At 49.2% G+C, this 113,128-nt stretch carries 57 protein-coding genes (1 of these 57 running past the window's edge); 17 read left to right on the plus strand and 40 right to left on the minus strand.

Features of this window, described 5'->3' with window-relative positions; genetic code table 11:
• Positions 1–262: the beginning of a carbohydrate kinase family protein gene (locus BAZ21_RS13795; RefSeq protein ID WP_068501491.1), read on the minus strand. The gene continues 782 nt to the left of window position 1, outside the view; 262 of the gene's 1,044 nt are visible here — the first part of the coding sequence; the start codon lies at positions 260–262; its stop codon lies beyond the left edge, outside the window.
• A 259-nt stretch (positions 263–521) separates the two neighbouring features.
• Complete coding sequence (locus BAZ21_RS13800) at positions 522–1,811, minus strand: glycoside hydrolase family 27 protein (protein WP_068501494.1); 1,290 nt, start codon at positions 1,809–1,811, stop codon at positions 522–524.
• A 210-nt stretch (positions 1,812–2,021) separates the two neighbouring features.
• On the opposite strand from BAZ21_RS13800, the gene trhO reads away from it, so the two are divergent.
• Complete coding sequence (gene trhO, locus BAZ21_RS13805; RefSeq protein ID WP_068501498.1) at positions 2,022–2,930, plus strand: oxygen-dependent tRNA uridine(34) hydroxylase TrhO; 909 nt, start codon at positions 2,022–2,024, stop codon at positions 2,928–2,930.
• A 127-nt stretch (positions 2,931–3,057) separates the two neighbouring features.
• Here trhO and BAZ21_RS13810 read toward each other — a convergent pair whose 3' ends face one another.
• The 3 genes from BAZ21_RS13810 to BAZ21_RS13820 are packed head-to-tail and all read right to left on the minus strand — an operon-like array spanning position 3,058 to position 5,962.
• Entirely contained in the window at positions 3,058–3,642 is a 585-nt protein-coding gene (locus BAZ21_RS13810; RefSeq protein WP_068501501.1) for a sugar O-acetyltransferase, read from the minus strand.
• Positions 3,643–3,673: 31 nt separating this feature from the next.
• Positions 3,674–4,873, minus strand: coding sequence for an MFS transporter (locus BAZ21_RS13815; protein ID WP_068501678.1), 1,200 nt, complete (start codon positions 4,871–4,873; stop codon positions 3,674–3,676).
• A gap of 60 nt (positions 4,874–4,933) precedes the next feature.
• Positions 4,934–5,962: an ROK family protein gene (locus tag BAZ21_RS13820; RefSeq protein WP_084011639.1), complete on the minus strand. Its 1,029-nt coding sequence runs from the start codon at positions 5,960–5,962 to the stop codon at positions 4,934–4,936.
• 221 nt (positions 5,963–6,183) lie between these two features.
• Between BAZ21_RS13820 and BAZ21_RS13825 the strand changes: the two genes are divergently transcribed.
• A complete protein-coding gene (locus tag BAZ21_RS13825) occupies positions 6,184–7,110 on the plus strand; it encodes an AEC family transporter (RefSeq protein ID WP_068501504.1) in 927 nt (308 codons plus the stop codon).
• 77 nt (positions 7,111–7,187) lie between these two features.
• On the opposite strand, the gene BAZ21_RS13830 is transcribed toward BAZ21_RS13825, so the two are convergent.
• The 3 genes from BAZ21_RS13830 to BAZ21_RS13840 are packed head-to-tail and all read right to left on the minus strand — an operon-like array spanning position 7,188 to position 12,403.
• Complete coding sequence (locus tag BAZ21_RS13830) at positions 7,188–7,412, minus strand: hypothetical protein (protein WP_043890994.1); 225 nt, start codon at positions 7,410–7,412, stop codon at positions 7,188–7,190.
• Between the two features lie 13 nt (positions 7,413–7,425).
• A complete protein-coding gene (locus BAZ21_RS13835; protein ID WP_068501507.1) occupies positions 7,426–7,689 on the minus strand; it encodes a DUF5132 domain-containing protein in 264 nt (87 codons plus the stop codon).
• Between the two features lie 37 nt (positions 7,690–7,726).
• Positions 7,727–12,403: a cation-translocating P-type ATPase gene (locus BAZ21_RS13840; RefSeq protein WP_068501510.1), complete on the minus strand. Its 4,677-nt coding sequence runs from the start codon at positions 12,401–12,403 to the stop codon at positions 7,727–7,729.
• A 154-nt stretch (positions 12,404–12,557) separates the two neighbouring features.
• Here BAZ21_RS13840 and BAZ21_RS13845 point away from each other — a divergent pair, with 154 nt between their 5' ends.
• From BAZ21_RS13845 to ppk1, 3 genes are all read left to right on the plus strand, one after another.
• Positions 12,558–12,773, plus strand: coding sequence for a hypothetical protein (locus BAZ21_RS13845; RefSeq protein ID WP_068501513.1), 216 nt, complete (start codon positions 12,558–12,560; stop codon positions 12,771–12,773).
• An 87-nt stretch (positions 12,774–12,860) separates the two neighbouring features.
• Positions 12,861–13,253 (plus strand): hypothetical protein, encoded by a 393-nt coding sequence (locus BAZ21_RS13850; protein ID WP_068501516.1) that lies wholly within the window; start codon positions 12,861–12,863, stop codon positions 13,251–13,253.
• Positions 13,254–13,440: 187 nt separating this feature from the next.
• Positions 13,441–15,579: a polyphosphate kinase 1 gene (ppk1, locus tag BAZ21_RS13855; protein WP_084011641.1), complete on the plus strand. Its 2,139-nt coding sequence runs from the start codon at positions 13,441–13,443 to the stop codon at positions 15,577–15,579.
• On the opposite strand, the gene ytfJ is transcribed toward ppk1, so the two are convergent.
• From ytfJ to BAZ21_RS13875, 4 genes are all read right to left on the minus strand, one after another.
• Positions 15,573–15,977 (minus strand): GerW family sporulation protein, encoded by a 405-nt coding sequence (gene ytfJ, locus BAZ21_RS13860; RefSeq protein ID WP_068501522.1) that lies wholly within the window; start codon positions 15,975–15,977, stop codon positions 15,573–15,575. The genes ppk1 and ytfJ overlap by 7 nt on opposite strands.
• A 75-nt stretch (positions 15,978–16,052) precedes the next feature.
• Complete coding sequence (locus tag BAZ21_RS13865; protein WP_068501525.1) at positions 16,053–16,832, minus strand: ABC transporter ATP-binding protein; 780 nt, start codon at positions 16,830–16,832, stop codon at positions 16,053–16,055.
• Between the two features lie 233 nt (positions 16,833–17,065).
• Positions 17,066–17,773 (minus strand): DUF421 domain-containing protein, encoded by a 708-nt coding sequence (locus BAZ21_RS13870; RefSeq protein ID WP_068501527.1) that lies wholly within the window; start codon positions 17,771–17,773, stop codon positions 17,066–17,068.
• Between the two features lie 188 nt (positions 17,774–17,961).
• Positions 17,962–18,795 (minus strand): YheC/YheD family protein, encoded by an 834-nt coding sequence (locus BAZ21_RS13875; protein WP_068501530.1) that lies wholly within the window; start codon positions 18,793–18,795, stop codon positions 17,962–17,964.
• Between the two features lie 208 nt (positions 18,796–19,003).
• Here BAZ21_RS13875 and BAZ21_RS13880 point away from each other — a divergent pair, with 208 nt between their 5' ends.
• Both BAZ21_RS13880 and BAZ21_RS13885 read left to right on the plus strand, forming a co-directional pair.
• Complete coding sequence (locus BAZ21_RS13880) at positions 19,004–19,864, plus strand: DUF6492 family protein (RefSeq protein WP_068501533.1); 861 nt, start codon at positions 19,004–19,006, stop codon at positions 19,862–19,864.
• 45 nt (positions 19,865–19,909) lie between these two features.
• The gene (locus BAZ21_RS13885; RefSeq protein WP_068501536.1) at positions 19,910–21,253 is read left to right on the plus strand and encodes a sugar phosphate nucleotidyltransferase; all 1,344 of its coding nucleotides are present in this window, start codon (positions 19,910–19,912) and stop codon (positions 21,251–21,253) included.
• Between the two features lie 123 nt (positions 21,254–21,376).
• On the opposite strand, the gene BAZ21_RS13890 is transcribed toward BAZ21_RS13885, so the two are convergent.
• Together BAZ21_RS13890 and BAZ21_RS13895 are read right to left on the minus strand one after the other, a co-directional pair.
• Positions 21,377–22,117 (minus strand): succinylglutamate desuccinylase/aspartoacylase family protein, encoded by a 741-nt coding sequence (locus tag BAZ21_RS13890; RefSeq protein ID WP_068501539.1) that lies wholly within the window; start codon positions 22,115–22,117, stop codon positions 21,377–21,379.
• A gap of 21 nt (positions 22,118–22,138) precedes the next feature.
• Positions 22,139–23,164, minus strand: coding sequence for a glycosyltransferase (locus BAZ21_RS13895; RefSeq protein ID WP_068501542.1), 1,026 nt, complete (start codon positions 23,162–23,164; stop codon positions 22,139–22,141).
• Positions 23,165–23,526: 362 nt separating this feature from the next.
• Between BAZ21_RS13895 and BAZ21_RS13900 the strand changes: the two genes are divergently transcribed.
• The gene (locus BAZ21_RS13900; protein WP_068501545.1) at positions 23,527–24,000 is read left to right on the plus strand and encodes a C40 family peptidase; all 474 of its coding nucleotides are present in this window, start codon (positions 23,527–23,529) and stop codon (positions 23,998–24,000) included.
• Positions 24,001–24,080: 80 nt separating this feature from the next.
• On the opposite strand, the gene BAZ21_RS13905 is transcribed toward BAZ21_RS13900, so the two are convergent.
• Together BAZ21_RS13905 and BAZ21_RS13910 are read right to left on the minus strand one after the other, a co-directional pair.
• Positions 24,081–25,457, minus strand: coding sequence for a sensor histidine kinase (locus BAZ21_RS13905; RefSeq protein WP_068501548.1), 1,377 nt, complete (start codon positions 25,455–25,457; stop codon positions 24,081–24,083).
• Entirely contained in the window at positions 25,454–26,164 is a 711-nt protein-coding gene (locus BAZ21_RS13910; RefSeq protein WP_084011643.1) for a response regulator transcription factor, read from the minus strand. Before BAZ21_RS13910 ends, BAZ21_RS13905 begins: the two co-directional genes overlap by 4 nt.
• Before the next feature lie 144 nt (positions 26,165–26,308).
• Between BAZ21_RS13910 and BAZ21_RS13915 the strand changes: the two genes are divergently transcribed.
• Positions 26,309–26,959: an undecaprenyl-diphosphatase gene (locus BAZ21_RS13915; RefSeq protein ID WP_068501553.1), complete on the plus strand. Its 651-nt coding sequence runs from the start codon at positions 26,309–26,311 to the stop codon at positions 26,957–26,959.
• Positions 26,960–26,969: 10 nt separating this feature from the next.
• Here the strand turns inward: BAZ21_RS13915 and BAZ21_RS13920 are convergent, their stop codons facing one another.
• The 4 genes from BAZ21_RS13920 to BAZ21_RS13935 form a co-directional block, all read right to left on the minus strand.
• Positions 26,970–27,641 carry a phosphatase PAP2 family protein gene (locus BAZ21_RS13920; protein WP_068501556.1) on the minus strand — a complete coding sequence of 224 codons (672 nt, stop codon included), beginning with the start codon at positions 27,639–27,641 and terminating at the stop codon, positions 26,970–26,972.
• A 77-nt stretch (positions 27,642–27,718) separates the two neighbouring features.
• On the minus strand, positions 27,719–28,495 hold the full coding sequence (locus tag BAZ21_RS13925) for a GNAT family N-acetyltransferase (protein ID WP_068501559.1): 777 nt from the start codon (positions 28,493–28,495) through the stop codon (positions 27,719–27,721).
• A 191-nt stretch (positions 28,496–28,686) separates the two neighbouring features.
• Positions 28,687–29,514 carry a membrane protein insertase YidC gene (gene yidC, locus BAZ21_RS13930; protein ID WP_068501562.1) on the minus strand — a complete coding sequence of 276 codons (828 nt, stop codon included), beginning with the start codon at positions 29,512–29,514 and terminating at the stop codon, positions 28,687–28,689.
• Positions 29,480–29,800, minus strand: coding sequence for a hypothetical protein (locus tag BAZ21_RS13935; RefSeq protein ID WP_068501565.1), 321 nt, complete (start codon positions 29,798–29,800; stop codon positions 29,480–29,482). Before BAZ21_RS13935 ends, yidC begins: the two co-directional genes overlap by 35 nt.
• A 144-nt stretch (positions 29,801–29,944) precedes the next feature.
• On the opposite strand from BAZ21_RS13935, the gene BAZ21_RS29655 reads away from it, so the two are divergent.
• On the plus strand, positions 29,945–30,136 hold the full coding sequence (locus tag BAZ21_RS29655) for a hypothetical protein (protein WP_068501567.1): 192 nt from the start codon (positions 29,945–29,947) through the stop codon (positions 30,134–30,136).
• Complete coding sequence (locus BAZ21_RS29660; RefSeq protein WP_068501570.1) at positions 30,133–30,390, plus strand: hypothetical protein; 258 nt, start codon at positions 30,133–30,135, stop codon at positions 30,388–30,390. The genes BAZ21_RS29655 and BAZ21_RS29660 overlap by 4 nt, the downstream gene beginning before the upstream one ends.
• A gap of 43 nt (positions 30,391–30,433) precedes the next feature.
• Here BAZ21_RS29660 and nadA read toward each other — a convergent pair whose 3' ends face one another.
• Positions 30,434–31,540, minus strand: coding sequence for a quinolinate synthase NadA (gene nadA, locus BAZ21_RS13950; protein WP_068501572.1), 1,107 nt, complete (start codon positions 31,538–31,540; stop codon positions 30,434–30,436).
• A 168-nt stretch (positions 31,541–31,708) separates the two neighbouring features.
• Between nadA and BAZ21_RS13955 the strand changes: the two genes are divergently transcribed.
• Together BAZ21_RS13955 and BAZ21_RS13960 are read left to right on the plus strand one after the other, a co-directional pair.
• Positions 31,709–32,863: an IscS subfamily cysteine desulfurase gene (locus BAZ21_RS13955; RefSeq protein ID WP_068501573.1), complete on the plus strand. Its 1,155-nt coding sequence runs from the start codon at positions 31,709–31,711 to the stop codon at positions 32,861–32,863.
• Positions 32,860–33,399 (plus strand): transcription repressor NadR, encoded by a 540-nt coding sequence (locus tag BAZ21_RS13960; RefSeq protein WP_068501574.1) that lies wholly within the window; start codon positions 32,860–32,862, stop codon positions 33,397–33,399. Before BAZ21_RS13955 ends, BAZ21_RS13960 begins: the two co-directional genes overlap by 4 nt.
• Positions 33,400–33,530: 131 nt before the next feature.
• On the opposite strand, the gene greA is transcribed toward BAZ21_RS13960, so the two are convergent.
• Complete coding sequence (gene greA, locus BAZ21_RS13965) at positions 33,531–34,010, minus strand: transcription elongation factor GreA (RefSeq protein WP_068501575.1); 480 nt, start codon at positions 34,008–34,010, stop codon at positions 33,531–33,533.
• Positions 34,011–34,260: 250 nt separating this feature from the next.
• Here greA and BAZ21_RS13970 point away from each other — a divergent pair, with 250 nt between their 5' ends.
• Both BAZ21_RS13970 and BAZ21_RS29400 read left to right on the plus strand, forming a co-directional pair.
• Entirely contained in the window at positions 34,261–34,611 is a 351-nt protein-coding gene (locus BAZ21_RS13970) for a hypothetical protein (protein WP_068501577.1), read from the plus strand.
• 7 nt (positions 34,612–34,618) lie between these two features.
• Positions 34,619–34,774: a hypothetical protein gene (locus BAZ21_RS29400; protein WP_218061428.1), complete on the plus strand. Its 156-nt coding sequence runs from the start codon at positions 34,619–34,621 to the stop codon at positions 34,772–34,774.
• Positions 34,775–34,883: 109 nt separating this feature from the next.
• On the opposite strand, the gene BAZ21_RS13975 is transcribed toward BAZ21_RS29400, so the two are convergent.
• The 14 genes from BAZ21_RS13975 to BAZ21_RS14040 form a co-directional block, all read right to left on the minus strand.
• A complete protein-coding gene (locus BAZ21_RS13975) occupies positions 34,884–37,913 on the minus strand; it encodes an endonuclease (protein WP_068501579.1) in 3,030 nt (1,009 codons plus the stop codon).
• Positions 37,914–38,013: 100 nt separating this feature from the next.
• Positions 38,014–39,915: a serine hydrolase domain-containing protein gene (locus tag BAZ21_RS13980; RefSeq protein WP_068501581.1), complete on the minus strand. Its 1,902-nt coding sequence runs from the start codon at positions 39,913–39,915 to the stop codon at positions 38,014–38,016.
• A 265-nt stretch (positions 39,916–40,180) separates the two neighbouring features.
• Positions 40,181–51,418, minus strand: a complete 11,238-nt coding sequence (locus BAZ21_RS13985) for a non-ribosomal peptide synthetase (RefSeq protein ID WP_068501585.1) — start codon at positions 51,416–51,418, stop codon at positions 40,181–40,183.
• A gap of 182 nt (positions 51,419–51,600) precedes the next feature.
• The gene (locus BAZ21_RS13990) at positions 51,601–93,705 is read right to left on the minus strand and encodes a non-ribosomal peptide synthetase (protein WP_068501588.1); all 42,105 of its coding nucleotides are present in this window, start codon (positions 93,703–93,705) and stop codon (positions 51,601–51,603) included.
• A 50-nt stretch (positions 93,706–93,755) separates the two neighbouring features.
• Positions 93,756–95,621 (minus strand): ABC transporter ATP-binding protein, encoded by a 1,866-nt coding sequence (locus tag BAZ21_RS13995; RefSeq protein WP_068501591.1) that lies wholly within the window; start codon positions 95,619–95,621, stop codon positions 93,756–93,758.
• Positions 95,596–97,506 (minus strand): ABC transporter ATP-binding protein, encoded by a 1,911-nt coding sequence (locus BAZ21_RS14000; RefSeq protein ID WP_068501594.1) that lies wholly within the window; start codon positions 97,504–97,506, stop codon positions 95,596–95,598. The genes BAZ21_RS13995 and BAZ21_RS14000 overlap by 26 nt, the downstream gene beginning before the upstream one ends.
• Before the next feature lie 343 nt (positions 97,507–97,849).
• Complete coding sequence (locus BAZ21_RS14005; protein WP_068501597.1) at positions 97,850–98,674, minus strand: thioesterase II family protein; 825 nt, start codon at positions 98,672–98,674, stop codon at positions 97,850–97,852.
• An 811-nt stretch (positions 98,675–99,485) separates the two neighbouring features.
• A complete protein-coding gene (gene glpX, locus BAZ21_RS14010; protein WP_068501600.1) occupies positions 99,486–100,463 on the minus strand; it encodes a class II fructose-bisphosphatase in 978 nt (325 codons plus the stop codon).
• A gap of 220 nt (positions 100,464–100,683) precedes the next feature.
• Positions 100,684–101,487: a pyruvate, water dikinase regulatory protein gene (locus tag BAZ21_RS14015; protein ID WP_068501603.1), complete on the minus strand. Its 804-nt coding sequence runs from the start codon at positions 101,485–101,487 to the stop codon at positions 100,684–100,686.
• A gap of 13 nt (positions 101,488–101,500) precedes the next feature.
• Positions 101,501–102,121, minus strand: a complete 621-nt coding sequence (locus BAZ21_RS14020) for a helix-turn-helix transcriptional regulator (RefSeq protein ID WP_068501606.1) — start codon at positions 102,119–102,121, stop codon at positions 101,501–101,503.
• A 234-nt stretch (positions 102,122–102,355) separates the two neighbouring features.
• The gene (locus BAZ21_RS14025) at positions 102,356–103,567 is read right to left on the minus strand and encodes an ABC transporter permease (protein WP_068501610.1); all 1,212 of its coding nucleotides are present in this window, start codon (positions 103,565–103,567) and stop codon (positions 102,356–102,358) included.
• Positions 103,564–104,283, minus strand: coding sequence for an ABC transporter ATP-binding protein (locus BAZ21_RS14030; RefSeq protein WP_068501613.1), 720 nt, complete (start codon positions 104,281–104,283; stop codon positions 103,564–103,566). The genes BAZ21_RS14025 and BAZ21_RS14030 overlap by 4 nt, the downstream gene beginning before the upstream one ends.
• 6 nt (positions 104,284–104,289) lie before the next feature.
• The gene (locus BAZ21_RS14035) at positions 104,290–105,741 is read right to left on the minus strand and encodes an efflux RND transporter periplasmic adaptor subunit (RefSeq protein WP_068501615.1); all 1,452 of its coding nucleotides are present in this window, start codon (positions 105,739–105,741) and stop codon (positions 104,290–104,292) included.
• A 13-nt stretch (positions 105,742–105,754) separates the two neighbouring features.
• Positions 105,755–106,930: a TolC family protein gene (locus tag BAZ21_RS14040; RefSeq protein ID WP_068501618.1), complete on the minus strand. Its 1,176-nt coding sequence runs from the start codon at positions 106,928–106,930 to the stop codon at positions 105,755–105,757.
• 320 nt (positions 106,931–107,250) lie between these two features.
• On the opposite strand from BAZ21_RS14040, the gene BAZ21_RS14045 reads away from it, so the two are divergent.
• A complete protein-coding gene (locus BAZ21_RS14045; protein WP_010346071.1) occupies positions 107,251–107,439 on the plus strand; it encodes a hypothetical protein in 189 nt (62 codons plus the stop codon).
• Positions 107,440–107,584: 145 nt separating this feature from the next.
• On the opposite strand, the gene BAZ21_RS14050 is transcribed toward BAZ21_RS14045, so the two are convergent.
• Together BAZ21_RS14050 and BAZ21_RS14055 are read right to left on the minus strand one after the other, a co-directional pair.
• Positions 107,585–107,908 (minus strand): MGMT family protein, encoded by a 324-nt coding sequence (locus BAZ21_RS14050; protein ID WP_068501623.1) that lies wholly within the window; start codon positions 107,906–107,908, stop codon positions 107,585–107,587.
• A 71-nt stretch (positions 107,909–107,979) separates the two neighbouring features.
• Positions 107,980–109,140: a rhamnogalacturonan acetylesterase gene (locus BAZ21_RS14055; RefSeq protein ID WP_068501627.1), complete on the minus strand. Its 1,161-nt coding sequence runs from the start codon at positions 109,138–109,140 to the stop codon at positions 107,980–107,982.
• Between the two features lie 445 nt (positions 109,141–109,585).
• Between BAZ21_RS14055 and BAZ21_RS14060 the strand changes: the two genes are divergently transcribed.
• The gene (locus tag BAZ21_RS14060) at positions 109,586–110,776 is read left to right on the plus strand and encodes an acyltransferase (protein ID WP_068501631.1); all 1,191 of its coding nucleotides are present in this window, start codon (positions 109,586–109,588) and stop codon (positions 110,774–110,776) included.
• Positions 110,777–110,904: 128 nt separating this feature from the next.
• On the opposite strand, the gene BAZ21_RS14065 is transcribed toward BAZ21_RS14060, so the two are convergent.
• Positions 110,905–111,189: a contact-dependent growth inhibition system immunity protein gene (locus BAZ21_RS14065; protein ID WP_068501634.1), complete on the minus strand. Its 285-nt coding sequence runs from the start codon at positions 111,187–111,189 to the stop codon at positions 110,905–110,907.
• A gap of 16 nt (positions 111,190–111,205) precedes the next feature.
• Positions 111,206–112,429: a WXG100 family type VII secretion target gene (locus tag BAZ21_RS14070; protein ID WP_068501637.1), complete on the minus strand. Its 1,224-nt coding sequence runs from the start codon at positions 112,427–112,429 to the stop codon at positions 111,206–111,208.
• Positions 112,430–113,128 lie beyond the last annotated feature (699 nt).

The raw sequence follows: 113,128 nt of genomic DNA on the forward strand, positions 1-113,128 counted from the left end.
CTATAAATTCACCTTCCGCATCATCGCCAACTGCGGTTAACAGGCTGACCTGCTGGCTGAGCCTCCCCAAATTTTCGGCTACATTGCGAGCCACTCCACCACAGGATTGCCGCCTGGCATTGCTCGGATTGGAGGTGTGAAGCTGAAATGCACCTTTAACCTTAATTTTGCGGTCTAAATTGGCTCCCCCGATGCATAGTATTTGTTGTTTAGTGGGCCAAGGCTCGTCCAGTTCATTTTTGCGGCTTAGTTTTAATTTCATCATTTGACCCCTTTCGCGAGTCTGCTCGCGCTGGTTGTTTTTAATTTGTAAAGCAATGAATTAGATTTTATAGAAAATAGGTACTTACTAAAATTAACACGTTCCAAATGTCGAATTCCCAAGAACCATGTCGAATACCTTAAAATAAACTGAAAATGCATCTACTCTCTACAACAAAAAAATCACTCTATCGTAAAAGCCATCCATTACGATAGGGTGATTTAATTAAAATACTGATTATATCCTTCGTTACAGCATACTATTTTAAAATAAACAGTGCGGCTCCATGAGGTGGTAAATCTGTGGACAATTCTTGATCCAACGCGCCTAAATCCACATGATTCCATAAATCTCTGGCACTTGCCTGCCCTTTAATACCAAGGTCTTTTAACGATAAACGGACCTTCGAAGCTTCATCTCCAGCATTAAATAAAGCCGCATATACATGACCTTCCTCGTTATGCGAAGTCCAAACGATATGATCTTCCTTTCTGTAAACCTGCCGCGCACCCATACCGTTGCGATGAGCCTCCAGTACTTCTTCATTAGTCAACAGCGAAAGTGTCCATGCATCATTATCCCGCAGTTCTCCTCCGAACATCAGCGGGGACCGGAAAATGCTCCACAAGGTCATCATGGTCAGCTGCTCATCTTTGGTAAAGCGTGTCCAGCGGTCATGGCTGCCGGACTCTACCGAATCTACCGAACGAATACCCAGATGACCCAGCGGCAGCATGTCGCAATCCGGCCAGTGACCCGAACCCACATGTTCTGCCCACTTCTCACAGCGCTCAAACATACCATATAATAAAGGCCACACATCCCAGAAATCGTCAGTCATACGCCACATATTAGCGTTTGCAATAAGCTCTGATGCATGCTCCAGCGGTGCAGGACCAGGAGACAGACTCAATACCATCGGACGTCCGCACCCAGCAATAGCCCGCCTGATCAATTCAATCTCTGCCAAATGAATACCGTAGAGACGGGACGCAGCAATGTCATCGACTTTGACAAAATCAACTCCCCATTCCGCATACAGGTCAAACAACGAGTTATAGTACTCCTGCGCGCCTTCCTTGGATGCATCCACCCCATACATATCTGTATTCCAAGGACAAATAGAGTTGGTATGCGCAATTTGTCTGGCCGTTGCCGTAGTTCCCAGGATCGGTGTATCCTGATGCACCGCTTGTCGGGGAATCCCTCGCATGATATGTATGCCAAATTTCAAGCCAAGACTGTGTACATATTCCGCCAGAGCCTGGAAGCCGCGTCCATCTGCTGCCGATGGAAAACGATTGACCGCAGGAATCAAACGTGAATATGAGTCCATTTCCAAAGGCACAAACGGACGATACTGTGAAGATACAGCTCCTGACTCATACCACTGGATATCCACCACAACATATTCCCAACCATATTTTTTCAAATGCTCCGCCATATATTGAGCGTTCCCTCGTACTTCCTCTTCCCGTACCGCCGCACCATAACAATCCCAGCTATTCCACCCCATAGGCGGTGTATGCGCTACCAAATGATGTTGCATTCCCATTCATCCTTTCATCTCATTGAACTCATTCAGCTACCGAAATTCACCTATCACTATGACTCTATTATAATGTAACCCCTTACTTTTGTCGCTTGTCATCTTTTACATTTCCACTTTTTATACATTTATGTTGACTAAGTTAAAGAATGTGATACATTTAAAATTGGTTGTTAAAAAACTTTGACTTGAATCAGAGGGTGATTTTACATGTGTGAACATGCTTATCGAATTTTGTTGTTTTATAAATATGTAAGTATTGAAGATCCTGCTGCCTTTACGGCAGAGCATCTGGCTTACTGCAAGGAACTGGGCGTCAAGGGAAGAATCTTGATTGCCGGGGAAGGTATGAACGGAACATTGTCTGGTACGGTAGAGCAAACGGAGCAGTATATTCGTGATTTGCGCGCCAATCCGAAATTCCACGATATCGTTTTTAAAATAGATGAATCTGACGGTCATGCGTTCAAGAAAATATTTGTGCGTCATCGTCAGGAGCTTGTTACGCTGCGTCATGAGGATGAGCTCGATCCTAATGAAATTAGTGGCAAGCGTTTGTCACCAAAGGAGTTTTATGAGCAGCTTCAAGATGAGGATGTAGTTGTACTGGACGGTCGTAACGACTATGAATATGATATCGGTCATTTCCGCGGAGCTATTCGCCCGGAAGTTGAGTCGTTCCGTGAATTTCCGCAGTGGATTCGTGATCATATGAGTCAGTTTAAAGACAAGAAAATCCTGACGTATTGCACCGGAGGTATTCGTTGCGAAAAGCTGTCCGGTCTTCTGATCAAAGAAGGCTTTAACGATGTAGCCCAGCTGGATGGCGGCATTGTGACTTACAGCAAGGACCCGGAAGTACAAGGACGTTTGTTTGATGGCAAATGCTATGTGTTTGACGAACGGATTTCGATTCCGATCAACCATACTGATGAAGACGTTATTGTCGGCAAGTGCTTCCATTGCGAAACACCAAACGATCATTATATCAACTGTCCAGTGTGCAATCTCCAGCATATCGTATGTCCTGACTGCGAAGAGCAGCATCAGCACTATTGCTCTGACGAGTGCCGGACCAAAGCCTCCTCGGAAAATAAAGTATTAGGTTCAACTGCCTGATATTCAGGGCTTTAAGGAAAGAAATATCCTCAGCCTTTGTAATTATATATTAGAATGGCTCTAAAAATGAAACAGCGGCGTACCAGGACTTGAAAAATAAAGCCTTGGTACGCCGCTGTTTTTATGCTCATCTCTCTGTTAACGAGCCATTGTCAATTTGCTTGATAACCCTAGCAGGGTTACCACCTACAACCACATTATCAGGAACATCCTTTGTAACCACTGATCCAGAAGCAACAACCACATTATTGCCTATTTTTACACCGGGGTTGATAACTGATCGCCCACCGATCCATACGTTATGACCGATCGTAACCGGCTTGCCAAATTCCGCTCCGGTATTTCTTTCCTGAGCCTCCAAGGGGTGAGCCGCGGTATAGATATGTACGCCTGGAGCCAGAAAGCAGTTGTCGCCTATACGAATTTCACACACGTCAAGAAACACACAATCAAAATTCGCATAGAAGTTCTCACCGATATGAATATTATAGCCATAATCACAGTGGAACGATGGTTCTATATAAAAATTCTTGCCCGTTGATCCGAGCAGCTCCGTTAGAAGCTCTATTCTTTGCTCATCATCTGTTTCAAGTGACTGATTGAACAATCGTGTCAATCTCCGAGCGTTCAAGCGTTCCTTCACCAGCTCTGGATCAGACCCATAATAAAGTTCACCACTTAGCATCTTTTCTTTTTCGGTTTTTGTTTGCATAATAATGTTCCTTTCGTAAAAAAATGCTTGCCTAAATGATTTCTTTTCGCTTGAACAAATAAATATATAAAATAATACCGGTAACCGCGCATAACGCTGCACATAAACCTATAACTCCATATCCAGCCTGAAGTCCGCGAAGCAGTCCTACTTGTGAATTTTCGCCGAAATGCCTCTTAACGATTTCGATTACTCCCCCAATTAGATAATTACCGATAACACTGCCTAATCCCATAAGTGTAACCGTAATTGTAATGGCTGCATCGCTTCCGTTCGGGTATCTTCTGGCTATAAAAGCCATAACTGTCGGATAGATCATTGCAATACCTACACCAGCGGCAGCAAATAGGAAGGCTAAGCGTTCTCCGCCCACAATTGCGGCAAACGTGCATACGGCTGAAAATCCCGAAAATATAATCAGTGATAATGTAAACCCGATTTTATCGGTGAACGAGCCTAGCAAAAGTCGTGCAAGCGCAAAGCATAAGAAAAAGGCAGACAGCATTCCTGAAGCCGTAACCGTGTCCCAGTTGTAAGCCTTTTCTAGAAAGTTAACAAGCCATCCACCGACCGCCAGTTCTGATACGACACCAAAAGAAAGAATGAGAACCATAAACCATAAAACAGGGTCCATCAGCAAAACTTTTAAAGGAACACGTTCCTCATGCTGAATATCATCTCCCGGAAAAGTGCTGAACAACGCAAAAATGATCGGCAATATCGACAATAACAGCATAACGAGATACATTCCGCGCCAGTCCAGCGTATAACCATTGACCGTAACTTCCATCAGACCTGTCGCGATCAGCGGAGCGACTGTCGAGCTAAGACCGTAAAAACCATGGCTCAAATTCATCATCGTTCCCGTGTTTTTCACAAAGATACGCGCACCAAGAATGGCTAATCCAATCTCCAGCATTCCATTTCCGATGTACATCAGGAAGTAAGAGGCTGAAAACATGGAATAGTGATGCGAGAAAAAAATGAGTATACCTGAGACAGCCATTACCGCAAAAGCCGTGACCGTTACCACCCTAATTCCCCATAGCCTGGTTAAATATGCCGTAAAGGAGCAAGCGATCAAATAGCCAAGGGCATTCAGGGATAATAAGGTGCCAAGCTGCGATTCATTCAGCATAAAGTCAAATTGTATGCGCGGAATAGCCGGTCCTTTAATATTTTCCGAAAACCCGAAAATGACGAAGCCTAAAAATATTGTAGCCAATTGCATGGCATATATCTTGTTGAATGTGCCTGTACGCTTCTGCACTCTTTGCCTTCTCCTTATTCGTTATCTTTTTTCAATGACTTGCAGTCGGTAGGTTAAGCTTTCCAAGGTTGCTGTCACCATGCCTTTCATGTATTCCCGGTACGTATCGTTTTGAATGAAAAGCTGAGGCATATGCTCTTGCGGAATATCCTTTATACAGCCCATATAAAGCTCGTCTAGCTGAGTCTCACGGGGAAGCTCACCTGTAATCGCAATAGTTACCGGGTTAATAATGGCAATGATCGAGGTTAGTGTATTTACAGCCAATCGTACAAAGCCCTCATCGGTATGCAATTGCCGCAGCTGCTCCTCGCGTGTCATTCCAAAAGGTAAAAAAGAAACTTCGCCGCCGAATTTCGTGTTACCGGATAATATGTGCCCGTCAACGATAAAACCGGCACCGGGAAAATGGTTTTTGGGAAACGTAACGACGGCAAACGTCTTTTCTTCTTCGAAATTTTGTAAATGATAAAAACCGTAAACCGTCATATTCATGTCGTTTTCAATGGTGACTGACACTTCATATTTTTCTTCAAAATAGGGCCCTAACGGTTTGCCTGCAAGGTCTGGAACATCGCAAACGCCGATTACTCCGCGATGGACGACGCCGGGTATTCCAATGCCGATTGCCTGTACATTACCGTTTTCGCCTACAAGTTTTTCGATCAGCCCATCAATCACTTCGACGTCGATATGTTGAAGTTCCAGAGTTGTCTCTTTGACGGTCTCGCCGACCAGATTCACGATACTGTAACTGATGGAGTGAATGCCTCCTTCCGTCTTGACAAGCAAACAAACGACGCAGCCAAAGTCGGCGTTATACTTATATTGTTTGGCAGGTCTGCCGCCACTTGCTCCATCTGACTCCATCTCAATAACTTCGCCAACAGCGACAAGTTCGTTTAATATGGTACCGCATGTGGCTACACTTAGCTTGGTCAGGCTTGCAATCGACGCTTTCGTTCCAATTTCCTGCGCTTTTAACGCATTTTTCACTAGTTCTACGTTCATTTTTTTGAGTTGAATCGTATTGTGTGTAACAGGCTGCACGTTCTCATCCCTTTAATTAATACTTTTTATAACTCATTTAATAAATGGAGTATAACGTTCCTTGTTCGTGAAGTCAATATTCTACTCGGTGCATGCTTAGAATAACTGCCAAAAGCTTCATAGTATGTACCTATAAGCTTGATCGGATTTACATCATGGACGAGCTCGAAAGCTGCATCTTATAATGATAAATGTTCATACAGAAAGGATGAGTGGATTTTATGATTCAAATTGTACTCTCAACACTTTTATCCGTTATCGTTCCGCTGTCCATACCGGTGATTTCCGGGTTTTTGCTCGGCAAATTCATGAAGCTGGAAACCAAACCGCTGTCGACGTTATACTTATACTTTTTAAGTCCTGCGATGATTCTGGACACGCTGCTCAAGGCACAGCTTTCCCTGCATGATGTGGCGCAGACTGCCGCCTTTTCGATATTGAATCTGCTGCTGTTATGGGGAATTGCTCAATTGGCAGGAAAAATCTTCAAGCTAAGCACCCCGGAAACGGCCGGACTTACCCTAATCTCCACGCTGACCAATAGTGCGAATTATGGGCTGCCGCTCATTTTACTTGCCTTTGGGCAGCTTGGATTGGATAAAGCCTCTGTGTATGTGGTCATACAGATGATTCTGGTCAATACTCTTGGAGTTTATTTTGCAGCCCGCTCTGAATTTTCCATTCAAAGTGCCGTTAAGTCGGTATTCTCACTGCCTGCGATCTATGCAGCTATACTTGCCCTGGGGCTTCGTCTGCTGGATTGGCATTTGCCCTCCGGCATTCAATCAGGCGTCTCTATGATTGCTGCGGCCTATTCTCCGGTCGTGCTGGCGATCCTTGGCACCCAGATGGCTTATGTGAAAATATTCAAGCTGGAGCCGTCCATTAAAAAAGCCAGCTACGCAGGACTCATCATCCGGCTTCTGCTCTCTCCGCTTTCGGCCTATCTTGCCATGCTGATACTGGGGATATCAGACCTTTTGTTCTCCGTGCTCTTTATTCTGGCCTCCATGCCGGTTGCCGTGAATGCGGTCATCTTAGCAGAAAAATTTAATGCATCGCCCAAACTGGTATCCACCTGCATCCTGTGGAGCACGATCGCCTCATTCCTGATTTTGCCTATTCTCATTATGATCGTAGCAGGATAGCTAGAAAAAAAAGACGCTTTATCGTGTAGATAATCCAGTATGCAGCCTGTTGTCGACTCCAGGCTGCATACAATCCATTAGCGTATTCGTGGAAAACTGATCCAGCCCAGCAGATTTAATCTTGATTTTTTTCCCTTTTCCCGGATTTGTCCCATAAATTCCCCGAGAAATTGTTCCCACTTTAAACCTATTTCTTTTTTCGTGCTATCGTTTTCAAGCACGCATCTTACGCTTTGGTTTAAGGCCGATTCCAGGTGCGTTAAGGCTTCGCGTAAATGATTATCTATATTTTGTTCGTTCATCTATCCGTTCTCCTCACTTTTGGGTATCGTCAAGCAATGAGATTTCTTGGTCGAGCTGTTTTTTCATTCTTTCAAATTGGGCTTCGGCAATGATATCTTCTACTTCCTCCCGTGCTAATTGAATGTAAGATTTGCCCCGGTTGATCAAGTCGGCTCCGCCTTGCATGCCAGCTTCGGCAAGAGGACGGAAAGTAGTTTTAGCAATGGGAAGCAAAGCGGAAGCGGCAAAGGCGAGCGCAGTGCCGATAACCATTTTTTTAAAGCTATTTTGCAGCATCGTGATCCTCCTTGTAATTAAGTATTACTGCGGCTGATTAAGCCGCAGCGTAGGTGTTGTTTGCAGAGTCATCCTCACTTGTCTGATTTTTTGAAATCAAAGCCAAAATCGGTTTGGACAAAAGAGATACCGATCCGGCTACGCCAAGGATAGGAATCCAATATTTCAGCGGCAGACGGGCGGTGTGGAAAAACCCGGCCAATGGCGGGATATACAAGGCTCCTAGTAGAGCCAGCCAGGAAATGCAGAGAGCCCCGATCAGAAAGCGATCTTTTGTCCAATCGCGCACTGTTTCTTCAGAGCCTTCCTGTCGCCACGAAAAGGTTTGTATCAATTGCCCTGCGACCAATGTTGCAAAAGCAACGCTTTGAGCCACAGGCATTGGAGCACCAACTGCAAGGCTTGCGGCAAATAGGCCGAGCGATCCCAATCCCAGCAGAACCCCTCTTGTAATCACTTTCCGGTACAGGTCTTTATCGATGAAATCCGTTCGTTTCTGCTGCTTTGTTTTCTGGCCTGGATTTACAGCAAGAACCATTGCCGGTAAAGCATCAGTCAACAAATTCATCAGCAGAATTTGAATAGGAACCAAAGGAATCGGCAATCCGACCATCACGGCGACGCTGGTGACGATGATCTCTGCCAGATTTCCGGTTAATAAACAGCCGAGTGCCTTACGAATATTTCCAATAATTGTTCGGCCTTCTTTAACCCCCTCCAGAATCGTGCCGAAATGATCTTCCGTTAGCACCATATCCGCAGTTTCCTTCGTTACTTCCGTTCCTGTTCTTCCCATTGCGATACCAACGTTGGCTTGTTTGATAGCAGGCGTATCGTTGACGCCATCGCCAGTCATGGCAACGATTTGCCCTCGTTTTTGCAGCGCTGTTACAATGCGAAGCTTGTGCTCAGGCGTGACCCGGGCAAAAATGGATACTTGCTCCACAATTTCGCTCAACTCTTCGTCTGATAAACGGTCAAGCTCATGCCCGGTTACCACACTCTGCGCATCACTGTTAATTCCGAGTTGCTTCGCGATGGCAATGGCGGTAATCGGGTGGTCGCCTGTGATCATCACAGGTTTTAGCCCGAGTGCAAAAGCCTCCTGAATATTTTGTTCTACTTCAGGCTTGGGTGGGTCCATCATGCCAGCCATACCGACATAAATTAATTCATGTTCGTCATCAATGGACTCGTTGTCGATGCTCTCATCGAGAGGTCGATACGCGAAAGCAAGCACACGAAGTGCTGCGGCTGAAAAATTTTCATTTTGCTGTACAATGTGCTGCTTCTGTTCTTCGGATAGAGGCAATATCTCCCCGTTTTTTTGATATCGATTGCAATGGCGGAGAATCGTCTCAACGGCTCCTTTGGAAAAGAGATAGCATTCCTGCTCCGCCTGAACATCCTTGCAAACCACGCTCATTTTCGCGGTTTTAGAATCAAATGGAATTTCATGCCCACGATGCCAGTGGGTCATATCGTCAAGCCACAGTCCGTTTTTGGCGGCAAGCGTCAAAAGCGCGCCCTCAGTCGGGTCCCCTTTGGTCAGCCACTGTCCTTCCTGCTGCTCAAGCTTGCTGTTATTGCATAGCAAGCAGATTTGCAGCAAGCGAGTCAAATCAGGATGGGTTGAGGGGTCTTCACAACTTTCTACATTATTGAGCTCTGCAGCTGCAGCGGCAGCCTCGGAAGCTAGCTCCTCCAATGCTCCCGTCGGTTCGTAGCCATCGCCTGTTACAGTCCACGCGTGATCCGCGGTAGAGAGCGCTTTTACTGTCATTTCATTTTTGGTTAATGTACCAGTCTTGTCTGTGCAAATAACCGTAGTCCTTCCTAATGTTTCCAATGAGGAAAGTTTTCGGATCAGCGCGTTTTTCTTCGCCATACGGAATATGCCTGCGCTGAGAGCAATGGTGATGGTAACCGGAAGCCCTTCAGGGATGGCAGAAGCCGCCAGCGTGATCGAAGTCGAAATGATTTGTGGAAAAGGGATGCCACGGAGCATACCAATTGCAAATACGATTCCTCCCACGATGAGAGCGCCTTTCACAAATTTTTTGCTAATTGACGTTACTTTTTCCTGTAAAGGGGTTACTTCTTTTTCATCCTGCTTTAAAAGCGACATTAAATGCCCCATCTCAGTATTCATTCCGGTTTGTACAACAATACCTATTCCCTTGCCTCCGCACACGTCGGTTCCCATGAAGAGCATGTTGGTTCGCTCAGATAAAGCACAATCCTCTGAGAGAGATGACTCATTCTTTTCGACGGGAAGAGATTCCCCAGTCAGGGCCGACTCGTTGACGCTCATGTTCCATGAGTTGATCAACCGAATATCGGCTGGAACGCGATCCCCTGCTTCCAGGGTAACGATATCGCCAGGCACCAATTCCACAGCGTTTAGCTCTACGTGCTGGCCTTGTCTGATGACTTTACATACCGGGGATTGAAATTGATTCAGCTTGTCCACAACTTTTTCCGCTTTGCGTTCCTGAATCGTACCAATTGCGGCATTCGCGAGCAGGATTGCCCCCATTGCAAGTCCATCAAATAATCCCCCCGTAAGAAAGGCGAGTGCACTTGTGCCAAGGAGGATCAGAGTTGTGAATTCCTTGAATTGACCCAAATATGCAATGAGCCAAGGAGTAGGTTTTTTACTTTCAAGCTGATTTGAGCCATATTGGGTTCTCATAGAAAGAACCTGATCAGACGTCAACCCGTTTTGCAGGTTTGTTTGAAACTTCGTGAAAATCTGTTCGTTAGGCAGTTGATGCCAGGCAAAAGCTTCGGAAGCGACCGCAGCCTCGTCCTTATACGCCATTTCCGGTGAAGCTGCCAAGGCTTCACTCCTGCTTTTCGTTCTGGACATAAACACAAGCGATAAAGCATCACCGATCAAATTGACCGCTGGGGCACTAATCATGCCTAATGTAGCAACAGCAGACCCGAAAATGTTCCATTTTTTAGCGATTAAAGCATGCTCGTTTACGATTTGCTCTGTTTTCTCGGCGTACAGAGCACTTTCCAGAATAGGTTGCAGCTCATGAATGGAAATCGTCTGGATTCCAGCTTCTTTATAAAACTCATTGAGCGGATTTTGCTCCAGACCGGTGACAAATAAAACCTCTTCGCCTTGCTGCTTGAGCACTGCGATCCGTTCAATCACTTCGCCTTGTTCAAAAGATGACCAGCTTGTATCTACGCCGTATTGCGAAAGCTCGTCAGCACTGATATGTAGGCTGTTATGCAACACTCCAAGCCTCCAGCCTTTTTCTCTGAATGAAAAGGCGGCAGAGCTGTATTCGTTGAATGTTGATTGCCGATGTCTGGCAATTAACCCAAGACATTCGCCTTTGACATTTCCCTGACTTCCGACCAAAAGAACATCGTATTCTTTTCTTTCAAGCCTCTTTGATTTAAGCTCATAGGTACTGCAATCAATACCGTGCTCCTCCATATATTTGTAGCTGCCAATGATAATCTGTCTATCATTGACTTTTCCTTTTATCCCCTGCGACTCTTCTTCCACATGAAAAGCAGTGCGGATCGTCCGGCAAGTTCGTTTCGCCTTGCTGAACACCTCTTCTTTCCATGGATGTTCTGTTTTCTCCATTAATGAAGCCGCCAAACATATCACTTTATCCGCATCTTGCTCCTTCTCCGCCATGCATTGAATTTCCTCAATCTCTGAACGGTTAAACAGAAGTGACGAATCTTCGAATAAAATCGTTTTCGTTCGAGCGAGTTGAGATAATGATCCTTTTTCCGGAACTACGTATTTTCTTTCTTCTGAAACGAGCTCAGCCTGTTTCCAGGCATATTGGGCAGGTACAGTAATTACCCGTGGATTTGCTGCCAGAAGCACGGCGATTGCACGAAACGGATTCCGGGTAACGGCCCAGGTCATTCCGGCTGCAATTAAACCCAGTCTACCTGCTTTATCGCTATATGCTTGAATTTCCGGTGACAAGGAAGCCTCTTGCTGGCCATTTAATTCAGAACGACTTCGCTTCCAGTTCACATATTGCAAAATACTGATTCCGGCAAGCACTACAAGATTTTCGCGCATAAGCGCAAGAGCGAGAGCGCTTGTACCTAAAATGAGATCCGAGTTTAGTTTTTTCTTGTTCGAATAGGCCTGGATTCCTCGTTTGAGAAAAGGGTAGCCGGTTACGACAGATACGAGCGCCGATAAATAGAACGGCGCCGGACTTCTTGCCAGGGCTGAACGTCCGAAAAAGACCTGCTTGATTCCCAGCACGGCTAAACCGCCCATGGAAACAGCCAACGCAATGGGGACTTTTTCTCTTGGCTCGCCCGTATTGGCCTTAGGCGTCGTAGGGATAATCGGCAGATCACAAGGAATATCCAATTCAGCCTGAGCAGCGGCAGCTTCTCGTTTCGCTTCCTTCGACCCGGTAACCTCGTTGTGGATATCCGGGCGGGCTGTTAGATTGGCCGAACAGATCCGATCTTCTGTTTCACGGAGTATATGGAAAATGTCCTGCTCAGACACAAGTTTTACATCGTAAAGGAGCAGCACTCTGCCCGTCACTGTACAGGGTTCCGCTTTGTAAATTCCACTACAAGCGGACAGAGTTTTGGCTAAAAGCTCTGCGGCAGCTTTGCTTCCTTTCAAGCCGTGAATTTCCATCCGTATCCTTCCTGGCAGAACATGAAGGAACCTGTTTTTGTTTCGCAGCGATACCATATCTAACCTCCCTTTTCCATAATTAAAAAATCAACTTTACTTATGATTAACAATAGCTAGCAAAATATGCATTTTGTTTTCCGTATGTAAACCGGTATAAAAATTTCATATAATGGAATTATTTTATTAACAACTTTTTTAAGGAGAGGGTATTGTGGTCAAATCACCGCTTGGTATTATTTTCGCTGCTGCGGCCATCGCACTTGCTGTGTCCCCCGAAGCCCGAAAAGCCGCACGCAAACTTGCCGTTAAAGGAGCAGTGATTGTGCTTGAGCTCGCGGATCAAGTCAAAGACAGTACTAGAGAGCTACAGTCCACAGAAGCAGTAAAAAATGAAGAAAAAAATACAGAACAGCTTTTGCTTCCGTAACAATTGGCAAATGTAAAATAATTAAAAAAATGCATAATGGGGAACTACTATCGTGGAGTAAAAAAATCAAACAAAGGAGAGATCAGAATGCTTCAAGGCGGCTCATTATGGGGAGGTCTTATCTCCGGAGGTATGACCCAATTGCAGAATACCATTAGCTTGACGAAAGGAGAAATGGATAGCAAAGATTATATGGTTCATACGTCGGGGAATGTGACAGGAGCACTCGGCGTCATGGCCGGTATTGAGTATGGGGCTATCCTCGGAACTTCGTTGCTGCCAGGAGTAGGGACAGTCCTTGGGTCCGTTGTTGGTGGGTTGTTAGGGAACAGTGTGGGCCAAACAGTCGGAATGCAAGCAGGCAGTGTGCTTCTTAACAACCGTTTGGTCAGCAACATGACACAGTACGCATCGAAAGTAACCGAGTCAATAACGGGCCCGGTCGCGGATGAAATGCAGACGACAACATCTCACGAATAAAATATCCATACAACTCGCTAACTTCGTTTAGCGAGTTTCCCCTATTTTAAAAACGAGAGGAACCTGACAACCATGACTAAAAACGAACATGAGAATTTTCCGGACACGATTACGATTCGCCTCAGCGCCACATGGCAATTGTTCCAAAAAATACGGTATTTATTATTTAGAAAAAAAGAATAAGCAGATGGAGGCGTGGGCTGTGAACTATATTAATCGTGAAATAAGCTGGCTTCAATTTAACAGACGTGTTCTTGAGGAAGCGCAAGACGAAAGTACTCCTCTGTTGGAGCGAACAAAGTTCTTATCGATTGTTTCCACCAATCTGGATGAGTTTGTCAGCGTCAGGGTCGCGGGACTTATGGATAAAATTAGAGCGGGCAATCAAGAGGTCGATTTCACGGGCTTTACTCCGCAACAGTTACAAGATAAAGTAATCGTCATGATTGAGCAATTAGTAGCAGATCAGTATGCAACCCATGCGCGGATTCTTCAACTGTTAAAGGAAGAAGGCCTTGTTTTTACTGATTTTGGTAAGCTTAATCCTGCGCAGAAGAAAGAAATGGAAACCTATTATCTTGAAAAGGTATTTCCCGTGCTAACTCCTCTAGCTATCGATAAAAGCCGCCCTTTTCCTCTGATTCGTTCGAAAAGTGTATATTTAGCCGTCGGTTTAAAGCCGCCTTCCGATGCATCAGGCAAGGAGGTTTATATTGCCTTGGTTGAAATTCCGTCCAATTTGCCTCGCTATATTAAAGTTCCGTCTCTATCGGATCATGATCATTGGCAGTTTATTTTGCTCGAGGATTTGATTAAGCAGCATATACACACTTTGTTTACCACGTATACGCCTGTAACTTACCATGCATTCCGTTTAACTAGAAATGCAGACCTTGATTTAAACGAGGAAGAAGCCGAAGATATCCTTGATGAAGTGGAAAAAGTATTGCGCGCAAGAAAATGGGGTACTCCGGTTCGTTTGGAAATAGAACAGGGATTTGATCCATTTGCACTGGAATTGCTAGAAAAAGAACTCGAAATAGAAAGCCGGTTTTTAATTACGAATGATGGACCTATTGACTTGAGCTACTTTATGTCATTTGCCAATTCGGTCGAGGGTTATGAGCACCTCAGGCATTCGAGATTTGATCCTCTTTGTCCGCGGGAGTTTATGGAGACGGACGATTTTTTTTCAGTGCTGCGAAAAAGAGATGTTCTCTTATTTCATCCGTATGAATCGTTTGACGTGGTTAACGATTTTGTCGAACATGCTGCGGCCGATCCATCCGTTATGGCTATCAAAATGACCTTGTATCGTGTAAACGGCAATTCACGGATTATCAGATCTTTGAATCAAGCTGCCGAAGCAGGAAAGCAGGTCACTGTAGTCGTCGAATTGAAAGCACGGTTCGATGAAGCCCGAAATATCGAATGGGCAAAAGAATTGGAAAAAGCAGGGTGCCATGTCGTCTATGGCCTGTCCGGCTTGAAAATTCATGCCAAAATGATTTTGGTTGTACGTAAGGAAGCGGATTCTCTTAGACGTTACATTCATGTCGCCACCGGAAATTACAATGAAGTGTCGGCGCAAATATTTACAGATATCGGACTGTTCTCTTCCTATCCGGAGATCGGCGAAGATGTCTCCAATTTATTCAACAAGATTACGGGATTTTCTGCCCCGAGTCAGTGGCATTACCTCAGCGTAGCTCCGGCGCATTTGAAACAACGGTTGTTGGGATGTATTCAGCGCGAAGTGGAAAATGCCTTGAGCGGTAAACCTGCAAGGATTATAGCCAAAATGAATTCGCTATCGAATAAACAGTTGGTCGACGAACTATATGCTGCATCCCAGGCAGGCGTCCGAATTGATCTGATCGTTCGTGGCATCTGCTGCTTGCGTCCAGGAATTCCTGGACTGAGCGACAATATTACCGTTCGCAGCATTGTCGGCCGATTTTTGGAACATTCCCGAATTTTTTATTTTGAAAATGCTGGCACGCCCCAATTGTGGCTATCCAGTGCGGACTGGATGACCAGAAATATGGACAAGCGGATTGAATTAATGTGTCCGCTATTGAATGAAGAACATCAATCTGTCGTCATCCAATATTTATACCTGTTGCTAAAAGATAATATGAAAGCCAGGGAGCTGCTTCCCGATGGACGATATGTCATGGCAGACAATGAACAGCCCCCCTGCTGTAGCCAGATAGAGGCCAAAAATCTTATAGTAAAGAAAAACAATTCTTTGCCTATTCAAAACGACTGCATAACCCCGTTAACAGCCTCTGCATATACAAACGGGCCAGACCTGATTCACTGACTATTATCATCTCCTGTTTGGTATTGCTTAATAAGATTGTGCAATTTATCCAAAAGATGTGGCGCCATATCCAAAATCTTGTCATATACAGTAGGAGAATTATCCAGGTAGATCGTTTGAACGCCCATTTTGCCGATAATTAAAATTGCGAGAGGTGTTACGGACACACCTCCACCCATACCTCCGCCAAATGACGGCATTACCCATGCGGGTTCCTGATTGTGCCTGTCCAAATCGCTTCCACCTGCCGCAAAGCCATAGCTCACTTTACAAACCGGTATGATCATGGTTCCGTCAGACAAGGCAACCGGTTCTCCAATGGCCGTATTGACGTTCACCATGTCCTTTAAGTGATCTTTCGCCGTTTGTACAAAAGATTGTAATGGATGTTCAGACATTCCAATCACCTCTCCACAATGGTTCTATTATGTCATTGTAGTCAGGATTGGAAAAGAATAAACCGCATTGACTCTCTACACCATAGAGAGCCATGCACGTTCCTGTCTCCAATCTACTTGCACAGGTGTTTCAAAAAAAGCACTAAGCGTTTCGCTGCTCAGAATATCTGTCGTTTTACCTTTGGCAAAAACAGTGCCCCTGCGGATCAAAATCGTATGCGTGTACATCGGTAAAATTTCTTCGATATGATGTGTAACATACAATAAATTCGGCGAACCTGGCGATTCGGACAGCTGATGAATACTGGTTAGCAACGACTCCCGGGAAAAGAAATCCAGACCGTTACAAGCCTCGTCCAAAATCAGCAGCTTGGGCGAGGCCATTAGCGCGCGGGCAATAAGCACTTTTTGCTTTTCACCCTGTGAGCACCCTTGATACAAACGGTCCACAAGGTGAGCACAGCCCAGTTGGGTCATGAGGTGTACGGCCTGCTCATAATCCGTATCTGTTGTTTGGTCATACAGTCCAATAGAGGCAAATTTCCCGCTAATGACAACATCCTGCGTGCGCTGACTGCCATTGATTCTTTCCTGTAAAGAAGAGCTGACCCAGCCGATAGATTTGCGTAGCTCCCTCAGATCCACGTCCCCGAACGTATGCCCCAGCACCCCGACACTACCTGTAGTTGGCCATATGTAACCATTGATCATATTCAGCATCGTTGTTTTACCCGATCCATTCAATCCAAGTACAGCCCAGTGCTCTCCCTCGGCTACCTGCCAGTTGATCTGATCCAGTATGGTGCGATTGTCTCTTTTCCAGCTTACATTGTTAAGTTCAATGACACGGTTCATCGTTGTTCCCCCCTTATATTGATCATATCATCTGATGTTTATAAGCATAATAAAACCATTATTTTTACTACGTTAATCTTCACTTTCGTATAAGAATAGCACAGGGTTGCAGGTTGTTCAACAGAAACGAAGCCATGGCTAATAACCCGCTTTCTGCTGCCCATCCACATGGGAGTAAAAAGCGGGCTGTTCCGTGAGGTTATGATTCCACATTTCCAGCTTCAAACATATGCTTATTCTTTATCAATCGGTTGCTCAATTTGATCCTTATACTCATCAAAATATATATTTCCATTAGAACTGATTACAGCATAATTGACATTTTCAATAGAGAGTCCCTTCTTTTTGATCTGTGAATGCAGCCACTCATTTGTTATGTTATTCTGTTGTAAATTCGCGTCAATGATGTCTCCGTCCATAATCAATTCAATGGGAAAAATCTGCTCAGATTGATTTTTCAAATGTAAATCCTTTCTGGTTACAGGCTGACTCTCCGGCTTTGGCAATACGGAAATGCTTCCATTCAGTTCAAGTACGGCATACTGAACATCTTGAATATTAAAAATATTCTTTCCCCTTAGCTCCTGATTCAGAGTATCCAGTGTAATCTTAAGTTTTCTCATATTGCTTTCCATAATTTTTCCTTCCTGAATTAAAACGGTTGGTTTTCCCGAAAACCAACTTCGCAGTTTCCGGTTCTTCATGGAAAAAAACATCAGCAAGTAAGCAATCCCAGTAAATGTAAGTAAGGATGTTAATAAAATCTTTATACTTATTGTGTTATTAAAGGCAAGATTCGCAGTAATGGCCCCCAATGTAATGACAGCTACAAAATCATGGTAGGTCATTTGTGCAATAGTCGATTTGCCCAATATACGTGCTATAAGCATCATTAGGGTAAATGCAGATATTGACCTTAACATCGTTTCCAATAATTCCATATACCAAGACCTCAGTTCTGATTGTTTCCATGTAGTTTTTCCAACTTCACTTTTTTTCATTACATTGCACTGCGAGAAGCGGGGTTTGCCGGTCAGTCTAATAGGACAAATAAAAAGGATGAATCTATAAAGCATTCATCCTTTGATTTCTTCAGTTCAGAGCTCCCGTCACTAAAGCGAATCCTGGCTCATGAACTTTTTGCTTTTTTAGAGACTTTAACTTTTTCTTTAACTTTATCCTTGTCTTTATCCTGAACTGTCATTTTCCTTTTTTCTTTGGCCAGCCGCCAATACCTTAGTACTTTGCGGTACATCGATTTATCCTTTAGCTGATTAAAAATATATGGATCAGGCTTCGTATTTACCTCAAGAATCCATGGGGTAAAGCTCCGGTCCAATCCGATATCCAATCCAATTTGCCGGAAATTAGGATATGTTTTTTGCAGTTGTGCAGCTATGGTAAGGCCCAGTGAATTCAATTTCTTGATCAGTTCGACCTGCTTGCTTGGGGATAAATGGGATTTCAGCAACTCCTCCAATGCCATCGGCTTGCCGCCGCTATGATAATTGGTTACGATTTTACGAGGATGACCAAGTCGGCCAATAATTCCGGTCGCCTCCCATGTCCCTTTGGCATTGCGCTGCACCATGACCCGGATATCAAAATAACGCTTTTGGTGACGCAGCAAATGAATTCCCTTTTGAATGAGATAGCTTTGGTTCCCCGTTTGCTTCGACATGCTCTTATACAGTGCCTCTACATTTTTGAACTCCCAGCGCTTTTCCCCGTATTGATAGGCAAAAGGCTGACTTCCATCCTGCTCTACTTTCATTACGCCTTTACCGAATGTACCTCCATCGGGTTTTACATAGACCATCTTGTACTTCTCCAGCATGGACGTCAAACTGACTTTGTTATATTTTCGGGTCTCCGGTATTATAGGCCTGATCCCCTGATGACGGAGCAGCAATTGGGTTTTACGCCACTTGCTGCGTATAGCCTGTGCTCGTGAAGTTTTCATTTCCCCTTCTCCTCTCTCTTTCAAGGTAGAACGCTCCTGTTAAAAAGATCAATCCATCATATGCGCCAACTCCCGATCCGAAAGCTACATTCGCCCTGTCTTTGCTTAGAAATATTCAATTGACCTTGCCCGGTCGAAATCGCCTGTCCAGGCATACGATAATGTAAGATACGGGCACGTACATTCCATGTATAGGGAGTGAATAACTTTGTCAGCGCAATCGGATGGGTCACAGAAGGGTTCTCTTACAATGGATGTTTTGATTCCTGCAATTGATAAAGATATGGGCACATTGCCGCTGGTGATTGACAGTCTGCGCCGTTACGTGCAACACCGAATTGGGACGATTTATATCGTTTCACCGAAAAGCGATCGCATTCGTCGACTATGTGCAAGCAAGAACTGTACATTTGTAGATGAAAAGACGGTGCTGCCTATCACTAAAAAACACATTCGTTACGGTACAGCGCGCTGGGACCGCTCTGGCTGGCTGTATCAGCAATTGCTCAAAATGAACGGTGATAAAATTAGCAAAGCGCCTTTCTTTCTCGTCATTGATGCGGATACGATTTTGATTCGTCCCCATGTGTTTCGAAAGGATGGCAAAACGATATTTTATTATCGGAGTTGGAGCCAGCCCGAGTATTTCCGCACCTACCGCAAGCTGATGGGCGTGAAAGCTCCCTCACCCAAATCCTTTGTTACTCACTATATGCTGTTTGAGAAAGCGCAGCTTACCCGGCTTAAGCAGGTCATAGAAACCCGTCATGGAAAACCCTGGTACAATGCGATTATCCAAAGCATAAACCGGAAAAAGCAGTTCGGTTTCTCCGAATATGAGACATATGCCAACTATCTGTACAGCAAGCAGCCCGCTCGGATGATTTTACGCAAGTCCCTTAATAAAGCGCTTCATAGCCGGGCTTCATCCCTGTCGCAAAAACAATTGGATAGCTTGGCTAAAAACCATCGCTCTTTATCCTTCCATCAACGCAAGGTGTATCAGCGAGCTCCAATATCCAAGCTCAAATCATTGGTGAAATCGTTTAAAATCAAAAAAATTCCGTAAAATGATACGCTCCGGCATGGAGCTGTATCGAAGGAGGAAGCGTCTGTGCAACTCGTATTATTATGCGGTGGGGCTGGAAAAAGGCTGTGGCCATTGTCCAACGATATCCGCTCGAAGTTGTTTCTCCGACTGTTGCCTGCCCTTGACGGGCAAATGGAATCCATGCTCAGTCGGGTGTATCGACAGCTTACTGCAGCCGGGCTGGATTCCTCTGCCCTGCTGCTGGCTCATCAAAGCCAGGTAAATTTAGCCTTGCGCCATACGGAAGGTCGTCTGCCCGTTCTCGGCGAGCCTGCCAAACGGGGAACCTTCACCGCTGCTGCGTTCGCAGCTGCTTATTTCCACGCCAGAGGCGTGGGATTGGACGAAATTGTTTGTATCGCTCCTGCGGATATGTTTGCAGGCGAGGATTTTTTTCATAGTGTAGCGGCACTTTCCGATCTGTTGCTTGATAGTGGAGCCGATCTGGCCATGCTTGGGACAAGGCCTACACATCCCTCCGACCAATACGGCTATATCGTTCCAGGGCAGCAAACAGGAAGGAGTGGGAAATCCTCCTATGCGTCAGTTGCCCGCTTCACAGAAAAGCCGGATCGCATTGGGGCGCAACAACTTATAAGCCAAGGTGCACTCTGGAACTGTGGCATTTACGCCTTTAAGCTACGGTATATGTTGGCCTGCATGGAGCGTAGTGATTTGCCCCTGAACGATAAGGCATTATGCTCGATGTATGACGGACTCCCTGTTCGCAGCTTCGATGAGGAGATTGCGGAGCGTGCCGAACGCGCCGTCGTCCTGCCCTACGAGGGTGAATGGCGCGACATCGGCAGTTGGCAGACATTAACCGAACAGCTTGGCAGCCGAGTGATCGGGCGCGGACAGATCAGCGGTCCCGCTCATGACACTCATATTGTCAATGAGCTGCCCTTTCCACTCCATGTCATTGGCGTGGAGGGTATTATTGCTGCTGCCAGCCCCGATGGCATCCTCATTGCCGCCAAAAGTCATGCCCACGCGATCAAGGAGAAGCTGGGGACACTTAAGCTGCGTCCCATGCATGGTGAAACCTCCTGGGGCAACTACCAGGTACTAGACGAATTTGATCATCGGAGTTTGAACGATATTCTTGCCATACGTTTAACGGTACTCCCGGATCATCGCTTAAACGGCCATTATCATGGCAGTGGACTGAAAGTGTGGACGATCGTTTCTGGTCGAGGGGAGGTCATGCTGAACGGAGAACGCTTTACGGCGGTAAGCGGTTCAGTCTTTCGTATTCCGGTCGATACGCATCACACGATCCGTGCCGATCAGGATAAGCCATTGGAGCTGATTGAGGTTCGTCTGGGAGAAAGCCTGGTGAACTCCTTCTATAAACCCGAAGCCTGACACGAAGAGATGTCACATAAGCCCCAAAAATCAATTTGTGCACGAGAATCACAAATAAAAATCGCTCTTGAGTATGGGAGAGGAAAGTCCATTGCTCTAGAAGCGATTTTTATTTTTGTATTGTTACATTGTCACATTGTCATAGATAGCAGTTCTAACCTTGGTAGATAAATAGACCTCGCTGGCTTTGATCAACCCGGCTTCTCTCAAGAGATGCTGCACAATTTCCAGCTGATACCTTATACGTACCTGCTTGGGCAGACTCCAGCCTGTTTCAACGGTGACTGCGCGTGCGCCTAAAATGCGAGCTGCCGCGGTGCGGGAGGAGCCTGGCAGCTCATGTAACCGAATGTTAAAATGCCAGTCTTTGCTTTTGATGGAATGGTTCATTCGCTTTATAGTTCGACGCACCGCAGGAACTACCGGATTCCCCTTATCGGAAATTAGCGTTTGACCAAGCACCTTGGCATCCTTTTGTGATAATCCGTTGGCTTCATGCAGATCGAGATACCACTCGGGTTGATGCTTTTGTGTTAATTGGAATACCGCAGCGGAAAGTGGATTGGATGCCGCCTGCTTTTTTTTGCGTGGAAAGGTTCGATTGAGATCGGGTACGCCCCTGATTCGTTTGCGATAAGCAACTTGATTCACAATAGGCACAATAATAAGCTTGCCTTGGCTGATTTGCAGCTTCTGCTGATTTAACAGCTTTACCAGCTTTTCAGCCGCGCGAATGCTTGCGATTTCATTGCCGTGTATGCCCGCGACTACCATCACATGCGGACCTTCCTGCTCCCCTGTGGCTATATAATAAGGAGTGGCCCAGGAATTACCCTTTCCAAGCATAAGCTTTTTTACCTTCATTCCCTTCACCTCCGTTTAGGCTCAGGCTTTTGATGTCCTTTTCTCCCCTCCTTGGCCGCGGATAATTTGACGGTAAAGTTTCAAGTATTTATCGGTCATCTTTTTGTTGGTAAATCTTTGGGTGACATACTGGCGCAGCTGAGCGGGTGAGGGGTAATTTTTTTGCTGCACCTTTCGCTCCATTTGGCCAACTGATTTGCAAATCAGCTGTGGAAAGCCTGATAGCACCTCGGGAACGGAGCCGTGTTTTAAAGCTAGTACAGGTGTTCCACAAGCCATCGCCTCTACCATCACAAGTCCAAAAGGCTCTTCCCACAGTGTCGGAAACAGCAGGCATTCTGCATGCTTCAACAATTTCTGCTTCTGTTCCCCTCCGACCGCCCCTACATAGCTGATTTTGGGATTGTGCTGAATTCGCTTTTGAATCTCTTGGCGAAAAAAGACAGGGGCTTTGATAGGACCGGCAATAAGCAGTCTTTTTCCTGTTCGTTCTGCAACCTGAATGGCTTGCAATACACCTTTATTTCGTATAATTCTACCCATGAACAGTAGATAGCCATGCTTCTCGCTGCTGAACTCGTATTCATGTGTGTTGATACCGTTATAGACATAAGATCCTTGCCCACCGCCCATAAGCTGACGTGCCCGCTTACTGACAAACACCGGATTTTTACCGTGTCTCTTCACTGGAAGATGAACTGTGCATATCGACGGACAAGGCAGCTTTTTGCGCCCCAGAGCAGAGCGAAAGGTATGATCATGGATGATTTGTGTCCCGGGAGGCATGTGCTGAAGGACATATTGGTAGATCTGATCGTGCTTCAATCCCTTGGGATAGGTAATCAGTCGCGCACTGCTCCTGCTCCCACGGGCGGCAAACAAAGTTACATGATGTCCTCGTCTTACCAGTTCCTCCGTCAATTCATACACGACCTTTTCCGTTCCACCCTTGATGGAGGGTACCGGCTGTGCATTGGGAGAGTTGGAAATGACCTGAACAATGGCTAGACGTCGGCCTTCGGGCGTTTTAATCTGCTTTGAAGCCATAGGAATTCCCCTTCCTGACCGGAAATACGCTGTGATCTTTACAATATAAACGGGAACCTAGGCTTGTTCCCGTACAAGTTATTAACTCTAGTATATAGGTATGTATATTTTGCATGATTGCTTGTGCGAATCGTCTGCAAGTCGCTTTTTGTCATACGGACCCAGTGATAAGGGGGAAATGCACATTCTGTCAATCAAAATTTCAGGTGGAAATTCTCATCGTTTTCTAATAAATGAGGAAAAAGCGTTGGGGTAACAGGATTGTAACTATTAGTGGTAAATTCCGGATATTTTATTTGTGTTATTGTCATATCAGGACATCACGACAAGATACAAAATACGAAATAACGGAGGTATCTTATATGAAACACACTTCAAAAAAATTATGGATGGGCATTTGCTTTACGATGACTTTGGCATTCGGCGCAGGAAGCTTTGTAGTTGCACCTGACACCACTCATGCCGCTTCGGTAGATACAGCTGATCAGATCATTTCTACAGGATCCCAATTTATGGGTGTACCCTATCAGTTTGGATCACAGGCAGGCAACACTAGCTCTTTTGATTGCTCTTCATTTACTCAATATGTATTTGGACAAAATGGAATCAAGCTTCCGCGTTCATCGAGACAGCAATCGACTGTCGGCACGTTTGTACCACGTAGTCAGCTGCAAAAAGGCGATCTGGTCTTTTTCTATTCACCTGTTCACCATGTAGCCATTTATATGGGAGACGGCAAGATTTTACACACATTTGGTAAAGGCGGCGTAACGATCACGAACCTTAATTCCGGATGGTGGAATTCTCACTACACTACAGCACGTCGTGTCCTGTAGGACAGGCATAGATAAGATTCCATTCCTCTATGGCCACTTATAAGTATCAACACAAAGGGCTGTTCCGCGAGTAGATATGTCTACCGGAGGGACAGCCCTTCCTGTTGTCTTCGGGGCAACGTGACGGTCACCTGTGTTCCTTCCCCTTCCACGCTTTCCATTCGTATCGTCCCTTGATGGGCGTCTGTAATAGCCTTGGCAATGGGCAGCCCAAGCCCGGTTCCTCCGGTTTTACGATGTCTGGAGCTATCTACCCGATAAAATCGCTCAAAGACTCGCTTGACCTCGCCCTCTGGTATTCCGATTCCGTAGTCCTTGACCCGGATGTGCACATCCTTTTTATCTGTGGACAACAGAATTTCTATCGGATCTGAGCTGTACTTTAAAGCATTATCGAGCAAGATAAGCAGTAGCTGCTTGATTTTGGCAAGATTGGCATCAAGCCAGATTTCTTTTTCATCTGTAAGAATAGTCATTTGACGATCATGTACAAGTTTGAGATGTGCTACTACCTGTTGAGAACAACCGATCAGTTCCATTCGCTCATACGGCTCCGGGTCTTTCTGCTGTGAGGAAGCCAAAGTCAGTAATTGCTGCGTCATCGTTCGCATCCGCTGCGTTTCTTCATAGATGGATTCAATGGATTCCTTATGAATTTCCTCGTCTCGCGTGCCCCACCGTCGCAACATGTTAGCATAGCCCTCAATGATCATTAATGTCGTATTCAGCTCATGCGAAGCATCTGAGACGAATTGTTGCTGGCTTTGAAAGCTCTCCTCCAATCTGTCCATCATTCGATTAAAGGTTGCGGTCATTTGGGACAATTCATCCTGATTATGACTCCGAGCAGGGATTTTTTTGAATTTAAGACTTCTCTCAATTTCCTGCATCGTCTGGATACTGCTCGAAATCGGTAGCAATATGGCATTCGCTAAAATCGTGCTGCCTACCAGACTAAGCAACATAGCTCCTATAGTTTGAGTGACTAGAATCGTATCTAAAATATCGAGATTGTTTTCGAGTGCATCCCATTTTTCCACAATCTCCAGCGTCCCCTCCTGATTTCCCTCCGGAGAAAGCACTGGAAGATGAATGACCAGGATTTTATGGCCCTGTACATCTGTCAGCTGTGAACTTTGAGAAGGGTTAAAACGTATATCACCCAGCTTAAAGCGGGACTGACGACTTATTTCATACAGAAGGTGGGATTGCTGATCAAAAACCCTCAGGATCGTGTCTCCTGAAAGCTCATCTTTCAACTCGGGTCCCCATGCATTTTTTAAAATCATCTTGGAACCGGTTTCGGAAATGATTTCAGTCCACTTATTTTGCAGCACTTCTCTTTCATTGCGAGTGGCGATTTTGACAAACAACAGATGCACGGTCACATCTACAAACAGGAGAATGGTCATCACTAGAATCGAGCTGAGCAGGGTAATTTTGGTCCGCAGCTTCAATGGTCTTCCTCCCTGATGCAATACCCTACGCCACGCACGGTTTTAATCAGCTTTTTTTTATAGCCATGATCCACTTTTTTACGAACATATCGGATATACACATCGACTACATTCGTATCCCCCACAAAATCAAACCCCCATACGTCCTGAATCAATTGATCCCGCTGTAATACCTGATTTTTGTGTTCCATGAGGTAATGAAGCAGATCAAATTCTTTGGGCGTCAGTTCGATTCGCTTCCCTTCCCGCATCACAGAACGTGTCTTGGATTCCAGCACCAAGCTATCGACCTGAAGATACGGCGGTTTGTCCTCTTCTTGTGAAGAGGTAGCTTTCGACTCCAATTGATGCCTCATACTGGCCCGCATGCGCGCTAATAGCTCCTCGATTTCAAAAGGCTTCGTAATGTAATCATTCGCACCTCCATCCAGACCGGAGACTTTATCAGTAGTTGTGTTACGTGCAGTGACCATAATTACGGGTGTATGATTGTCCACTTTTCGAATCTGCTTCAGCACCTCAACCCCGTTGAGCTCCGGCAGCATCACATCCAAAATGATGATATCCCATGTGTGTGCCAAAGCTATTTCCAATCCTTCTTTGCCCGTCTGAGCGATTTCAACTGCATATCCTTCGTGGGATAATTCCAATTGGAGTAACCTGGATATCTTCTCTTCGTCATCAATGATCAGTACTGATTTTTTCACCACAAAACCACCTATTTTCTATAGAAAAACAAATGACTACTGGTAAAGACATGCATTTTTATCTGATTTTAAGCTTTAATTCGTTGGGATGCTCTATAATTTAATTTTGTAATTCATTTTTTGATATTAAGGAGTAATTTATTCATGTTAATTAATGTAGACTATGCTTTATTTCACTGGATCAATGAACTGGCTAATCACCTCTCTTTTTTAAATGGAATCATGCGTTTCCTGGCTCAATATGCACCCTATTTGTTTGGATTGGCTTTGCTGGTGTACTGGTTCTCCTTTAAAATGCCACATCGGATGTTGGTTATAGAAGCAGTTGTTACGGCTGTTGTTGGCTTTGCTATCAGTTGGGGTCTGGGGCATTTGTTTTACAGAGATCGGCCTTTCGTCGGTCATGATGTCATTCAGCTAATTCACCATGATGCCAACGCTTCATTTCCGAGTAATCATGCGCTTGGAGCCATTGCTTTGGCTACAGTTTTTTGGCTTCATCGTCAAAAATATCGCGTGCTTTGGGTTATCCTGGCTGTTCTCATTGCCGTATCCCGAGTCTGGACCGGTGTGCATTATCCTTCGGATATTTTGGCAGGTGCGGTCATTGGAGCAGGCTGCGCTGTCGGCATTCATACATTCATACGGAGTCGGAAGCTTCCTGGTATTTTCATACAGGCCGCTATTATTTTTTATGAACGTTGGGAGCAAAAACTGGGGCTCAAGCCTGCTGTACAGGCCAGAACTCATATTACCGCCCCCACTTCCTCTGCCCAAATGAAAAGCAGACGCTAAACGCGTCTGCTCAGGCTGTCGATTTAGAGCGAAGTGACGGCTTTCGCTCTTCATATCGCCGATAAAACCAAATACAGGCCGCCATCCAGCAGCCGCTCATAAAATAGCCGCCTAGAACATCGCTTGGATAATGCACGCCCAAATAAATGCGGCTTGTCCCGATCGCTATAATCAGCAGGCTGCTGAGCACGATCAGCAGGATACGGCCTAGTCTGAAAGGAACATGCTTCCACACTAAAAAGGTCAGCGCCGCATACATACTGAAAGCAGTCATGGAATGTCCGCTTGGAAAGCTGTATCCATTCGCTTCAATAATACGGTTAATTTCGGGACGCGCACGGTGAAAGAGCAACTTTAATACCGTATTCAGCAACACCGAACCCAGCACAGCAATTGCTAGAAACAGCAGCTCTCTACGGTGTCCCAATACTCTGTACAGCACCAGCATGACGATTAAAATAATAATCACAACCGGAATCCCGCTGCCGATTAGGGTGAAAAATTTCATGATATGAGTCATTGCTGGTGACTCCAGCTGTTGAATATCCGTAATGATCTTGTAGTCAAAATGCCGTATCTGATGGTCGCTGACCCATAATGCGATTAAAGTAAAACCGAGCGCACATACTATACCTGTGAGTAGGGCCAAGGAGATAGGCAGCTTGGTTGATGTTTGTTTCATGTCTTGTTGGTCCTCCGTGATGTTCGTTTTCGTGTTTTTACTTTACTCACATTTCTTTCATAATTTCACCCAAAGAATCAACTTTTATCGTAAAGCAAGCTCAGCTTTTTTGCAAAAGAACGCGGAGTCAGTCTGTGATATGAAATCAATTCACCTTTAAAGATTACATGGAATACACCATAAGGGGTCGGGGACAATTCCATCAGCTGTGAACGATTGTGTATATACATGATTTCGGGTTGTATGCCCACATTCTCTGCCGCTTCAATCACATTTTGCGTAGCAATCTCCAAATAGGGGCATTGATGAGTTCGCAAGATGGTCAAGCCTTCACTAAAGCGCTGTAGTCGCTGCGCCCAGTTATTTGGAAAATAAGGATCAGAATGATCTCTATTAAGCTTATAAACATACAGCTGAAAAGAATAAGGGGCATTCTCCACATGCTGAAACCCGTTCTTTAGAAAAATGTCGGGGCCTGGCGCCCACGATGTATCCGTGTTGGTGACCACAGCAACTCCCTTTTTACCCAATCTGACAGCGTCCTCAATACAACGCTGAATAAGTTGAGAGCCCAGCCCCAAGCCGGTTATCCCCATCCATAAGCAATGAATTACAAGATATCCATCCGCATGAACGGCTCTCCAGGCCTGTTCACCCCGTGCGTACTCTATAAATCCGGCTGGTTTGTTGTCTTTTCTTATCTGTATGTAAGTCAAACCTTGGGAAAATTCATTTTCTGTCCAATTCAGCTTGTGTACATAGCCCGCTGCCTTTTGCATACTTCTCATGCAATAGCAGCCGTCCTCCCTGATTTGATTTTCATACCATTCAATGGACGTGGCTGGATTTTTCATATCGCGCCTCCCAATTCTAAGAATGAACTTATTAAAATAGGATTTCATAATGACTGAAATAACGCAAGCGAATTGTACACAATCAGCACAAAAAAATGCCGTTCAAGCCTGATAATGGCTCGAACGGCATCCTGTTATTGCATATGTCATGCTGCAATACAATTCGATATTTAAACAAACGTCTTCTTCTTTTAGGTTGGTGTGACTTCTCCAAGCTTAGCCTCTGCTTCCTCGGTTGGATAACGTTTACGGAACCATAGCGACTGAAGCAGCAAAAAGGTGCCGCTTACTGTCCAGTATAATGGCATGGCCGCAGGAGCATTGAAGGAAAAAACCGCCATCATGATCGGTGAGAGATATCCCATAATGGCAAATTGCTTGCGCTGGTCAGCCGTCATTTGAGACTGAGAAAGCTTGGCCTGTGCCAAGTAAACGACTGCAACGATAATTGCCAAAATCCAGTCCGGCTGTCCGAGCCGAAACCATAGGAAGGAATGAGACGCCAGCTCCGGGGTTAACCGGATAGCAGTGTACATGCCGCTCAATATCGGGAGCTGAATGAGAATAGGCAAACAGCCGATATTGAGCGGATTGAATTGATGCTCTTTGTAAAGCGACATCATTTCCTGCTGCATACTCTGCTGGCTGGCAGCATCCTTCTTATTTTCGTACTTCTTCTTAATTCGGTCCAGGTCGGGCTGCATGGCGCTCATCTTGCGCTTCATTCCCTGCTGGGCACGTGTTTGACGCATCATTAGCGGCAGTAACGCCAGACGGACAATGAACGTCAGTATCATGATCGCCAGGCCAAAGCTTCCACCAAACCATTGCGCCAATTGCTGGATGAGCCAAGAAAGCGGGAACACCACATAATGATTAAAAAATCCGGGTGTCTGTGCATTTATCTCTCCAGTACTCGCACCGCAGCCAGACAGCAGCATGACCACCGCCAACGCTACCATGATTCCTAATATCCGTTCTCTTTTACCCCAAAAGGTGAATCCCTTGAAACGTTTCATATGTTCCTCCTCGTTGATTGGTTGTACCATCGTTCAACGAGAGGAAACAATCTGATGTGTCTTCATCCGGCGCTTCCTTGCGCCGGATATGGCGTGCCAGTCGGACAGGCATGTCCTGTCCACGGGCAGATATCGGCATCAGCGAAGAAGCATGCGACCGCACAGCCCCGCCTTCTACCCAGCATTCGGGTACATTGCCGTGCAAATGAGTGAGGTACGTATAGGTTACCGTACACAGCAAGCCGATTGTAAATAAATAGGGGAGCAGGTCCTGAAGCTCAAACAAGGGATTCACCTCCTTCGGTTGGTTGCTACGATTATAGCACGAAACCAGGCCAACGACTAATCTTTAAATAGAGATACACGTAGGTCCACAAGCAACTCATTTTAGTGTCTGAGCTCAACTGGAGGGGTATATGGTTCCGCTTTTTTGTACGGCAAAGATCTTTATGTCTTTCAGGGAGAGGCACTAGCTTCCTATGACTTCTGGAACTACAAACCAGACAGCAAACCTGCTCGCAAGTGGTCGCAAAATGGCTATGAACAGCTTGTCCCTTTATATTCCATTCATGAAGGCCGCATCTTCTACCAGGATTTTAGTAAAGGCGGACTGACGCCATGAAGCTGGCCTCAGGTCAGTTCATTCATTTCGGCGGTGATAATCCGATCATTCAAGCTGACGTATTTGGCAAAGGTGTATACGTCGGACAATCAGATGGCATATTTCACGGCTATGACCTGATGGCCTTGAATCCCGTGTTTACTGTCAACACAGGCTCACGCTCCTTCGGTCCTACGCTCAAATCCGGCGGGATGATATTTATTCAAAGCGGCAACCGTCTGCTTGCCGTCAAGCTCCCTGCATCTCTAAAATAAGTCCAAAGATTTCAAGAAGCAATCTCGCTGGCGCGGCACAAGCTTAACGAATAGCCAGCATGCGATTCAGCGCCAGTACAGCCTCCTGTCTGACCTGCTCATCCACACGAATCACACCAACAGGCTCTCCCTGATCAATTTGCTCCAACGCCCATAGCAGATGTGGGAGATCGATCCGATTCATGGTCAGGCAAGGGCACATATCGGGATTGAGCGATTCTATCTGCTGTTCAGGGTACTGCTGCTTGATCCGTTGCACGAGATTCATCTCTGTACCAACGGCCCATCGGGTCCCCGGCTCTGCCGCACGGATGGTATCGATGATGAATTTGGTGGAGCCGGCGCAATCTGCGAGCTGTACGACCTCATAAGAGCATTCGGGGTGAACGATGACCCGGATGTTCTTGTCACGCTCACGGACGCTGCGAATATGATCTACCGTAAATTTTTCATGAACAGAGCAATGCCCTTTCCATAAAATAATTTTCATCGTCGCCGGGTCCCGTTCAGTCTCCAACTGATCGGTCATCGGATTCCACACGGCCATTTCATCCAGCGGAATTCCAAGATCGTAGGCTGTATTGCGACCCAAATGCTGATCCGGTAAAAACAAAATACGTTCCTTTTGCTTCAGCGCCCATTCCAGCACCTGCTTGGCATTCGAAGAGGTTACGGTAGCCCCGCCATGCCGTCCTACAAAGGCTTTGATCTCCGCTGTGGAATTCACATAGGTTAACGGAATAATCGTGTCTCCAACAAGCTCCTGCAAATGCTTCCAAGCCCGTTCGGTTTGCTCCATATTCGCCATATCTGCCATCGAGCAGCCTGCACGCATATCCGGCAATACGACCGTTTGCCGATCGGCAGTCAGCATATCCGCCGTTTCCGCCATAAAATGAACTCCGCAAAACACAATAAATTCCGCTTCCTGATTTTGTGCCGCCATTTGCGCAAGCTGTAGAGAATCCCCTGTTATATCAGCAAACTGAATCACTTCATCCTTCTGATAGTGATGGCCCGGAATGAGCAGCTTTGGCCCCCATTTTTGTTTCAGCTCGGCGACGCGACGCTCCATGTCTGCAACGGTCAGTGTCTTATAGCTCTCCGGCATCAGCCCTCGATTTCCTTGTAAAACATCAAGTATAGACATTCCAATCCCTCCATTATCTCTGCGGCCGTCTGTCTCTGCTTTTATGAACAGACAGCCGATTGTGTTACATGCATATTTACAAGTGTCTTGACACTTATATTTACACATGCCTACAATAATCTCAAGGATTTTTGTGATGGAATTATTTTTAAGCAGGGAGGATTCGCTGTGATTTATCTGGACTATGCCGCTTCCACACCAATGTGTGACGAAGCTTTGAATATGTATAACGCATTAAATAAGGAAATGTTCGGAAATGCCAGCAGTCTTCATGACGCGGGCGGCCAGGCAGCTTATGCGCTGGATTACAGCAGACAACGGATAGCGGATATGATTGGCGGGCAAAAGGAAGGCGTTTATTTTACAACAGGAGGAACGGAATCCAATATGTTGCTTGTCCAGTCGATCCTGAACGGATTGCCGCAGCACAAAAAGCATTGGATTATGAGCGCACTGGAGCATCAGTCTATGTACAATCTTGCCACTTTGCTGAAGCGGCAGGGCTATGAGCTGACAATTGTACAACCTGACAAGGATGGACGAATAACCGGTGAAGCTCTCTTGCCTCATCTCAGAGAAAATACCGGACTCGTATCTGTACAACACGCCAATTCGGAAACTGGACTGATTCAGGATCTCGCTGCCTTGTCTTCCCTACTGCGAGATCGTGGTATTTTGCTACACAGTGATGCGGTACAGACCTTTGGGAATATTCCTATTGATGTAGCAGCCATGGGAGTAGATGCCCTCTCCGTATCAAGCCATAAGGTGTATGGTCCGAAAGGTGTCGGTGCTGCATATCTCAAGCCGGGGACCCCGTGGCGTCCGGTGTACCCTGATACACTGCATGAAAACGGATTTCGTCCCGGAACGGTTAATGTTCCCGGTATTGCTGCATTTGTCGCAGCAGCAGAATTGATGACTGAACAAATGGAGCTGCATCAGCAGCGGTATGCTATGTTAAGGCAGTATTTTATGACCCAAGTTCAAAATAAATCCATTCCGTTGCATTTGGTCGTACAGGAAAGCAACACAGAAGCAGTGCTCAGTCATATCGTGGGATGTTTTTTTCACGGTTACGAGGGACAATATGTTATGCTGGAATGTAACCGCAGCGGTGTCTGCATATCTACCGGCAGCGCATGTGCCGCCGGGCATCACGAACCTTCGCCTGCCTTGCAAGCACTTGGAGCCTCTGACCGCGAAGCTTTACAATTTATCCGTATTTCTTTCGGAAGGACGACTACAATTGAGGATCTGAATGTACTGATAGGTATTTTGGCAGACTTGACGCATCGACAAGAAAGGAGCTTATCCCATTGACTGAATCTTCAAAATGGTCAGGAACGGATCGCCGCAAGCAGCTGCTGCTGTGGCTCAAAAATGAATCTCCACTGACCGGGAGCGAGCTGGCACGCAGAGCCTCCGTCTCCAGACAAGTAATTGTACAGGATATTTCCCTGTTAAAAGCAAGCCAAGAGCCTATTCTGGCTACGAGCCAAGGATACATTTACATGGAGCCTGCCGGGCAGGCTGCCCCCATAGCCTCACGTATTATCGTGTGTAATCACCGACCTGAACAGACAGAAGAGGAATTAAAGCTAATTGTGGACTATGGTGTAAGCGTGCAGGATGTTATTGTGGAGCATCCGGTATATGGCGATCTGACTGCTCCGATACGAGTCGGAAATCGCAAGGAAGTGGAGGATTTTATCCGCAAAATCAACTCCACTCAAGCCACCTATTTGTCCCAGCTGACCGGAGGCATCCATCTTCATACCTTGCACGCCTCGGATGAAGCTAAAATTAATGATGCCTGTGCTGCATTGGAGCAAGCCGGCTTCCTGATGACGGACTAGCTTATATGGCTATGCACTACTACGAGCACTTTGTCCAGCATATGGAGCGCAGCGGCGCTCCGTAAGGCTGGTACGTGAGCAACGAGAAAATAAAAAATCCCGGCCCCCTTATAAAGGGAAACGGGAATGAACTACGTGAGCTTAATTTCGAGCAGCTCATATTTAATGACAGACATAGGTGCGTCTACATGAATGATACTGCCCACTTCTTTACCCAAAAGCGCCTTGCCTAAAGGACTCTCATAGGAAATTTTATTATCCAGAACGTCTGCCTCAGCAGGACTTACAATTTTGTACTCCATCTTCTCCGAAAATTCAATATCATTGAGAACGACAGTTGAGCCGATACTGACAGTTCGGAGGTCCAGATTGCTTTCATCCACAATCCGAGCTTTGGTCAACATTTTCTCCAATGTCAAAATACGAGTTTCCATAAACGCTTGATCATCCTTGGCTGAGTGATATTCACTATTTTCCTTCAGGTCTCCGTAGCTGATCGCCAGCTTGAGACGTTCAGCCAGCTCCTTGCGTTTTACGGTCTTCAGTTCCTTGAGCTCTTCCTCCAGCTTGTCTAAGCCCTCTTTGGTTAACAACACTTCTTCATTTGACATTTTTTATTCACAACTCCTATTTCGTTTGCTTTATTGTAGTTTACTCTATATTGAACGAACATGCGAAAATAATTTACATAACGATAGGAGTCCGGAATACTCGGTCAGGGTTATTCTTGCAGTAACCAATGCTTTTTTATCGCATACTATAAGATCATAACGCATTTGGTGAGCACGTGCAGTGCCACTGTCCTTGTCCCAAACTTTCTTCATACCAGACAAGAACAGTTTATGGTGGGAGGAAGATTCAATGGCTTCCTTAGGAAAGAATGGAAATGGGAATCGCAGCTCCAAATCATCCCCTAGCTCCTCCAACGGACAAAAGAAAAGCAAACTGGACAGCAACGCGGCTATCTTCTCTGCTCTGCATGGAAAAAATGTAGAGGTCGTGGTAGCGGCCCTGTTGTTAACAGGCAAGCTGCGCGTCGATTCCGTTACTTTATACAGACAAGCAACTCTGCTTGTAGGATTAACGGGAAAATTCAAAACACTGGCATCGAACTCCACCAATGTCGACAACATGGTGAAATTTTTAAATGATAACGGAAATATGACGCTGGATCAAGTCATACAAGCCTTTCAAAAGAAAATGGATAAGTAATATACCGATGACGAAAGGGGTTATTGCGGTGAGTGAGCTTACGGCAGGCGAGTTTGACGGGGAGCATTTTGCAGAGTTTATCATTCTCACCATTCTGATTGTTTTATTTTTCTTCGGCTCTGCCGATTTAGATACTCTTTCGACTACACCAACTACATCTTAATCCTAAATGGGCAGGTCCCCGTTCCAGCAGGGCTTTTTTTGATATTAAATAAAGAAGAGCATCTATCGGGCTCCGCAAAGCCAATAGATGCTCTTGCTATTTATTAACGCTACTTCACTTTTACAGTAATCGTTTGGCTCGAAACTTTTCCTGAGTCATTGACCAGTTCGGCCCGGTACTCATAGGTACCCGGCTTCCGGCCTTGAATGTTTGTAGCCGCACTTTGAGCCTGGGGAGTTTTGCTCGCCAGCTCTTGCGTGTCGATCAGCTCACCATTTTCATATAAATTATACTTTGTCGCATTGGTCCCCCACCACATATTCATGGAAACCGTGTAGTTGCCGTCACCGTCCCAATTGTCGTGAGAGAGCACCGGAATGCCCGGTAAAGCATCGGTCACTTTGACGACTAACGGATCACTGGTCGTTTTACCGGAAGCATTGATCAACTCGGCAGTGTATGCGTAGGTACCATTTGCTTTCCCCGTTACTGGAATGATTGCATGCTGTGCTCCGGGGGAAGCGGCTTGCAAAGACTGGGTCCCGATCAACTCGCCGTTCTCATACAGTTTGAGCTCATCGCCGTTCGTACCCCACCACAAGTTCATCATGATATGATAATTGCCATCCTTCAGCCCGTTGGCGTGTCCGTTATCATCGGATAATACAGGTTTACCCGGCACTTCACCAGTATTGGCTTTGCCGACGGTAACCGTTACAGGATTGGATACAACGGTTTTGCCTTCCAGGGTGACGCTGGCTGTAATTTCGGCGCTTCCCTCTTTTACTGCTTGAAGCTTGCCATACGTATCCAGCGTAACAGACTCATGACTGCTGGTGTACTGCACAGAAGCATTGCTTAAATCAGCTTCACTGCCATCCGTCAGCGTACCTTTAAGCGATGTAGTTGCGGTATCCCCCACGCTGAGGTTCTGGTGGTCCAGCGAAAGCTTTACTTCTTGCAGTTCTGCCCCTGCTTGAACTGAAAAATCATCCAGCCCGCGGGGCTTTAACTGGTAATTCCCTTTAAAAATCGCTGATATCCCCTTCAACTTTACCTGCTGCCCTTCCTGATATGGAAAGGATGTCCGGGTTACGCCTGTACGTGCATCCACGCGTACATGGTGACTTGCCTCGCCAGCTACCGCATCAAATTCAAATGAACCAGTTGGAGTCGCGTCGATCACATTACGTATTGTAGCTGAGGGAAGCTCAACCAGCTGTCCTTGATTGGCATCGCTTAATTCCGTGATTGGCATGGCCGCTGGAAGCTGTCCTGCTCCCGTTTTTTCAATAGCCACCGGATCGGTCAGCTCCAGTTCACTGTTGTACAATGCCAGGCTGGCTGTAATCTTTACTTGATCGCCCTGCTGGAAGCCGCTGTGGTTTTGATATACATAAATGCCTCCACTTTCGTCCTGCATATAAAAGGCTTGACCGCCAAAGGCGCCTGGCTGTGTCGTCACAACTCCCTCCACGGTCACAGCTTTGCCAGCTGGGAGGCTCCGTGCTTCGGCAATACTAATGCGTGCCGGAACGGCATTTCCTTCCTCAGGCAGCGGCTCTGCCGGGACATCAGCCAGCACGACCGATTGGGTCAGCAGGTTGCTGCCATTTTGCCTCAATCGAAGATTGGCCGCACCGCTGGTTCCCGGCTTGATCCGTACGGTGAGGTCCTTGTAGGCATGCCCCTTGCTGTCGGACGCCAGACTAAATGCTCCGCTATAGCCATACGAGGTCGGCCAAGTGCCATCCGGGTTTTGAATCTGGGCTACCTGAGTGCCCCCTGCTACATAAATACCTGTGCTGAATCCAGTAACCGTGGAATTGGGAGCCAGCTGGTCAGCAGCAATTCGAATTTGAAAAGGCTGTGCATTCGGCAGCTGCTCCTGACGAACGATACTGTACACAGGCTGTGCGCTGGCCGTGGGTCCTCCATAAGAGCCAGTCTTGAAGGTTTGCTGATCCCACCATTTGTAGCCTGCTGCGGGAGCGGACCAAGGCTCGGCTTGCGGCTCCGTCGAAGTCTGCGGCTCTTCAAAAGGCAGCAGCGCCGTTGGCTGGTCAAGCTGCAAGCTTTTCACATCCGTCAGGCTGGTGTAGTCCTCCTTCTTGGACAACCAGTCGATAAGGTTAACCAGCAGCACGGCATCATCCTGCTCCTTAAAGCCGTCATATGTCGTCTTCTTGGTCCCTGTCTCTTCGCGCAAATATTTTGGGACTGCGTCTTCGACAGGAGACGAATCCCCGATGAAAGCAGCTTTACCCAGCCCTACTTTTGATACGGCTGCATAGGGTCCCTCCGGTATGCCGCCTCCGTTATAGACGCCCTGATCGACTGCACTGCCCCAAGCTTGATTCGTTTCAGGCAGGTATACGATGCCCTTGGCTTTGGTCGGGTCCATGATCGCCAACGTGGACCCTGCATGCATCGCGACATTGCCCACCCCTGCTGTAATGCCGAACGCCTGCGCCGGCTCCACAATCTGATTGGCGGTAATATCACCTAGTGCATTGTAGCGGAAACGCACACCAAACTGGCTGCCCAGCCAGTCCGAGCTGACTACACCCTGCATCGCTGCCGAGCTTCTTTCTTCCTCACTCATCCCTTTTGCCGGATCTTCCCAAGCTCCGCGACGGTAGCCGTTCATACTTTCCGAGCCGTCCCAGCGGTTTTTATTGCGGTCTGCATTATAATGATCTCCAATGAAGAAAATGCTGTTGCCTGCTTTGACATACTGCTCCATTGCAGCCTGTTCGCTTTGTTTAAAAGGAATATTCGGCTCTGCCGTCACAAATACATCATAATTTTTCAGATCATCGTAAGTAATCGGCGTAGATTTGCGAAGTTCATGCACATCATAGCCACGGTTCGCAAGGGCCTGTCCGAAGTCGGAAAACCCTCCGTCAATGACCCAGTCTGCAGCACCGGACGTCTGTCCGTGTGTATTATCGAACAGCACTTTTTTGCCGGCATTCTCATTCACCACCTTGGCAGCGATGAACGGAGCAGGATCAGTTGGGCCTTCGGCCGATGCCGGTTGTATGCTGCTCGTAGCACCAGCGTACAACGACAAAGTGAACACCATTGCAGTTGCATATTTGAAGCTGCGGGATGCAAAAAGACGAATGATTCCCATTCTATTCCTCCTGTTGGTTAGTTTGTGGCTCCAGTTAAGGGGAACCAAATACAAATTTTAGCGTTCATTTATGTTCGGACATGCAATGTTTTGTAAATGTTCAGGAATAATGGACAGGAAGGAAATTCCAATAAAAAAGATATACCACATGCATCAAGGTGAGTACCGCAAACAGGATCTTCCCTGTGGCTCTGGCTCTCCTTTCCCCTGTAATCAGCTTTGCGCTATTCACGATCAATACCCATACGGCAATGAGCGCTGAAATCAGCGGGAGCGCGCAAATCCCCCAGATATACCAGGCGGGGTAGCCATATACAATCTGACTGTTGCCATAAATAAACTGTACACCGAGAAAAATCGTATTCAGCAGCGCGATAAAAGCTAGGGTAGAAGAAATGTGAGCTTTATTTTTGCGGATAGCTCTGATCACATATCTTACGATCCAAATCAGCAAGGTTGCGATGAAAAACAAGGAGGCCGCAGCGTAGCTGACCAGCAACGTCCAGGTACGATGCCAAAGTGTCGTCTGCTTCATGGTCTTGCTATCCGGGGCGATCATCATCCATGTACCATTTTGCTGATACAGCAAAATTTTAAGCTGGCCTCCCTTTTCCACAAACAGCCCATCGCCTGCCGCTTGAAAAATTTTGTCCATTGCTTTATTTTCGTCCGGGTACTCTCCGTTGACGATTAACGTGTGATCATTTTGAATCCGAACGGTATATTTGATGCTTCCGAGCATCCGAATCCATTTCCCCCACCCATGAACGGGACTCAAATTCACCTGATATAAGCCCTCGATCTCTGGCGAGAGCTTCACTTGCGTGGCAGAACGATCCATGGACTGAGGAGCGGTCTGCGGCTCTGCAAGCAGCATTTGTGCTATCGCATTTATGACTTCTCCATGAAGCAGGGTGTCCGAGTCAGCTGCATTGATGGTCACAAAAATTCCGAGCTTTTGGGACGGGATCAGTACCATTTCGGAAATAAAATCATCAATTTCCCCGGTAGCCCACAGCATGGGGACTCCCGTCACCAGTTGACCGCGAAAAAATCCGTAGCCCACGCCATCCAGACGTGCATCAGCCGCAAATTGCTGTGCATGCATAGCTTTGATCGATTGCGGCTGTAGCACTGCTTTTCCCTCATACTTGCCTTCGTTTAAATGAGTGATCAGATACCGTGAAAATTCGTTGGGTGTGACGCTCAGCGCTCCTGCTCCCGGCAGATTGATATACGAAAATGGCTGTTTCTGATACGTTCCATCACTCCACCGATACGATTGGGCCAACGCAGGATTATTTCGTGGCAAATCCAGTGTCGCGCTAGGCATATTCATCGGCTGGAACAGATGTGTTCGGAGGTAATCATTCAGCCGCTGACCGCTTACTTGCTCTACTATATTACCAACCAGACCGTAGGCGACATTACTGTAATCGAACTGAATGCCGGGCTCGCGGATGGGAGGCTGATTTTGAAAATAGATACTGAGATATTGCTCAGTGGGCAAAGAGCCAGCCTGGGTATGGCTGCTAATGCCATACACCGCTTCGTCCAATCCCGAGGTGTGTGTCAAAAGCTGATGCAGATTAAAAGGTTGATTTTGGTATTGCGAAGCTTTATAGCTGTGGAGATAGCTGTTCACATCTTCGTTCAAATCAAGCTTGTTTTGCTCGACCAGCTGCATAGCGGCGCTTGCACTCAATGATTTCGTTAGAGAGCCGACACGAACAATGGTCTTCGCCGGGTCGAAAGCCATTTTCCGCTCCAGGTCCGCATATCCGTAGCCTTTAGTAAAAAGAATTTGGTCTCCTTTAGTCACGACGACGGCAGCTCCGGGAATATGCCATTTTTCCAATTTTGTACTCATGATGTGATCTACTGTTTTTTCCAATGTATTCGGCGTTATGCTGCCTGCTGCCCATGTCGGAGCATTGAGCAGGTTCCAGAAAAACAACGATACTATGAATGCGGATAGGCAACAAATGCCTCTATTCTTCATGTGAGCACCATCCTTATGTGTGAAGTTGGTTCATTGTCTTGACAGTGCGGTGATTGCATAGCGGAGCAGATATTTTCACTCGGTATCGGAGCCATCAGCATGGCGCTATGAAATCATCGCACTTCCCATCACGGGAGTGCAGATGATAAAGTGAATCCTGATCGAATCGCGTAAGCGGAAGGCCTCTTACCTGTTCGATCAGGATTCATGTGTTACAGATTAAAAATTAGTGATTCCAGTTAGTTAAATCATCGACCGTAGATTTTCAAGATTTATGATGTGCCAAATCTTGTGTCATGTCTTTGTCCGTGTTCCGGGTTATCTTTTGTATTGCGGCACGGATACTTTTTACATTTCCCTCGATAAATCCGGGTTCCAGCAGTTCATAATGATTGCCAATCAAGCTATGCTCTTCATAGCTACCTTGTGTAGCGTCTTTCCATAAAAGTCGATTATCTCCTGTACCCTTCACCGTTTCCGATCCAACGGCGACAAAGCCGTGAATATTCGCCTGAACGCTCTCTGTATTCACAAGCTGGTTGCCATACACCGCGTAAGCGATCATTTTACGCTGGTACGTTTCATTCAATAGCTCACGGTAGGATTCGGGAACCTGTTCAAGCATGGCATGAATTTCGTGTTCTGTTTCTTCGACTGTAAAGGGCAGGGCTTCCGTCCTTTTGACCGAATCGAGCATAAAAATGTCGGATACAGCATGACCTTGACGCTCCAGTGTGTCGGCAACCTTATGCGCCAGATTACCGCCTATGGAATAACCAAGCAGCACATACGGACCTTGCGCTTGCGTGCTGACGATCAAATCAACGTAACGTGCCAGCATTGCCTGCTCATCCGCAGCATCATCCACGAACTCCAATCCATACACGACTGCGTCCTGATCCAGTTGTTTCGCAAGCTCCGCGAACGACAGCCCGTATCCAAGCATGGGAGGAAAGCAGAAGATGGAGACCGGACCGTGTTCATTCAACCGAATGATTGGACTATCGGCCTTGTATTCCAGATCGGCTTTCAATAATGTGAGCGCCTGCTCTTCAATAGTCGGGAACTCCAAAACACTACGGATGGGAAGCTCAATGTCTGTTGCAAGGTGAACTTTGCGTATAAGCTCCAGCACTTTCAAGGAATGTCCACCCAACGTGAAAAAGTCATCGTGGATACCCACTTGTGGGATTTCAAGCACTTCCTGCCAAATGGCTGCCAGCAACTGCTCCACATCGGTGCGCGGTGCGACATATTCTATACCCGTGTGCAGCGCTTTGTCCGGCACAGGTAAAGCTTTGCGGTCGATTTTGCCGTTTGTCGTCAGCGGAAACCGATCCAGCTGTACAAATGCGGATGGAATCATATAGCTCGGCAGACTGGCCGACATCACAGCTCGAATCTCACGGATGGTCAGCTGTTCATCGGCAGTGAAGTAAGCACATAATTGCTGCTGACCTGCTCCATCCCGCAAAGCGATAACAACGCTATCCCGCACGGACGGTACACTTGCCAGCCGCGCCTCCACCTCGCCCAGCTCAATCCGGTAACCGCGAATTTTAACCTGTTGATCAATCCGTCCAGCGTATTCCAGTATGCCGTCTTCACGCCAGCGAACAAGGTCTCCCGTACAATACAGGCGATCTCCGTTCACCCACGGGTTAGCAAGAAATCTCTCAGCCGTCAGCTCAGGACGGTTCAGATAACCACGTGCAACTCCGTCTCCGCCGACAACCAGCTCACCCCAGGCTCCGACCGGTTGCAGGTTAAATGACGAATCCACAACATACGCCGTCGAATTGCGGATGGGGCGTCCGATCGGCACAGAATTCAGCTGTTCTTCTGTAATGTGATACGTCGTCGAAAAGGTTGTATTTTCTGTTGGCCCATAGCCGTTAATGATGTTCATGTCCGGATTATCACGCAGGACCCGGTTAATATGGGGTGCAGACAAAACATCACCACCAACCAGCAAATACTTCACATCGCCAAAAAGTTTACTATCCTGCTGCGAAAGCTGATTAAATAACGGTGTGGTCAGCCACATCATGGTGACGCGATGATCCCGTATCGTCTCTTTAAGCTTGGCCGCGTCCAAAAGATCATCCTTATGCACGAGAACAAGCTGACCGCCGTTCAGCAGCGCGCCCCAAATTTCAAACGTAGATACATCAAATACAAACGCACAAGTCTGCAGCATTCGGGTCGATTCATCAAATGGCACATAATCCGTATTGCGGACGAGGCGCACGACACTTTGATGCTCAACAACGACACCCTTAGGCTTACCTGTTGAACCCGAGGTATAAATGACATAAGCAGCATGATTACCCGCTCCATCTATACCCAGATTGGAAGCATCTGCACTGTAGGACGTATCCTCATTCAGATTGACAATCTGTCCGTCAAAATAGCAACGATCCAGTAAATCCTGCTGTGCCAGCAGCAGCTTGGCTCCCGAGTCCTCCAGCATATAGCGGATACGGTCCTCCGGATATTGAGGGTCTACCGGCACATACGCGCCTCCAGCCTTCAAAATAGCGAGTGTTCCAGTAATCATATCCAGCGAGCGCTCCGTCAAAATGCCAACAGGTTCATCGGGTTTCACCCCTGCATCACGCAGCGTATGCGCTAATCGGTTGGCCGTCTCATTGAGCTCCCGATAGGTCAATGATTGATGACCCAAAGCTACGGCAATATGATCCGGCGTGCGCTCTGCCTGCTCCTCAAACAGTTTTTGGATTGTGTGATTGCCTGGATATGCAGAGGCAGTGTCATTAAACTCTCCTGTAATTTGTTGTTTTTCCGCCGCTGTAACCAGTTCCAGCTCTTCTACGAAAACATTCGGGTTAAGCAAAATTTGCTCCAACAGATTCACAAAATGTCCATGCAGACGCTCAATGTCTGTTTGATCATAGCTTAACGCGTTATACATAAAACGAATCTTTATGCATTCTCCCGGCATAACGACTACGTTCAGATCGTAGTTGGTCTGCTCTGTAGCCACCACGTTGGAAATCGGGAATGTATCCTGCCCGTCATTTCCCAGCTCCTCGACCTGCTCATCCACCGGATAATTTTCAAACACCATAATATGGTTAATTAAATCCTGTTTCTGGTCGGTCAATGCCTGAATCTCAAACAGTGGATACGTATCATACGCATGAGAAGCCAGCGCCTGCTCCTGTGTTTTCTTCATAACTTCTGCAAAAGATTCCCCTGCCTCACTAAGGATGCGAACGGGAATGGTATTAATGAACAAGCCGATAATATCCTCGACCCCGATAATATCCGATGGACGGCCTGAGACGACACTGCCAAATACGACATCACTGTGGTTGTTATATTTTTGCAGCACAATCCCCCATGCGGTTTGTAATAACGTATTCATGGTCACCTGATATCGCTTAGCCGTCTCCTCCACCCGGAGGGTCAGCTCACGCTCCAAAACCGTCACCCAATCGCTGGCCGTGTAGCCTTCACTCTTACGACCGGATTTTACAGCTGGTAGTGCTGTTTGCTGCTCATATCCGGATAAATAGCTGCTCCAGTAGTCGGTTGCCGCCTTGAGATCCTGTGCTTCCAGCCATTCAATAAAGCGGCTGTACGGCACTGCCGGTGCCAGCTCTGGCACTCTGCCCTCCTGAAGTGCTGCATAGCTTTCAAACACTTCTTTATTTATAAGGGACAGACACCAGCCGTCCATGACGATATGATGGAAGCTCCATACAAAATGATAGCTGTCTTCTCCGGTACGTAAAATCGCTACACGCAGCAGGACATCCCGACGCAGATCAAAGCCCCGTGTTTTATCCTGTAACTTGAAACTTTTCACCCAGGTATCTCTTGCATTTTCATCCAGATTGTGTAAATCTTCATATTGAAAGCCGCAATCCCGATTTCGATACACCACCTGCAACGGTTCCGTATCTCTGCCAAAATAAAAATGTGTACGCAGCGCCTCATGTCGTCGAACCAGAATATTCAGGCTTTCTGCAAAAGCCCGAATGTCCATCTGACCTCGCATATCATAAGAAACCTGCTCAAAATACGCGTCATTCGCGGCTGCTTGACTATCTAGCTGGCTGTGAAACAGCATCCCTTTCTGCATCGGGGTCAGTGCATATACATTGTCGATCTCACCCGCAGCACTCATTTCAGATAACAGGCTGTCCAAGCCCTCCACACTCATTCCTTTATAGGAAATATCACTTGGGGTAAGCTCCGGGTGTTCTTTATGGATGCAATGCGCCAAAATTTCACGCAGGCTCGATTCCAGTAATTTCTCCAATCGCTCGATCGTCTCCGGTCTATAGCTGGTACGGCTATAACTAATCGTCAGACCCAGCTGACCTCCTGAAATGATGCCGCCAAAATCCAGCGTATACGTCCGAGCCATGGTTGGGCTTAGCGGCATCCCACCTTCATATGAGGATGATTGCAAGTCGTTCCCTTTCATATCCTGATCGAACTGTCCCAAATAGTTAAAGCTGATTTCGGGATCTGTCGTAAATATGGCTGGAGATGCCTCCGGTGCCTGCGTCTGGCGGTCGGCTAAATATTTCAGTACACCGTAGCCAATCCCTTTTTGCGGGATGCCGCGCAGTCCTTCCTTCACACGCTTAATCCGCTGCGAAAGAGACAGCTCTTCTGCCATATCAAGCAAAACGGGATATTGGCTTGTAAACCATCCTACCGTTCGAGTAATGTCCACCTCTGGTAAAATAGCTTCCCGTCCATGTCCCTCCAGATGAATCAGGAAACGCTCATGTCCGCACCACGCTTGCAATGCCATCCCTACCGCTGTCAACAGCAGGTCGTTAACCTCTGTTCGGTAGGCACGATTTGCCTGCTTAAGCAGCTGCTCTGTCTCCTCACTTGTCCAAACAGCGGTAACCGACTCACTGTCGCCAATCAACGGCTTTTCGTGCTCGTTATGCCCATAATCCTGCGGCAAAGGAGCCAGTTCCGCTTGTGCGAGTTCCCCCCAATACGCTCGCTCACGTTCAATGGCTGCGCTGTTGGCATAAGCGTGCAGCTGCTCGGCCCACGTTTGGAACGAATCTGTTTTATGAGGCAGCTGAATCGCCTGTTCACCCTTGGAGGCTTGATCATAGGCAGTCGCCAAATCCTCGAATAAAATGCGCCAGGATACCCCGTCCACCGCCAAATGATGAATCACGACCAGCAGATGATCTCCATCCGGGCAACGGAACAGCCCCAGTCTCATCAACGGACCTTCGCTTAGGGAAATACCAGATTGAATTTCATTGCATTTGGCTTCAATTATCTTCGCCAAATCTTCCTTGTTTACATCGCTGTCATTATAGTCAAAGCACTCCAGATGGTACGGTTCGCCTTCCTCTACACTGCGGTTCCATGCTGTACATCCGTTCTCCGACAAACTAAAAACCATACGCAATGCATCATGATGCGATGTAATCTGATGGAGCGCCCGCCGTAGTGCCTGTTCGTCATAACCTTCCTGCCGATAGAGCATGACGGATTGGTTAAAATAATGTGGTTCTCCTGTTGGCTGTTCAAAAAACCAGCGCTGAATCGGTGTAAGCACTACATTTCCTGTAACCTCGCCCTGCTCGGCTATTCGGTTAACAGGCTGAATATATGTGCTTAGTCCCGCAATTGTGGGGTATTTGAACAAGTCCTTCATTTCCAACTTGTAACCAGCCTGAAACAAGCGGGACGATACTTGGATGGCCTTGATGGAGTCACCACCCAAATGGAAAAAGTTATCCTGTATGCCCACTTGCCGGATACCCAGAATGGCCCCCCAAGCCGCAGCCAGCGCCTGCTGAACATCTGTCTCGGGTGCCACATAATCCATGCCTGTATCGACATTATGCTCAGGTGCAGGCAGTGCCCTGCGGTCTACTTTACCATTCAGCGTCAAGGGCAGTCTGGAAAGCTGCACAAAGTAGGAAGGCACCATATAGCCAGGCAGATCCTGCGACAAAACGTTACGTATGTCGCTCGCACTCAATTCGCTGTCTGTTACGAAATATGCGCACAGCTGTTTTTGCCCGTTATCATCCTGCCGCACTGTAACTACCGATTCCTTCACACCTGCAATCATGGACAATCGGGTTTCAATTTCACCCAGCTCAATGCGGTAGCCGCGAATTTTGACCTGCTCATCCATTCTTCCCTTGTACTCCAACACGCCATCTGCACGCCAACGCACCAAATCTCCTGTACGATAGCAGTATTCTCCGGGCCGGAATGGACTTTCAATAAACTTTTCCGCCGTGAGCTCGGACCGATTCAGATACCCGAGCGCCACGCCGTCGCCACCGACGATCAGTTCTCCCCATGCCCCGACAGGCTGCAGCTTTAACGAACGATTGACCACATATGCGGTCGAATGATGAATCGGACGTCCAATGGGAACAGCCTGGGCTTGCGCTTCTGTAATGTCATAGGTGGTGGAAAAGGTGGTGTTCTCCGTCGGCCCGTAAGCATTGATCAACCGAAGCTGCGGGTACTCCTTCAGCACGTCATTGACGTGTGGTACGGACAACACATCACCACCCACGAGCAATTCCTTCAGGGAAGCAAACACTCCAATGTCTTGCTGTGAATGCTGATTGAATAAAGCTGCGGTCATGAACATGGTGTTAATACGATACTTGTCAATGGTCTGTTTGAGCTTGGCGGCGTCCAAAATCGTGTCATGACTTACCACATACAGTTGGCCACCGTTCAGCAGCGCTCCCCAGATTTCAAACGTGGAGGCATCGAACACAACTGCGCCCAATTGCAGCATACGCGTATTTCCGTCAAACGTGGCATAGCTTTGGTTTTTCACCAAGCGCACGACATTGCGGTGCTTGATCATAACGCCCTTCGGATTGCCTGTCGTACCGGAGGTATATATGACATGCGCAAGATCGGAGGAAGATCCCTCCGTTGAGATCGCAGCAGATTCATCCGCATGAGTATTAAGTTCAGGTTCGCTGCTCCATCCTGGATCATCATTCAAAGCTATAACCGGAATACTTGGTTCAAAAAGAACCTGCTCGCGTTGCTGTGCCAGTAACAGCTGAGCGCCGGAATCCTCCAGTAAATAACGGATACGCTCCTCAGGATAATCGGCATCAATGGGAACATAGGCCCCTCCAGCCTTCAAAATCGCCAGCATACCGACGATCAGTTCGATGGAGCGCTCAGCCATAATCCCTACCCGCTGTATTTCCGGCTCAGAGCCGCGCCGTATCCCATGGGAAGCAAGTATGCGTGCGAGATGGTTAGAACGTTCATTCAGCTCGCGGTAGGTAAGCTGTGTGCTCGCAAAGGTGATTGCCACCCGATCCGGCGATTGTGCTGCTTGCTCCTCGAACAACACATGCACAGCTTGATCACACGGATACGGATAGTCTGCTGCTGTATCGTTAAATTGCTGCACAATCTGCTCTTTTTCTTGGGGCGAAACGATTTCAATAGCCGAAAGAACGATATCCGGCTGTTCTATTACCACATGGATAAGCTGTTGGAAATGTGTCGCCAAGCGTTGTATCGTTTCCTGCTTGTACAGCCGGGTTCCATATTGAAGACCGCAGATGATTTCCTCCCCATCTTCCAGCGCGAGCAGACTCAAATCAAATTTGGCCGTCGTTTGTTCACTCGGATAGGGTGTCAATTGCAACCCTGCCAGCTGCTGCTCCTTTTGCTCCAGATTTTGCAGAGCAAACAGGGTATCAAATAACGGATTGCGACTTAAATCTCGATCCACATCCAGCTTGTCCACCAGCTCTTCAAACGGATAATCCTGATGTTCAAAAGCCTTTAACGCGTTATCCTTGACCTCCAGCACATAATCGCGGAATGTTTTCCCGCCTTCCGGGTAATTGCGGATCGCCAGTGTGTTCACGAACATCCCGATCAGACTGCCAAGATCAGCATGGGGCCGTCCCGCAATCGGCGAACCAACAATAATATCCTCCTGCCCGCTGTAGTGGCTAAGCAAAGCCGTATAAGCAGCCAACAGCACCATATATAATGTCGATTCCGTCTGTAGCGCGATGCTTTTTAATCCCTCGCTTTGCCGTTGATCGAGCGTAAATTCCAGCAAATCTCCTTCAAAGCTTCTCACCGCCGGACGTGGGTAATCGGTTGGTATATCCAGCACGGGCAGCTCTCCCGCGAAGGTATTCAGCCAGTAGCTTTCCTGCTCCCGGTAGCGTTCACTTTGCTGCTGCTCCTGTTGCCAGGCGGCGTAGTCCTTATACTGAATGCGCAGTGATGGCAGCGTGTCGCCTGCATATAAACGGATGAAATCCTGAATCAGCACATTTATAGAGGTGCCGTCCGAAATGATGTGGTGCATATCCAGCAGCAAGATATGATGCTCTGGACCCATTTCAATCAGACCAGCCCGGAACAGCGGAGCCTGCGCCAGATCAAACGGTCGGACAAAATCATGTACCAGCTTATCCGTGTGCATCCGGTCGGCTCCGTCGGCCTGAAGCAGCTCGATGTGAAATGGAACCTCGTCATGCACTCGCTGGACAGGTTCACCGTTCATGGTCTCAAAGCTGGTGCGCAATGTTTCATGGCGGTCAATAAGCTGGCAGAACGCTTTTTCCAGTGCTCTATGATCGAGTGAACCTGTTAGTGTCAGGGCACCGGGGATGTTATAGCTAACTCCCGCTCCGTCAAGCTGATTGAGGATGTACATCCGTTTTTGCGCTGAGGATACTGTATAAAACGGCTTGTTCTCAGCAACAGAGATGGATTCATAGGCGGTTTGCTCCAGCGTTTCAATCACCTGCGCAAGCTGTTCAATCGTCGGGTGCTCAAACAAATCCTTCAACTGCACATTTTTATGCAATTCCTTATGGATGAGCGATATGACATGTGTCGCCCGCAGAGAGTGTCCTCCCGCTTCAAAAAAGTTATCCTTAGTCCCAATACGCTCAAGCTCCAGCACCTCTTGCCAAATACTCGCGAGCTGTTCTTCCAATGGAGTTTGAGGAGGTATATATGCTGCGCCTGAGTTTACACTTCCCTCCGGTTGCGGCAGTGCCCGGCGGTCCACCTTGCCGTTAGGCGTCAGCGGCAATTGCTCCAGCTGCACAAAATACGACGGCACCATGTAGCCCGGCAGCTCCTGGCTCAACGCGCTGCGCAGCTCATTTACCGCTACATCCGTATCGGTCACCACATAAGCGCAGAGCTGCTTTTGTCCCTGCTCATCCTCACGTGCGATCACGACGGCTTCTCGCACCGCCTCCAACTTCAACAGCTGTGCTTCCACCTCGCCCAGCTCGATCCGGTACCCCCGGATTTTCACCTGGGCGTCGATCCGTCCTTTGTATTCCAGCGTCCCGTCCGCATTCCAGCGCACCAGATCGCCTGTGCGATAGCAGCGTTCTCCGATGCGGAACGGACTGTCGATGAACTTTTCGGCTGTCAGGTCCGGGCGGTTGCGGTAGCCACGTGTCACCCCGTCACCGCCGACGATCAACTCTCCCCACGCCCCGACGGGCTGCAGCTGCATCGAACGGTCCACGACATACACCGTCGAGTTATGGATCGGGTTGCCAATCGGCACCGATTCCGATTGCACGCCAGTAATCGCATGCGTGGTGGAAAAGGTCGTATTTTCCGTCGGCCCATAGCCGTTAATGATCCGCAGGGACGGATAAGCCTCCAGCACCCGGTTAATGTGCGGTACGGACAGCACATCCCCGCCGACCAGCAGCTCCCGTATCCCCTCGAACAGCTTCAGATCCTGCTGGGACAGCTGGTTAAAGAGCGGCGCGGTCAGCCACATCGTGGTAATGCCGTGGCTGCGCACGGCTTCCTTCAGCTTGGGTGCGTCCAAAATGACATCCTGACTCACCAGCACCAGCTGTCCACCGTTCAATAGCGCACCCCAAATTTCGAAGGTGGACGCATCAAAGACAACGGCCCCGGTCTGCAAAATACGCGTATCGGCATCCAATTGCGCATAGTTTGTATTTTTCACCAAACGTACGACATTGCGGTGCTCCACCATAACCCCTTTGGGCTGGCCTGTTGTCCCTGAAGTGTACATGATGTATGCCAGGCGATCAGCAGCGGTCGCCTTCGATTGTTCTCCAGCTGTGTAAGCCTGTTGTATCTGTTCTGCTTGATCTGATTGTGTAGCTTCTGATTGAATAGTTATTGGTTGATTGGTTTCTGGTTGTGTCGTTGTAGTAGAAGCAAGCTCGGAACTAGCGGAAATGGAATAGAGCGGGTTTAGGCAGTCTACGTATCCCATATCAGCCGTGTCAGTATACGTCCCGTGATCATTTGGCAAAACGGGATCGCAACGATCAGCATCATCCGTTCCATAGATTGCGGAATCACTCAGGTCGAGCACAGTTCCTGCAAAATCAACGGGCCGATGCTCCATTCGCTGTACCAGCAGTATGTTTGCACCGGAATCCTCCAGCAAATAGCGTACGCGCTCATTCGGATAATCGGAGTCAATCGGCACATACGCTCCGCCTGCTTTGAGAATCGCAAGCATACCGACGATCATTTCAATTGAGCGTTCAGCCACAATGCCGACCGCCTGCTCGGTGCAGATTCCCAGCTTACGCAATGTATGAGCCAGACGGCTCGCTTTTTCGTTCAATTCTCCATAGGTCAGCCTGTCTTGTCCGCACACCACTGCCACCTGCTGTGGTGTCTGCTTCGCCTGTTCCTCAAACAACGCATGTATGGACGCATGACGCGGATAATCCACAGCTGTATCGTTGAAGGTATAAGCCAGTTGCTCCACTTCTTGCTCTGACAGCACTTGTGCTGCGGAAATCGCCAGCTCTGGCTGATGCAAAACAATGGTGTACAACCGCAACAGTTGTTCAACAAAGCGTTCAATCGTCGCCTCGCTATAACGGTCGCTACTGTACTTCACGTTCAGGGAAACCGCTGCATTTTCCCATTGAAATTGAAAATCCAGCTCAGACTGTACATGATTCAGAAAATCAGAAATATGGATATTTCGCAGAGACACGGTGGTGTGGATAAGAGGCTTGTCAGCCTCGCTACGCGGAATTTCAAGTAATTCCGAATAGTTCCAAAAGGGAATATTTTGGTGCTCAATCGCTTCGCTGACAGAGGTTTTGATTAGAGCCAGCAAGGCTTTGAAGGTTGTGGTGGAATCCAGCGTGTTTTTTAGTAAAAGTAGATGATTGATCGGCTTTGTTGCACTGTTGCCAGATTTGGCTACCGGAATGCCCAGCAGCACACGTTCCTCACCTGTGTATTTATGTAATAGGCTTTCTACTCCAGCAAGCAGAACCATAAACACTGCCCATGGAGCGCCACCTGTTATAGAAGATATTCGCCCGGAAATTTCAGATGGAAATGTGAGCGTGTACGTATGGGAATTTGAATTCGTTGAATTTGCATCCTTGGATACGTTGTTGGTGTATGGCAGGCAAATGATATGATCCTCAGGTTCCAGCTTATGACTCCAGTAATTTTTTTCCTTCTCAAATAAGGCTTTCAATGACATCCCTCCTGCTTCATGGGGCCTGTACCCCGGTTGGAATCGTGCGTTGTTAGTAGATGAGCATTGTTACGTAAGTGAGCATTGTGTCGGAAAAATAATACTTTGCAGGCAAGGGCAGTCGGACAATCCGCCGCCCTCTGCACACGCAAAGTGAAATCATTGCATTTTAGAAAACGAATTTAGAAAACAAAGTCGATGGAATCCGGTGAAAAGCCTTCCGGCTGCTCGCCCGAGTTCACCTGAATATCGCTTAACAGCAAATCTGAATTTGCCCCAACCTGTGACAGAATCGCTAACAAATCTCCCGTTAATCGTTCAATAGCATCTGCCCCAAACAGCTTCGTGCAATATTCAAAGGAACCCTTGATCACCCCGTCTTCATCACTCATGGATAAGGTCAAATCGAATTTGGAGATGCTGTGCTCCTGAACATACGGACTGAAGGACAAGGTCTCAAGCTTCGCTTCCTGCGACTCCGTATTTTGCAGTACAAACATCGTGTCAAACAATGGGTTGCGGCTTGCATCCCGTGCTACATCGAGCTTTTCCACCAACTCTTCAAGTGGATAATCCTGATGCTCGAAGGCTTGCAGCGTACGATCTCTGGCTTCCAGCAGGTAGCTGTGGAACGTTTGGTTCCCCTTTGGCTGATGCCGGATGGCTAGCGTATTGACGAACATTCCGATCAGTGGCTCCAGCTCAGGCAGCAAGCGGCCTGCTACCGGAGTACCGATGATCAAATCGTCCTGACCGCTGTATTTGGACAGCAGAACGGTGTAGGCGCTCAAAAGTACCATGTACAGCGTGCTTCCGGTCTGTGCCACAATTCGGTGCAGCTGCTCGGATACATTCGGATCAACTGTAAATTCATACAGCGCACCCTCGAAGCTGCGGGCAGCAGGTCTTGGATAAGCAATCGGCAGATCCAGTACCGGTAATTTTCCGGCTAAATGCTCCAGCCAGAAGTGTTCCCGGCGTTGGTATGACTCGCGCTGCATTTCCTGCTGCTGCCACACGGCATAATCCTTGTACTGAATTTGCAATGGCTCCAATTCCCGTCCCTCGTACAGCTGTACCAGTTCCTGCACGATATTGTTAGACGATACTCCATCCGAAATGATATGGTGCATGTCGTACATCAAAAGATGGCGCTCTGGTCCGGTTTGAATGAGGCGAACACGCAGCAGCGGTGCCTGCCGAAGATCAAAGCTGCGTACAAATGACTCTATATGCGCTTCGGTTTCGGATTCATCCACCTGCAGGTGCTCTATTGCAAACTCAACCTGATCGTAAACCCGCTGAACGACCTCGCCTTCCACCATCTCAAAGGAAGTCCGCAGCGTTTCATGACGGGCAATTAACTGACGGAACGCATCCTCCAGTCGATCTGCCTGAAGCGGGCCTTCTACCGTTAACACACCCGGCATGTTGTAGCTGACATCCCCGCCTTCCAGATGGCTCAAGATGTATATCCGTTTTTGAGCCGAAGATACCGGGTAGTACGCCTGCTTAGCCGCAGCAGGTATCACCGCATAGGTATCTGTTCCGTGCGCAGCTATGAGCTGAGCTTGCTGCTCAATCGTAAAGTGTTGGAACACCTCACGCAGTGTAATCCGGCTGTCCAGTTCCTGATGGATTTTCGCCACCAGCGTCGTTGCGCGCAGGGAGTGTCCGCCCATGTCGAAGAATGAATCGGTGACTCCTACGCTGGACAGCTTCAATACATCCTGCCAGATTCGAGCAAGCTTGGCTTCCAGCGGCGTCCGCGGCGCAATGTACTCCATGCCTCCTTCGAGACGTGCTTCCGGCGCAGGCAGCGCTCTGCGGTCGATTTTTCCGCTTGGCGTCAGCGGGAATCGATCCATCTGTACGACATACGTCGGGATCATGTAATCCGGCAGCTTCGGCTGCAGCGCGTTCCGCAGCTCCGGCAAACTCAGTGACGCTGAGGCTACGATGTAGGCACACAGGTCCTTGTGCCCATCTTCGCTTTCCCATGCGGTCACCACGGCCTTCTGGATACCGCCTACGGTCAGGAGCTGCGCTTCCACCTCGCCCAGTTCGATCCGGTAGCCCCGGATTTTCACCTGGTGGTCGACCCGGCCCAGATACTCAATGCTGCCATCAGGCAGCCAGCGTGCCAGGTCGCCTGTCCGGTACATCCGGTTCGCGTGAGTGGTGCCCGCTTGTTCGGCTGTTGCCGCATCGGCAAACGGATTCGGGATGAACTTCTCTGCCGTCAGTTCCGGCAGGTTCAGGTATCCTCGTCCTACCCCAGCACCACCGATATAGAGCTCGCCCACGATACCGATCGGCACCAGTTGTTGCTTGGTGTTCAAGATGTACAAGGACTGGTTCGCAATCGGTGTTCCGATGGATACCGTGTGCTCACCTTTTTCCAGCAGTACATTCAAGGCTTCCACATCTTCAATCGTGTAGGCGGTCGCATCTACCGTCGTTTCAGTCGGGCCATACACGTTAGTAATCACCGGACGATACCTGGACCACTTGTGCAGAAGCCCGTGAACCAGTGACACAGGCAACGCTTCGCCGCCGATCAGGTAGTGCTTCACTTCCGGCGCTTCCGTCACGTTGACACTTTCATTCAAAATATGCAGATGCGCAGGTGTGCCGTCCGACAGATCAATCCGGTGCGTGCGGTAGTAGGCGATCAAATGCTCCCCGCTCAGGCTGACGTCACGGGATACCACATGCAAGGTGTGGCCTAACAACAAGCTGGCAAAGATTTGCTTCACCGAGGCGTCAAATACAAATGCCGACAGCCAAGCCACTTGAAGCGGCTGCTCGTAGCGGCTGTACACCCGCTCGAATAAAGCATCCACCAGATTGCTGACGCTACCCTGCTCGATCATGACCCCTTTCGGCTGACCGGTTGTACCTGATGTGTAAATCATATAGGCCAGGTTATGCGGACCAGCTACAGGGATCAGGTTGCTCGCATCCTGTCCGTCCAGCCCAGCCTGAACGTCCTCGTCATCAAGCACTATAGCCCGTACTGTGGATGGCAAGCTGAGCGAGAGAATGGCGACTTTGCTTGTAATCACGACCTGTGCCCCACTGTCTTGGAGCATGTAATCGATGCGCTCCTGCGGATACATGGTATCCATCGGCACATAGGCGCCTCCGGCCTTAAGTACCCCCAGAATGCTCACCAGGATATCCGCAGAACGTTCCAGCAATACGCCTACCGGTTGATCTTCTTCGACCCCTTCCGCCCGCAACACACGGGCCAATCGATTCGCTTGCTCGTTCAGCTCGGTGTAGGTCAGTGCCGTGTCCCCGGACACGACTGCCACCCTCTCTGGGCTAAGCTTCGCTTGCTCTTCGAACCGTTCGCTCAGCGAACGAGCTTGCGCCTGTCCGTATTCGGCTCCACGTACGCTACGCGCGTTCGGATCGTTGAATACCTTCAGAATCCGTTCGCTTTCTTCCGGCGTAATCAGTTCCAGCTCACCCAGCTTCACATCCGGGTTCGCCGCCACGGCTTCGGCCAAACGAATGAAGTGACATGTCATCCGTTCCACGGTTTCCCGTTGATACAGTGCGGTCGCATACTGCAATCCAAACTGGATGCCTGCTTCTTCCTCACTCGCTTCCAGCGTCAGATCAAACTTCGCTGGCGTTTGCTCCAATCCGTATGGACGGAAGCTCAGGTCCGCCAGCTTCAGCTCGCCTTCCTCGGTAGTTTGCAGCGTAAACATCGTATCGAACAGCGGGTTGCGGCTCATATCCCGCTTCACGTTCAGCTTTTCCACCAGTTCCTCAAACGGATAGTCCTGATGCTCGTAAGCTTGCAGAGCACGAACTTTCACTTCTTCCAAATAGCTGCGGAAGGTATGCTCTGCCGTTGGATAGTTCCGCATAGCCAGCGTGCCGACAAACATCCCGATGATCGGCTCCAGATCCGCATGCGGCCGTCCGGCAATCGGCGTGCCGACTACAATGTCCTCTTGGCCGCTGTATTGATGCAACAGCGCGGTGTACGCCGCCAGCAGCACCATATACAGCGTGGAGCCAGTTTGCGCCGCCAGTTCTTTCAGGCGTTCGCTAACTTCACGCTCCAGTCCGAATACGACCGTATCTCCTGCCGTATTCCGTACCGCCGGACGTGCAAAGTCTGTCGGTAGATCCAGCACAGGCAGCTCACCCCGGAAGGTGTCGAGCCAGTACGCTTCCTGACGCTGCATCCACTCCTGAAGGGCTTCACTTTGCTGCCATACCGCATAGTCCTTGTACTGAATCCGCATTGGTGACAGTTCTTCGCCGTCATACAAGCGGACAAATTCATCGGTCAGTACCCCCATGGACACCCCGTCGGAGACGATGTGGTGCATATCCAGCATGAGCAGATACTGCGGTTCTTGCTCCACTCCTTGTACGCCCAGGTCCACCAAGCCTACCCGCAGCAACGGAGCGGTTTGCAGATTGAACGGACGGACGAAGCGCCGTACCAGCTCATGTGTTTCCTGGTTGACCATCGTGTCCGTAGCCGTATCTGTATGCGCAGCTTCGACTTGTACCTTCGTATACTCCACCGCAAACGGCACGGTGTCCTCAATCCATTGCATCGGCTCACTGTCGATCAGATCAAAGCGGGTGCGCAAGGTCGCATGGCGGGCGATCAGTTGACGGAATACATCTTCCACTCGCTTTACGTCCAGCGGACCGCTCACGTGCAGCACCGACGGCATGTTGTAGTTCACATCATTCGGGTCGAATTGATGCAGTACATACAGTCGTTTTTGTGCCGATGACAGCGGGTAGAAGGCACGGACTTCCGTTACCGGAATCGACGCATACGCCACTTGATCCTGACCTTCCAGCACGGCTGCCAGCTGTTCAATCGTTGGCGCCTCAAAAATACTACGCAGTGGAAGCGGCTTGTTCAGTTCTTTGTGAATCTTCGAGGCCAGGGTCGTCGCCCGCAGCGAATGTCCACCTATCTCGAAGAAGTTTTCCTTCACGCCGACCTGCGTGAGGCCCAGCACATCCTGCCAAATTTGCGCCAGCTTCACTTCCACCCACGTCCGCGGTGCGACATAATCCGCTCCGCTTTGCAGGCTGCCTTCCGGTGCCGGCAGGGCCTTGCGGTCGATTTTGCCGTTTGGTGTCAGCGGCATCTGCTCCAGCTGGATGAAATACGAAGGCACCATGTAATTCGGAAGCTCCTCGCCCAGTAAGCTGCGCAGCTCACCTGCGCTCACTTCTCCTTCAGCAACATAGTACGCTACCAGTTGGTTTTGCCCCTGCTCGTCCGCCTGTGCCAGTACGATGACCTCTTGCACATCTTCCACTTTCAAAATTTGTGCCTCGACCTCACCCAGTTCGATCCGGTAACCCCGGATTTTCACCTGATGGTCGATCCGGCCCAAATATTCGATGTTGCCGTCCGGCATCCATCTCGCCAAGTCGCCTGTACGGTACATCCGTTCATAGCCCGCTTTGCCAACCGCAAATGGATTCGGTACGAATTTCTCAGCCGTCAGCTCTGGACGATCCAGATAACCGCGGGCCAGACCCAGACCGGACACGCACAGCTCACCCGCTACGCCCACAGGCGCCAGATGTCCATGTGCATCCACCATGTACACCCGGTGATTCGGCATAGGGCGTCCGATGGAAATCACTTCTCCCGCTCTTTCGTCGGATACCGGCCATGCCGTCGTCGCTACCGAGTTTTCGGTTGGGCCATAAGCATTGTAGTATGCTACCCGATTCTTCCACTTGTATATCAGCTCTGTTGAAGTGGCTGAACCCGCAGTGACCAGAATACGCAGGTTTGGCATCCGATCTGGCTCCAGATATACCGCATACGTCGGTGGTAACGTCGCCACCGTAATCTGATGTTCTGTCATGTAATGCTCGAATCTCTCATAGTCCAAAATCGTCTCTGACGTTGGCACATACAGCGTGGCACCGCAGAACAGCGCCTGAAAGATTTCCCAGCATGCCGCATCAAACGAATAGCTGGCAAACAGCAACGTATGATCCGACGTACTGATCCCGAATTCCTGTTCAAAATACGTTTTGAGATTGCATAGCCCACGATGCTCCAGCATAACGCCCTTCGGCTGCCCCGTCGTACCCGACGTATAAATCACATACGCCAGATCGTTCGGACCGGACAACGGTTCCAGATTGGAACCATCCTCGTGATACACATCCTGAGCCCCATCCAGCGCCAGCACATTGCCGTCAAAAGCCGCTTTGTCCACCAGATGGCTTTGTGTTAACAACAGCTCTGCCCCCGAGTCGTCCAGCATGTAGCGGATACGCTCCTCTGGATACGTCGGATCGATTGGGACATACGCGCCTCCGGCCTTCAAAATTCCGAAGATACCCACGATCATGTCCACCGAACGCTCGGTCATCACACCCACCAGACGATCCTTCGTCACGCCTTGACTACGCAAGGTACGGGCCAGGCGGTTCGCACGTTCATTCAACTCGCGATAGCTCAGCAGCTCTCCTTCGAAGAACAACGCTGCCTGCTCCGGTGTCTGCGCGGCTTGCGCCTCGAACAAGCCGTGAATCGTTTGCTCGCTTGGATAGTCAGCCGCTGTATCTCCCCATACGCCCAGAATTTGCTCACGCTCCTGCTCGCTTAACACATCCAGCTCATACACCCGAATGTCAGGCTTCGCTACCACCTGCTCCAGCAGTTGCACCAGATGACCCTGGACCCGTTCAACAGCTTCACGATCATACAGCTTCGCATTGTATTCAAATCGGATTTTCATCGCTTCCTGCGGCATGACGACCAGATTGAAATCATAGTTGGTCTGTTCAATCATACCTGCATTGCTAATTACAAAATCCGATTCTGCGCCTTCGCCAAGCTGCTCGACCTGTTCCTCCACCGGATAGTTTTCGAACACGATGATATGGTTGATCAGGTCTTGCTTTTGCTCGGTCAAAGCTTGGATTTCATACAACGGATACGTTTCATAAGCTTGAGAAACCAGCGCCTGCTTTTGATTTGCTCTGATCATGTCGGCAAATGTATCCTCAGCCCCACTGCGGATACGTACTGGAATGGTGTTAATGAACAAGCCCACCATATTTTCGATACCCGGAATGTCAGCCGGACGACCAGACACTACGCCGCCAAAAACAGCGTCGTCACTACCGTTGTACTTTTGAAGCAGCAAGCCCCATGCCGTTTGCAGCAATGTATTCGTGGTCACGTGGTGCTGCTTGGCAACCATTTCAATGCGTCCTGTCAATTCCTTGCCCAGATCGCACAGCACATGCTCAAATTGTGCACCATCCGCTTTCACGCCTGCTTTTCCGGTCGGAATCGAGGTTTGCTGATCATAGTCGAGCAAATAATCCTTCCAGTATGAAGATGCAGCCTCTACATCCTGTGCTTCCAGCCACTCAATATACTGACTGTATGGAGTAACTGGGGCAAGCTTTGGTTCTCTGTGCTCCAAGGCTGCAAAATAAGCCTCAAACACCTCATCCGTTACCAGCGCCACACACCAGCCATCCATCAAGATGTGATGAGAGCTCCACACAAAATAATAATTCTCGTCACCTGTTCGTAAAATCGCTACGCGCATCAATGCATCCCGGGACAAATCGAATCCGGTTGTCTTGTCCTGGCGAATGAATTCCTTCACATACGCGTCACGCTCATGATCATCTAAATGTCGCAAATCCTCATAGCTGAAACCGACATCCTTACGGCGGAAAATGACCTGTACAGGCTCATCCTGCCAGCCGCTGTAGAAATTAGCTCTAAAAATCTCATGCCGCTGCGCCAAATGATTCAAACTGTCTTGGAATACATCCACTTGGAAGCGTCCGCGCAGATCAAATGTGGTTTGTTCAAAATAAGCACCTGACTCTGCATCCATCAGACTATGGAACAACATGCCTTTTTGCATCGGCGTCAATGCATATACATTTTCCAGCTCGCCCATGTCGCGAGTTTGTTCTACTAATTGATCCAGTTCGGCCATCGTTACATTTTCAAGCATTACATCGCTTGGAGTCAGCTCCTGCTGTTTGCGGCCTGCACAATGCGTAATGATTTCCTGCAAGCTGGTTCTGAACTCTTCGGCTAGCTGCTCCATCGTTTCACGACGATATTCCTGATTGCTGTAGCTGATCGTCAATTGCAGCTCGCCTTCCGAAATCAGTCCGTTCATGTCCAGCGTGTGCGATCTGGCTGCATGTGCGCTAAGCTCTGCACCGCTAGAGTAAGGAGATACGTCAATGGATTGATTTTGCATATCTTGATCAAATTGTCCCAAATAGTTAAAGCTGATTTCAGGTTCGGTTACAAAATGCTGTTGCTCACGTGCTGCGGACAAGTATCTCAAAATACCGTAGCCGATGCCCTTTTTCGGAATGCGACGCAATCCTTCCTTCACATGTTTGATACGCTGTGAAAGGTCTTGCCCCACGCTCATATCCAGCACAACCGGGAATTGAGTCGTAAACCAGCCCACGGTGCGAGTAATATCCAGCTCTGGCAAAATGGACTCCCGTCCATGACCTTCCAGGTTGACGAGCACTCGTTCAATGCCCGCCCAGCGATGAATAGTCATTCCCAATGCGGTAAGCAGCAAATCGTTCATATCCGTGTTGTAGGCACGATGCGCCTGTTTTAATAGCTGCTCCGTTTCCTGAGCTGTCCACGTGACAGTAATGATCTCACTGTCCTTATTCAAGGAATAGGACTGTGGCTGGTCTTTTGGAAGCGGCTCATACATTCTCTGTTCAATTTCTTGCCAGAATGCGAGTTCTGCTGCAATTGCCGGACCGTTCGCATATTGAGACTGCCCATCAGCCCAGGTGCGGAACGAATCTGTTTTGTGCGGAAGACAAGTCGCTTGTCCGTTCAATGCCTGCTCATAGGCTGTCGTAATATCCTCGAACAAAATGCGCCAGGATACGGTGTCCACCACTAAGTGGTGAATAGCAATCAGCAAATGATCTCCATCCGGGCAATGGAACAACCCCAGCTTCACCAGCGGTCCTTCGCTTAAATAAATACCCGCCTGAATTTCATTCACTTTGGTCTCGATCGCCGCAGACACTTCAGTCACATTGCTGAAGTCCGTCCGTTCCAGCGTATACAGCTTGCCCTCGCCAATCGCGCGGTTCCAGGCTTCATATCCGTACTCGGTAGGACGGAAAATGATACGCAGTGCGTCGTGATGGCTAACCATTTGATCCATCGCCGTGCGCAGTGCCGGTTCATCAAAACCGTCCTTGCTATGCAGCATGATGGACTGGTTATGATGATGAGCATCCGTCAGGTTTTGCTCAAAGAACCATTGTTGAACGGGTGTCAGCTTCACAGCGCCCACCACTTCGCTTTGATCTGCCAATCTTGTAACCGATTGGACTTTCAGCGCCAATGCAGACACTGTTGGATTGCTGAACAGGTCTTTCATGTCCAGTCGATAACCTGCTTGTAGCAAGCGGGAAGATACTTGCAGCGCCTTGATCGAATCGCCGCCCAGCTCGAAGAAGTTATCCTGCGTGCCTACCGCTTCCATGCCGAGTACTCCGGCCCATACCGAAGCCAATACCTGCTCCACCGTGGTACGCGGTGCCACATAGGCTGCACCCGTCTGGATACTACCTTCCGGCTCCGGCAACGCCTTGCGGTCGATTTTGCCGTTGCTGGTCAGTGGTATCGTCTCCAGTCGCATCAACCGTGCTGGCACCATGTGCGCTGGTAGCCCGGCTTCCAGCTCGGCCTGTACCTCCTCGATCCGCAGCTCGGCTTCTCCCGTAATGTACCCGCACAAATACTTGTGTCCACGCTCGTCCGTCCGATCGATCACTACTGCTTGACGCACACCCGGCACCCGCTGGATCGCCGTTTCAATCTCGCCCAGCTCGATCCGGAAGCCCCGGATTTTGACCTGATAGTCCATCCGGCCGATAAAGTCCACATTCCCGTCCGGCATCCACCGTGCCAAATCGCCTGTGCGATACAGTCGTTCACCTGGTACGTACGGGTTCGCTACGAATTTCTCGGCCGTCAGGTCTGAACGGTTCAGATATCCGCGTGCTACCCCGGCTCCGCCAATGCACAGCTCGCCCAGCACGCCGATCGGCACTGGATTCAGCTGGCTGTCCACGATGTAAAACCGTGCGTTCAGCCACGCCTGACCAATCGGCACACTACCGCTGCTTGGCAGCTTCAACAGCTCTTCGTCGTAGAAGCTGGAGTCGATCGCCGCTTCCGTGACGCCGTAGCTGTTAATAATGCGAATATCCGCGCCAAACCGTTCTTGCAGCACCCGATAATCCGTCACGCTGCAGCTATCCGAACTGGTGATCAGCAATTCCAGACTGCTCATGTCCAGTCCCTGTTCATGCACATGCTGCATAAACGGTACAATCAGGGCCGGGGTTGATTCGAGCACCGTAATCTGATAATCGTGAATCCAGCCATACAGACGGCTTGGATCAATCCGGTCATCCTTCGGACAGATGACCATCGTGCCGCCGTTATAGAACGCCCGTGCGATATCCCCGACGAACACGTCGAAGGAGAAGCTTGCCAGTTGGAGCAGCCGTACCGGGAACTGGTTCAGACGATAGTCCCGGCGATACGCCGCAGCTGTATTTACCAGGCTGCGATGCTCGATCATGACACCCTTCGGACGTCCCGTTGTACCGGAGGTGTAGATTACATACGCCAGATCCTGTGGCTCGTTGATGTGTTCGATATCCGTGGTATCCCCGGTGTACAGCGACTCATCGTCCAACGCCAGTACGGTATGCAGACGCAATCCCGTTGCTGGTTCAGATGTAGGTTGGCTTTCCTTGAGCCATGTCTGCGCACGCTCCTGCAAACCGATTTGGGTCAGCAGCACCGTCGCACCGCTGTCCTCCAGCATGAAACGAATACGTTCTGACGGATAGTCTGCATCCAGCGGCACATAGGCGCCTCCAGCCTTCCACACCGCCAATACGCCGACCAGCATGTCTACCGAACGTTCACTCAAAATGCCGACAATCGACTCGCGTCCAATCCCTTCATTCCGCAATCTGCGGGCCAATTGGTTCGCACGCTCGTTCAGTGTGCGGTACGTAAGCTGCTGCTCCTCGTACACAACCGCCACGTGATCCGGTATAAGCTGTGCCTGCTCTTCTACAAAGGCATGGAACAGGGCTTCTGCTTCGACAGCAGCAACATCCGATACCCCCACATCTCCAAAACCGTAGATGATTTGCGCTTTTTCCTCGACGGTTACCATATCCAAAGCTGCCAGTGGCTGCTGCGGATGCAGTGTAATTGCACGAACGAGTTCGGTAAAATGCTGTGCCAATCGCGCGATGGTCTCGGGATTGTACAGCGCCGTGCTGTATTCCAGACTGCACAGAATGCCTTCCGGCTGCTCCACTGCATCCAGGGTCAGATCAAATTTGGCCGTATTATTGTCCGTCGGATACGGCTTAAAGGTCAGACCTTCCAGCTCGAACTCCTGCTGCTCAAATGTTTTCAGTTCAAACATCGTGTCAAACAGCGCATTCCGGCTCGTATCCCGCGTTAAATTCAGCTTTTCAACCAGCTCTTCAAAAGGATAGTCCTGATGCTCATAAGCACTGAGCGCATGCTCTTTGACCTCTTTCAAGTAATCAAGGAATGTTTTGTCGCCAGACGGATAATTACGGATCGCCAGCGTGTTGAGGAATACCCCTACCAGACTACTCAACTCCGCATGTGATCTTCCGGCAATCGGCGTTCCGACGATAATGTCCTCCTGCCCCGAATATTTATGCAAGAGCGTGCTATACGCTGCAAGCAGCACCATGTATAAGGTTGATCCCGTTTGAGCGGCCAGTTGTTTCAACTGCTCGCTGTCCTCTGCGCCGATCGCAAAATCGTATCGAGCTCCTTCCAGACGCTGTACAGCTGGTCTTGGATAATCCGTTGGCATATCCAGCGCCGGAATTTCACCAGCCATCGTTTTCAGCCAATAGCTTTCTTGCTCACGAAGACGTTCACTTTGCATACCTGCATGCTGCCAAACGGCATAGTCCTTGTACTGGATGCGAAGTGGCGGCAGCTCCTTGCCTTCATACAATTGAGAGAACTCCTGCACGATAATTCCATCAGTAACGCCATCCGAAATAATATGGTGCATGTCATAGAGCATTACGTGACATTCCGGTCCGGTTTCCACCAGCTGAACCCGTAGCAACGGTGCTTGTGCGAGATCAAATGCACGTACAAAGTCCAGTGCGTACTGCTGTGTCTCTTCTTCGCTTGCCTGCACATGCTCCACGTTGAATTCGACGTTTGATTCAATCCGTTGAATAACCTTGCCATCTACCATATCGAAGCTGGTTCGCAGGGCTTCATGACGGGCAATCAGCTGGCGGAAGGCATACTCCAGTCGCGTTTTATCCAAGGAACCTTCAATAATCAAAGCTCCCGGCATATTGTAGCTAACCTCTCCACCTTCCAGGTGACTCAGAACGTACATCCGTTTTTGCGCCGAGGAAACTGGATAATATGCGCGATCCTCCGCAACAGGTATGGATGCATACGTTTGCTGTGTCTGATGTTCCCCCATCACCTGTACCAATTGCTCAATCGTCGGATATTGGAAAATATCTCGCAGCGCCAGCTTGTGATTCAGCTCCTGATGGATTTTCGCCATCAGTGTTGTGGCGCGCAGAGAATGTCCTCCCACTTCAAAGAAGTTATCCTCGATGCCTATCTGCGGATGATTCAGTACACTTTGCCAAATACGTACCAGTTGCTCTTCCAGCAATGTCCGCGGCGCAACGTACTCCGTGCCTCCTTCGAGGCGCGCTTCCGGTGCAGGCAACGCTTTGCGGTCGATTTTTCCGTTCGGTGTCAGTGGGAACCGATCCAGTTGTACGACATACGTCGGGATCATATAGCCCGGTAGCTTTGGCTGCAGCGTGTTGCGCAGCTCCGACAAATTCAGCTCCGCTGAGGCTACGAGATACGCACACAGATCCTTGTGTCCGTCTTCGTTTTCCCAGGCGGTGACTATGGCTTTCTGAATGCCGTCCACGGTCAGCAGCTGCGCTTCCACCTCGCCCAGCTCGATCCGGAAGCCCCGGATTTTGACCTGGTAATCCAGCCGGCCGATGAAGTCCACATTACCGTCCGGCATCCACCGTGCCAAATCGCCTGTGCGGTACAATCGTTCACCCGGTACGTACGGGTTCGCTACGAATTTCTCAGCCGTCAGATCTGCACGGTTCAGGTAGCCGCGTGCCACCCCGGCTCCGCCAATGCACAGCTCGCCCAGTACACCGATAGGCACTGGATTCAGCTGGCTGTCCACGATGTAAAAGCGGGCATTCAGCCACGCCTGACCAATCGGCACACTGCCGCTGCTTGGCAGCTTCGACAGCTCTTCGTCGTAGAAGCTGGAATCGATCGCCGCTTCCGTGACGCCATAGCTGTTAATGATACGAATATCCGCGCCAAACCGCTCCTGCAGCACCCGGTAATCCGTCACGCTGCAGCTATCCGAGCTGGTAATGAGCAATTCCAGACTGCTCATGTCCAGTCCGTGTTCGTGCACATGCTGCATGAACGGTACGATCAGGGCCGGAGTCGATTCGAACACCGTAATCTGATAATCGTGAATCCAGCTATACAGGCGGCTTAGATCAATCCGGTCATCCTTCGGACAGATGACCATCGTACCGCCGTTATAGAGCGCCCGTGCGATATCGCCGACGAACACGTCGAAGGAGAAGCTTGCCAGTTGCAGCAGCCGTACCGGGAACTGGTTCAGACGGTAATCCCGGCGATACGCCGCAGCCGTATTCACCAGACTATGATGCTCAATCATGACGCCCTTCGGACGCCCCGTTGTGCCCGAGGTGTAAATCACATACGCCAAATCCTGCGGCTCGTTGATGTGCTCGACGTCTGTGGCATCTCCGGTGTATAGCGACTCATCGTCCAGCGCCAGTGCGGTATGCAGACGCAGTCCCGCTGCTGGTTCGGATATGTTCTTGCTTTCCTCCAGCCATACCTGTGCACGCTCCTGCAAGCCGGTTTGAGTCAGCAGCACCGTCGCACCGCTGTCCTCCAGCATAAAGCGGATTCGCTCGGACGGATAATCGGCATCCAAAGGTACATACGCGCCTCCGGCCTTCCATACCGCCAGTACGCCGACCAGCATGTCCACCGAACGTTCACTTAAAATGCCGACAATCGACTCGCGTCCAATGCCTTCATTTCTCAATCTGCGAGCCAATTGGTTTGCACGCTCGTTCAGTTTGCGGTACGTAAGCTGCCGCTCCTCATACACAACCGCTACGTGATCCGGTACAAGCTGCGCCTGCTCTTCCACAAACGTATGGAACAGGACTCCTGCTTCAACAGCAGCAACATCCGATACCCCCACATCTCCAAAACCGTAGATGATTTGTGCTTTTTCCTCGGCGGTTACCATATCCAAAGCTGCCAGCAGCTGCTGCGGATGAAGTGTAATTGCACGAACGAGCTCGGTAAAATGCTGTGCCAATCGCTCGATTGTCTCAGGCTTGTACAGCGCCGTGCTGTATTCCAGACTGCACAGAATACCTTCCGGCTGTTCCACTGCATCCAAGGACAGATCAAATTTGGCAGTATTATTTGCTATCGGATACGAATGTAAGGTGAGACCTTCCAGCTGCAACTCCTGCTGCTCCAATGTTTTCAACTCAAACATCGTGTCAAACAGCGCATTCCGGCTCGTATCCCGCGTTAAATTCAGCTTTTCAACCAGCTCTTCAAAAGGATAGTCCTGATGCTCATAAGCGCTGAGCGCATGCTCTTTGACCTCTTGTAGATAATCAAGAAACGATTTGTCGCCAGACGGATAATTGCGGATCGCCAGCGTGTTGATGAACACACCTACCAGGTTCTCCATTTCCGCATGCGGTCTTCCGGCAATCGGCGTTCCGACAATAATGTCCTCTTGGCCCGTGTATTTATGCAAGAGCGCGGTGTACGCCGCCAGCAGCACCATGTACAGTGTTGAGCCTGTTTGCGCCGCCAGTTCTTTCAGGCGTTCGCTAACTTCACGCTCCAGTCCGAATTCGATCGTATCCCCTGCCGTACTCTGCACTGCCGGACGGACAAAGTCGGTTGACAGATCCAACACAGGCAGTTCGCCCCGGAAGGTGTCGAGCCAGTACGCTTCCTGACGCTGCATCCACTCCTGATGGGCTTCGCTTTGCTGCCATACCGCATAGTCCTTGTACTGAATCCGCAATGGAGATAGCTCTTCACCACCATACAAGCGGATAAATTCATCGGTCAGTACCTCCATGGACACACCATCCGAGACAATATGGTGCATGTCGAGCATGAGCAAATGCTGCGGTTCTTGCTCTACCTCTTGTACGCCCAAATCCACCAAGCCTACCCGCAGCAGCGGCGCAGCTTTCAGATCGAACGGACGGACAAAGCGCAGCACCAGCTCTTGCGCTTCCTTGTTGACCATCGTGTCCGTGTCCGTATCCGTAGTAGTCGCACCCTCTGCCTGTACCTTCGTATACTCCATCGCAAACGGCACGGTGTCCTCAATCCATTGCATCGGCTCATTGTCCACCAGCTCAAAGCGGGTACGCAAGGTCGCATGGCGAGCAATCAGTTGACAGAACACGTCCTCTACTCGTTTCACGTCCAGCGGACCGCTCACTTGCAGCACCGACGGCATGTTGTAGTTCACATCATTCGGGTCGAACTGATGCAGCACATACAGTCGTTTTTGCGCCGAGGACAGCGGGTAGAAACTGCGCTCTTCCGTCACTGGAATGGACGCATACGCTACTTGATCGAGACCTTCCAGAACGGCTGCCAGTTGCTCAATCGTTGGTGCTTCAAAAATACTACGCAGTGGAAGCGGCTTGTTCAGCTCCTTGTGAATCTTCGAGGCCAGTGTCGTCGCTCGCAGCGAATGTCCGCCAATTTCGAAGAAGTTCTCCTTCACGCCGACCTGCGTGAGGCCCAGCACTTCCTGCCAAATTTGCGCCAGCTTCACTTCCACCCACGTCCGCGGTGCGACATAAGCCGCCCCGCTTTGCAGACTGCCTTCTGGTGCTGGCAGGGCCTTGCGATCGATTTTGCCATTCGGACTCAGCGGCATCCGCTCCAGCTGTACAAAGTACGATGGCACCATATAGCTTGGCAGCTCCCGGCCCAACTCACTTCTCAGCTCGCTTGCACCGATTTCCTGCCCGGCGACGTAGTACGCCACCATTTGTTTTTGGCCTGTTTCGTCCGCACGAGCCATGACGACGGCTTCTCGTACAGACTCTACTTTGAGCAGCTGCGATTCCACCTCGCCCAGCTCGATCCGGTAGCCCCGGATTTTCACCTGATGGTCGATCCGGCCCAAATATTCAATGTTCCCATCCGGCATCCATCTCGCCAAATCGCCTGTACGGTACATCCGCTCATAGCCTGCTTCACCGCCAGCAAACGGATCGGCTACGAATTTCTCGGCCGTCAGCTCCGGACGGTTCAGATAGCCACGTGCTACGCCTACACCACCGATGCACAGCTCTCCTGCAACCCCGATCGGCTGCAATTGCTCCGTGCCTTCCTTAACGATGTACAGACGAATGTTCTGAATAGGTTTCCCAATCGGAATAACCGTATATTCCTCTCCTGGCTCGCAATCGAAGTACGTGACGTCCACCGTCGCTTCGGTTGGGCCGTACAGGTTGATCAGCTTCGCTCCGTCCAGGCTCGACACGAGCCGTTGGAACCGCGCCACATGCTGCGGCGGCAACGCTTCCCCACTGGCAAATACATGGCGCAGCGTGCCCAGCTTCGCTTGCATCACTTCCCGTGGCTGCTGCTCGATATATTCCAGGAACGCATGCAGCATGGCAGGTACAAAGTGCATCGTGGTGACTCCATCGCGGGCAATCGTGTCGATGATGTCCTCCGGATTCTTTTCCCCGCCAACCGACAGCAGACTCACCTTTGAGCCGACCAGCGACCACCAGAACAGCTCCCACACCGACACGTCGAATGTGAAGGCGGTCTTTTGCAGGATCGTATCCTCCGCACTCAAGCCGTAACGGTCATGCATCCACAAAATCCGGTTCAGGACGGAATGGTGCTCAACCATGACGCCCTTCGGCTTTCCAGTGGAGCCGGAGGTGTAGATGACATAGGCGATATGTCGCGGCCCAGCCAGTGGCTCCAGATTGGAGCCGTCTTCGTGGTAAATGTCTTTGCCACCCTGCTCCGGACGATCCAGCACCAACACCTTGCCATCGAAGCTCTGCGACGCCTGCTCAGCCAAATGCGATTGCGTCAGCACCAGCTTCGCTCCCGAGTCTTCCAGCATGAAGCGGATGCGGTCAGCCGGATAGTCCGGGTCGATTGGCACATAGGCTCCGCCTGCCTTGAGGATCGCATAGATACCGACGATCATTTCCAGCGAGCGTTGTACCAGAATGCCCACCGGCTGATCCGGTTCAACGCCTTCCGCACACAAGGTACGTGCGAGACGGTTAGCCCGCTCATTCAGCTCAGCGTAGGTCAACGATTCCGCTCCGCATAGCACCGCCACTTGCTCCGGCGTGTTCGCTGCCTGTTGCTCGAACAGGGTGCTTAACGTTTGATCCTGCGGATAGGCTGCCGCCGTATCTCCCCAGACCTGAACGATCTGCGCCTGTTCTTCCGGTGTCACCAATTCCAGCTCATTCACACGGATATGCGGATTGTCGATAATTTGCGCAATGATATGCAGTACATGTCCCCGCATACGCTCTACCGTAGCCCGATCGTACACATTGGCGTTATATCTGAACATGATGCGGAAGATGTCATCTGGCATTACAATCAAGTCCAGATCATAGTTCGTCTGTTCGACAACCTCTACATTCGTAATTTCAAAAGCGGACGGACGAACTTCACCAAGCTGCTCGACCTGCTGCTCGACCGGATAGTTCTCAAATACCATAATGTGGTTGATTAAATTTTGCTTCTGCTCGGTCAGCGCCTGAATTTCATACAGCGGGAAGCTATCATATGCTCCCGAGGTCAGCGCTTGCTCCTGCGTTTTCCGCATGATTTCCACAAAAGTGGCATTCCGTTCACTTTGAATCCGAACCGGTATCGTATTAATGAACAGGCCGATCATGTTCTCTACACCAGCAATATCCGTCGGACGTCCAGATACGACACTGCCGAACACAACATCCTCGTTGTTGTTATATTTCTGCAAAATAACGCCCCACACGGTCTGCATCAGCGTATTAATCGTCACCTGCTGCTGCTTCGCAATCCGGTACATGGCTTCACTCCACGTTCGATCCAGATCAACCGTTATTTTTTCAGAAACATATTCGCCAATGTCACCCGCTGAAACAGATGCAGCACTTTCCTTATTGTCCAGCGCTTGATCCTTCATTGAAGCATCTGAACCAGGCAACAACGTCTGCTGCTCAAATCCGGCCAAATAGCTGCTCCAGTAGTCTCTTGCCGCACGCTCATCCTGACGGTCCAGCCATTCAATATATTGGCTGTATGGTGTAATCGCGGCAAGCTCCGGCTGCTTCTGCTCCAGCAGTGCAAAGTACGTACCGAACACTTCGCCTGTGACCAGAGACAGGCACCAGCCATCCATTACAATGTGATGGAAGCTCCATACCAGGTGATACGTCTGTTCATCTGTCTGCAACACCTGTACGCGCATGAGCGCATCCGTACCGAGATCAAAGCCCCGAGCTTGGTCCTGCAGCTTGAACGTCTGAATATACGCCTGTTGTTCCGCTTTTTGCATTCCGCGTAAATCCTCGAAGGAAAGATCGCTGCCTTTGTGACGGAACACAATCTGCAATGGCTCCTGATTCCGGCCTGTCTCAAACATATGGAAATTCGTCCGCAACGCTTCATGCCGCTGTGTCAGTAGTTCAAGGCTCTTACGGAATACAGCAACATCAAAGCTGCCCTGTTGATCAAACGATGCTTGCTGGAAGTAAGCGCCTGACTCCGGCTCCATCAAACTATGGAAAAGCATTCCCTTCTGCATAGGGGAGAGAGCATACACATTTTCCAGTTCACCAACAGAAGCCGTTTGCTCCGTCAATTGTTCCAACTGCTCTAGTGTCAAGCCTTTGAACAATACATCACTTGGTGTCAGCTCACTCCGCTCCTTGGAGGCGCAATGAACGATCACTTCCTGCAAGCTTTCCTGCAGCAGCCGCGCAAATTTCTCCACGTTTTGCCCATGATATACCTTGCTGTCATAGCGAATTTCCAGCGTCAGCACGCCTGCTGTAATCATGCCGTTCACATTCAGCGGATGCTCTAAAAGAGTGCTGTCACTCATCGGCTCTCCACCTGCATGTGAAGATAGACCGATGTCACCATTTTCCAAATCCTGATCAAATTGTCCCAAATAGTTAAAGCTGATCTCAGGCTGCAAAATTAAGGATTGATCGGCATCACCAGCAGACATATATTTTAAAATACCGTAGCCAATGCCCTTATGCGGTACATGGCGCAGGTCTTCCTTCACCTGCTTGATTCGCTGTCCTACTTCTGCCTTTCCGTCAACATTGAGCAGTACCGGATATTGGCTCGTAAACCAGCCCACTGTACGTGTGATGTCGATATCTGGAACGATGGCTTCCCGGCCATGGCCCTCCAGATTGACCAGTACGCGCTTCTGACCGCTCCAGTTGTATAATGCCGTGCCGAGTGCAGTTAACAGCAGATCATTGACTTCTGTGTTATACGCGCGATGCGCTTCCTGAAGCAGCAGTCGTGTTTCCTGCTCGCTCCAAGCCACTGTTACAGTCTCACTGTCTCTCAGCAGATAGTGCGGTTCTTCCGCTCTCTCATGATCCTTAGGCAGCGATACGAATTCCGTTTGGGCAAGACGCTGCCAGTATGAGCGTTCATTTTCGATGGCCGGACTATTCGCATATTGAGACAAGCGCTCTGCCCACGTGGAGAACGAATCCGTTTTATATGGCAGACGAATCGATTCTCCCTGAACCGCCTGCTCATATCCAGTGGCAAAATCCTCAAACACAATCCGCCATGAAATGCCGTCCACCACCAAATGGTGAATCGCAATCAGTAAATGATCTCCATCCGTGCAGTGGAAAAGCCCTAGCTTGACCAGTGGTCCCTCGTCTAGACGAATGGAACTCTGGATGGCATTCGCTTTCACTTCAATGGCCTTCACCACATCCGCAGCATCTTCGAAGCCCGTTAAATCAACAACGTCCAGACTGTACAGCTTGCCTTCGTTCAAGCCGCGATTCCACGCTTCATAGCCCTGTTCGGTCTGACGGAAGACCATACGCAAGGCATCATGATGCTCGGTAACCTTGGTCACCGCTTGATGCAATGCGTCTACATCGAAGCCTTCCGCTCTATGCAGCATGACCGACTGGTTGAAATAATGCGGCTCTGCCGATGATTGTCCAAAGAACCATTGCTGGATCGGGGTCAATTTAGCTGTCCCAGAAACTACCCGCTGATCAGCTGTACGGCTGACCTTGTGTACATGACCACTCAGCAGCGATACGGAAGGATATTGGAACAAATCCTTCATTTCCAGCTTGTAGCCAGCTTGCAGCAAACGGGAGGATACCTGGATTGCCTTGATCGAATCGCCGCCCAGATCAAAGAAATTATCCAAAATCCCGACTCTCTTCGCACCCAATACGGCCTGCCAAACGGAAACCAGCGTCTGCTCCAGCGCTGTGCACGGCTCTACATAATCCGCTCCACTTTGCAGACTGCCTTCCGGTGCCGGCAGGGCCTTGCGGTCGATTTTGCCGTTTGGTGTCAGCGGCATCTGCTCCAGCTGGATGAAATACGAAGGCACCATGTAATTTGGAAGCTCCTCGCCCAGCAAGCCACGCAGCTCACCTGCACTCACTTCCCGCTCGGCCACATAGTACGCCACCAGTTGATTTTGCCCCTGCTCGTCCGCCTGTGCCAGTACGATGACCTCTTGCACATCTTCCACTTTCAGAATTTGGGCCTCGACCTCGCCTAGCTCGATCCGGTAGCCCCGGATTTTCACCTGATGGTCGATCCGGCCCAAATACTCGATGTTGCCGTCCGGCATCCATCTCGCCAAGTCCCCTGTACGGTACATTCGTTCATAGCCTGCTTCGCCAGCCGCAAACGGATTTGGTACAAATTTCTCAGCCGTCAGCTCTGGACGATCCAGATAACCACGGGCCAGTCCCGGACCGGACACGCACAGCTCACCCGCTACGCCTACCGGAGCCAAATGTCCATGTACATCCACCATGTATACCCGATGATTCGGCACAGGGCGTCCGATGGAAATCAGTTGTCCTGCTCTCTCATCCTCGGATACCGGCCAGATCGACGTCGCTATCGAGTTTTCGGTTGGACCGTAGCCGTTGTAGTACGCCACCTGGTCCTTCCACTTGTATACCAGCTCTCTCGATGAGGCAGAACCCGCAGTGAACAGAATACGTAGGTTTGGCATCCGTTCCGGCTCCAGATACACCGCATAGGTTGGCGGCAAGGCAGCTACGGTAATCCGGTGATCCGCCATATATTGCTCAAACCGCTCATAGTTCAAAATCGTCTCTGATGTTGGAACGTATAGCGTCGCTCCGCAGAACAGCGCCTGAAAGATTTCCCAGCAAGCCGCATCAAATGAATAGCTGGCGAACAGCAACGCATGATCCGTCATACTGATTCGAAGAGTCTGATCAAAATACGTTTTCAAATTGCACAGCCCGTGATGCTCCAGCATAACGCCCTTCGGCTGTCCCGTCGTACCCGACGTATAGATCACATACGCCAGATCGTTCGGGCCGGACAGCGGCTCCAGATTGGAACCATCCTCGTGATACACAGCCTGCTCCCCATCCAGCACCAGCATGCGGCCGTCAAACGCAGCTTTGTCCACCAAATGACTCTGCGTCAACAGCAGCTTCGCTCCCGAGTCGTCCAGCATATAGCGGATACGCTCCTCTGGATACGTCGGATCAATAGGGACATATGCACCCCCGGCTTTCAAAATCCCGAAAATGCCCACGATCATGTCTATCGAACGCTCGGTCATCAGACCCACCAAACGATCCTTCGTCACGCCTTGACTACGCAAGGTACGAGCCAAGCGGTTCGCACGTTCATTCAGCTCGCGATAGCTTAGCTGCTCTCCTTCAAAGAACAACGCTGCCTGCTCCGGTGTCTGTGCTGCTTGCGCCTCGAACAAGCCGTGAATCGTTTGTCCACTTGGATACTCGGCGGCTGTATCTCCCCATACGCCCAGAATTTGCTCGCGCTCCTGCTCGCTTAACATATCCAGCTCTTGCACCCGAATGTCCGGCTTCGCTGTCACCTGCTCCAGCAGCTGCACCAGATGGCCTCGAATTTGCTCTACACTTTCACGTTCAAATGCCAGTGCATTATAACCAAAGCTCATGTGAATGGTGTTCCCCGGCAACACCACCAGGTTAAAGTCATAGTTGGTCTGCTCGGCAGACTCGGCTCCTGTGATACTGAAGCTGGACTCATCATCACCGTTGCCTAATTGCTCAATTTGCTCCTCTACCGGATAGTTTTCAAAAATAAGAATATGATTAATCAAATCCTGCTTGAGCTCCGACAACCCCTGAATTTCATACAGCGGGTACGTATCGTAGGTATGGGAAGCAATGGATTGCTGCTGATTTTGCTTCATCACGTCCGAGAACAAGCTGTCCTCTTGAGTGCTGATGCGTACAGGGATCGTATTAATAAACAGACCTATGATGTGCTCCACATTCGGAATTTCTGCCGGACGTCCAGATACTACGCTGCCAAACACCACATCATCCGTGCTGTTATATTTCTGCAGCAAAATGCCCCAGACGGTCTGCATCAACGTATTAATAGTCACCTGATAACGTTTGGCTACTCGCTGAATGCCAGCCGTTAGCTCCGCACCCAGGTCAAAGTCCAGACGCTCTGCCTGATACCCCGTTTTGCCCTGAATTTTTGCCTGTGGCAAGCGGGACTGTTCCTCATACCCTTCCAGATACTTGCTCCAGTAACCGGATGCAGCCTGACGATCCTGCTGCTCCAGCCATTCGATATATTGACTGTACGGCGTTACAGGTGCCAGCTCCGGCTGCTTATGAGCCAGTATCGCAAAATAGCTCGCAAACACTTCGCCTGTCACCAGCGACAAGCACCAGCCATCCATCACGATATGATGAAAGCTCCATACAAAACGGTACGAATCCTCACCTGTGCGTAAAACAGCGACACGCATCAAAGCATCTTGCGCCAGATCAAAGCCTCTCTGCTTGTTTTTGCGTGTATATTCAAGGATGTAATCGTTTTGCTTCTCTTCCTCCATATCCCGCAAATCCTCTACATACAGTTCGCTGCGCTTATTCCGGTACACGACCTGAAGCGGTTCATCCTTCCAGCCGCTGTAGAAATTCGTACGCAGTGCCGTATGCCGCTGCACCAGTACATCCAGACTTGCCGCAAACGCAGCGATATTAAAATGTCCTTGCAAATCAAAGGATGCCTGCTCAAAATAAGCTCCGGATTGTGAGTCCATGAGATTGTAAAAGAGCATACCCTTCTGCATCGGGGTCAGTGCGTATACATTTTCCAGCTCACCTATACGCGCAGCCTGCTCTGTAATTTGTTCCAGCTCTCCAGTCGTCAGACCTTTGAAGGACACATCACTCGGGGTCAACTCCGGTTGTTCCTGAGCGACGCAATGCGTAATCACCTCTTGCAAAGCGGATTGAAGCAGTCCCGCCACACGTTCCAGCGTTTCCTTGCGATACTGCTTACGGCTGTAAGCGATCGTCAATCGCAACGTGCCTTCTGAGATCATCGCGTTCAAATCCAGCGTGTACTGTAGCGGTGAATGTGCATCATCTGTCTCCCCTGCACTGCAGGAGGACAACGTAATTCCGCTGTTTTGCAAATCCTGATCGACCTGACCCAAATAGTTAAAGCTGATTTCCGGTTCTGCTGCAATCGTACGCGCTTCATCCGATGTGAACGCATGGGACAAGTAGCGCCACGTTCCATACGTCAGCCCTTTATGCGGAATCCGACGCAAACCTTCCTTCGTTTCTTTAATCCGCTCTGCCAGCGTCAGGTTGACACCTGTGTTTAGCAGCACCGGGTACAGGCTCGTAAACCAGCCTACCGTACGTGTAATATCCACCTCTGGCAGAATGGCTTCCCGACCATGTCCCTCCAGATTCATCAGAACATGTCCTGCGCCTGTCCAGTTGTACATTGCCAAGCCTAGCGCGGTCAGCAGCAAATCATTGACCTCGGTGTTATAGGCCCGATGAGCCTGCTTCAACAACTGCCGGGTTTCGGCTTCGCTCCACTCCACCGTCAGCACTTCGCTGTCGGCATTCAAGGAACCTTCATAGACAAAATCCTTAGGCAGTGGGGCAGCTTCGGCTTTGGCCTGTTCCAGCTGTTGCCAGTAGGCTTCATCCACTGCCGCCTCAGCGCGGTTGGCATAGGACGTCAATTCGCGTGCCCACGTTTGGAAGGAATCTGTTTTATATGGCAATCGTACAGGCTCGCCCTTTATTGCTTGCTCGTAGCCTGTAGCGAAATCCTCAAACAGAATTCGCCACGACACCCCGTCCATCACCAAATGGTGAATGGCTATAAGTAAATGATCGCCCTCTGCTGTGCGGAACAATCCCAGCTTCACCAAAGGTCCTTCCGACAGATGGATGCTGCTTTGAATTTCGGTCGCCTTCGCTTCCAGCGCCTCCGCATAAGTCGTCCGTTCACGGTAGTCCACGGTCTCCAGCGTATACAACGCGCCTTCCTCTACACGGCGTGTCCAAGCCGCGTAACCGGAGGCACCCGGACGGAAAACTGTACGCAGCGCATCATGATGCTTCACGATGTGATCCATTGCCCGGCGAACCGCCGTCTCATCAAAGCCTGTGGCGCTATAGAACATAACCGCCTGATTAAAGTGCTGCGGACGCTCACGCTCCTGCGCAAAGAACCAGTGCTGGATCGGAAGCAAGGCAGTTTCCCCGCTGACTTCTCCCTGATCTGCAATTCGTCTTACCTCGTACATATACGGTGCCAGTGTTGCGACCGTTGGATACTGGAACAAATCCTTCATGTCGAGCTTGTAGCCTGCCTGGAACACACGGGATGCGATTTGAATCGCCTTGATCGAATCGCCGCCCAGATCAAAGAAATTGTCCAAAATACCGACGGTTTGCACGCCCAGTACCGACTGCCAGACCGCCACGAGTGCCCGTTCCGGCGCGGTACGCGGCTCTGCATAATCCGCTCCGCTTTGCAGACTGCCTTCTGGCGCTGGCAGGGCCTTGCGGTCGATTTTGCCATTTGGACTCAGCGGCATCTGCTCCAGCTGTACAAAGTACGATGGCACCATATAGCTTGGCAGCTCCCGGCCCAGCTCACTTCTCAGTTCATTTCTCAGTTCACCGGCTCCGAGCTCTTGCCCGGCGACGTAGTACGCCACCATTTGTTTTTGCCCCGTTTCATCCGTACGTGCCATGACTACGGCTTCTCGGACCGACTCCACTTTCAGCAGCTGCGATTCGATCTCGCCCAGCTCAATGCGATAGCCCCGGATTTTCACCTGATGGTCAATCCGGCCCAAGTATTCGATGTTGCCATCCGGCATCCATCTTGCCAAATCGCCCGTGCGGTACATCCGCTCATAGCCTGCTTCACCATCGGCAAACGGATCTTTCACAAATTTCTCTGCCGTCAGCTCCGGACGGTTCAGGTAGCCACGCGCTACGCCTACACCGCCAATGCACAGTTCGCCTGCAACCCCAATCGGCTGCAATTGCTCCGTTCCTTCCTTGACGATGTACAGACGGATGTTCTGAATCGGTTTTCCGATCGGAATAACCGCATATTCTTCTCCTGGCTCGCAATCGAAGTACGATACGTCCACGGTCGCTTCCGTCGGGCCGTACAGGTTGATCAGCTTCGCTCCACCCAGGCTCGACACAAGCCGTTGGAACCTCGCCACATGCTGCGGCGGCAACGCTTCGCCGCTGGCAAATATATGGCGCAGCGTACCCAGCTTCGCCTGCATCACTTCCTGCGGCTGCTGCTCCGCATATTCCAGGAACGCATGCAGCATGGCAGGAACAAAGTGCATCGTGGTGACTCTATCACGGGCAATCGTATCGACGATGTCCTCCGGATTCTTTTCCCCACCGACTGACAGCAGGCTCACCTTCGAGCCGACCATCGACCACCAGAACAGCTCCCACACCGACACATCGAATGTAAAGGCGGTCTTTTGCAGGATCGTATCCTCCGCACTCAAGCCGTAGCGGTCATGCATCCACAAAATCCGGTTCAGGACTGAATGGTGCTCGACCATAACGCCCTTCGGTTTTCCAGTCGAGCCGGAGGTGTAGATGACATAGGCTGCATGGCGCGGCCCGGCCAATGGCTCCAGATTCGAGCCATCCTCGTGGTAAATGTCCTTGCCATCCAGTGCCGGACGATCCAGCACCAGCACCTGGCCCTCAAAGCTCTGCGACACTTGCTCCACCCAACGCGCTTGCGTCAGCACCAGCTTTGCTCCCGAGTCCTCCAGCATAAAGCGGATGCGATCCACTGGGTATTCTGGATCGATTGGCACATAGGCTCCGCCTGCCTTGAGGATCGCATAGATACCTACGATCATTTCCAGCGAGCGCTGTACCAGAATGCCTACCGGCTGATCCGGTTCAACGCCTTCCGCACGCAGCGTCCGGGCCAAGCAGTTCGCACGCTCATTCAGCTCAGCGTAGGTCAACGATTCCGCTCCGCACAGTACCGCCACTTGCTCCGGCGTGTTCGCTGCCTGCTGCTCGAACAGCGCACTTAACGTCTGATCCTGCGGATAGGCTGCCGCCGTATCTCCCCAGACCTGAACGATCTGCGCCTGTTCTTCCGGCGTTACCAATTCCAGCTCATTCACACGGATGTGCGGATTGTCCACAATTTGCCCGATGACATGGTCGATATGGCCTTGGATACGCTGCATGGCATATCGGTTATAGACCAGGGCATTGTACTCAAGCAGGATGGAGATATCCTCGTCAGGCACTACAATCAGGTTAAAATCATAGTTGGTTTGCTCTGCAATGGCCACATTTGCTATGGACAAACCAGCCTGTGTACCTGTCTCGCCGGAGCCGGTTGCCTGACTGATCTGCTGCCCGATCGGGAAGTTTTCAAATACCATAATGTGATTAATCAGGCTTTGCTTTTGTTCAGTCAGCGCCTGTATTTCATACAGCGGGAACGTGTCATACGCACCCGAGGCCAAAGCCTGCTCCTGTGTACGCTGCAATATTTCAGCAAACGTAGCATTCCGCTCACTGTAAATGCGAACCGGAATCGTATTGATGAACAGCCCGATCATGTTTTCCACACCCGGAATTTCTGCCGGACGCCCGGATACAACACTGCCAAACACAACATCCTCATTGTTGTTGTATTTCTGCAATATGACGCCCCAGACGCTTTGCAGCAGTGTATTAATCGTTACCTGTTGCTTCTTGGCAATTTCGTTCAATGCCGCGCTCCGTTCTTCACCCAGCACGAATGACAGCTTTTCCGAAACATATCCGGAATTTGAAGTCACACCGCTTCTGCCTGTTCCCTCAGCCCGTTCCATTACAGATGCCTGTACACTTTCCCCGGGCAACAAGGTCTTCTGCTCAAAGCCAGCCAGATAGTCGCTCCAATAGCGGGTTGCTTCCTGCGCATCCTGCCGTTTCAGCCATTCAATATAGCGACTATACGGCTTGACAGGTGCCAACACCGGCTGCTTGTTCTCCTTCAGGGACAAATATGCACTGAGCACTTCTTCTGTCACTAGCGACAAGCACCAGCCGTCCATCACAATGTGATGGAAGCTCCACACAAAATGGTATGAGCTATCAGCCGTACGGAAGACAGCTACGCGCATAAGCGCATCCTTGCCTAAATCAAAGTTTTGAACTTTATCCCGAGCCACAAATTCAGCGATAGCGTCTTCACGCCCTCTGACATCCTCATAATGCAAGACCGGCTTTTTGTGGCGGTATACGACCTGCAGCGGTTGACCATGCCAGCCACTGTAGAAATTCGTCCGGAATATAGCATGCCGGCTTACCAGCAAATTCAGACTCGTCTCAAATACATCCCGCTCAAAATGTCCCTCCAGATCAAACGTCGCCTGTTCAAAATACATTCCTGATTCTGCGTTCATCAGACTATGGAACAGCATACCCTTTTGCATTGGCGTTAACGGATATACATTCTCCAATTCTCCAACGGCTTTTGTCTGCTCTATAATCGTATCTAGCTGCTCCAGTGTCAGACCTTTTAACAGGACATCGCTTGGAGTTAATTCAGTCCGCTCACGTGTGATACAATGCTCAATAATTTCAAGCAGATTTGCCTTTAACAGGTCAGCCAGCATTTGGATCGTGTCCTTGCGGAAGGCCTTGCCGTTATACCGAATGTCCAGTTCCAGTTCGCCGTTCGTGACGAGTCCACCCACATCAAGCGCGTATTTCATCTCCGTCCGATCACTGACGACCGATCCAATAGGATATGGAGACATACGAGTATCACTGTTGTGCAAATCCTGATCGAACTGTCCGAGATAGTTAAAGCTCACTTGCGGTTCGGCATAACCTTCACCGGATTGACCAACTGCCTGACCGGATTCACTGAGATATCTCCAAATACCGTAGCCAATCCCTTTATTCGGAATTTGACGCAGGCTTTCTTTGACCTGTTTAATGCGTCCCGACAAAATCTGATCACGACCGATGTCCAGCAATACCGGATATTGACTCGTAAACCATCCTACGGTACGAGAAATGTCCATATCCGGCAAAATATTCTCACGTCCGTGTCCCTCTAAATTAATCAGACTGCGTTCATGCCCGGTCCATGTGTACAGCATCATACCCAATGCAGTCAGGAGCAGATCGTTCACTTCCGTGTTATATGCGCGGTATGCCTGCTTTAATAGCCGTGTTGTCTCTTGTTTCGTAAGCTTGACAATCACTGTATCCGTGTCAGCCAAGGTAAATCTGCCATCCTGCGCTTGATCCTCAGGCAACCGTGCTTGATCAGCCAAAGCAGATGCATTCAATTGCTCCCAGTAGACGCGTTCGCTTTCCATTGCCGGACTATCCGCAAAAGTGACAAGCCTTTGAGACCATGAACGGAAGGAATCCGTTTTGTCTGGCAACTGTAGCCCTTCCTGACGGACGGCTTGTTCATAGGCTGTAGCCAAATCCTCAAACAAAATGCGCCACGATACCCCATCCACCACCAAATGGTGAATCGCCATCATCAGATGATCCCCATCAGCACAGTGGAAGAGGCCAGCTTTGAAAAGTGGTCCTTCATGCAGACGAATACTGCTTTGAATTTCGCTGGCTTTCGCCTCGATCGCTGTGCTGAGCAAGGCTTCATCCGTCAAATCCGTAAAGTCCAGCACATCCAGGTGGTATAGCTCACCTTCCTGTAATCCGCGGTGCCATGCTTCATAGCCTTGCTCGGTCTTGTTGAACACCATCCGCAGTGCATCGTGATGCTCTGTCAGCTTGCTAAGAGCCTGACGCAGAGTGGATTCATCAAAGCCCTTCTCCCGGTGCAGAATGACTGCCTGATTAAAGTGATGTACGTCCACCTGCTCCTGCTCTGCAAACCAGTATTGTATCGGCGTCAGCGCCACTTTCCCTGTAACTTCGCCTTGCTCGGCCGTTTTCTTATCCGCTAGACGCAGATGCGAAGCCAGTTCCTTGACGCTCGGATATTTGAACAAATCCTTCATATCCATTTTGTATCCGGCTTGAAGCAGTCTGGAGGAGAATTGAATCGCTTTAATCGAGTCACCGCCCAGATCGAAGAAATTATCCAGCGTGCTGATTTGTCCAGCACCAAGCACCGTTTGCCAGACAGCCGCGAGCGCCTGCTCCGCTGCTGTTTGCGGTGCTACATACTCAATTCCAGTCTGTAATCCGCCTTCCGGCGCAGGCAGTGCTTTTCGATCCACCTTGCCGTTCACCGTCAGTGGAATCTGCTCCAGGTGAATGAAATAAGAAGGCACCATATAACCCGGGATTTCCTGCGCCAGCAGATTTCTCAGTTCTCCTGTACTCCACTCCCGATCAGAGGTGTAGTACGCGCACAGTACTTTTTGTCCAAATTCATCCTCGCGTGCCAACACCACAGCTTCACGGATGGAATCCAAATTTAACAGCTGCGTCTCCACTTCGCCCAGTTCAATCCGGTAACCGCGAATTTTAACCTGTTGGTCAATCCGTCCGGCATATTCCAATATGCCATCCTCACGCCAGCGAACAAGGTCACCCGTGCAATACAGACGGTCAGCCTCCACCCATGGATTGGGCAGGAATCTCTCAGCCGTCAGCTCAGGACGGTTCAGGTAACCACGTGCAACTCCGTCTCCGCCGACAACCAGCTCACCCCAAGCTCCAATTGGCTGAAGATTGAACGCCGAATCCACAACATACGCCGTCGAATTACGGATTGGACGTCCGATCGGCACAGAATCCAGCTGTTCTTCTGTAATGTGATACGTTGTCGAAAAGGTAGTATTTTCCGTAGGCCCATAACCGTTGATCATGTTCATGCCCGGATTATCACGCAGTACCCGGTTAATATGCGGTGCGGACAGCACATCGCCTCCGACCAGCAAATACTTCACATCGCCGAACAGCTTACTGTCCTGCTGTGAAAGCTGATTAAATAACGGTGTGGTCAGCCACATCATGTTGATGCGATGATCCTGTATCGTCTCCTTGAGCTTGGCCGCGTCCAAAAGATCATCCTTGTGCACAAGTACAAGCTGACCGCCGTTCAGCAGCGCACCCCAAATTTCAAACGTAGATACATCAAATACAAACGCGCAAGTCTGCAGCATTCGCGTCGATTCATCGAACGGCACATAATTCGTATTGCGCACGAGACGCACGACACTTTGATGCTCAACAACTACACCCTTCGGCTTGCCTGTAGAGCCTGAGGTATAAATGACATAAGCGGCATGATGGCCCGCGCCAGCAATCTCCAGATTAGAGTCGTCCGCACTGTAAGACGTTTCATCATTCAGATTCACAATCTGCCCGTCAAAATAGCAGCGGTCCAGTAAATCCTGCTGAGCCAGCAGCAGCTTGGCTCCCGAGTCCTCCAGCATATAGCGGATACGGTCTTCCGGATATTGAGGATCTACCGGAACATACGCGCCCCCAGCCTTCAAAATAGCCAGCGTTCCGGTAATCATATCCAGCGAGCGCTCTGTCAGAATACCGACAGGTTCATCCGCCTTGACTCCTGCATCCCGCAGCGTATGTGCCAATCGGTTGGCCGCTTCATTAAGCTCCCGATAGGTTAGAGATTGATGTCCCAAAGCTACGGCCATATGATCCGGCGTGCGTTCAGCCTGCTCCTCAAACAGCTTTTGGATCGTCTGATTGCGCGGATATACAGAAGCAGTATCATTAAACGACGCTGTAATCTGTTGTTTTTCCGACGCCGTGACCAATTCCAGCTCTTCAACACGAACATGCGGGTTGAGCGAAATTTGTTCCAGCAGACGCGCAAAATGTCCATGCAGACGCTCAATGCCTGCCTGATCAAAACTGAGCGCGTTATACATAAAACGAATCTTGATGCCTTCTCCCGGCATAACGGCTACGTTCAGATCGTAGTTGGTTTGCTCTGTAGCCACCACGTTCGAAATCGTAAATGGTTCCTGTCCTTCGCTTCCCAGTTGCTCTACCTGCTGCTCCACCGGATAATTTTCAAATATCATAATATGATTGATCAAATCCTGCTTCTGCTCGGTAAGCGCCTGAATTTCATACAGCGGGAAGGCGTCATAGGCATTGGAGGCCAACGCCTGTCGCTGTGTTCGCTTCATCAGTTCGACAAAGGCTTCGCCCTTTTCTGACTGAACACGTACTGGGATCGTATTAATGAACAGCCCGATCATGCGCTCCACACCAGGAATATCGCCTGGACGACCGGATACAACGCTGCCGAACACGACATCCGTACTGTTGTTATACTTTTGCAGCAGGACGCCCCATACCGTCTGAATCAGTGTGTTGATGGTCACCTGATTTTGTTTTGCCACCCGTTCAATCTGAGCAACCAGCTCCGGCTGGAAGTCGCATTCCAGCTCTCCGGCGACATATTCCCCGGCTTGTATGGATTTAGGCTGTGTTTTTTGCTGCGGAAGTGTAATTTGTTGCTCGTAGTCTGCCAAATAGCCGCTCCAGTATTGCAGGGACGCCTCACGATCCTGACACTCCAGCCATTCGATAAAGCGACTGAACGGCGTGACAGGCTCCAGCACTGGCTTCTGACCTGCACGAAGTGCCAGATAGCTGCCAAATACCTCCTGTGTCATAAAGGACAAGCACCAGCCATCCATCAAAATGTGATGGAAGCTCCAAATAAAGCGGTACGTTTCATCCCCGGTTTGCAGAATGGAGACACGAATGAGCGCATCCTCTGCCAGACGGAATCCTTTGGCTTTATCCGCAAGGATAAAAGCTTCAACCCGAGCTTCACGTTCCTCCTTTTCCAGTCCGCGCAAATCTTCATAATACAAGGCTCCGCTGCGGCTGCGGAAGACGACCTGCACAGGCTCATCCTTCCATGAACTGATAAAGTTCGTCCGCAGTGCCTCATGTCGTTGGACGAGCAGATCAAAACTTTTGCCAAAAGCAACCACATCAAAACGTCCGTTCAACTCAAAGGTTGCCTGCTCAAAATAAGCCGCTGAATCCGTGTCCATTAAGCTGTAGAAAAGCATGCCCTTTTGCATTGGCGTTAAGGCATACACATTTTCCAGCTCACCCAGATCCCGCGTATCTTCCACCAACTGCTCCAGCTCGTCCAGCGTGACGTTATTTAGCAGAACATCACTTGGCGTCAATACCGTTCTTTCCTGGGCGACACAATGGCTAATCACCTCACGCAAACCAGCCGCCAGTAGCTCACCAAGCCGTACAATCGTTTCATGACGGAATTGCGTTGTGCCGTAACGAATGGTGAAGAGCAGCTCGCCATCCTCGATCACGCCATTGATATCCAGTGCAAAATCCATAGCCGCGTTTGTGCTGACAGGCACACCGATGGAGTAGGAGGAAGGCTGCAGATCATTGCCTTTATAATCCTGATCAAACTGTCCCAGATAGTTAAAGCTGATCTCTGGCTCCGCTTGAAGCTTCACACCTGCTTGCGCAAAAGCATCTGTATTTGACAGGTATCGCAAAATACCGTAGCCAATGCCTTTTTGCGGGATATGACGCAGCCCTTCCTTGACCCGTTTGATCAAACGAGCTGTGTTTCCGCCTTGTCCCAGACTTCCATCCAATACAACCGGGAATTGGCTCGTAAACCAGCCAACTGTGCGCGTAATATCCACATCCGGCAAAATGACCTCCCGTCCATGGCCCTCCAGGTTGACCAGCACCCGTTCGGAACCGGACCAGTCATATACGGCTTTGCCGAGTGCAGCCAGCAGCAGGTCATTCATCTCCGTGTTATACGCGCGGTGAGCCTGCTTGAGCAGCAAATCCGTTTCCTGCTTCGTCCAGCGGACTGTGACAACCTCACTGTCTCCAAGTAAGGCATGATCGTTGGCAAAATCCTTCGGTAACGGCTTCACCATGCTGGCTTCCGCTTGTTCGATATACTGCCAGTAAGCAAGCTCCCGTTCCATCTCCGCACTGTTCGCATAAGCCGACAGATGCTCGGCCCATGTCTGGAACGAATCTGTTTTATGCGGCAGTCGAATGGCTTTGCCTGTTTTCCCTGCGACAGCCTGTTCATAACCAGATGCCAGATCCTCCAGCAAAATACGCCACGAGACGCCGTCCGCCACCAAATGGTGAATGACGATTAACAAATGATCGCCCCCAGCGCATTGGAACAAACCGAGCTTCACAAGCGGACCCTCGCTTAAATGAATGCTGGCTTGAATTTCACTCGCCTTGGCTTCCACAGCGGCAGATTCGTCTTCAACACCGCTGAAATTGACAATGTCCAGTGCATACAGCTCGCCTTCCTCCACACTGCGGTTCCAGGCTTCGTAGCCACGCTCTGTCTTGCGGAATACGGTACGCAATGCATCATGATGCTGAACCATTCGTTCCATCGTGCGCCGCAGCGCGTTTACGTCAAATCGTCCAGCTCGATACAGCATCATCGCCTGATTGCTGTGATGAAGATCAGCCGGTTGCTGCTCAAAGAACCACCGTTGAATGGGTGTCAGTTCCACCTTGCCTGCTGCCTCTTCCTGACTGGCGATCTTGCCATCTGTACGAAGCAAAGGACTCAGTGAAGCTACCGTCGGATTGCTGAACAGGTCTTTCATGTCCAGTCGATAGCCTGCCTGCAACAAGCGGGACGATACCTGCAGCGCCTTGATCGAATCGCCGCCCAGCTCGAAGAAGTTATCCTGCGTGCCTACCGCTTCCACGCCAAGCACCCCGGCCCATACCGCAGCCAATACCTGCTCGACCGTTGTACGCGGTGCCACATAGGCTGCGCCGGTATGGATGCTGCCTTCCGGCTCCGGCAAGGCCTTGCGGTCGATTTTGCCGTTGCTCGTCAGCGGAATTGCCTCCAGTCTCATCAGGCGTGCTGGTACCATATGCGCTGGCAGCCCCGCTTCCAGCTCTGCCTGGACCTCTTCGATCCGCAGCTCCGCTTCTCCGGTGATGTATCCGCACAGATACTTGTGCCCACGCTCATCCGTCCGGTCGATCACTACGGCTTGACGCACACCCGGCACCCGCTGGATCGCCGTTTCGATCTCGCCCAGTTCGATCCGGTAGCCCCGGATTTTGACCTGGTGATCCATCCGGCCGATAAAGTCCACATTCCCGTCCGGCATCCACCGTGCCAAGTCCCCCGTGCGGTACAGCCGTTCACCCAGCACGTACGGGTTCGCCACGAATTTCTCCGCCGTCAGGTCTGCACGGTTCAGGTAGCCCCGTGCTACCCCGGCTCCACCAATGCACAGCTCGCCCAGCACGCCGATCGGCACCGGATTCAGCTGGCTGTCCACGATGTAGAAGCGGGCGTTCAGCCACGCCTGACCAATCGGCACATTGCCGCTGCCCGGCAGCTTCGACAGCTCTTCGTCATAGAAGCTGGAGTCGATCGCCGCTTCCGTGACACCATAGCTGTTAATAATGCGGATATCCGAGCCAAATCTTTCCTGCAGCACCCGATAATCCGTTACGCTGCAACTGTCCGAGCTGGTGATCAGCAATTCCAGACTACTCATGTCCAGTCCATGTTCATGCACATGCTGCATGAATGGTACAATCAGAGCCGGTGTCGATTCGAACACCGTAATCTGGTAATCACGAATCCAGCCATACAGACGGCTCGGATCAATTCGGTCGTCTTTCGGGCAGATGACCATCGTACCGCCGTTATAGAGCGCCCGTGCGATATCGCCGACGAATACGTCGAAGGAGAAGCTCGCCAGTTGCAACAGCCGTACCGGGAACTGGTTCAGACGGTAGTCCCGACGATACGCCGCGGCCGTATTCACCAGGCTGCGATGCTCGATCATGACGCCCTTCGGACGTCCCGTTGTACCGGAGGTGTAGATCACATACGCCAGATCCTGCGGCTCGTTGATGTGTTCAACGTCTGTGGCATCCCCGGTATACAGCGACTCATCGTCCAGCGCCAGCACCGTATGCAGGCGCAGTACAGTCGCGGATTCGGACCCTGCTTCACGGTTAGATAGCGAAGCTAATTTTAAAGGACTCAGGTCTTCATGGAGAGCATCTTGTTCCATCGTCTCAGCGCTAACCGCCGTTTCCAGTTGTCCTTCGGACTTTCCTCCGGCCAAAGCCCATTGGCTTTCCTCCAGCCACGCCTGTGCACGCTCCTGCAAGCCGGTTTGAGTCAGCAGCACCGTAGCACCGCTGTCCTCCAGCATAAAGCGGATTCGCTCCGACGGATAATCGGCATCCAAAGGCACATACGCGCCTCCGGCCTTCCATACCGCCAGTACGCCGACCAGCATGTCCACCGAGCGTTCGCTTAAAATGCCGACAATCGACTCGCGTCCAATGCCTTCATTCCGCAATCGGCGGGCCAATTGGTTCGCACGCTCGTTCAGCTCACGGTATGTTAGCTGCTGCTGCTCGTACACCACTGCTACATGGTCCGGTACAAGCTGCGCCTGTTCTTCCACATAGGCGTGGAACAACAATTCTGCTTCCTTCGCATCACTCCACGCAGACACGCCAACTGAACCAAAACCGTCGATGATTTTTGCTTTTTCCTCAGCAGTCACCAGCTCAAGTTCATCGACCAGCGCATCCGGTCTGCTAATCGCTTCTTCTATAATATGCAGCAAATGTTCACGGATTTGCTCCACAGCTCCGCGTTCAAACACCAGCGCGTTATATTCCAAATGAACACTGATTTCATCGCCCGGCACAACTGTAATGTTGAAATCATAGTTTGTTTGCTCTGACATGGAGGCGTTGGCAATGGTAAAACCGTTCGTGGCATGGCTGCCCATTTGCTCCATACGCTGTTCCACCGGGTAGTTTTCAAACACCATAATATGGTTCACCAGATCCTGCTTCTGCTCTGTCAGGGCCTGAATTTCATACAACGGATAGGTTTCATAGGCACGGGAAGCAAGCGCCTGCTCCTGTGTCTGCTTCATCAGCCCGGCGAACGTAACATCTTTGCCGCTATGAATCCGTACTGGAACGGTATTAATAAACAAACCAATCATCTTATCGATGCCTGCAATATCCGCTGATCTACCCGATACGACACTGCCAAATACAACGTCCTGACTATTGTTATACCGTTGTAATACAACGCCCCACGCCGCTTGCAGCAGCGTATTGACCGTCACCTGCTGCTGCTTGACCAGCTTGTTCATCCGTTCGGTCACTTCACGGCTCAGCGTAAACGAAAGCTTGTCCGCCTCATATTCCTTGGCGTGACCATCCAGCTGTTTCGCTTGCGGCAGCACCGTCTGTTGTTCAAAGCCAGCAAAATAGTCACCCCAGAATCGCTCAGCCTCTGCGTTGTCCTGCCGTTCCAGCCATTCAATATATTCGCTGTATGGCGTTACCGGAGCAAGCTCAGGCTTGCGGTCTTCAAGCAATGCAAAATACGTATTGAATGCTTCCCCAACAATCAGGAACAAGCACCAGCCGTCCATCAAAATATGGTGGAAGCTCCACACAAAACGATATGACTCCTCGCCTGTACGCAAGATAGATACTCTCATCAGCTCGCCTGAGCTAAAATCAAAGCCCTCTGCTTTGTCGCGCTCAGCAAAATCGGCAATGTACGCGTTCAGCTCCTCTGGCTCCATGGAACGCACATCTTCAAACCGGAATCCGCCAGCCTTATGACGGTACACCACCTGTAAAGGCTGCTCATTCCAGCCGCTATAAAAGTTCGTTCTGAAAATTTGATGGCGATCCACCAGCAGATTCAGACCTTCGGCAAAAGCATCCACCTGAAAGCTGCCCTGCAAATCAAAGGTCGCCTGCTCAAAATACGCTCCTGATTGCGGCTCCATCAAGCCGTGGAACAGGATGCCTTTTTGCATGGGTGTTAATGAATAAATGTTTTCCAGCTCACCCGCAGCAGCGGTCTGCTCTACAATGTGCTCCAGTTCTCCAGCCGTCAGTCCTTGGAAGGACAGATCGCTTGGTGTCAGCTCCGGCAGCTCCTTTTCCACGCAATGGGCCAATACCTGACGTAAGCTTTCCTGCAGCAGATCAGCCAGTCTTTTGATTGATTTTTTCATGAACGTCTTGCTGCTGTAGCTGATCGTTAGTTCCAGCATACCGTCCGTGACCATGCCGTTGATATCAAGAGCATAACGCTTGGTCAACGTGTCACTTATGGAAGCCCCGATGGAATAAGGAGACATGCGGAATGCATTATTTTTCAAATCCTGATCGAATTGTCCGAGATAGTTAAAGCTGATTTCCGGCTCGGCTACAAAAGCGGCTTCCCCTTCCCCAGCAGCGAGATATCTCAGAATTCCGTATCCAATCCCTTTATGCGGCAAACGGCGCAGCCCTTCCTTGACGTTCTTGACACGTCGTCCCACATTACGATCCTGGCCCATATCCAGCACAACCGGGAATTGACTGGTAAACCAACCGACCGTACGTGTAATATCCACATCCGGCAAAATAGCTTCCCGTCCGTGTCCCTCCAGATTCACAAGCACCTGACTGATGCCTGCCCACTCATGAATAGCGGTTCCCAGAGCTGCCAACAGCAGATCGTTCGCTTCCGTATTATAGGCACGGTGTGCCTGCTTCAAAAATTGCTCTGTTTCTTTGACCGTCCACGCTACCGTAAGTGTGCGGTCATCGCGCAGCTGAGGCTTGGTCTCAGATTTGCGAGTGTAATCCTTGGGCAAAGCTGCTTGAGCAGCCCCAGCTTGCTCCAGCTGTTGCCAGTACGCACGTTCCTTCTCCAATGCTGTGCTGCTCGCATAAGCTGACAGCTGATCAGCCCACAGACGGAAGGAATCCGTCTTATTCGGCAAACGGACAGACTCGCCCCGTAAAGCCTGCTCATATCCAGACGCCAAATCCTCCAGCAAAATGCGCCAAGATACACCATCGACCACAAAATGGTGGATCGCGATCAGCAAATGATCCCCATCCGCGCAGCGGAACAGACCCAGCTTCACTAAAGGGCCTTCATCCAGACGGATACTGCTTTGAATTTCGCTCGCTTTAGCCTCCAGCACATCAGCAAAATCAGGCTCGTTCGTAAAGTCCACGACTTCGAGACTGAACAGCTCACCTTCCTGCAGGCCGCGATTCCAGGCTTCATATCCACCAGCTGCATTCTGATGGAATACGATACGCAGAGCGTCATGATGCTCGACAATGTGTTGCAGTGCCTCACGAAGCGCCGTTTCGTCCATACGATCCTCACGGTGCAGCATCAGCGCCTGATTATAGTGCTCCGGCTTGGAGGGCTGCTGCTCAATAAACCAATGCTGAATCGGCGTTAACGCTACCGTACCCGTGACTTCCCCTTGGTCCGAGACACGGTTCACCTTCTGCACTCGGCCATTCAGCTCCGCAATCGTCGGATATTGGAACAGCTCCCTCATTTCCAGCTTATAGCCGTTTTGCAGCAATCTTGAAGACACCTGAATGGCCTTGATCGAGTCGCCGCCCAGATGGAAAAAGTTATCCAGCACGCCGATATGCTCGATACCCAGTACAGATTGCCATACCGATACCAATGTCCGTTCTACGTCATTTCGGGCTGCTACATAGTCCTCGCCGGAATCCACACGTCCCTCCGGCTGCGGCAGCGCCCGGCGGTCTACCTTGCCGTTAGGCGTCAGCGGCAATTGCTCCATTGCAACGAAATACGACGGCACCATGTAGCCCGGCAGCTCCTGGCTCAACGCGCTGCGCAGCTCATTTGCCGCTACATCCGTATGGGTCACCACATAAGCGCAGAGCTGTTTTTGCCCCTGCTCATCCTCACGTGCAATCACGACGGCTTCTCGTACCGCCTCCAGCTTCAACAGCTGTGCTTCCACCTCGCCCAGCTCGATCCGGTAACCCCGGATTTTCACCTGGGCGTCAATCCGTCCCTTGTATTCCAGCGTCCCGTCCGCATTCCAGCGTACCAGGTCGCCTGTGCGATAGCAGCGTTCTCCGCTGCGGAACGGACTGTCGATGAACTTTTCAGCCGTCAGGTCCGGACGGTTGCGGTATCCACGTGCCACCCCGTCACCGCCGACGATCAGCTCTCCCCACGCTCCAACCGGCTGAAGCTGCATCGAACGGTCCACGACATACGCCGTCGAGTTATGGATCGGGCTGCCAATCGGCACCGATTCCGTTTGCACGCCGCTAATCGCATGCGTCGTGGAAAAGGTCGTATTTTCCGTCGGCCCATAGCCGTTAATAATCCGCAGAGACGGATGAGCCTTCAGCACCCGGTTAATATGCGGGACGGACAGCACATCCCCGCCGACCAGCAGCTCCCGTATCCCCTCGAACAGCTCTAGGTCCTGCTGGGATAGCTGGTTAAAGAGCGGTGCGGTCAGCCACATCGTCGTAATGCCATGGCTGCATACCGCTTCCTTGAGCTTCGGCGCGTCCAAAATGACATCCTGGCTCACCAGCACCAGCTGTCCACCGTTCAATAGCGCACCCCAGATTTCGAAGGTAGACGCGTCAAAGACAACAGCCCCGGTCTGTAAAATGCGCGTGTCAGCATCCAGTTGTGCATAGTTTGTATTTTTTACCAAACGCACGACATTGCGGTGCTCCACCATGACCCCTTTGGGTTGCCCAGTCGTTCCCGAAGTGTACATCAAATAGGCGAGTCGATTCCCGAATGTACCTGCTTGTAAAATCTCATTTTTCGGATTTGTATAATGGGTATAATCCGCATGATAAGCCTCGTTTTGCTCCGATTGTACGGTATTTAAGCCTTGATCATCCTCTGCCCCATATACAGTGGCATCGCTCAGATCCAGCACAATTCCGCTGTAGTCATCGGGTTGCTGCTCCGCGCGCTGCACCAGCAGCAGCTTCGCACCTGAATCCTCCAGCAGGTAGCGTACACGTTCTGCCGGATAATCCGGATCAATCGGCACATATGCGCCGCCCGCCTTGAGGATCGCCAGCATGCCGACGATCATATCTGTAGAACGCTCAGCGACGATACCCACCGTCCGTTCAACAGTAACACCGTAACCGCGCAGCGTGTGAGCCAGTCGGTTGGCCTGTTCATTCAGCTGTCCATAGGTTAGACGACTGTTTCCAAACACGACCGCCGTCTGATCCGGTGTACGCTCTGCCTGTTGCTCGAACAGTTCATGAATCCCTGCATCGTGTGGATATTCTACTGCTGTAGCATTGAATACATCCACAATTTGCGCTCGCTCTTCTTCACTAATCAGCGACAACTCCTGTATCCGCTTCTGTGGCCCTTTCACCATATGCTCCGCCACACTCAAAAATTGTTGGATGATTCGGGCAATTTCCTGTTCACTGAACAGCTCGGTACGATAATCCAGGTACAAGACAAGTCTATCGTCATCCAGCATTTCCACCATGTGAATATCGAAGTCGTTCACCGTATCTCCACAGAAATCGTTGTTCACCTGCTGAATGGCTTCATCAAAACGGGAGAAGCTCAGCGTACGGTACTGAATGGAAACGCCAAACAGGCGCTGAATGTCTAGACTGTTTTGCTGTTCACGCAAATCCTGAATAATTTTGTTGTACGGATAACGCTGATGCCGCAAAATGGACGACTGCTCCTTGCCCACACCTTGCAGGAAGGTCAGCAGCTCGGATTCCGGCCCAACCAGCAGGCGCGTAGCCACGGTGCTGACGAACATGCCAATCGTATCCTTTTCCTTTTTCGACGTACGGTTAGCGTACAGTGTACCTACTGTTAAATCCTGTTCCCCCGTCACTTTATGCAAATATATATACAGGGCGGCCAGGAAGAACGTAAAAATACTGATTTTATGCTCCTCGCAAAAAGCCGTAACACCACGATACAATTCATGCTCCAGTATAAAGCTCTCCCGGCGTGCAGCCGTGCTCAGTGTTAGCGGATTGTATGATTTTAAACCTGTAGTCTCCGGCAAATCGGCAAACTTCTCTGTCCAGTACGTCTTGTCCTTTTCATAGCGGTCAGATTGCTCATAGCTTTGCTCCACCTGAATAAAATCCAGATATGGATTCGCTTTAGCTGGTGCATCCTGACCACTATCATGCACAATATCCATGTAATGCGCAGTAATTTCATTAATGGCCTGATTCATGGATACACCGTCTGAAATAATATGGTGCATTTTGAAATTAAACCAGGTTTCTTCTGCCCCCAGCTGCAAAATAACAAACCGGTAAAGCTGCGAATCCAGCAATGAGAACGGCTGTGGATTATTGCGGTTTAGCCATTGATTAGCTTCCTCCGGGGTAACTTGGAGTATTTCTATGCTTTGAGCGGCAAATGGCTCTACATATTGATATGGAATACCGTCCTGAGCAGTGATTTTGATACGAAAAGAATCATTTTGCGCAATGACCTCGTTCATCGCCTGCTGCAATGCATCTATACGAACAGTTCCCTTGATTTTAACCGTTGCAATAATCGTAGACGTGTTGCGATTGGGATACAAAAGCTCCGTATACCAAATACGTTGCTGTGGCTGGCTTAATGAAATCAATTGAACATCATACTGAGTCATATGTCTCTCTCCTCGCAAAATAGATATGGGTAAAAAGAAACTTTGGATATTTATGCGGTTTGTTCCTCAGGATGCTTTCGAAACTGGAGCTCATACAGCTCCGCATAATGGCCTCCCCGGGCAAGGAGCTGGTCATGAGTGCCCTGCTCTTTCAGCTCGCCCTCGGCAAGGACACAGATGGTATCCGCCCGCTCAATCGTAGACAAACGATGGGCAATAACTAATGTCGTGCGATCCTTCATCAGCTCATTTAAGCCCTGCTGGACTTCGTATTCCGATTCTGCATCCAGCGCCGAGGTTGCTTCATCCAGCAGCAAAATCGGTGCATTTTTGAGCAAAGCGCGGGCAATCGCGATCCGCTGCCTTTGACCGCCGGACAAGTTGGCTCCACGTTCACCGACTATGGTGTCGTAACCCTCCGGCAGGTCGGCTATGAAGCCGCTGGCATAGGCCGTTTTGGCCGCAGCCTCTACCTCCTCATCCGTGGCATCTGGTGAGCCAAAGCGGATATTATCCGCTACTGTACCGTGGAACAGCGTAGCCTCCTGCGGGACATAGGCCATCAAATCCCTGACCTCATCCAACCGATATTCTCCTGCCAAACGACCACGGACCCGCAGTATACCCTTATCCGGTGGGTAAAAGCCCAGCAACAGCTTCATAACTGTGCTTTTGCCACCACCACTCGGGCCGACGAGTGCGGTTACCTGCCCTTCCGGTACGATCAGGTTCAGCCTTCGCAGCGTTGGACGATCCGGCTGATAGCCAAAGGTGATGTCGTGCAGCTCCAGCGCAGCCGGAACGTGTTCAATGGTGTGACCTTGATCCACAGTCTCCACATCACCATAAAATCCCTCCGTATCACTGGCTGATAAAGCTGCCGCCTCCGGGTCGATAAACCCAGCCCGAAATCCCTTCTGTTGTGCTGCTGGAAAGTGCTCCTGCTCCTGCGACTCATCCAGAATTTCGCGAATACGCACCAAGCCCGCCAAGGAGTTTTGCAGCAGTGATACAGCCGCCCCCAGCTCCAAAAACACCGTGGAAATGCCGCTTTGCAGCTGCACAATCTGTCCCAGGACTCCCAGCTCCATTTGCTTCTGCGAAACCAGAATCAATCCGGCGACAAGCACACCGCCCAGCGTAATGAATTCAACTAGAAAATTGCACATATCCTGCAAGCCCATATGACGTCCCTGCCGGATGCTGATGCGTTTTATGTCCTCGCTTGCATCGTTACAAAGTCCGCCTACCTTTGTCCGCAAGCCGAACAGCTTCACCGTCTGCAAGCCGGAAAGCAAATCACTCAACCGTTCCGTGAACCTGCTCATCCGTCCCTGTAACTCATCACTCGTCTGTCGCATCTTTTTTGCGAAATGAGAATTGACCCAGGCTGAGGCCAGCCCAAGCAAAACCGCCATAACCCCAAATCGCCAATCCAGTGCCATCATAATGACCAACGAGCCAAAGAAAAGCGAAATTTCCAGTATAATTGAGCGAAAATGAACGGTGTAAGCCTGCTCCAACGTCTGTACATCGTTGGTCATGCGGGATACAAGATCACCCGAATGGCGTTTTTCGGCCTTTTCATACGATAGCTTGACAATATGCCCGAATAGTCTCACCCGTACATTGGCAATCGCCAGCTTCACACACCGCTTATACATGTAGCTGCACAGCGGGGAAATAAGACTTAATGCCAAAAATGTACCACTGACCAAATAAATCGCCCGGTAAAGCTCCTGTACATCGCCATTAACCGCAAAATTCAGTAAATAATGCACCACAAAGGAAAGTAAAATCGTGATGCTCGCATTGGTCAGGCTATTGCCAATCAGCCCGGTAAAATACCGTTTCCGGTGCGGCTTCATCAGGGACATCAGCTGCCTAAACTCATAAAACCCCTGCTTGAAGGTCACGCTTCTCGCTCCTTTCCTCCGGCATCGAATGGCCGTTTTCCGCCGTATGCTGTTCTTCTTCGAAATTTTGCAAATACAGCTTTCGATACTCACCGTCGCGGCCCAGTAATTCCTCATGGGTGCCCGATTCCACAATGCCCCCCTGATCAAGTACAATAATCCGGTTCGCCTGACGCACGGTTGACAGTCGATGAGCAATGACCAGCACCGTCCGGTTGTGCATTGCCGCATTCATCGCGATCTGCACCTGAGCCTCCGACTGGCTATCGAGCGCTGAAGTCGGCTCATCCAGCAGAAGCAGCGGAGCATTTTTCAGCAATGCTCTTGCTATGGAAATACGCTGCTTTTGTCCGCCGGACAGTCCGCCTCCCCGCTCGCTCAAAAGGGTTTCATAGCCCTCGGGAAGCTGAACAATAAAACTATGCGCATGTGCCGCCTTCGCCGCCTCGACAATTTCTTCCCGGGTCGCCTCCAGACGTCCATATCCGATATTTTCTGCAATCGTGGCCGGAAAAAGCGACGGCTCCTGAGACACCATCGAAATATGGCGGCGCAGGCTTGTTAAATTCCAATCTGTCAAACTCTTTCCAAATAGCTGAACGGCTCCAGCATGCTCTCCCGGTTCATTAAATCCGCAAAGCAGCTTGAAAATTGTGCTTTTGCCGCCACCACTGGCACCGACAATCGCTACCGTTTCCCCTTGTCGCACCTGGAAACTGATATCCTTGAGCACCGTGTTCCCCTCGTTGTAGCCAAAGGTCAAATGCTCAAAGCTGACCACGACCACAGCAGCGTCATCGTCGCTTTCTGCTCCATCTGTCTCGCTTCCACTGGCTTGACTAGCTTGGTAGGCTTCCCTATCTGCATCGTCTTCCAAACGAAGGATCTTATCTCCACGATCCTGACCGACTGAGGTGATTTCGCCGCCTTGACGTTCATCTGGCCAATCCAGTACCTCAAACAAATGCTTCGCCGCTCCCCCCGCTTCCTTCATTTGCGAGATGATCGTCGGCAGCATGGCAATAGGCTGCAATATGAACGAAATCAGATATAAAAACAGGACAATGCCTCCAGCATTCAGCTCCCCATGTTGAATCAGGTATCCTCCGTACACAATGACCAAAATAATCGGTGTTGCCAGCATCATCACACCTACCGGAGTAATGGATGCATAGCGTTTTTCCAGCCCCAGGCCGCGCCTGACGACCTCCTCCGTAATCACCATATATTTCTTCAACAGCACAGCCTGCATATTGAATGCCTTGACGATAGGAATTCCACCGATCGCATCCTGCCCGACCGCATTCAAATGAGCTATTTTCTCCTGAAGCTGCTCCGAATATTTTTCAATTGGCCTGCTCATCAATGATGTTATGATCATCCCTACAGGCATGAGCGCGAGGCTTGCCAAAACTAGCTTCCAGCTTGTCATTAAGAGCAGTGTTAATGATGCCGTAAACACAAGCGGTAAATAAAACAGATTGGCAAACTGCTGGATAAAAAAGTTCTGTAACATCGCCGTATTGTTCGTGAGGCGGGATACCAAATCTCCGGTGAACTTCCTCTCTACGCTGGAAACCGGTAAATCGCAAAACTTATGTACGAGGTCGCCTCTCAAGTCGCGCAGAGCACTAACGCTAAATCGAGCCGAAGCGTACCTCATCACAAACTTACAGGGCATTCCAATGAGTGTCATACCAACTACCAGATAAATCATGTTCCGGGTGGAGGAGAAGGTCCCCTGTGCCATTTGCTCGATGGCCTTACCCAAAATAATGTCTATGGCTGCCAGGGATAAGGAGGCGATTACCGTGATGAAAACCCATAGATTGTACGGTCTTACATAACGGGCGAGTCTCCGGAAAGCAGAATTTGATCGAAACAAGGGCATCCCTCTTTTTCGTTGCCCACACTTTCGCAGTGTGAACTTTTTTTAGATTATAGAATTTATAAGTTTTCAGCAGAGCCGAAACGATTCTATAAATCGCAAGAAAAGCTACGATCACATGCGGTCTGGCTTCTTGGAAAACACGTCGATAGACGTGTTTCTTAAGTTGCAATGGACATGGTGAGATAGACTCTGGCTCTGGATGTATGAGTATTTACATGGAATGAAATCGTTCTTGAATTATGCTGTGAGTTGTATCCTGGTGGTGGGTTAATTGTCGAATGGTTGCCGAGATGTTAATCATGTTGTGGATCGTGGTGTATCGTGATGTGTGGGGCATTTAGCTCTGTCTAAATCGTGGTTGTAGGGTATTGGTGCTGTATGATGCATGAGCTGCGGCAGCGTGGTTCAGGGCTGAGGATGCGGACAAAATATTCACGACTGCGCTTATAACTTGTTGCTCTTGTTCATGGATGAAAAAGTGGTTGCCTTCGAACATTCGCACATCTATGGGCGATGAGGTGTGCTGCTGCCAGGCATGAAGTGAATCCGTGGTCACCTCATAATCCTTCATGCCGCCTAAAATGGTCATCGGACAGGCCAATGGATTCCCCGGCTGATAAACATACGTTTCGCACGCCTTAAAATCCGCACGTAGGCGGGGCATAATAATTTGCATTAACTCTGCATTTTGCAGTACTTCTTCGGGTGTTCCCTGCATCAAACGAAGCTCTTCGATGAAAGGCTGATCTGCTAAATCATGGAGTTGTTTTTTGGAATACGGAAGATGTGGCGCAGATTTACCGGATACGATGATATGGACAGGCAGTCTTCCGGTTTTGCTAGACAACTGCCGTGCTGCTTCGAATGCAATCAGCGCTCCCATACTGTGTCCAAAAAAAGCAAACGGCTTATGTATGTACGGAGCCATAGCAGGAAGCAGCGAGTGCACGACGTCCTGAATGGTGTCCATTGGGGCTTCTGTTGAACGGCTTTCACGCCCCGGAAGCTGTACAGGTAAAACAGTAATGTCGGGCGCAAGTCTGGACTTCCAGGAACTAAATATAGAAGCGCCACCACCGGCATAAGGGAAGCAAAATAGTTGGAGCTTCTCAGCCGGATGAACTGCGGTTTTCGCAAACCAAGATTGTGACCGGGTCGTCATGTGAATTCCTCCATCCTCTATGCAGTTCAGGATTTTACAGTAAATCCTTATATCGCTTTTTTTCTTCCAACACTTTCTAGCTGTTTTTAAATATACAAACTTTAAAACCGCTTGACATGGGACAAAAGAGCTAAATTGATAGAGTTCATAAAAATAAAACAAAATCCAAATTATGCTATTTGTTTCAAGTCTTTAAAAGCAACAATTTCACTTTTTGCACGAATTGCCTGCTAATCATGATCTGTTAATTTGATTCAAACCGAGTTTTCAGATTTTCATGAATTTTGTAAAATCAAAACCTTGATGATTTTCAAAAGAGCTTCAAAAGCCTTGTGCTACAACAATTTTACCTTTACATGCCATTAACATAAATGTAACAAATTCTCCCTGATATCATCCGACAAATTCCGCCTTTTTCCGCAACAGCCTTCGACATCCTATTTTATGGGGTTAAATTTAATCAAGCTCACATTAATCAAAATTAATAACACTTTAATTTTTCAATAAATAACACTATTTTATAGTTCTAAAGAACTAATTTACACACAAATTTTTTTGGCTCTCCGTCTAAAAATTTTAGTTCAGATTGAATTTTTTTCCCCTAAAGCTATGAAATTTCTTTTCAAACTTTAATAGAAACGTTTTTATCTACCTTCAAAAGTATCGATTTTCAGGAAATTTATATCTTTGGTTATGCCCCTTATGCAATCGGCAAACAAACCGGAAACACCAAAAAGCAAGTCTCCATATGGTAAGAGACTTGCTTTTTTTTAGCTTATTTTGACTTGGACTTTGATGTAGCTGTGAAGACTTAAGAGGATGCCGCTGCAGCGAGCGTACCGGAAGCATCTGATGTATGGTGAATACTGCGCACGAATCGAATCGTTTTCGTTTCCGAGTGCATCACGACCGAATGAGTTTCCGCCCTGTGACCAGGGAGAGAACGAACCCCCTGCAACCACTCGCCAGGTGTCACGCCAGTAGCCACAAACATCACACCTTGACGTCCAACCATATCAGCCATGGACAGCAATGCCCCTGGATCGGTAATCCCCATACGTTTGCAACGCTCAATCTCTTCTTCACCATGAGGCAGCAGACGGCCCTGGATTTCTCCACCCATGCATTTCAGTGCTGCCGCGGCCAATACACCCTCAGGAGCGCCGCCGGAGCCGATATGCAAATCTACACCGCTATCCAGGCAAGTTTCAATCGCCCCCATCACATCTCCATGACCAAGCAGCTTGATCCGAACGCCGCTTTCCCGCAGAAGCTTGATGATTCCGGCGTGACGTGTACGATCCAGAATGGACACTGTAAGATCGGGTAATGATTTGCCCAGTATCCGAGCGGCCTTGGATAATGTAGCCGGGATCGGTTCGTCCAGTGACAGCTTTCCAGCCAACGCCGGGCCAACAGCCATTTTTTGCATGTACATATCTGGAGCATGAAGCAAACTTCCACGAGGTGCAGCAGCAATGACCGAAAGAGCATTGTTCAAACCGTTCGCCACCGTTTCGGTTCCCTCCAGCGGGTCGACAGCGATATCTATAGCCGGTCCTCTGCGATTGCCTACTCTTTCCCCGATATACAGCATGGGAGCCTCATCCATTTCTCCTTCGCCAATAACGACCGTACCGTCCATCGATACCGCATTAAAATGGGTGCGGATGGCTACTGTAGCCGCCTCGTCTGCGCTATTCTTATCTCCCCGTCCTGTCCATTGTGCCGATTGCAATGCTGCCGCCTCTGTTACCCGAACGAATTCCAATGCCAATTGACTCTCCATACCTATCTCTCCACCTCTCCTATATAATGATTATCCCACGCCAAATCATTTTTTTGAGCAGCTGTGCTGCTGTTTTATCTGTTTATCTATTTATATAATCTCCTATATCCTACGGCCGATCCTTATCTTTAGAGCAGTTTTACTGCCTTTTATATATTACACTCCTGTATCCTGTGGTTCACATTTTCTCTATATAAGTTACTTCTAAGTTACTTCGCTACTACAGCATTCTGATAATCAGACCTGCTGTCTCTTCAATTGCTTTATCCGTGACATCAATGACCGGACAACTCAGTTCCTTGAACAAAGACTGCGCATACGCAATCTCCTCCTCCACCCGCGCCGATGTGGCATACTGCACATTGTTAGGAAGCCCCATAACCTTTAGTCGCTCACTGCGTATTTTTAACAGCAGCTCCGGCTGGATCGTCAACCCGAACACCCGACCGGACTGTACATCCTTCAGCTGTGCAGGCGGTGTCAGCTCCGGTACAATCGGAATGTTGACTGTTTTATAACCTTTATGTGCCAGAAACATCGATAACGGGGTTTTGGAAATACGGGATACCCCAAGCAATACAATATCCGCTTTGAGAATGGCGCTCACATCTTTACCATCATCGTATTGAACCGCAAAATCCAAGGCTTCCACACGGCGAAAATAGTTGTCGTCCAATCGATGCAGCAGACCGGGCTTTTCTTTGGGATCATTATGAAACGTGTCGGCAAATGCCTGCATCATCGGCCCCATAATATCCACCGCCCGCACATTCAGCCGGACAGCCTCCTCTTTCATCGCCTCTCTCAATTCCGGCTGAACCAGCGTATAAGCCACAAAACCTCTCCGCTCGGCGACCTCCTCCATCACCCGGCTCAGCTCATCTTCATCCCTTACATTCATAAATCTTTTGATCTCTGTGTCCGGTAGCTCAAATTGGCGCATGGTCGCCTGTACGACAGCTTCCGCCGTCTCACCAATCGAGTCTGAACAGATCGCTATAAAATGACTGCTCGCCTGAACCATTCGATTCCTCCCATTAATCTTCTGCTACCATATCGAGCAACATTTTAATAATATTCGTTTTCGTAATGCGTCCCACGACCTTCCAGTGTTCCCCTGGTTTGTCGGAGTCAGACGGGACGACGACAGGCAGGCTGTCGATTTGACGGGCAATAATTTTGCGCGCTGCCTCCAGAACGGTGTCCTCCGGGGAAACGGTGACAACATTCGCCTGACGGGTCATTACGAGACTGACAGGAATAGTCGCCGCATTCGGATTGCCTAACGTAACCTTGAGCAAATCCTTGCGGGAAGCTACACCCGCCAAATTCCCATCTTCATCGGTGACGATCAAATTGCTCACATTTTCCAAAAAAAGTGCCACCACAGCTTCCTGAATCGTTGTTGTTTCACGTACGATAACCGGAACCCCGTGAAGATCGCCAACCTTCATTTGCATGAGCCGGAATTTTTCCTCCCGGTTCGGGGTGCCACGCTTTCCGACAAAATAGCCAACCTTGGGCTTCGCATCTATGTAATTTAGAATGCCCAGCTTGGATAGGTCGGTCCGAATGGTCGCCTTGCTGAGATTAAGCATTTCCGCAATTTGATCACCGGTAATCGGGGCATGCTTTTGTACAATAGTTAAAATTTCCACTTGTCTTGCCGTAAGGTCGATGATGAACGCCCCTCCTTTTTTCTTGTCATCTGATATTGAATATAATACGTCATATATATTTATAAATCAACCTATAAAAGCATATAAAACATCACATATATAAAATTAAGGCGGTTATTCATGCTTTTTTATCGTTTAAAGCACTTATTCCACACCAAAAAGCGGATACTTTGCACCCTACTCTTTTCGAGCAAGGTGGAGTATCCGCTTCCCTTATTCGTACCTTAAAGCATCAATCGGACGCAGCTTGGACGCCTTCCGCGCCGGATAGACTCCGAACAACACACCAACTCCCATACAGCACAGAAAAGAGTACAGCACTGGCTCCATCGAATACACAATCGGCATTTGGACGAATTTCTCGAGCAGCTTTGCGCCCCCAAGACCCGTCATCACGCCAACCAATCCACCCATCAGACTGAGAAAAACGGCCTCAGCCAGAAATTGCAGCATGATATCACTGCGCTGTGCACCAATCGCCTTGCGAATCCCGATCTCCCTCGTCCGTTCTGTCACAGACACCAGCATAATATTCATAATGCCAACACCGCCGACGCCGAGTGCAATCGCGGCCACACCAATCAGCAGCATATTCATAACCTTGTCTACACCTGAAACCGTTTCAAGAATCTCCGTTTGGGTCGTAATCTGAAAATCATCCCCCTCCGAAGGCTTCAGTTCATGCCGTGCACGTAATGTCTGCTTGATTTCATCACGCGCCTGGTCAATCTTCTCCTCCGTTGTCGCAGAAGCGTTGACCTGTTGGATGCTCATATTCCCCAGCCGTTCCATCCCCGTCGTGATCGGTATATACACCTGTTGCGAGCTATTATTCATACTGGAGTTGGAATTCGCTAGAATCCCTACCACCTTGAAAGGAAGCTGTTTGATCATGATCGTCTCGCCGACCGCCTTGGATGCATCCGGGCCAAAAATATTCCGGGCTGCATCGCTTCCCAGCACTACAACATTCAACCGGTTTTCCACTTCATAATGAGTAAACGATCTGCCCTGAGCAAGTGACAGCTTCTTCACATGAACAAAAGCCTGGGAGGTTGCTTCAATCTGCCCGCTGACCTTATTGCGACTCCACGTAATGTCCGCACTGGTCATGGCACTTGGAGCCACATCCGCCACCGATTTTTGCTGCTCCAGTGCTTCAACATCCTCAAGCGAGATTCCTTTGGTCTGGCTAAAGGACATAGAGCTCGAACCATCATACGGAGCATAAGGATAAATCATAAGCAAATTATTGCCCATACTGTTAATCTGCGACGTAATCGTAGCGGTAGAGCCTTTTCCAATCGCTACAATCGTGATTACAGCAGCTACTCCGATAATAATTCCCAGCATGGTTAGCAAGGAACGCAGCATATTGGTTCGCAAACTGTTAAGTGATACCCGGATAATTTCCCGAAATTTCATGCTCTCACTTCCTCTGCCGCCATTCTTCGTTTTTCGACAGGTTGATCCTCTTCAATCCGCCCGTCACGAAAATGAATGAGTCGCTTGGCGTATTCCGCAACCTCCTGATCATGAGTAACCAGTACAACTGTCTTCCCCTGGTCGTTCAGACGCTGAAAAATCCCCATAATTTCAACACTTGTTTTGGAGTCCAACGCGCCTGTCGGTTCGTCCGCCAAGAGAATAACCGGATTGTTCACAAGCGCGCGCGCAATGGATACCCGTTGCTGCTGACCGCCTGACAATTCGTTCGGCTTGTTGTTCATCCGATCGCCTAATCCCACACTATTGAGCGCCTCCATCGCCCGCAAACGCCGCTCCTTGGCAGAAACACCCGCATAGATCATAGGCAGCTCCACATTCTCCAAAGCCGTTGCTCGCGGGAGCAAATGAAATTTTTGAAATACAAATCCGATTTTTTGATTACGTATAATGGCCAGTTCATCATCACGGGCATCCAATATCGAATAACCGTCCAAATAAAATTGTCCCGATGTAGGCAAATCCAGACATCCGATAACATTCATCATCGTTGATTTTCCTGATCCAGAAGGTCCCATAATGGCAACAAAATCACCGTCAGCAATGTCGAGCTGCACATCACGCAGGGCATGAATTTCCTGATCTCCGACCTGATACACCTTTTTCAGCTTTTCAATTTGAATGACGTATCTCATAGCCTGTTAAAATCCTCCCTGCATGCCGCCGCCCATGTTGGAAGGGTCTGGCGGTGCTTCAGGAGCTGGGATAACAATCGTGTCGCCCTCTTTTACACCCGATTTCAGTTCAACCTGGTCCGGCGTATAAAATCCGAGCTCTACGGGCTTGAACGTGCGCACCCCTGGATTTGCAGCAAGATAGACACCATCCTGCCCCCCTTCAGATCTCAGCGCAGTCGCAGGTACAAACAGTACATTTTTATGTACTCCCAAAATAACGGCCACATTCATAATCATGCCTGTTTTAAGCTTCCCTTTCGGGTCATGAACGGACAGCTCCATCAGATACGTCGTCATCCCTTCATCGGTAGATGCTTCCGGTGAGACGAATTGCACCTTCCCCGGAAACGTTTCACCCGGATATGCATTGGTGGATAACACCGCCGAAAGGCCTTTTTTCGCCTTGACAATGTCGGTCTGGCTAACCTTCACTACCACCTTCAGATTGTTGGAATCCGAGTTGTTCATCACAATAAATGGAGCTGTCGGACTGGTCCCTACATCCCCGTTCACCTTTAAAATAACTCCGTCCCACGGTGCCGTGACCTGAAGCTTGTTAAGCTCATTTTTTTTCTGCTCCAGCTCAGTCGCGAGTCTTCGAACCTCAATCCGTGAGGCTTGAATATTGGATGCATCAGCCGGAACCTGTGCCTTGCGAAGCTCAGCCATAGCCGTACTGTAGCCGATTTCAGCCTCTGCGATGGTGCGACGCTTTTGTGACATCATTTTGCGGAATTGTAGATCCAGACCATCATAGTCCGTCTGTGCTTTATCCAGCGTTTGCTCTGCCTGCTCCAATTCACTGCTCGATACCGCACCTGCATCATGTAAAAACTTTTGATCTTCATATGCCTTCCGCGCCTGCTCCAACTGCTTTTGGGAAGTCTTCTTCTGACTTTCGGCTTCTTCCAGCTCAAATGATTCCTGCGCTGTATCGACAGCCATTTTGGCCCGAAGTACATTCGTCTTCTGTATTTCAATATCCTCCACCTTCGGCCCTTTCTCCAATTCAGCCAGCTTGGATTTGGATATTTCCAAATTATCAGACGCACTTTGAATCTGCATTTTTATTTCAGAGCTGTCCAGAAGCGCCAGTACCTGTCCTTTTTTCACCTTGTCCCCGGCCTTCACGTGTACCGCCGCCAGCTTGTTTTCACCTGCGCTCGTGAAGTTCAGCTTCACTTCCTTGGACGCTTGCACCGTGCCGGACGTATCCAGCTTCTCGCTTACATCCCCGCGCTCCACCTTAAGTGTCTCGTCCTGAATCAATGGTGCAGCCTGCTCCTTGGGCAGATTCATGTATACTGCTGCTCCGCCCCCACCTACAACCAGCAGAACAATTGCAGTCCAGATCCACTTTTTTCTCCGTTTTCTTCGTAACTTGATTAAAGCATCATTTAAAACCGTTTCTGCCAACGCCGTTTCCTCCCTATGTGCTCCATGGCTTGTTCAACGTGTACTCATTCTGATTCAACTCAATTGCCAGTTCTTCCATTTGCCGTTCAATTTGGTCCACCTTCAACTGGTTATTTTTCAGCTCCAGCTCGATAATTAAGCCCCTGGCCCACTTTTTGCGTGACAGCTCCAATCCCTCTTTGGCCGTACGCAGGCTTTCTTCCAGTTGTACGTATTTCTTTTGGTTTTCCTTGAATGTGGCATATAGATTGCGAAGCGATTCGGCAAAATCCTTTTGTCCCTTGTCCAGCTCCTCCTTGGCGATATCGACATCCAGCTTGGCCAGATCATAAGCGCCTGCACCGCTGTTAAAATCAAAATATCTTGCATTGAGCTCCGAGGTCTTGATGTTATCTTCCAGCTTCCACAAGTTCGGATTCATATCCATCAGCTGTTGTATATGTACTTCAATATTCAGCTTCTTTGGTTCCTTGTATATAGGACGATCCACCAATTCATAGACTGTCCCGTTCGGCTGTCCCATGAGGAAATTCAGAGCATCCCGTGCTTTCTGGAGCGCGGTTTTGCTCTGCTCTACGGTCTGTTGCGCCTGGCTTCTGGCCTGTACGCTCTCGTTTTTCGCATACTCGGACAGCTTCCCGCGGGCAAACTTGGCGAGTGCAATCTTTTCCTCCGCCTGTGCAATTTCAAGCGCTTCCAGATCATTTTTCACCTGATTCTCTGCTACAAACACGCTTTGATAGGTTTTCATCGCATTAAAATAAAGCTGGTCTTTGGCGTACAGGGCCTGCTTTTTGCTGGCTAAATAAGATAACGTCGATGAATTATAATTTCTCCAGGATGCTTCATCGCCAACATATTCACCGTCTATAAAATCGACATAGGCATTACCAAGGTCCTTTTCCGCATTCTTAAACTCAATTCTGCGACGCTCCACATCGCGCTCGGCGGAACGCGTGTTGTAGCTGTTGGTCTGTGCCCATTCCGCTGCCTGCTTAAGCGTCAATGTGGGCAAAGCCTGACTCGTTGTGGAGACTGTACTGGTTGTAACCGCAGCAGATGAAGTACCTGGCGTACTTGTTGCTGTATTTTTTGCTATACTTTCCGACACGCTGTCGGCTTGGACAGTCGAAACCAGACCTGCTGATAATGACAACACAAGCAGCGTGGCAGCCGCTTTTTGCTTCATAGATGAATTTCTCCCCTTTCCGTACCTAACTCGGATCATTTCAATTGCATTCGACATAAATTTCCACATCTATCCGCAATCTATTGTACTTTCCGGTTTATGTGGGTACAAGGTGTAAAAACAATACATTTTTGTAACCTTTAATTTGACGCCACTCGGCCCCAACGCTCTTCGTGTCTATGAGAAATATCAGATTTAGTCTGTTTTTACCTGCACTTTACCTAATTTTCAGCTAATCTTAAGGAAAACAACAGAATCTATTAAGGTTTGGGACATATACTAGAGAAAGAATAACAGCCGCTCACTAGGAGGGTTAATAGATGATAAAAGAATCTCGCATGACAACTACGAACGAACCGTCTGATTTGTGGATGACCCGTTTTTTACGTGAATCGGAACAGCAAAAGATGCAACTGATCCGGGAAGCGCGAAAAAATAACGATATACCGCTGATGAACAGCATTTCCTTTCATCTTGCCCAACGGAATCAGCAGCACCTAATTGGATAAACCGACAGGCGAATTTTAGGCTATATATGAACGGGCATCCCCATCTGCCTGCATAATGTCCGCTAGATTAAAAAGAACCGGGACAAATCGATAGTTTGATTTGTCCCGGCTCTTTTGTGTTGATCCAATCTGTGCTGTTCCTCGCCTATTCTTCCATCTCAACCTGCGGATCATAAAGATATTGATCCAGCGGGATACGTCCGTCTGCATTAAAACGTATGCCCTCTTCTTCCAAATACAGACGCTGCAGCGATGCTGATCCATCCTCCTGCAAAGCAATCTCGCCCAAGCGGTTGACTACTCTATGCCAGGGAAGCCGATGCTTCTGGCTTAGTGAATGCAAAATGCGCACCACCTGCCTGGCTCCTCTCGGACTGCCGGCTTCTGCCGCAATTTGCCCATAAGTCATTACTTTTCCCTCTGGGATCAGCAATATAATTTGAAGCACACGGGCAGTGAAAGGCTGCATATTCTGATTCCTCCTGCATTACTATTGCTTTTTTCTATGATTATATCACCCCCGCTATCCCAAATGTAAACTCAGAATCCGTTCAGACCCTGTCTTTTTAAATCCTGCGCCACCAAACGTGCCAGTTCTCTTGCACCTGCAAAATTCGGATGAAGCGTGTCACCGTTCATATACAGGGCGAGCGTAGCCTCCTTGCCAATAGAGGTGAAATAAGCTGAGCTAAGTACGTTCAGATCAACCAAAGGCGTTTGTTCCTCTTGAGCCAGCGCCAAAATAGCACTTCTATACCATCTATGCTCAGCGTTGTGTACATTGTTAGCATTAAAGTCAGTAGCTCGGCCTTGCGGTGTTGACAGGATGACTGTCGCCCCCTTCGCCTTAACCTGACGGATCATATCCCGCATCCAGTCCTTAAACTCCGCTTCGCTTTCATTATGCTTTGGATTGGTATCATTAATGCCTAGCTGGAGAATGAAATAATCCCCCGGCTTAATATACTTGACAATGGCCTCTAATTGACCGTCCTGATGGAAGCCCCTGGCAATTTGGCCGCCTGACGCCATGTTGCGAATTTGGAATGTATTCGTGTTCACAAACTCTGGCAGTAGCTGTCCCCACCCGGCCTGCACACTGCTATCTAGCGGATAATAGTTACATACAGTAGAATCCCCGCCGATATAAATCGTTCGATTGGTAACCGGGTCGCCAGACAATGGCCTGATTTCCAATGCACTGAGTGTAAAGGCTGCACCCTCTTTGCCTTCTGTGACCAGCAGGTTTAGCTGTCCGTCTGTCACTGGAATTTGGAAGCGATCCCTGGCTCCATTCCCTGTCATATTAATGACCTGATACACGCCTTCAGCGGCAATACTCGAACGGGAGGTATTTCCTAACGTAACCGACACCTCATATAGTCCGGGAGGAAGATCAACATCAAAGGTGTTCTCACTTTTCGTTCCGGTAGCCAGAAACTGTACCGCATCACTAGCTACTCCAGCCCCAGAGGCACTGACATTGCGCATGTTCTCAGGAGTACGGAAGCCATAGCCGCGTGCCTTGTCGTAAGACAGCGAAGCACTCACTCCGGTATAGCCCGCTTCGACCGTGCCTCCCCCAAAATCAAACTTATACTCGCCTGTGGCTGCATACGCGGGTGTAGCCAGACCCAAACCCGGTGCACCATATAAAAAAGCAGCTAAAAGTATACCTGTCAAACCTTTTTTCCACATCAATCTTCATTCCTCCTCCAAAATTTAAATTGAACTAAATGAACATTTTAAACCTCATTGTAAGCGTATACATAAAAACTTTGCCACATAGATACAGGTTTGTACCTATTTAATTTCTATGCAAAAGAAAAGCAGCTTATTCGTTAAGCTGCAGCTCCCTGTGTGTTTAATCCGATCTCTCCAAACAATTGAGGCGTATTCACTGTTTGGCCCTGAGGGCAATGCTTACGTCAATGTTCACACCATCCGTCATCCGACGGAGCCATTCGCGGACAAATCAGTATACAAAAGGTTATACAGTAAACAACCGAATTTTTAATTTCTTAACAAAAGTTAAGAAGTTGATAAGCGTTTCTTAAGCCCTATCCTTTCGGATTGTTAAGAACTTTATCTTTTAATAAAGAAAGTTCAATAAGATCCGGTTCACGGCCGAAAGGAAATAAAGCTTATGAAGCCTACAAACAAAGAAAAAATCCCCGAATTGCAGTTGGTCAGAGCCATGGCGATTTTAGCCGTTATTATGGTTCACGCCACTTCCTATGCAACGGTTCAACTTACAGATTCCAGCCTTTATGTTGTATATAATGCGCTCAATGTGCTGATGAAGTATGGTACACCTGTATTTATCGCGCTAAGCAGCATGGTGCTGTTCTACAACTATAAGGATCGTCCGATGAGACGACAGCTGCTAAGCCGCTTTTATAAGCAGAGATTGCTGTATATTCTCTTGCCTTACTTTATGTTCTCTCTGTTTTATTTTGTCCTTTCTCTTATGGCTGGCAGCTCCGAACCGTGGAATATAGCCGCGCTTGCGGAAAGCTTTGCTGTGAAGCTGGCGACAGGTAAAGCGTATACGCATTTATACTATATTTTTATCATGATGCAATTCTATCTGGCATTTCCACTCGTGCTGTGGATGTTCCAGCGTCATCGGCATATTCCGCAATGGTCTATCGTCATGGGTCTGCTGGTACAATGGTCATTTGTAATTGGCAACAAATTTCTATTTCAGGTTCAAAACAAAGGTAGCTGGGCGCTGTCTTATATGGCCTGCTACCTGCTGGGCGCTGCTCTTGGTTACTACTATCCGCAGCTCCGAACGTGGTTCCTGATGCGCAAGGGGGAACGAAGTTTTGCCGGGGTGCTGTCATGGATCGGAGTTTGGGTCCTATGGTTGATTTCAGCTAACGTGCATGTCTATATGTGGTACGAAAGCAGAATGTACGGAACTTCCTACAATTCGCTGGTTTTTGAGCTTATGTACAATATGTACAGCCTGTCCAGTACGCTGGTATTACTGCAAGTTTCCTTTCTAATGTATAGACGACAACATTCCTTTGTCATTCGCAAGCTGGAACGTCTGGGCACCCTGTCCTTTGGCGTATATCTGATTCATCCGTTCTTCCTGCTCCTGTATCGGCAGTTTTCGCCACACATCGGTTCACCGCAGCTTATTCATGTGTGGTACGCCGGAGGCTTTTTCTTTGCACTTCTTTGCTCCTGGTTCGTCGTGTCGATTATCGCCCGTTTCCTGCCATTCGCATGGATTTTATTCGGCCAACTGCCGGAAATACGGAAAAGCCCATTCAAGCAAACAGGCCACATTTCTTCATCCGAAACGAGGCTGTTCAAAAGCTGATGACGCCTTACAAACGGTCAACTTTGATATCAGTTTATTTGCAAGAACATAGATACCGATTTTATCCAGATTGGCTAGCTATACAAAAAGCTCATTCCTTTTTAAGGAGTGAGCTAAATGTCGCATTTTTATTTATCTTCGTGTAATTTTGTCAGTAATAACTCAATCATGCGCTCGATCTTTTTAATGTTCAAATTTCTTTGTCCATATAAATAAACAAATTCTCGTACGCTATCCCAAGTCTTTAGTTCATTTATTTCTTCAATCTCCTGAGTCAGACCTTCAACATAAGCAGGTAGCTCCCTACTTTTAAACTCCTCAATCAAGTTCTCTAAATCAGCATAATCCATACTCCAGTTAAAGTAACTCTCTATAAAATACTTTAAATTTTCATAATTCACTTCTTGGTTCATATACTATTCTCCTCTTTTATTTAAAGACAGGATAACCCGTAATAATTCTAAAGCCGGTAGGCATAGAGGAATCTTTTACTAAATACAGTTGGGACTTCGATAAGTCATTTGTTACATGCTTTGAAGATGAGTTTCCTCCATTTTTTACGTCTACGCCTCGTCCAATAGAAAACTCGTGATCCGCTTTTGTAATGAGATATCCTCTAGAATTAGGGTTTTCTATCCATTCTGCAATCTTATCAGCGTTTCTTCTGATATTCTCTTGCGTAGATTTGAGAGCTATACTTTTATCAGAAAACGTTGTAGAAGGAACTCCTTCTTGGGAGGCACGTTTTATTAATTCTTCATTTGTCTTGCCAACGTGCTTTTGAAGCAAATGTCCACCATTAGATTCCATTTCATCTAATATATTATTATTTACGTTTTTACGTATATCATTGGCTTTATTTTTTAAGATGTCGGCCTTATAATTCCCTTCTCCCTTCGCCATCTGCCACAATTCTGCTGAGCTTTTCCCTATTCCGCTCGCACTTTTAACTGTGGTTGTACCTCCATGTGCCGCTAAAGCTGCTGAGCCAATCAATCCAGGTATTCCGATTATACTACCAACTCCCGTAGTTGAAACAGCAACTGATAATCCTTCTCCACCAGTTCCAACGATTACCTCACCAGCTCCCTGCAATGTCGTAGCTACGTGACCGAGAATTTCACCTACCTTAGCTGCCATTGGGTGATCATAGTTGCGTTCTTTATCAGGCAGCATTCCCAAGGTTAAATCTTCCTGAATGGCTCCTTTTGCTCCTTGAACAGCATCCCATAAAATTTCTCCTTGAAGCTTACTAGCTTCCATCTGGGCTTTAGCCTTAGTGATCTCAGCTTGTCCAATTTGTTCAAAAATTTTATGTAGCCAACCTTCATCGCTGGATGCCATTTTAATAGGTACACCATTTCCCGGCACATCCAGTACGACTTTTTCTCCGTCCACCTGTGTGAAGCTTTTTGAAATAAAAATGAGTTCCTGCGCTATTGTTGATAGTCTTCCAAGCGTCATACTCATAGATTGACGAGAAACCTGAAATTCCTGAAAAAATCTCTCTCGGGTAGCTCCAGACCAACCTTGTTGAACAAAATCAATTCGTCCGCTCAAAAAGTTAAGCATCCGTTCCATTTCATGTTTGCCTTGCAAGAACTGGTCAGCCACTTGTATCAGCTTGTCAGGTGGAACCAATATTCGCCCCATTCTACCACTTCCACTTTAATTTGATGGAAATAATCTTATCAGAAGGGGTGATTTAGGGAAATCCATCTGTTATCCTGTTATTTCCTTTTAATTGATATGACATTTGAACTGAAATAAAACAGAGATGACTACGACTAAAGTACTTGTATATCGCTGTTAGATGATACCTAAGTTAGGATGTAGCAGTGGTCGCTCTCAAATCTTGATCCTCAACCATATCCTGTAGCTCAGAAATAAGAGTTAGGTGTTTTTTATAATTCCTAAGTTACATAAAAAATACACTCCTTAGAATTTTATCGGCTCAACCTTTGTTAGGTTCCTCCAATATCCATTTTAGGAGTGCATTTTTTAAGATGGGCTTTTTTTCCACATTCGTTTGAAATATTAAGCCCCTCCATGTTGATCGTAAAGCACGATATTCTGGTGTTGGCTATGAGTCTGAACAGAACAGGTGCAGTCACGATAAACAAAAAACTAGTTGCGAAGATCAATAGCACCATTTTTCTTAACATTGTCTAGCCAAACCTATAAGATTTACATACGGGCTTGGAATTTAACTTTGAAAAATTAATCACCACTAATAATAAAATAATTTCTCTTTTTGCCCTTCACTAACTAAATTTTCGTACTTTACATAAGCTTTAACATCTGCAAATTCTTTAAACTGTTCAAATAATCTTATGCACCTAATAAAGAAAG

The sequence above is a fragment of the Paenibacillus kribbensis genome, from assembly GCF_001705305.1.
GTDB classification, from domain to species: Bacteria; Bacillota; Bacilli; order Paenibacillales; family Paenibacillaceae; genus Paenibacillus; species Paenibacillus kribbensis_B.

What these genes read in the sequence shown, in the direction of transcription:
- BAZ21_RS13980 (WP_068501581.1), bottom strand. Translation starts at nt 39,915, where the DNA reads ATGAAGAATAGAGGCATTTGTTGCCTATCCGCATTCATAGTATCGTTG.
- BAZ21_RS13800 (WP_068501494.1), bottom strand. Translation starts at nt 1,811, where the DNA reads ATGCAACATCATTTGGTAGCGCATACACCGCCTATGGGGTGGAATAGC.
- BAZ21_RS13850 (WP_068501516.1), top strand. Translation starts at nt 12,861, where the DNA reads ATGCTTCAAGGCGGCTCATTATGGGGAGGTCTTATCTCCGGAGGTATG.
- BAZ21_RS13915 (WP_068501553.1), top strand. Translation starts at nt 26,309, where the DNA reads ATGTTAATTAATGTAGACTATGCTTTATTTCACTGGATCAATGAACTG.
- BAZ21_RS14025 (WP_068501610.1), bottom strand. Translation starts at nt 103,567, where the DNA reads ATGAAATTTCGGGAAATTATCCGGGTATCACTTAACAGTTTGCGAACC.
- BAZ21_RS14045 (WP_010346071.1), top strand. Translation starts at nt 107,251, where the DNA reads ATGATAAAAGAATCTCGCATGACAACTACGAACGAACCGTCTGATTTG.
- BAZ21_RS13835 (WP_068501507.1), bottom strand. Translation starts at nt 7,689, where the DNA reads ATGCTGCAAAATAGCTTTAAAAAAATGGTTATCGGCACTGCGCTCGCC.
- BAZ21_RS13815 (WP_068501678.1), bottom strand. Translation starts at nt 4,873, where the DNA reads ATGCAATTGGCTACAATATTTTTAGGCTTCGTCATTTTCGGGTTTTCG.
- BAZ21_RS14060 (WP_068501631.1), top strand. Translation starts at nt 109,586, where the DNA reads ATGAAGCCTACAAACAAAGAAAAAATCCCCGAATTGCAGTTGGTCAGA.
- BAZ21_RS13830 (WP_043890994.1), bottom strand. Translation starts at nt 7,412, where the DNA reads ATGAACGAACAAAATATAGATAATCATTTACGCGAAGCCTTAACGCAC.
- glpX (WP_068501600.1), bottom strand. Translation starts at nt 100,463, where the DNA reads ATGGAGAGTCAATTGGCATTGGAATTCGTTCGGGTAACAGAGGCGGCA.
- trhO (WP_068501498.1), top strand. Translation starts at nt 2,022, where the DNA reads ATGTGTGAACATGCTTATCGAATTTTGTTGTTTTATAAATATGTAAGT.
- BAZ21_RS13975 (WP_068501579.1), bottom strand. Translation starts at nt 37,913, where the DNA reads ATGGGAATCATTCGTCTTTTTGCATCCCGCAGCTTCAAATATGCAACT.
- BAZ21_RS13875 (WP_068501530.1), bottom strand. Translation starts at nt 18,795, where the DNA reads ATGAAAACTTCACGAGCACAGGCTATACGCAGCAAGTGGCGTAAAACC.
- BAZ21_RS13895 (WP_068501542.1), bottom strand. Translation starts at nt 23,164, where the DNA reads ATGGCTTCAAAGCAGATTAAAACGCCCGAAGGCCGACGTCTAGCCATT.
- greA (WP_068501575.1), bottom strand. Translation starts at nt 34,010, where the DNA reads ATGTCAAATGAAGAAGTGTTGTTAACCAAAGAGGGCTTAGACAAGCTG.
- BAZ21_RS29400 (WP_218061428.1), top strand. Translation starts at nt 34,619, where the DNA reads ATGACGAAAGGGGTTATTGCGGTGAGTGAGCTTACGGCAGGCGAGTTT.
- BAZ21_RS14040 (WP_068501618.1), bottom strand. Translation starts at nt 106,930, where the DNA reads ATGAAGCAAAAAGCGGCTGCCACGCTGCTTGTGTTGTCATTATCAGCA.
- BAZ21_RS29660 (WP_068501570.1), top strand. Translation starts at nt 30,133, where the DNA reads ATGAAGCTGGCCTCAGGTCAGTTCATTCATTTCGGCGGTGATAATCCG.
- nadA (WP_068501572.1), bottom strand. Translation starts at nt 31,540, where the DNA reads ATGTCTATACTTGATGTTTTACAAGGAAATCGAGGGCTGATGCCGGAG.
- BAZ21_RS13865 (WP_068501525.1), bottom strand. Translation starts at nt 16,832, where the DNA reads ATGAACCGTGTCATTGAACTTAACAATGTAAGCTGGAAAAGAGACAAT.
- BAZ21_RS13900 (WP_068501545.1), top strand. Translation starts at nt 23,527, where the DNA reads ATGAAACACACTTCAAAAAAATTATGGATGGGCATTTGCTTTACGATG.
- BAZ21_RS13920 (WP_068501556.1), bottom strand. Translation starts at nt 27,641, where the DNA reads ATGAAACAAACATCAACCAAGCTGCCTATCTCCTTGGCCCTACTCACA.
- BAZ21_RS13925 (WP_068501559.1), bottom strand. Translation starts at nt 28,495, where the DNA reads ATGAAAAATCCAGCCACGTCCATTGAATGGTATGAAAATCAAATCAGG.
- BAZ21_RS13890 (WP_068501539.1), bottom strand. Translation starts at nt 22,117, where the DNA reads ATGAAGGTAAAAAAGCTTATGCTTGGAAAGGGTAATTCCTGGGCCACT.
- BAZ21_RS14030 (WP_068501613.1), bottom strand. Translation starts at nt 104,283, where the DNA reads ATGAGATACGTCATTCAAATTGAAAAGCTGAAAAAGGTGTATCAGGTC.
- BAZ21_RS13970 (WP_068501577.1), top strand. Translation starts at nt 34,261, where the DNA reads ATGGCTTCCTTAGGAAAGAATGGAAATGGGAATCGCAGCTCCAAATCA.
- ytfJ (WP_068501522.1), bottom strand. Translation starts at nt 15,977, where the DNA reads ATGTCTGAACATCCATTACAATCTTTTGTACAAACGGCGAAAGATCAC.
- ppk1 (WP_084011641.1), top strand. Translation starts at nt 13,441, where the DNA reads ATGGAGGCGTGGGCTGTGAACTATATTAATCGTGAAATAAGCTGGCTT.
- BAZ21_RS14065 (WP_068501634.1), bottom strand. Translation starts at nt 111,189, where the DNA reads ATGAACCAAGAAGTGAATTATGAAAATTTAAAGTATTTTATAGAGAGT.
- BAZ21_RS14015 (WP_068501603.1), bottom strand. Translation starts at nt 101,487, where the DNA reads ATGGTTCAGGCGAGCAGTCATTTTATAGCGATCTGTTCAGACTCGATT.
- BAZ21_RS14070 (WP_068501637.1), bottom strand. Translation starts at nt 112,429, where the DNA reads ATGGGGCGAATATTGGTTCCACCTGACAAGCTGATACAAGTGGCTGAC.
- yidC (WP_068501562.1), bottom strand. Translation starts at nt 29,514, where the DNA reads ATGAAACGTTTCAAGGGATTCACCTTTTGGGGTAAAAGAGAACGGATA.
- BAZ21_RS13870 (WP_068501527.1), bottom strand. Translation starts at nt 17,773, where the DNA reads ATGGAATTATTGGAAACGATGTTAAGGTCAATATCTGCATTTACCCTA.
- BAZ21_RS14005 (WP_068501597.1), bottom strand. Translation starts at nt 98,674, where the DNA reads ATGACGACCCGGTCACAATCTTGGTTTGCGAAAACCGCAGTTCATCCG.
- BAZ21_RS13990 (WP_068501588.1), bottom strand. Translation starts at nt 93,705, where the DNA reads ATGACTCAGTATGATGTTCAATTGATTTCATTAAGCCAGCCACAGCAA.
- BAZ21_RS13825 (WP_068501504.1), top strand. Translation starts at nt 6,184, where the DNA reads ATGATTCAAATTGTACTCTCAACACTTTTATCCGTTATCGTTCCGCTG.
- BAZ21_RS13840 (WP_068501510.1), bottom strand. Translation starts at nt 12,403, where the DNA reads ATGGTATCGCTGCGAAACAAAAACAGGTTCCTTCATGTTCTGCCAGGA.
- BAZ21_RS13810 (WP_068501501.1), bottom strand. Translation starts at nt 3,642, where the DNA reads ATGCAAACAAAAACCGAAAAAGAAAAGATGCTAAGTGGTGAACTTTAT.
- BAZ21_RS14050 (WP_068501623.1), bottom strand. Translation starts at nt 107,908, where the DNA reads ATGCAGCCTTTCACTGCCCGTGTGCTTCAAATTATATTGCTGATCCCA.